The following is a 111,251-nucleotide window of genomic DNA, read 5'->3' on the forward strand; positions in this document are numbered from 1 at the left end:
CGGATCTTTCTGTCGCAAGATCGTTCCTACCAGGGGCCTTACGTCTGCCCGGAGTTGGGAGTACACCACGAGACTCCCGGAGGCGATCACCCTCAGCGACCGTCGGTTACCGGGAAAGGCTCAGTACGGCCGGGATCGCCGAGATTGCAGCACGCTGGTGTTTCTCGGACGCGAGTCACTTCATCAGGCAATTCAAATGGGTCTACGGGGGCGACGCCCACCGGATACTTGAGAGATCGGGGCAAGGGCCGTTTCTGAAGGGACGCCCCGGAGCGTCTGCGTTCGCCGCCGCCGCACCGCGCGGGCCCGACTTGCGGGCGGTGCCGTGACCGGTAGCGTCTGGAGCGGGCGGCGGATCGTGCAGAGGAGCAGGCGGATGGGTTTCAAGCGCTGGGTCAACGCCTGGCCGGTGTTCCGGCAGCTCACCGGAACAGACCCGCTGGGCCGTGGCAAGGCGGCGCAGTCGTCCCGCTCGGCCGCTCTCGGCTCTCGGACGAAGAGCGCGGACCGGATGGTGCACTCGGTGTGCCCGTACTGTGCGGTGGGCTGCGCTCAGCGCGTGTACGTGAAGGACGAGCGCGTCATCCAGATCGAGGGCAACCCGGACAGCCCGATCTCCCGCGGCCGCCTGTGCCCCAAGGGATCCGCCAGCAAGCAGCTCGTCACGGGCCCGCAGCGCGAGGAGTATGTCCTGTACCGGCCGCCGTACGGCACCGAGTGGCAGCGCTTGGACCTGGAGACGGCCATGGACATGGTGGCCGACCGGGTGCTGGACGCCCGTCGCAAGGGCTGGCAGGACACCGACGAGGAGGGCCGGACACTGCGCCGCACGATGGGCCTGGCCAGCCTCGGCGGCGCGGCGCTGGACAACGAGGAGAACTACCTCATCAAGAAGTTGTTCACGGCCCTGGGCGCCTTGCAGATCGAGAACCAGGCACGCATTTGACACTCCGCCACGGTTCCCGGTCTGGGAGCCTCGCTCGGACGTGGCGGTGCCACCGACTACCTTCAGGACCTGGTCAACACCGACTGCATCGTCATCATGGGCTCGAACATGGCCGAGGCCCATCCGGTCGGATTCCAGTGGGTCATCGAGGCCAAGGCGCGCGGCGCGAAGGTCATCCACATCGACCCGCGCTTCACCCGCACCAGCGCGCACGCGGACCAGCATGTCACCATCCGGGCCGGCACCGACATCGCGTTCCTGGGCGGCGTGATCAACCACGTCCTCAGTAACGACCTGGACTTCCGCGAGTACGTGCGGGCGTACACGAACGCGTCCTTCCTGGTGGACGAGCGGTTCCAGGACACGGAGGACCTGGACGGGCTGTTCAGCGGCTACGACCCGCACACCGCGGCCTACGACGCGTCGAGCTGGTCGTACGCGAGCGTCCAGGCGGAGGAACGGCCCGGACACCACGCGAAGGAGACCTCCGAGCCGTACCAGCACGGCGCCAAGGGCCCCTTCGTCGAGGAATGTCCCGGTGAGATGGAGGCCGACCCCACCCTGGAGCACCGGCGGTGCGTCTTCCAGGTGCTGAAGCGGCACTTCGCGCGCTACACACCGGAGATGGTGGAGCGGATCTGCGGCGTGCCGCAGGGGCTGTTCCTGGACGTGTGCCGGGCCTGGACGGCGAACTCCGGCCGGGAGCGGACCACCGCCCTGGTGTACAGCGTCGGATGGACCCAGCACTCCGTCGGCGCCCAGTACATCCGGGCCGGGTCCATCGTGCAGCTGCTGCTGGGCAACATCGGCCGGCCGGGCGGCGGAATCTACGCGCTGCGCGGCCACGCCAGTATCCAGGGATCCACGGACGTGCCCACGCTGTTCAACCTGCTGCCGGGCTACCTGCCGATGCCCGACGTCACGCACGAGAGCCTGGCCGGCTATCTGGACACCGTCCGTGGCCGGCAGCAGAAGGGCTTCTGGGGCGACGCCGACGCCTACATGGTGTCGCTGCTCAAGGAGTACTGGGGCGACGCCGCGACGGCGGCGAACGACTACTGCTTCGACTACATGCCCCGGATCAGCGGCGATCACGGTACGTACCGCACCGTGATGGACATGGTCGACGGGAAGGTCTTCGGGTATTTCCTGCTCGGCCAGAATCCCGCGGTCGGCTCTGCCCACGGCCGGCTCCAGCGCCTCGGCATGGCGAACCTCGACTGGCTGGTCGTCCGGGATCTCAGCATGATCGAGAGCGCGACGTTCTGGAAGGACGCGCCGGAGATCGAGACCGGTGAGATCGTCACCGAGCGCTGCCGCACCGAGGTGTTCTTCTTCCCGGCATCGTCGCACGTGGAGAAGGCCGGGACCTTCACCCAGACGCAGCGCATGCTGCAGTGGCGGGACCAGGCCGTGGAACCCACCGGGGACCGCCGTTCCGAGCTGTGGTTCTTCTACCAACTCGGGCTCCGGCTGAAGGACCGTCTGGCTGGTTCGACCGACGAGAGGGACCGCCCGGTGCTGGACCTCGCCTGGGACTACGAGACGGAGGGCGACGAGCCGTCCGCCTCGGACGTGCTGCGCCACATGAACGGGATCGACCTGCGCACGGGCCGCACGGTCGACGGCTACTTCGACCTCAAGGCGGACGGCAGCACGGCCTGCGGCTGCTGGATCTACAGCGGGGTGTACGCCGGCGAGACCAACCAGGCCCGCCGCCGCACGCCGCATTCCGACACACGACCGTACGACGCGGAGTGGGGCTGGACCTGGCCGCTGAACCGCCGCGTGCTCTACAACCGGGCCTCCGCCGACCCGGACGGACGGCCTTGGAGCGAGCGGAAGAAGCTGGTGTGGTGGGACGCCGAGGCCGGGGAGTGGACCGGCCACGACACTCCGGACTTCGAGCGGACCAAACCGCCGCACTACCAGCCTGCCCGGGGCGCGTCGGGCCCGGACGCGCTGGGCGGCAGCGACGCCTTCATCATGATGCGCGACGGCAAGGCATGGCTGTTCGCACCGGCCGGCCTCGCCGACGGCCCCTTGCCCACGCACTACGAGCCGCACGAGTCACCGATGCGCAACCTCCTCTACGGCCAGCAGGGCAACCCGGTGCGCAAGGTCTACGGACGCCCCGACAACCCGTCCAACCCGGCGCCGCCGGAAGCGCACACCGAGGTGTTCCCCTATGTGTTCACCGCTGCGCGGTTGACCGAGCACCACACGGCGGGGGCCATGAGCCGACAGCTGCCGTACCTGGCGGAACTGCAGCCGGCGCTGTTCGTCGAGGTCTCGCCCGAGCTGGCGCGGGAGCGTGATCTGCGGCACCTCGAATGGGCTCACGTGATCACCAGCCGGACGGCGGTCGACGCGCGGGTCGTCGTCACCGACCGCATGGCGCCACTGCGGGTTGACGGCCGTGTCGTCCACCAGGTCTGGATGCCCTACCACTGGGGTGGGACAGGCATGACCACGGGCGACGTGGTCAACGACCTGATCGGCGTGGTGGCCGACCCGAACGTGTTCATCCAGGAGAGCAAGGTGCTCACCTGCGATGTACGACCGGGCCGGCGCCCGCGGGGCGCGGCGCTGCTCGAGTACGTCGCGGATTACCGCCGCCGGGCCGGCATCACCACGGCGACCGGTACCCGGATCGGGACCGCCGACGGCCACGTCGAGCGTGCCCACATCGAATCGCCCGACCGTCCGGAGGACCCGTCATGACGCGCGAGAACAGCTTCCACGGGCCGCTCGCCGACCCGGCCGGGAACGCCGGCCACCGCGACCACCCGCCGCGCATGGGCTTCTTCACCGACACGTCCGTGTGTATCGGCTGCAAGGCCTGCGAGGTCGCCTGCAAGGAGTGGAACGGCGTTCCGGAGGACGGCATCGACCTGCTGGGCATGTCCTTCGACAACACCGGGATGCTGGGCGCCAGTTCGTGGCGGCACGTGGCCTTCATCGAGCAGGAGCGCCCGCTCGGCCGGCAGGACGCGGGCCTGACCGACCTGCCCGTGGGCCCGTCCGGGACGGAGGGGACGACCGAGGTCGTCGCGGACGCCCTGGAGGTCGCCAAGCGTGGCGGCGGCGACCTCGGCACGGCCCCCGTCGATCTGGGCTTTCCCTCCTTCGACCTGCCCGGCGCCGGCACGGGAGCGGAGGCCCGGACGGAGTTTCGCTGGCTGATGTCCTCGGATGTGTGCAAGCACTGCACGCACGCCGGATGTCTCGACGTGTGCCCCACCGGAGCCCTGTTCCGTACGGAGTTCGGCACGGTGGTGGTGCAGCCCGACATCTGCAACGGCTGCGGCTACTGCGTGTCGGGATGTCCCTACGGTGTGATCGACCGTCGCCCCGACGACGGGCGGGCCTGGAAGTGCACAATGTGCTACGACAGGCTGCGCGACGGGCTGGAACCGGCGTGTGCCAAGGCTTGTCCCACCGATTCCATCCAATTCGGTCCCTTGGACGAGTTGCGTGAGAGAGCGGATCGACGGCTGGCGGCCCTGCACGAGGCCGGAGTGCCCGAGGCTCAGTTGTACGGCCGCGATCCCGAGGACGGGGTGGGCGGGGACGGCGCCTTCTTCCTGCTCCTGGACGACCCCGAGGTGTACGGGCTGCCACCCGACCCGGTCGTGCCGACACGCGACCTCGTGTCGATCTGGAAGCACGTGGGCGTGGCGGCGTCGGCCCTGTTGGCTGCCTCGGCCGCCGTCTTCGTGCGAGGGGTGCGGCGATGAGTGGGCAGGAGGAGATCCGGCACGAGCGGCACGGCGGCCGACGTTTCGGCAAGGAGTATGACGACGGGGGTCGCGAGCAGTCCATGGTTCCGCGTGCGACGTTCCGTTCCTACTACGGGCGTCCGGTGCTCAAGCCTCCGGTGTGGGAGTGGAAAATCCCCGCCTACCTCTTCACCGGCGGGCTGTCGGCCGGTGCCGCGCTGCTGGCGGCCGGGGCCGACCTGACGGCGCGTCCCCAACTGCGACGAGCGGGCCGGGTCGGTGGCTTCGCCGCCCTCCTGGCGAGTATGTACCTGCTGGTGGCGGATCTCGGCCGGCCTGAGCGCTTCCACCACATGCTGAGGGTCGCCAAGCCGAGCTCGCCGATGTCCGTGGGCACGTGGATCCTCGTCGCCTACGGCCCTGGCAGCGCGCTGGCTGCCGCGGCAGAGATGCTGCCCGCAGTCGTACGGGCCTCTCCGCCCGGGCGGTTGCTGCACTTCGCCGCTCGCCCGGCCGGGCTGTCCGCGGCTCTGCTCGCCCCCGGGGTCGCCTCCTACACGGCGGCTCTGCTCTCGCAGACGGCGGTGCCCGCGTGGAACGATGCCCACCGTGAGCTGCCGTTCGTCTTCACCGGATCCGCCGCGGCCAGCGGCGCCGGCCTCGGCATGCTGCTGGCCCCCGTCTCGGAAGCGGGCCCGGCACGGCGGCTCGCCGCGGTCGGCGCGGCGGCCGAGATCGTCGCCTCCCGGCTCATCGACCGGCGTCCCGGCTTCGTGACCCAGGCGTACACCACCGGCCGTCCGCATCACCTGCGCAAGGCGTCCGAGTACCTCACCCTGGGCGGGGCGGTCACGGCGATGACGCTTGCCCGGCGCAGCCGCGTGGCCGCCGCGGTGGGCGGACTGGCCCTGCTGGCGGGCAGCGTGCTGCAGCGTTTCGGCACCTTCGAGGCCGGAGTGCGGACCACGAAGGATCCTGCCTACGTGGTGAAGCCGCAGCGCGAGCGGCTGGAGTCCCCTCTCGGAGGGGTGAACGAGGACTGATGCCGGTGGCGTCGCGCGGTCGTGATCGCTTCGGCCGATTAGCGTTCCGAGGTGAACGCATGGCGAGTCGGATCGTCATGGCCGTGGCCGGCTTCATCCGTCCGGGCGGGAGGAGAACCCATGCTGATGTCCTCCCTGCTCGGGGTCGCCGACCCGCCGCAGCTCCTCCCCGCGCGTGAGCAGATGGCGTTCACCCTGGGTTTCCACATCATCATCGTGCCCTTCGGAGTGGCGTTCACGTTCGTGATGCTGATCTGCCACTTTCGCGCCTTGCGGTACGGCGATCAGCAAGCATTGCTCCTGGCGCAACGCTGGTCTCGGGTGGCCGCTGTACTGTTCGCGGTCGGGGCCGTCTCGGGCACGGTTCTGACGTTCGAGCTGGGTCTGCTCTGGCCCGGGCTCATGGGCCCCTACGGCGCGGCGTTCGGATTTCCCTTCGCCATCGAGGGCCTGTTCTTCTTCCTCGAGGCAATCTTCATGGCCATCTACATCTACGGCTGGAGAAGGCTGCCACCGTGGCCGCACTTCCTCACCGGTGTCGTGGTCACGCTGGCGGGCGTCGGCGGTACGGCGGCCGTCATCGCGGCGAACAGCTGGATGAACCAGCCAGGCGGCTTCACCGTGCGAGATGGCCGGGTGACCGAGGTGGTCCCGTCCAAGGTCTTCTTCAACGGCGCCTTCTGGTGGGAAATGGTGCACATGCTGCTCGCGGCGTATATCGTCGCGGGCTTCATGGTCGCCGGGGTGTACGCGTGGGGTCTGCTCAAAGGGCGTCAGGACCGCTACCACCGGCTGGGTTTCCTCGTGCCCTTCACCGTGGCCTCCGTCGCGATGCCCCTCCAGTTCTTGGTGGGCGACACGATCGCCCGTCAGGTGTTCGACCGGGAACCGGCGAAGTTCGCCGCCATCGAACTCGTGCCCTCCACCGCCGACCACGTCCCGGAGACGCTCGGCGGTGTCATCATCAACGGCGCGGTACGCTACGGCCTTCCGCTGCCCGACGTGGCATCGATCTTGGCCGCATTCAGGCCCTCCACCACGATCCGCGGCCTGAACGCGATCCCCGCGGCAGTGCGCCCCGACGACGCGGTGGTCAATGTCGTGCATCTGGCCTTCGACGTCATGGTGGGAACCGCCTCGCTGCTGCTCCTGCTGTCCCTCTGGTTCGCCTGGCTCTGGTGGCGGCGGCGCGAGGTGCCCACGAACCGCTGGTTCCTGCGCGGTGCCGCCGTGGCCGGGCTGTTCGCCCTGGCCTCCTTGGAGAGCGGGTGGGTGGTGACCGAGGTCGGCCGCCAGCCCTGGACCGTCGTAGGCGTCCTGCTGACCAGGGACGCGGTGGCGACCCAGGGCAACCTGTGGCCGTTGTTCGCCACCGTCCTGGCCATCTACCTCTGCGTGGGCATCGGCGCACTCCTCGTTCTGCGCACCATGCGCAGAAGGTGGTCCGAGCACGACCCCGAGACCGTCGCGGTGCCGTACGGTCCCCATCCGGCACCAGCGGTGAGGGAGCACGCGGACGGAGCTGACCAGCGGTGAGCACCCTGATCGCCGCCATCCTCTTCATCGGCGTCATCGCCTACGCACTCTTCGGCGGGGCGGACTACGGTGCCGGCTTCTGGGATCTGACGGCCGGCGGACCCGAACGGGGGCGCCACGCGCGCGAGCTGATCAATCTCTCCCTGAGCCCGGTCTGGGAGGCCAACCACACGTGGCTCATCTTCTGCCTCGTCACACTCTGGACGGGCTTCCCACAAGCCTTCGCCGCGATCACCACGACGCTGTACATCCCCTTGGGGCTGGCCGCGCTGGGCATCGTCACCAGAGGAGCGGGATTCGCCTTCCGCCACGCACTGCCCGAAGGCCGGGCGGAACAGCTGAGCGGCACCGCTTTCGCCTGTTCATCCGTACTCACGCCGTTCTTCTTCGGCACCGTGGCCGGCGGCATCGCCTCCGGCCGCGTGCCCACCGACGGACACGGTGACCCACTGTCGAGCTGGGTCAACCCGACATCCGTCCTCGGAGGTGTCCTCGCCGTCGTGGTCTGCGCGTATCTCGCCGCCGTATTCCTCACGGGACAAGCCCAGCGCCGCGGAGACGACCAGTTGGAGAAGGCGTTCCGCGACCGGTCCTTCGCAGCGGCCATCGTCGCCGGGCTGGTGGCGCTGGCAGGCGTCTTCGTGCTCCGCTCGGACTCACCGCGTCTGTTCCACCAACTGAGCACCGTGGGCGCGCCACTCCTGGCCGTCTCCGCCCTCTGCGGTCTCACCGCACTGCTGCTGTTGCGCACGAGCCGCACCGTCGTCGTACGCGGCATGGCCGCGACCGCGATCGCCACAGTCGTCGCGGGGTGGGGCGTGGCGCAGTACCCCTACCTCCTGGGCACCCATCTGGTCATCCAGCAGGCGGCGGCTCCCTCGGCCACCTTGTGGGTGCTGGTTGTGGTCTCCTGCGTCGCGGCCGCACTCATCGCCCCCTCGCTCCTGGTCCTCTACGTCCTGCAACTGCGCCGGAAACTCGGCTGAGAGGGCCGTTGCACCGCCCGAGCGCTCCGAGCTGTGCCGGACCGTCGACGCGCTCAGCATGCCGGCGGGGTGACACCGCTGACCGCGCACGGCGCGCCCACCACACGGGATCAAGGGCTCGTACTCGTCGCTGCCCCTGGTCGGCAAGGGGGCTGCGGACTGCAGGGCGAGCGGTGCCGCACCCCACGTCGCGATACCGGGGCCTGTCCATGTATGCGCAGGTCACCACCCCATTCGACGCATGGTCGGCAGCCCGACATCCCCCTCCGCGCATCCCCCGCACCCATGAGCCCTTAGGGAAGCGTGGACACGGCACCGCGCGCGGCGCCAGCATCTCCGGGAGCCAGTCGCCGGTGTTGTGATCGGCGACGCTCCCTGGGTGTAAAGCGCCGGTTCAGCGCACCCTTCCGCGTGGCTTCAGCGGCACCGGCGGCAGTTCCGGCGCGGCCAGCGGGGCCCCGTCGTAGCCCTTCACCTCGCCGAAACGGGTCCCCTTCATCCAGTCCTCGCGGGCCTGTTCGATCTCCGCCTGAGACCGGCCGACGAAGTTCCACCACATGAGCAGCTCCTCCGCGAACGGCTCGCCGCCCAGCAGCATGATTCCGGCGTTCGACTCGGCGCGCAGCGGGAGTTCGGAGCGGCCGCAGCCGAGGTACAGGAGGGAGCCGGGGAGCACGGGTACGCCGTCCACGTGGACCTCGCCGGACATGGCCAGGACGCCGTACTCGAAGTCGGGCTCCAGGGGCAGCCGTACGTCGGCGTCCCGGGTGAGGGCGAGGTCGGCGCCCACGATCGGGGTGTACGTCGTACCCGGCGAGGCGGAGCCGTCCAGGTCGCCGAGGAGCACCGTGGCGGTCAGGCCGGGCGCGGTGACCGTGGGCAGGTCCGGGTGGTACTCGAACTCCGGGTCGGTGTGGCGGTGTTGGTCGGGCAGGGCGACCCAGAGCTGTGCGCCGTGCAGGAAGCGGGCGTGCGGGCGGGGGCTCTCCTCGGAGTGGCTGATCCCGCGGCCCGAGGTCATCAGGCCCAGCTGCCTGGGCCGGATCGTCTGCAGGCTGCCCGTCGAGTCGCGGTGCAGCACCTCGCCCTCGTGCAGCCAGCTGACCGTCTGCAGCCCGATGTGCGGATGCGGCGGCACCTGCATGCCGGGCTCGTCGGCGATGTCGTCCGGCCCGTAGTGGTCGACGAAGGCCCACGCGCCGATCATGCGACGGCCGAGGTTCGGCAGCAGCCGGCGCACCTCGGTCGACTCGCCCAGCCTCACCTGACGGGGACTCAGCAGTTCGCGGACGGGCTCGGCCACGACGAATCCGCGGCCGCCGCAGACGCTGGGCACCGGCGCGCGGTCAAGGTTGCTCATGGCGCCCAACTTAGCGGTGCGGGCGGCGTACCGGTGAGTGCGGAAACCCGCATTTTCCTTGGTTAAGTCAATCAACTGACTTACCTTCGAGGGAGTGCGCAGACCGCGTCGTCCCGATGGAGGCCCGACCATGTCCCATGCGCAGCCCCGGCCCGGCCAGGCGGGGGAGTCCGCCGTACCGCGGACGAACGTCGTCGTCGCGGTGCTGGCCCTCGGCGGGATCGTGGTCTCGCTGATGCAGACCCTGGTCATCCCGATCGTGCCGAACTGCCCGAGCTGCTGCACGCCTCCGCCTCCGACTCGACCTGGGCGGTCACCGCGACCCTCCTCGCGGCGGCCGTCGCCACGCCCGTGATGGGCCGGCTCGGTGACATGTACGGCAAGCGGCTGATGCTGCTGACCAGCCTGCTGATGCTGGTCGCCGGCTCGGTGACGGCGGCGCTCAGCGACGGCCTCGGAACCATGATCGTCGGCCGGGCGCTGCAGGGACTGGCCTCCGGTGTCATCCCGCTCGGCATCAGCATCATGCGCGACGAACTGCCCGCCGAACGCCTCGCCTCCGCCACCGCCCTGATGAGCGCCTCCCTAGGCATCGGCGGCGCGCTCGGCCTGCCCGCCGCCGCACTGATCGCCGACCACTTCGACTGGCACGTGCTGTTCTGGACCTCGGGCGCGCTCGGCGCCGCGGCCGGCCTGCTCGTACTGCTGCTCGTCCCCGAGTCGAAGGTGCGCACCGGCGGGCGCTTCGACCTGCCCGGTGCGCTCGGCATGGCGGCCGGTCTGGTGTGCCTGCTGCTCGGCGTCTCCAAGGGAGCCGACTGGGGCTGGGGCAGCCGTACGACCCTCGGGCTGTTCGCGGCGTCCGTCGTCGTCCTGCTCGCCTGGGGCCTGTTCGAACTGCGCACCGCCGAGCCGCTGGTGGACCTGCGGACGACCGCCCGCCGGCAGGTGCTGGTCACCAACCCGTCATGACCGTCGGCTCCGGCGCCGCCGTACTCGCCCTGCTCGTCGCCGCGTTCATCCCGCGCCGGGCGGCGGCGGGGGTCCGTGCGGCCGCGCAGCGCACGGGCACGGACGCGGACACGCAACCGGAGGCGGGAGTCGCGGTGGAAACGGGGGAGACGGTGGAGGTGCCGACGGGAGTAGCCGGGGAACCGGCTGTCGGTGCGGCGCCGGTCGGGACGGCCGTCGGCGCCGGCTTCGGCGGGACCCCGGTGCACGGGCAGGTGCGCGGGGCCGACGGTGCCGGAGTCGGCCGGGCCGCCGTCACCCTGGTCTCACTCGGCGGACGGCAACTCGGCCGGGCCGTCGCCCGGGACGACGGCGGCTACGCCGTCGACGCGCCGGGGGAGGGGACGTACGTCCTCGTCGCCTCCGTCGACGGCCGCCGCCCACAGGCCGCCACCGTCGTCGTAGGCGCGCATCCGGTCTCGTACGACCTGTTGCTCGGCGGCACCGCCGGGCTGGCCGGCGTGGTACGGGCCGCGGACGGCGGAGCACCGGTCGCCGGGGCCGTGGTGGTCGTCACCGATGCGCGCGGGGAGGTGCTGGCGACGGTACGGACCGACGGGCTGGGCGAGTTCACCCTCACCGGTCTCGTGCCGGGCACGGTCACCCTCGCCGTCAGCTCTCCCAAGCATCGGCCGCTCGCCCTGCCCGTGGAGATCGACGGCACCGGCGTCACCCGTGTCGAGGCCGAACTGCGGCCGGGCGCCCAGGTGCGCGGCACCGTACGCGCGGCGGGCGGGCCGCTCGGCGACGCCCGGGTGACCCTGCTGGACGCCGCGGGCAACATCGTCGCGACGGCCACCACCGGCGACGACGGGGCGTACGCCTTCTCCGACCTGGACGGCGGCCCGTACACAGTCATCGCGGCCGGCTACCCGCCCCGGGCCGCCGGGGTGACCGTCGCCGGCACGGACGTGGAGAACCACGACATCGAACTCGCGCACTCCGGGGCGTAGTCGGCACCCGTCGGCTCACGGGTGCGGCGCGCTCGGTGACGGCTCGGCCGTGGACGGGGTCACCGCACTCGGAACGGGGGACGGTGTGCCGGTCGTCGGATGCGGAGAACGGGCCGGCCCGGTCGGACGGGACTAACCGCCGCGCACCGTGAAGAACACCAGCGCGGCCACGGCCGCCAGCGCCAGCGCGCCCACCACCACCCGGCGCAGCAGCACCCGGCCGGTCCGCACCGCCGCCATCGGCGGGCGCAGCGGCCGCAGGTCGCCGGGGCTGACGGACTGCGCCCGCGCGGCCAACGCGGCCCGCAGCCGCTCCTCGACCGGCGTCTGCGCCGTCTTGGTGCCGGAGTCGTTCACCGCAGCACCTCCAGACGTCGGCCGAGGGCGTCCAGGGCCCGGCTGGCCGTGGACTTGACCGCACCGCGCGACAGGCCGAGCGTCGCCGCGATCTCGGCCTCGCTCAGATGCGACCAGTAGCGCAGCACCAGCACCTCCCGCTGCCGCCGGGTCAGCGTGCGCAGCGCCGCCAGCACCTCCCGGTGGTCCTCGTGCAGCAGCACGTCCTCTTCCGGGGCGGGCGCGTGCTGCTCGGGAGCCGGGGTGTGCGCCCGTACGGTTCTGCGGCGGCGCAGCACCGAGCGGGCCGCGTTGACGACGCTGGTCCTCAGGTACGCCTCCGGGTCGTCGAGCGAGGCGAGCCGGTGACCGTGCCGGCGGAAGAGCGCGGTGAAGGCGTCCTGGACGACGTCCTCGGCGGTGGGCAGGTCGTCCACCAGCAGCACCGCGAGCCGGACGAGGGCGAGGCGGCGGTGGTGGTACAACTCCTCGATTCCCGGTGGCTGTTCGGCGCCGGTGAGGGGGATCGCTCGGACGGCGCCGGTGTGGGTGGCGTCCGCGCCGGGAGCCGCGTCGCCGGGCATGTCCGTACGGGCACGGGCGAGGACGCGGGTGCGCCATGCCCGCGTGAACCGCCGCCAGGGTGCGGGGTGTCGAGGCATGCCAGGCGCCCGGTCCCAGGCAGGGCCGCCGGTGGTGTGGCTGTCGTCATGGGTCTCCCGGAGCCGGAAGCGAGCGCCGCCGAGCGACGGCCCGCTTCCGGCCCCTGTTCAGGTGGTGCTGCTCAGCGGTGCTGCGGAACCGGCGCCGGTGCGGCGAGTCCGTGGTGCGGACCGTGCCCGGCCCGCGCCGGCGCCGGGACGGGGCTCGGAGTGGCAGGGGTGGGGGCCGACGGTACGGGGCTCGGGGTGGCCCGCGTCGGTGCCGGTACCGGAGTTGGAGTGGCCGGTGCAGGCGACGGGGTCGCGGTGCGGACCGGTGACGGCACCGGGGAGGGGGCCGCGGTGCGGGCCGGCGAGGGCACGGGGGACGGTGTTGCGCTGTGGGCCGGCGAGGGCACCGGGGAGGGGGTCGCGGTGTGGACCGGTGACGGCGCGGGGGACGGGGTCGCGTGGTTGCCGTCCTGGGCCGCCTGGGCGGTGATGGTGCCGGCGACGGCCAAGGCCGCGCCTACGGCGGAGACCCCCAGGACGGCACGCAGCCTGCGGGCAGGGCCGGGTCGGAATGCACGGTGTGCGGACATGGGTTCCTTCGGTGGTTCGGGGTCGGACAGCTGGACGAAGTGGAGGCCTCCACCCCGACAGACGTCCGACCCCGGCCGAGGTTGCAGGCAACGTCCGACCAATTTTGGTGACCAGTTCGGCATCGCTCAGACGGGGCGTAATGCCAACCGGCGGGCGCCACGGCGCCAGCTCGGGATGCTCTTTCAGCATGTCGTCGGTCGTCGCATAGGGTGCTGCCGCGAGGGTGTCCACGTCGTTCGCCATAAGACGATCTTGGACACCCTCGTTCTCGTCTCCGCAGGCACCCCTTGGACCACACCACCAGGAGGAACCAGTGTCATACCCGCAACCGCTCACCCCCGAGGAGAAACTCGCCGACGCGAAGAAGCAGCTGAGCCTCCCGCGTATCGTCGTGATCTGCGGCTCCACCCGTTTCATGGCCGAGATGACCGAGGCCGATCTGCGGGAGACCAAAGCCGGAAAGATTGTCGTCAAGCCGGGTTGCGACATGAAGTCGCCGCACGAACTTTGGTCCGATCCTGTCGAGGCCGAGGCGCTGAAGGTTCGACTCGACGATCTGCACCGAGCGAAGATCCGGCTCGCTGATGAGGTGCTCGTAGTCGGCGACTACATCGGAGACAGCACCCGAGCCGAAATCGCCTACGCCCGGTCGCTGGGCAAGCCCGTGCGGTTCACGCACCCCGAAGTCGACCCCGACGCCTGACCGCCCACCCCCACACCCTCCGCAGGCACCCCTTGGAATTGATCATCTAAGGGACCCCGCGCCCACCGGTGCTCTGGCGCACCGCACCCGCCACGCCCCTTGGGCGACCGCGCCCGCCGGTGCCCTGAAGGAGCCGGCCCCTGACGCCGTTTCGAGCGGCGCCCGCCTTTGCCGCCCCAGGAAACAGCCGCTATCGACGGGCGCCCGTCACACGCCGTCGGCGCGCGTGCCCTCCACCCAATCCGACGCCAGCACCGACCAGATCTCCTCGTCGTGCCGCTCGCCCCGGTACAGGTAACTCTCCCGGAGGACGGCCTCCTTGCTCATGCCGAGCCGCCGGGCGACCGCGATGCTGGGCGCGTTCCCGGCCGACACCCACCACTCCACCCGGTGGATGCCGCGCTCCCGGATCGCCCAGTCGATGAGCAGACGCGCGGCCCGGGTCACCAACCCCCGCCCCACCGCCGCCGGTTCCAGCCAGCAGCCCGCCTCCGCCGTTGCCTGCGTGACGTCCATCCGGCGCAGGATCACCGCTCCGACCAGCGTGCCGTCGAGCCGGATCCCCCGGATGAGGCCCGCGTCGGCCGCCTCCTTCCCGGCGTACGCCGTCAGGAACTCCCGGGCGGACGCCACGTCCGTGACCACGTCCGGCAGACCGTTGAACCGGCCGATGAACTCCCGGCCGCGGTCCACATGGGCGAGGAACTCCTCGGCCTGCCACGGCTGGAGGGGACACAGCTGGGCGCCGTCGGCACCGAGGGAGGTCGCGTACATGGTCACCTTCGGATGATCGGCTGGGACATCTGGTCCGCCAGCCTACGGTCGGCGGTCTCCCCGAGCGAGGTGAGGTTCTCCTCCAGCTCAGGCACGCGCTCTCTTACCGTCCGTAGCGGCACGCTCCTCAGCCGTCATCCCTCGAAGACCGCCGCCCCCTCCTCCGCGAAGGCGACCGCGTCCGCGTGCCCGAACAGGCCGGGCAGGCCGCCGGTGTGGACGAACACCGTCTTCTCGCCCGGCCGGACGTCACCGTCGCGGACGGCCGCCCGGAGCCCGGCGAGGGCACGGCCGGTGTAGATGGGGTCGAGGACCAGGCCCTCGGTGCGGGCGGCGAGCCGGAGCGCCTCGGTCACCGGCTCGGTCAGCGTCGCGTACCCGGCGCCCACCTGGTCCCGGCGCACCCGCAGCCCCTCGGGCGTGACCTCGTCCGGTGTGAGCGGCGCCGCGAACTGCGCCACCGCAGCGGCCGGGTCGGCCAGCGCGCCCACGTCGACGCCGAGGACCGAGCCGGCGCCCAGGGCCGCGACCAGGCCGGCCATGGTGCCGCCCGAGCCGAGCGCGACCACCACCGTGCGCAGCTGGGGCACCTGTTCGTCCAGCTCCTCGCCGCAGCGCACATAGCCCCGGGCGCCCGGCACGCCGGATCCGCCGAACGGGATGAGCGCGGGCCGGGCACCGCCTGCCCGCAGCCGTGCGCACACCTCGGCCGCCGTCGCGTCGAGACCGGCTTGGTCCACCTCGCCGGCCCAGGCGATCCGCGCCCCGAACAGGCCGTCCAGCGCGAGGTTTCCGGACCGGGAGGCGCCCGGTGCGCCGCGCAGGACGAGGACGGCGGACAGGCCAAGCCGGGCGGCCGCGGCGGCGGTCAGGCGGGCGTGGTTGCTCTGCGGGGCGCCCGTGGTCACGAGCGTGTCCGCGCCCTCGGCGAGGGCCGCGCCGACCGTCCACTCCAGTTTCCGGATCTTGTTTCCGCCGCCGCCCAGACCGGTCAGGTCGTCCCGCTTGATCCACAGGTCCTCGGGCCCGAGCCCGAGCGCCGCGGCGAGCCGGGGCGCCGGTTCGACGGGGGTGGGGAAGGTGCCGAGCGAAACGGGGGAGTGGCCCATGGCGTACGTCCTTCGATGCCGGTCGTGGTCGTTCGGCACCAGTCGATCACACCGGCAGCAGCCGGGCGATCAGCGCGCTGAGCTGGCGGGCCGTACGGCACTCGTGCATCTCGACCAGTTCGGCGTACGCGGGCGCGGCCGAGTCGCCGGTGCCCCACCTATCCCGCGGCTCGGGGTTCAGCCAGTACACGCGGCGGGCCCGCCCGGCGACCTCGCGTACGGCGGCCAGGTTCGGGTCGCTCATGTTCGTCCGGGCGTCCCCGAGGACGAACACGGTCGTGCGGGGGCCCACCGCGTCGCCGTACCGCGCGGTGAACTCGCCGAGTGCCACGCCGTAGTCGCTGCTGCCGTGCCAGCCGGTGAGCGTGGCCTCGGCGTGGATGCGGGCGCCGAGGCCGTCGGGGTCGGCGCGGCCGTGGTCGAGCAGGCCGGTCACCTCGTCGAGCCGGTTGACGAAGGCGAACACGCGGATCTTGCTGAACTGGTCGTGCAGTGCCTGCACCAGCAGCATCGTGAAGTCGGAGAATCCGGACACCGAGCCGGACACATCGCACAGCAGCACCAGTTCGGGGCGCACGGGGCGGCGCCGGCGCAGCACCGGCCGCATCGGCACCCCGCCCGTGGACAGCGAGGAGCGCAGGGTGCGGCGCAGGTCGACGGTGCCGCGCGCGGCCCGGCGCCGGCGCGCGGCGAGCCTGGTGGCCAGTTTGCGCGCGAGCGGCTGAACCGCCCTGCGCAGCTCGGCCAGTTGGTTCCGGTTCGCGTACAGGAAGTCCACCCGGTCCGCGGTCGGTACGACGCCGCGCCGGGCGATCTCGTCCCGCCCGCGCCGCTCGGCGACCCTGCGCCGCGCCTCGGCTCCGACCATCCGTCGGAACTGCTCGATGCGGTGCCGGATCTCGTCGTCCAGCAGCCGGTCGGCGAAGCCGGCACCGCTGCCGTTTTGGCCCCGGACGCCCGCGCGCACCCGCGCCAGCAGGGTCTGCGGGCGCAGCCGGTCCAGCGTCTGGTAGGCGGACCAGCCGTCCGAGCCGGGTGAACTGCCGTAGCCGCCGAGGGCGTCGACCGCGTCCACCGCCAACCGGGCCATCAGGGCGCGGTCGTCCGCCGCCAGGGCCTCGGCCAGCTGGTCGCGCAGCGCCTCGCGGTCGGCGGGTCCGCCGTCGCCCGGGCCGCCGACCCCGCGCGGGAAGTACAGGTCGAAGACCGGGTCGAACACCGCCCGCTGACCGGGGCCGTGCAGCAGCGTCGCGGCCAGCCCCTCGCGCAGTCGTTCGCGGTCGGCAAGCCCCAGTGCCTTCGCGGCCCGGGCCGCGTCCACGGTCTCGCCGGTGCCGATCCGCACGCCGTGTGCGCGCAACGCCCCGACCAGCCCGGTGATCCGCTCGGCGACGGCGGTCACAGCGCGTCCAGGTCGAGCTTCGCCGCCGCCTTCTGGATGTCGTCCTGATGCTTGAGGATCACTCCGAGGCTGTCCCGGACGACCGTCTCGTCCAGGGTGTCGGCGCCCAGCGCCAGCAGGGTGCGCGCCCAGTCGATGGTCTCCGCGACGGACGGCGCCTTGCGCAGGTCCATCGCGCGCAGCGCCCCGACCACCCGGACCACCGACTCGGCCAGCGCCGCGTCGAGCCCCGGCACCTTCAGCCGTACGATCCGCCGCTCCAGCTCCTCCTCGGGGAAGCCGATGTGCAGGAACAGACAGCGCCGGCGCAGCGCCTCGGACAGCTCCCGGCCGGCGTTGGAGGTGAGGACGACGAACGGGCGCCGGGTCGCGGTGACCGTGCCCAGCTCCGGGACCGTGATCTGGAAGTCGCTGAGCACCTCCAGCAGCAGCCCCTCCATCTCGACGTCGGCCTTGTCGGTCTCGTCGATCAGCAGCACCGTCGGCTCGTCCCCGCGGATGGCGGTCAGCAGCGGGCGGGGGAGCAGGAACTCCTCGCTGAAGATGTCGGTGCGGGTCTCGTCCCAGCTCTCGTCGCGGCCCGCGCTGATCCGCAGCAGCTGCTTGGCGTGGTTCCACTCGTACAGCGCCCGGGACTCGTCGACGCCCTCGTAGCACTGGAGCCGGACCAGCCGGGCGTCGGCGACCTGGGCGACGGCCTTGGCCAGCTCGGTCTTGCCGACTCCGGCGGGGCCCTCCACCAGCAGCGGCTTGCCCAGCCGGTCTGCGAGGAAGACGGTCGTGGCGACGGCGGGCGAGGCGAGGTAGCCGGTCTCGGCGAGGCGGGCGGAGACGTCGTCGACGGACGTGAACAACGGGGCCTCCGGCGGGTCGGGAGTGGTGTCCGGACTCCTATCTAAGCGCTTGTTCAGTGCCTGTGTCACGTGGATTCGATGGAGACGGCGGCCACGCCGAGCGATATACACCGATCGGTTTCCAATCGTCCGCGCCTCGGGTTAACCTCGCCGCATGGCCTCCACAGACAAGGCGTCCCCGCCGGACAAGGCGTCCCCGCGCGACCGGCTGCTCGACGCGGCCGCCCGGCTCTCCTACCGCGAGGGCGTCTCCGTCGGCATCGAGGCGCTGTGCCGGGAGGCGGGTGTCTCCAAGCGGTCGATGTACCAGTTCTTCGACAGCAAGGACGCGATGCTGGCGGCGAGCCTGGAACGGCGCATCCCGTGGTACGACGCCCAGCTCGCACACCCCGACGCGGAGACCGCCACACCACGCGAGCGGATCCTGTACGTCTTCGAACGGCTGGAGCAGGCCTCCGCGGCCGCCGACTACCACGGCTGCCCCTACCTGGCCGTCCTGGTGGAGCTGAAGAACCCCGAGCACCCGGCGACCGAAGTCGCCCGGGGCGTCAAGCAGCGGCTGGCCGAGGCCTTCCGCGCCGAGGCGGAGCGCGGCGGCGCCCGCGAGCCCAAGCTGCTCGCCCGCCAGCTGCTGCTGGTCTTCGACGGGGCCAGCGCCCGCGCGGGCGCGAAGGTCGAGAAGCTGGACGACGGTCTCGCCACGGCGACGGTGACGGCGCTGCTGGACGCGGCGGGGATGAACTAGCCCCCGACCCCACCGGCCCGTACGGAGAGCCCCCGATCCCACCGGCCCGTACGGAGCGCGCCCCGACCCCACCGGCCCGTACAGAGCCCCCCGTACGGGCCAGCCCAACGCGCCGCCTCCCTCGCTCGCCCGGTCCAATGAGACCGTGACCGCGCCCCCGGACGACTGCCTCGCGCGCAACGAGTGGATCTGCGGCGCCTATCTGAGCACCCGCCGCCGGATCCTCCTCGACGCGGTCGCGCAGCACCTCCAGCTGACCGTCCTGTCGGTCCTCATCGGGCTGGCCATCGCGCTGCCGCTCGCGGTGCTGGCCCGCCGCTGGGGCTGGGCGGCCGGGCCGGTGCTCGCCGTGACGACGATCCTCTACACCATCCCGTCGCTCGCCATGTTCTCCCTGCTCCTGCCCCTGTACGGGCTCTCCGCCACCCTCGTCGTCGCCGGACTCGTGCTGTACTCGCTGACGCTGCTCGTCCGGAACATCCTCGCGGGCCTGCGCGCCGTGCCCGAGGAGACCCGGCAGGCCGCGCGCGGCCTCGGCTACGGTCCGGTCCGCCTGCTGCTCACCGTGGAACTGCCCCTCGCCCTGCCCGCCGCGATGGCCGGCCTGCGCATCGCCACCGTCTCGGCGGTCTCCCTGGTCACGGTCGGCGCGATCGTCGGCTTCGGCGGGCTCGGCAACCTCATCTACGCGGGCATGAACACCTACTTCAAGGCCCAGGTGCTCACCGCGTCCGTGCTCTGCGTGCTGATCGCCGTCACCGCCGACCTGTTCCTGCTGGGCGTGCAGTGGCTGATCACGCCGTGGACCAGGGCGGGCCGCGCACGGGCGCCCGCCGTACGAGGGAGGCGGCGCCCAAGGCTCCTCGGGGTGAAGGAGGGCCGTGCATGAGCACGCTCGACGCGACCTGGCACTGGCTCACCGACCCCGCGCACTGGTCGGGTGACGACGGCGTCCGGCACCGGCTGCTCCAGCACCTGATGCTCACCGCCGTCTGCCTGCTCCTCAGCTGTCTGATCGCGCTGCCCGTCGCCCTGGTCCTCGGCCACCTCGGCAAGGGCGGCGCGCTCGCCGTGAACATCTCCAACATCGGCCGGGCCGTGCCCACGTTCGCCGTCCTGGTCCTGCTGCTCCTCACCCCGGTCGGCAGGTGGGCGGAGGGGCCCACCGTGGTGGCCCTGGTGCTGTTCGCCGTCCCGCCGCTGCTCACCAACGCCTACGTCGGCATGCGCGAGGTCGACCGCGACGTCGTACAGGCGGCCCGGGGCATGGGGATGACCGGACGGCAGCTGCTGCTGCGGGTGGAGCTGCCCCTCGCGCTGCCGATGGTCCTGAACGGGGCGCGGATCGCCGCCGTCCAGCTCATCGCCACCGCCACCATCGCCGCGCTCGCGGGCGGCGGCGGGCTCGGACGGATCATCACCGCCGGATTCAACCTCGCCAGTACGCCCCAGGTGGTCGCGGGCGCCCTGCTCGTCGCCGTGTTCGCGCTCGTCGTCGAGGGCGTCTTCGAGATCGCCGAGCGGCTGGCACCACGGTGGGCGCGGGGTGGCCGATGAGGGCAGCCCGCACAGTCGTCACGCTGCTCACGGTCACCGCCTGCACCACCGGGCCTTCCCTGGAGGACCGCGGCCAGGTCACCGCGTCCCCCGGCGACAGCCACCACCTGACCATCGGCTCGGCCGGCTTCACCGAGAGCGATCTGCTCGCCCAGCTGTACGCCCGGCTGCTGAACCAGGCCGGCTACAAGACGTCCCTGCTCACCGTCAACAACCGGGAGCTGTACGAACCGGCCCTGGAATCCGGCCAGATCGACATCGTCCCCGAGTACGCGGCCACCTTCGCCGACTGGCTGAACGCCAAGACCCACGGCGCCGGCGCCGCGCCCGTCGGCTCCCCCGACCTCGGCAGGACGATGACCGCCCTGCGCCGACTCGCCACGCCCCGCGGCCTCACCGTCCTCCCGCCCGGCCGCGCGATCGACCAGAACGCCTTCGCGGTGCGCGCGGACTACGCCCGCCGGTATGGCCTGAAGACCCTCAGCGACCTCGGCGCGTCGAAGCTGGGGGTGCGCCTCGCGGCCGGCGACGAGTGCGTCCAACGCCCCTACTGCGCACCGGGGCTGAAGAAGGTGTACGGCATCGACATCACCGGCGTCGACCCCAAGGGCGTCGGCACCACACAGGCCAAGCGGGCCGTGCAGGAGGGCCGGGACCAGATGGTGCTGACTACCACCACGGACGCCACCCTCGACTCCTTCGGCCTGGTCCTGCTCGCCGACGACAGACACCTGCAGAACGCCGACTACGTGGTCCCGGTGGTCAACCGCTCCCGGGCCGGCGGCGCGGGGGTGGCGAAGGCGCTGGGCAAGCTCGACGACGTCCTCACCACACGCGACCTGGCCGCCATGAACGAGCAGGTCGACAGCTGGCGCCGGCTGCCCGCCGACGTGGCCCGCGCCTACCTGAAGGACAAAGGACTGCTGAAGTGACGCGCGGCCGGTGTCCTACGCGTCCGCCACCGAGTCGAACGGCACCTGACCCCGCGCCACGCCCCGCGCGTCCGCGTCCACCGAGCGGCGCAGCGCCTCGTGCAGCTTCGCCGGGGTGAGCACGCCGAGGAAGCGCGCGCCGTCCAGCACCGCGACCCACCCGGCGTCGTACTGCAGCATCATCCCGAACGCCTGCTTGAGCGGCGCGCCGACCGGCACCCACGCGGTCATCCGGTGGGTGACGTCCGCGACCGTCCCGCCCCGCGCCAGTTCGTCGATGCCGGCCCAGCCGCGCAGATCGCCGTGCGCGTCGAGGACGACGGCCCACCGGGCGCCCTCCGCCCGCAGCCGCTCGGCTGCCCGTTCGGCCGGTTCGTCCGGGCGGGCCACGGGCGGCTGCTGAAGGTCGTCCGGCTCGATCGCGGTGACCGAGAGCCGCTTCAGCCCCCGGTCGGCGCCCACGAAGGAGGCGACGTACGGGGTCGCGGGCGCCCCGAGCACCGCGCCGGGCGTGTCGAACTGCTCGATCCGGCCCTGCCCGTACACGGCGATCCGGTCCCCGAGCCGTACCGCCTCCTCGATGTCGTGCGTGACCAGCAGCACGGTCTTGCGCACCGCGGCCTGCATCCGCAGGAACTCGTCCTGCAACTGCTCGCGCACCACCGGGTCGACGGCGCCGAACGGCTCGTCCATCAGCAGCACCGGTGGGTCCGCCGCGAGGGCCCGCGCCACCCCGACCCGCTGCCGCTGTCCGCCGGACAGCTGCTCCGGGTAGCGCGGCCCGTACGTCTTCGGGTCGAGTCCCACCAGGTCCAGCAGCTCGGCGGCCCGCGCCCGCGCCTTCGCCCGCTTCCAGCCGAGCAGCGCGGGCACGGTCGCGGTGTTGTCCAGAACCGTGCGGTGCGGGAAGAGGCCCACCTGCTGGATGACGTAGCCGATGCGGCGGCGCAGTCGCACCGGGTCGACCGAGGCGATGTCCTCGCCGTCGACGAAGATCCGGCCGGAGGTCGGCTCGATGAGCCGGTTGACCATCATCACGGTCGTCGTCTTGCCGCACCCGGACGGCCCGACGAACGTGACGAGTTCGCCCTCGGCCACCTCGAAGGAGAGGTCGTCCACCGCCGTCGTACCGTCCGGGTACCGCTTGGTGACCTGCTCGAACCGGATCATGTCCGCACGCTATCGGGGCCGTGTACGAGGCGCGCGGCGGTGGCCCCCGCCGGGTGGCGCGGGCCGCACCCGTTCGGACCACACCGGCGCGCCGCCGGCCGGAGCAGGTGGGTCCCTCGCCCGGTCAGCTCAGCAGGATCACTTCCAGCGTGCGCGGGCCGTGCACGCCCTCCACCCGGTCCAGTTCGATGTCGCTGGTGGCCGACGGGCCGGAGATCCAGGTCAAGGGGCGGGCGGGATCGAGGCGTTCGAGGGCCTGCGGGATGGAGGAGACCACCTGGTCCGGGACCCGCACGACACAGACGTGGTGGTCCGGGATGAGCGAGATACGGCGCCGGCCCTGGTCGGGGGAGCCGTCCAGGACGATCGTGCCGGTCTCGGCGATCGCCACGGCACAACCTGTCACCACGCTGTCCACTTGGTCCAGCCGTTGCGGCGTGCTCACCGCCCGGTCGTGGATCCGCACGGGGTCCGCGGCGGACATCCACTCCGGCGGCAGCCCGGGCGGCACGAGCACCTCCTGGGAGCCGTGCTCGTTCAGCAGCCGCATGACGAGATACGGCAGCTCCTCGGCGTCGCTGCGGTGCACGATCGCCCGGTAGTCCGCCAGGTTCGCGGCCAGCAGCTCCACCGTCTCCTCGGTCGTGCGGGCGCCGTGCTCGCGCAGATAGTCGCGGGGCACGGCCTCCTCGTACGGCCGCTCGTCCGGGGTCACATCGGCGAGGGCGCGCCGTACCCGGCCCAGGATCCGTTCCCTGCTGCTCACTTGGTTTCGTCCTTTCCACCGCGGGTGCGCTGCCACCAGTCCCGGAAGGGTTCCGCCGGTACGGCGGGCAGGTCCCGGGTGCCGCTCCACGCCCTGCCCGGGCCCGGCAGGGTACGGGGGTGCAGCCGGCGGGTGCGGGAGGCGAGGCGCTGGCCGGTGCGCAGGGCGCCGGGGTGGGTGAACGCCCAGCGTGCCGCGCGCATGGCCGCCCGTTCGGCGGCGTGTCCCTTGGCCGGTTTCAGCACCACCTTGTTGCCCTGCCGCACGGCCGGGCCGCCCTCCACGACCCGCTCGCGCAGATGCACCAGTACCTCGGGGATGTCGATGGCGACCGGGCACACCTCGTAGCAGGCCCCGCACAGACTCGACGCGTACGGCAGTGAGGCGTCGATCTCGCTTGCCGTGCCCCGGAGTTGAGGGCTGAGGATCGCGCCGATCGGGCCCGGATACACCGAGCCGTAGGCGTGGCCGCCCGCCCGCTCGTACACCGGGCACACGTTCAGGCAGGCCGAGCAGCGGATGCAGCGCAGGGCCTGGCGGCCGACCTGGTCGGCGAGGGTGTCGGTGCGGCCGTTGTCGAGCAGGACGAGGTGGAAGGTGCCGGGGCCGTCGCCGTCCGTGGTGCCGGTCCACATCGACGTGTACGGGTTCATGCGTTCGGCGGTGGAGGAGCGGGGGAGGGTCTGCAGGAAGACCTCCAGGTCCCGCCAGGTCGGCACGATCTTCTCGATGCCGACGACCGAGATCAGCGTCTCCGGCAGGGTCAGGCACATCCGGCCGTTGCCCTCGGACTCGACGACGACGAGGGTGCCGGTCTCGGCGACCATGAAGTTGGCGCCGGAGATGCCGACCTTGGCGCGCAGGAACTTCTCCCGCAGGTGCAGCCGGGCGGCCTCGGCGAGTTCGGCGGGGGTGTCGGTCAGGCCCTCGGGGGCGGGACGGCCCCACTCGCCCATCTCCGAGCGGAAGATGTCCCGGATCTCGCCCCGGTTGCGGTGGATGGCGGGCACCAGGATGTGTGAGGGCCGGTCCTTGCCCAGCTGCACGATGAGTTCGGCGAGATCGGTCTCGTAGGCGTGGATGCCCTCTTCGAGCAGGGCCTCGTTGAGCCCGATCTCCTGAGTGGCCATCGACTTGACCTTGACGACCTCCGACTCGCCGGTCTCCCGGACGAGTTCGGCGACGATCCGGTTGGCCTCGTCGGCGTCGGCGGCCCAGTGGACCGTACCGCCCGCCGCCGTGACCGACTCCTCCAGCTGCACCAGATAGCGGTCGAGGTGGCGCAGGGTGTGGTCCTTGATCCGGCGGCCCGCCTCGCGCAGCGCCGCCCAGTCGTCCAACTCGGCCACCGCGCGGGCCCGTTTGGCGCGGATGGTGTGCGTGGCGTGCCGCAGGTTGCCCCGCAGGGTGGTGTTGCCCAGGGCGTCGTGCGCCGCCTTCGGAAAGGCCGGCATGCCGACGAACGTTCCGCTCATACCGCCGGTTCCTCCTCCGTGCTCGCCAGGATCTCCGCGATGTGGACCGGCCGCATGTCCGTGTGCAGCCGGCTCATCGTGCCGCCGATGTGCATCAGGCACGAGTTGTCCGCCGCGCACAGCACCTGCGCGCCCGTCGACTCGGCGTTGCGGACCTTGTCCGTGCCCATGGCCGCCGAGACCTCGGCGTTCTTGAGCGCGAACGTGCCCCCGAACCCGCAGCACTCCTCGGCGCCCGGCAGCTCGACCAGCTCCAGGCCCTTGACCGCCTGGAGCAGGCGGCGCGGCCGGTCACCGAGCCCGAGCCCGCGCAGGCCGTGGCAGGTGGGGTGATAGGTGACCTTGTGCGGGTAATAGGCTCCGACGTCCGTCACGCCCAGCACGTCCACCAGGAACTCGGTCAGCTCGTACGTCTTCGGCACCACCGGCGCCAGCGTCCGGGCCAGTGAGTCCCCCCGCCCCTCGGCACGCGCCCGCTCGCCCATCCGCGGATACAGCTCCCGCACCATCGCCCCGCAGGATCCGGAGGGGGTGACGATCGCGTCGTACTCGCGGAAGACATCGGAGAAGTGCCGGGCCAGTGGTTCGGCCTCATGCCGGTAACCGGTGTTGTAGTGGGCCTGCCCGCAGCAGCTCTGACCCATCGGGAAGTCGACGTCGACACCCAGTCTGGTCAGCAGCTTCACCACGGCACGGCCGGTGTCCGGATAGAGCGTGTCGTTGACACAGGTCAGGAACAGGGCGACACGCATCGCGGCTCCTCGGGGTCGGTCATCGGACGAGTGCAGGGTAGTAGGCGAATACCGCCGAAGGGAGAGTGCCGTTCACCGCGTGGCGAGCCGCGCTTCGGCCTCCCGCCAGCGCGTGGCGTCGCCACGGGGCGTGTACCGGGTCAGCGGCTGGGTGCGGGTGAGCAGCCGGCGCATGGCGGCCAGGTCGCCGACGAGGCCGTCGGCACGGGCCTGGACCAGGACGTTGCCGAGGGCCGCCGCCTCCGTCGCACCGGCGACCACGGGCAGCCCGCAGGCGTCGGCGGTGAGCTGGCACAGCAGCGCGTTGCGGGTGCCGCCGCCGACGAGGTACACCACCTCCACCGCGTGGTCGGCCAGCCGCTGTGCGTCCTCGACGGCCCGCCGGTGGGCGAGGGCCAGCGAGTCCAGGATGCACCGGGTGACCTCGGCCCGCGTCACCGGCACCGGCTGCCTGGACGCCCGGCACGCCTCGGCGATCCGCTCCGGCATCCGCCCGGGCGCCAGGAACGTCTCGTCCCCGGCGTCCACCACCGAGCGCAGCGCCGGCACGGCGCCGGCCTCGCGCAACAGCCGGCTCAAGTCCTGCTCGCCCCATGACCGTTGGCACTCCTGGAGCAGCCACAGCCCCATGATGTTGCGCAGGTACCGGACCGTGCCGTCGAGCCCCAGCTCGTTGGTGAAGTTCGCGGCGCGGCTCTCCTCGGTGAGCACCGGAGCGGTCAGCTCCAGCCCGGCCAGGGACCAGGTGCCGGTGCAGATGTAGGCGAAGGGCTCGCCGGTGGCCGGGACGGCGGCCACCGCGGAGGCGGTGTCGTGCGAGCCGACGGCCGTCACCGGCACCGGACCCGTCAGCCCGGTCTCCTCCAGCACCTCCGGCCGCAGCAGCCCGGCCGGATCGCCGGGCTGCCGCAGCGGCGCGAACAGGCCGAGGTCGATACCGAGCCGCTCGGCGATGTCGTACGACCACGTCCGCGTCCGGGGATCGACGAGCTGGGTGGTGGAGGCGTTGGTCAGCTCGGTGCCCTGCTCGCCGGTCAGCCAGTACGACACCAGGTCCGGGATGAGCAACAGCCGCTGGGCGTAGGAGAGTTGGCGTTTCTCGCGGGCCGCCGTCAGCTGGTACAGGGTGTTGAAGGGCGCGTACTGAAGGCCCGTCGCCCCGTACAGCTCCTCGGCCGGCACGGTCGCCCACACCTTCTCGGCGACGCCCTCGGTGCGGGCGTCGCGATAGTGCACCGGGTTGCCCAGCAGGGCCCCGTCGGCGTCCAGCAGGCCGTAGTCCACGGCCCAGCTGTCGATGCCCACCGAGTCCACCTGGCCCGCCGCCCGGAGTCCGTCCAGGACACCGCCGTACAGGGCGAGGATGTCCCAGCGCAGGCCCTCGGGTGTGCGCACCGGCCGGTTGGGAAAGCGATGTGCCTCGCTCAGCTCCAGCGAGTCCGGGCTCACCCGGCCGGCCATCACCCGCCCGCTGGAGGCGCCCAGGTCGACTGCGGCGTACGACCTCAAGAGCCCGCTCACCGCAGGAACGCGGCCGCCACACCCGCGTCGACCGGGACGTGCAGCCCGGTGGTGTGGGTCAGCTCGCCGCCGGTCAGCGCGAAGACGGCGTTCGCGACGTGCTCCGGCAGCACCTCCCGCTTGAGGATGGTCCGCTGGGCGTAGAACTCGCCCAGCTTCTCCTCGGGCACCCCGTACACCGCGGCCCGCTGCGCACCCCAGCCGCCCGCGAAGATCCCGGAACCGCGCACCACACCGTCCGGGTTGACCCCGTTGACACGGATGCCGTGCTCGCCCAGCTCGGCGGCCAGGAGCCGCACCTGGTGGGCCTGGTCGGCCTTGGTGGCGGAGTAGGCGATGTTGTTGGGCCCGGCGAAGACCGCGTTCTTGGAGGCGATGTAGACGATGTCACCGCCCAGCCCCTGCGCGATCATCACCCGCGCCGCCTCCCGTGAGACGAGGAAGGAACCGCGGGCCATGATGTTGTGCTGCAGGTCCCAGTCGCGTGCCGAGGTCTCCAGCAGCGGCTTGGAGATGGAGATCCCGGCGTTGTTGACGACCAGGTCGACTCCGCCGAAAGCGAGCGCCGCCGCCTTGAAGGCCTGCGCGATCTGCTCCTCGGACGTGACGTCGACGGTCACGGCGACCGCCTTGTCCGGGCCGCCCAGCTCCTCGGCCACGGCCTGGGCGCTCTCGTCGTTCAGGTCGGCGACGACGACACACGCGCCCTCGGCCACCAGCCGGTGCGCGATGGCCTTCCCGATCCCGCTGCCCGCACCGGTCACCAGAGCCACCCGGGTCGCCAGCGGCTTGGGCTCGGGCATCCGCCGGAGCTTGGCCTCCTCCAGCGCCCAGTACTCGATGCGGAACTTCTCCGACTCCTCGATCGGCGCGTACGTCGACACCGCCTCCGCCCCGCGCATCACGTTGATGGCGTTGACGTAGAACTCGCCGGCCACGCGGGCGGTCTGCTTGTCCTTGCCGAAGCTGAACATGCCCACGCCCGGCACGAGCACGATCGCCGGGTCGGCGCCGCGCATCGCGGGCGAGTCGGGCAGGGCGTGCCGCTCGTAGTAGCCGGCGTACTCCTCCCGGTACCGGGCGTGCAGCTCCTTCAGCCGGGCCACGGCCTCCTCCAGCGGCGCGGCCGGCGGCACGTCCAGCACCAGCGGGCGCACCTTGGTCCGCAGGAAGTGGTCCGGGCACGACGTGCCCAGGGCCGCGAGCCGCGGATGCTCGGCGCGGGCGAGGAAGTCCAGCACGGCGTCGGAGTCGTCGAAGTGCCCGACCTGCGGCTTGTCCTGCGAGGCGACGGCCCGGACGTACGGCGCCAGCGCCGCCGCCCGCTCCCGCCGCTCGGCCGCGGGAAGGGCCTCGTAGCCCTCGATCACCGGCCCGAACGGCTCCGGCTTCCCGCGCTCGGCGAGAAACGCCTCCGCGGTACGGATGATGTGCAGCGAGTTGCGCTCGCACTCCTCGGACGTCTCACCCCATGCGGTGATCCCGTGCCCGCCCAGAACGCAGCCGATCGCCTGCGGGTTGGCCTCCTTGACCGCCGCGATGTCCAGCCCGAGCTGAAAGCCGGGCCGCCGCCACGGCACCCACACCACCGAGTCCCCGAAGCACTCGGCGGTCAGCTTCTCCCCGTCGGCGGCGCAGGCCAGCGCGATCCCGGAGTCCGGGTGCAGATGATCGACGTGCGCGGCCTCGACGAGCCCGTGCATGGCGGTGTCGATGGAGGGGGCCGCCCCGCCCTTGCCGTGCAGACAGTAGTCGAAGGCGCCGACCATCTCGTCCTCGCGCTCGACCCCGGGGTACACCCCCTTCAGCGCCCGCAGCCGGTCGATCCGCAGGACGGCGAGCCCGGCCTCCGTCAGCGTGCCGAGATCACCACCGGACCCCTTGACCCACATCAGCTCGACGTCACCGCCGGTCACGGGATCGGTGGCGGTGCCCTTGGCGGACGCGTTGCCGCCGGCGTAGTTGGTGTTGCGGGGGTCGGAGCCGAGGCGATGGGACCGTGCCAGAAGGGCGGCGGCTTCGGGGTGGGGTGCCATGATCGGTTCTCTTTCCTGCGTCGTCGGAGCGGGGCGGCGCTGCGGTGGCGTTTTCTCTGAATCGTTTCAGGAAGCTAGCCGCGTGGGTGCGCGGCGTCAAGATGTCGTCGCAATCACTTCCGGTACGTTCGTGGCGGTGCGGGATCGCATTCCGCTCCTCGGCTCCATGTGCGTGAATCGTTTCATGGCATTTCAGGGTCGATGGCACGTATGGGCGTGGCGGCGGTCGCCGACGGGTTGGTCACGCGGGGTGGGTCGGCGGAGCGAGGACGGGACGCTCGTGGTCGACGTCCTCGTTCCGCCGCACCTTCCGGCGGCCGTACCGCGCGCCCGCCGGGTCGTCTGCCGCGATCCGGCATCCGGTCGCCGGCCCCGAATGGGCGCGCGGGGCTGCTCAGGCCAGGAAGGCAGGCTTGAGCACCTCCTCGCACCACTGGCGGAAGCCGGTGGGGCCGGGCGGTGTGGCGCGGTGCTCCTCGTCGTAGGCGCCGTTGTTCTGGGCCACGGCCATGTCGGCCAGACCCTGCGCCCAGGCCTCGCTCGCCCCGTGCTCCAGCATCGTCGCGCGGTAGGCCTCGACCGGCACCTGCTGGAAGCGGACGGGCCGCTCCAGCACCTCGGAGACGATCCGGGCCACGCCGGCGGGGGACAGGGAGTCGGGGCTGACCACGGGCACGGCGCCCTGACCGCTCCACGAGTCGTCGAGCAGGAGCTCGGCGGCCTTCGCGGCGATGTCGCGGGTGGCGACGAGAGCGAAGGTGTGATCCGCGGGGTGGGGCCAGAAGAAGGCGCCCTGGTTCCTGATCGTGTCGAGCTGCCAGAGCAGGTTCTCCATGAAACCCGGGGGACGCAGTGCCCGGAACTTCACGCCCGTGCCCGCGAGCAGTTCCTCGCCTGCCCGCGCCGCCGAGAGGTGGCCGGCGTTCCGCTCGATCCCGGTGCCCATGGTCGAGACGGCGACGACCCGCTCGACGCCGTGGCCGCCGATCGCCTCGCACGCCGAACGAGTGGGGTCCAGGACATGGTCCTCCACGCTCGGCGCGCTTGGGTCCGGGGGTACCAGCCAGAACACGGCGTCCGCGCCGGTGAACGCCTTCATGACCACATCGCGGTCACGGTGCGAGCCCTGCACGACTTCGACCCGCTCGCGCACGTCCGGGGAGAGCCGGCCGGGATCGCGCACGATCACACGGACCGGCTCCCCCGAGCCGAGGAGACGGTCGACGACCTGTCGGCCGATCTGGCCGGTGGGAGTGGTGACGACAAGCATCAAGAAGCTCCAAGAGGGTTCGTGGGAAAGGCGGTTGACGTCACGCGGCACGAGCCGACGTACCGGGGGGCCGCCTGCGTCGATCCTGCGCCGAAGCCGCACGGCACGGAAGGACCGGTCGGATCCCGCTTGTTACCCTCAAGGACATACCGAACGGAGGTGCCAGGTCGTGGAGTCCCGATCACTGCGCTACTTCCTCGCCGTGGCGGAGGAGCTCAACTTCTCCCGAGCCGCCGAACGGCTGGGCATCTCCGCCCCGCCTTTGTCCCGTGCCATCCGCCGCCTGGAGACCGACCTCGGCGTCACCCTCTTCGAGCGCACCACCCACAGCGTCACCCTCACCCCGCCCGGCCGCGTCCTGCTGGCCGAAGCCCGGATCGCCCTCGACGCGCTGCACGCCGCCGGCCGCCGGGCCCAGCGCGCCGCCGACCCCGAGCCCAAGCTGGTCCTGGCCGTGAAGGCCGACGGCGACGCGGGCCTGCTGGAGCCCATCCTGGCCCGCTACGCCACCGAGCCCGGAGCCCGGCCCGTCACCGTCCGGCTCTCCGGCTGGCGCGAACAGGTACGGCTGCTGCGCGAGGGCGAGGCCGACGCGGCCCTGATCTACGAGCCGTTCGACCGGAGTGGTCTGGACGCCGAGCCGCTGGCCGTCGAGGCCCGCCTCGCCGCTCTCCCGGCCGCCCATCCCCTGGCCGCCCGTGACCACCTCACCCTCGCCGACCTCGCCCTCCCGGGCGTCGAGCCCGGCCGCCTCGACGGCCTCGACCGCTACCTGGACACCGTCGTCGAGCGCCACAGGATCGCCGACCTGCCGCAACTGCTCACCCTCGTCGAACTGGGGGAGGTGGTGACGCTCCTGCCCGAGTCGGTCACGACCCGCTACCCCCGCCCGGGCGTCGTCTACCGCGCGCTGCCGGACACACCTCCTATCACCCTGTCCATCGCCTGGCCCCAGCAGTCCCGCTCGACGGCCACGGCGGCACTGATCCGCGCGGCCACCGCGGTGGCCCCCCTCGGCGGGGCTCCCTCCGGACGCGCGGAGGTCTTCCGTCGGAACGAAGCCCTTCCCCGAGGCCGGGCGGGAGGCAAACGCACGCCCCCTCCCGGCCCGGCGCCCTCGGGACCGCCCACGCGCGGTCAAGAAGCCGAACCACCGGCCCGTGCTGAGAACCCGGCGCCGGACGCGGCACCGTGCGACCTGGCCGCTGGGCCCACAACCCGACCTCGAAGCCGAAGAGCTCCCGCCGGGCCGGACGGCGGGCGGTGAAGGGAACGCGCGCTGCGCCACCGCCCCTGTAGTGGCTGACCGAGTTGCTCCAGCGCCTCGTCCCACACGTTGCCTCCCTCTGCCCAGGTCCACAGCCACTGCCGCAGCGATGGCGCCGCATATCGCAGGCCGTCATGAGGATCCTGGCCCCACAGAAGAACCACGACGCCGACGGCCCCCGCTCCGCCCGCTGGGCGTGCATGGTCGGCGCGCAACGCCAGTCCGGCGCATGCCAGTGCGGAACGCGGCGCGGCGTCAGCGACGCGAGGCCGCCTTCCGGCCCGAACCCCCCGTCGCCGACCTCGGTGTAGATGCGCCGGAGCAAGTCAGGCAGGGGAAACCCGAGGCTGCGTTCAGCGAGGTCTACGGCTGTCGGCGTGAGAGGGGGGAAGGGCTGATCCGGGAGACAGCGACGAGAGGTGGGCACGCGCTCCGAACCCCACCCGAGGGCGTGCAGCCTCGCCAGAAGCGCGTCGTCGTCCGCAGCAGTGCGGTGCACAGCATCGCTCACGAGCCGGGACAGCAGTGCGTGTCAGGCCCTTGCCGGCCCGCAGACCAGGAGAGACGCGCGCTTCGGCATGTCCCGGCCGGCAACCTGCCGGAGGGGCGGAGCTGGCCTGCCTTCCGGGCTCCGTCTCCCGCCGCACAGCCTCAAGGCGACTGCGTCGGCCTGATCAGGCCGCACTCAGCCTCGGGCCGCACTCCGCCTCGGGCCGCACTCAACCTCAGGCCGCACCCGCCTCAGGCCCCCCACCCCGCCTGCTGACCGCCGACGCGCTCCGCGACGATCCTCTCGGCCCAGCCGGAGCGGCGGTAGGCGGTCATCGGGTCGGGGTCCAGACCCAGCTCCTGCCGCACCTCGGCCAGCAGCGGCCGTACATCGGTGTTGTACGCGTCCATGAGCACGGCGTTCGCACCGAGCACGTCACCCTCGCGCTGAGCGACGGCGAGCGCTTCCCGGTCGACCAGCAGGGCCTTGGCGGTGGCTTCCTGGACGTTCATGACCGACCGGATGATCGCCGGGATCTTCGCCTCGATGTTGTGGCACTGGTCGAGCATGAAGGCGACGCCCGGCCCGAACCCGCCCCCGCGCACCACCTCGTACATGATCCGGAACAACTGGAACGGATCGGCCGCGCCCACCATCAGGTCGTCGTCGGCGTAGAAACGGGAGTTGAAGTCGAACCCGCCGAGCTTCCCCTCCCGCAGCAGCGTGGCCACGATGAACTCGATGTTGGTGCCGGGCGCGTGGTGCCCGGTGTCGACGACCACCTGTGCCTGCGGGCCCAGCTTCAGACAGTGGGCGTAGGCGGTCCCCCAGTCCGGCACGTCCGTCGCGTAGAAGGCGGGCTCGAAGAACTTGTACTCCAGCAGCATCCGCTGCCCGTCCCCGAGCCGCCCGTACACCTCGGCCAGCCCCTCGGCCAGGCGCTCCTGCCGCGCCCGGATGTCGTCCTGGCCGGGGTAGTTCGTGCCGTCGGCGAACCACAGCTTCAGGTCCCTGGACCCCGTGGCGTCCATGATGTCGACGCACTCCAGCAGATGATCGAGCGCCTTGCGCCGCACCGCCGGATCCGCGTGGCAGATGCTGCCGAGCTTGTAGTCGTCGTCCTGGAAGGTGTTGGAGTTGATCGCCCCCAGTGTCAGCCCGCGGTCCTCGGCGTACTTGGCCAGCGCCGCGTAGTCCTCGACCTTGTCCCACGGGATGTGCAGGGCGACGGTGGGGGCCACGCCGGTGAACTCGTGCACCTTCGCCGCGTCCTGCAGCTTCTCCCAGGGATCGCGCGGCACGCCCGGCTGGGCGAACACCTTGAAACGGGTCCCCGAGTTCCCGTACGCCCACGACGGCGTCTCGACGGCCTGGGTCTTGAGCGCGGCCTTCACCGCGGCGAGGTCGGTCACTGCGCGACTCCTGGTGATGTCGGTCGTAACGACGAAGCGTCGTGAAACGATTCAGACCCGCAAGTTAGGACCGCTTCGGAGGGGTGTCAAGCGCTCCGACCAACCCCGTTGCCCGTGATCCGGCCGTGACCTACGGCTATCGAAACTTTTTCAACCCTGACCCATTGACGCACCCCGGCCGCCGTGCCTACGGTCCCGGCAATCCAGTTGAAACCTTTCACGGCGCGGTGGAGGCCTCGGGTCCTCCGGCCGGTGTCGTCGAGGAGCCTCACATGACCCACCCGCCTGACACGGGGCCGGCGCCGGTGCTGGCGCTGAAGGGCGTCTCCAAGTCCTTCGGTGCCGTACGCGCCCTCAGGGACGTCTCCCTGGAGCTGTTGCCCGGCGAGGTGCACGCCCTTGCCGGAGAGAACGGCGCGGGCAAGTCGACGTTGATCAAGACCCTCGCCGGGGTGCACCGGCCGGATGCCGGCCAGGTGCTGCTCGACGGTGAGCCCGTCGTCTTCCACGGCCCCGGCGACGCCCGCGACGCCGGGATCGCCGTGATCTACCAGGAACCCACGCTCTTCCCCGACCTGTCGATCGCCGAGAACATCTTCATGGGCCGCCAGCCCAGGCGGGCCCTCGGCCGGATCGACCACAAGGCCACGCATGCCGCGACCCTGGCCCTGATGAAGCGCCTCGGCGTCGAACTCGATCCCGACCGGCCGGCCCGTGGCCTGTCCATCGCCGACCAGCAGATCGTCGAGATCGCCAAGGCCCTCTCCTTCGAGGCCCGGGTCCTGATCATGGACGAGCCGACGGCCGCCCTGACCGGCAGCGAGGTGGCGCGGCTCTTCGGGGTCGTCCGCACCCTGCGCGAGCAGGGCGCGGCGGTGCTGTTCATCTCGCACCGGCTGGAGGAGATCTTCGAGATCTGCCAGACGGTGACTACGCTGCGGGACGGCGCCTGGATCGCCGGCGAATCGCTGACCGGCATGACCGAGGACGACCTGGTCCGCCGGATGGTCGGCCGCGACCTGGACGAGCTCTACCCCAAGCAGGAGGTCGAGCCCGGCGAGGTGGCCCTGAGCGTCCGCCGCCTGACCCGCGAGGGCGTCTTCACGGACGTGTCCTTCGAGGTGCGGTGCGGCGAGATCGTCGGTCTGGCGGGACTCGTGGGCGCCGGCCGCACCGAGGTGGCCCGCGCGGTGTTCGGCGTCGACCGGTGGGACGCCGGCGAGGTCGAGGTCGCGGGGCGCAGACTCACCAACGGCGCCCCGTCCACGGCCATGGCGGCCGGACTGGCCCTCGTCCCGGAGGACCGGCGCGACCAGGGCCTGGTGATGGACATGTCCATCGAACGCAACATCGGCCTCACCGGACTCCGTACGACCGTCAGGGCCGGGCTGATGGACCGCGGGGCGGAACGCAGCCGCTCCCTCGACTGGGCCGTCAAGCTCCAGGTGAAGTACGCCCGCATCGCCGACGCCGTCTCCACCCTCTCCGGCGGCAACCAGCAGAAGGTCGTCCTCGCCAAGTGGCTCGCCACCGGCCCGAAGGTGCTGATCGTGGACGAGCCGACCCGCGGCATCGACGTCGGTACCAAGGCGGAGGTGCACCGGCTGCTGTCGCAGCTCGCCGCCGACGGGGTGGCGGTGCTGATGATCTCCTCCGACCTGCCCGAGATCCTCGGCATGGCCGACCGCGTGCTCGTCATGCACGAGGGCCGGCTCACCGCCGAGATCCCCCGCGCCGAAGCCTCCGAGGAAACCGTGATGGCCGCAGCCACCGGGAGGGCCGCCGCATGACGGTGACCACCCCGAACCAGACTCCCGCCGTCGAGGTGCCCCGCTCCGGCGGCACCCGGCTGGTCGACCGCGTCTTCAAGATGCGCGAACTCGCCATCCTGGTCGTCTTCCTGGTGATGATCGGCGTCACCCAGGCGGGCAACAGCGAGTTCCTCTCCGAGCAGGGCATCAAGGACCTGCTGCTCAACGCCACCATCCTGGTGCTGGTGGCCACCGGACAGTCCCTGGTGGTGATCACGAGGAACGTCGATCTGTCGGTCGGCTCGACCCTCGGCATCAGCGCCTTCGCCGCCGGCACCTATCTGCACGGCGGCGGCAACGCCGTCGTCGCGATCCTCCTCGCCGTCCTGCTGGGAGTCGGCTTCGGCCTGCTCAACGGCCTGCTGGTCAGCCTCGGCCAGGTGCCCGCCCTCGTCGTCACCCTGGGCACGCTGTACATCATCCGCGGCGTCGACTCCATCTGGGTCGGCTCCCGCCAGATCACCGCGGCCGACCTCCCGGGCGGATTCGTGGACTTCGGCTCCGGTGGCGTCTCGGCGGTGCCGTGGCCGGCACTGATCGCGCTGGTGGTCCTGGTGGCGACGGTGTACTACCTCAAACACTTCGGCAGCGGACGGGAGCTGTACGCCCTCGGTTCCAACCCGGAGGCGGCGCGACTGGCCGGCATCCCCGTCCGCAAGCGGATCCTGGCCGCCTACACCTTCTGCGGCGGCCTCGCCGGACTCGCGGGAGCGATGTATCTGGCCCGCTTCGGAAACGTCGACTCGGGCACCGGAAACGGCTACGAACTCACCGTCGTCAGCGCGGTCGTGGTCGGCGGCGTCGTCTTCACCGGCGGCTCGGGAAGCGTCTACGGAGCCGCTCTGGGCGCCCTGCTGCTCACCTCGATCAACAGCGTCCTGCCCGCTCTCGGCGTCAGCTCGGTGTGGGTGCTCGCCATCAACGGCGTCCTGCTGCTGCTAGCCATCGCCGTCGACCGGATCGTCGCGCTGCGCGTGGCCGCCGCCCTGAAGAAGAAGTCGGACCGGAGGAACACCCCCATGGCGAAGGAGAACGCCGGTGCCTGAATCGCTGACCCGCGCCGTTCGCTGGGACACGGTCGTCGGCGCGCTCCTCATCATCCTGTTGCTGCTGTCGTTCGGTTTCGTGGACGGTTTCGGCAACGCCCTCAATCTGTCCTTCCTCCTCGGCAACACGCTCCCGATCGCGCTGATCGCCCTGCCGATGACCCTGCTGGTGGTCGCGGGCGAGATCGATCTGTCGGTGGCGTCCACGGCCGGGCTGTCCGGGGCGGTGATGGGCAGGCTCTGGAACGACGGCATGACCATCGAGACGATCATCCCGCTGTGCCTGCTGCTGGGCGTCGTCTGCGGGCTGGTCAACGGCCTGCTCGTCACCCGGCTCGGACTGCCGTCCCTCGCCGTCACCATCGGCACCCTGGCCGCCTACCGGGGCATCGCCCAGATCGTGCTCGGCTCCGACGCGGTCACCGACTTCCCCTCCCAGTACCTGGACTTCGCGGCCGGCCGGGTCGGGAACTCCTTCCTGCCCCAGGCGTTCCTGCCCTTCCTGGTGCTGCTCGCCATCGCCGTGGTCGTCCTGCACGCCACCCCGTTCGGCCGGTCGCTGTTCGCGGTCGGCGCGAGCGAGGAGGCGGCGCGGTTCGCCGGGATCCGGGTCAGGCGGACCAAGCTCCTGCTCTTCGTGGCCACCGGGTTCATGTCCGCGCTGACCGGTGTGTTCTGGGCCCTGCACTACGCCAGCGCCCGCTACGACAACGCCACGGGCCTCGAACTCTCCGTCGTCGCGGCCGTGCTGCTCGGCGGCATCGACTTCGACGGGGGCAAGGGCACGCTGGGCGGCGCCATCGCCGGTGTGTTCCTGCTCGGCGCGCTGCAGAACGTCATGAGCCTGCTGAACGTCTCCGCGCAGTCGCAGATCGTCGTCACCGGTGTCCTTCTGGTGATCTCCGTGCTCGGGCCGCGGGTCGCGCGTCAGATCGCCGTGGTCCGGGCCGCCGGTTCCTCCGGTTAGGCCGTTCGCCGGCTGCGGTCCGGTCGTGGCTGGTCGCTCCCCCCGGGTTCCCGGCTTGACCCGAACCCGGGGCACCCCCATCGCGGCGGCAGCCGCACAGGAAACACACCTCCGCGCCTCCCATTGGGACGCGTTCACTCACCCTCTCTTCTCCCAAGGACCCCGCCATGCGCAAGTCACCCCTCCGCCGCACCTGCGCCGCGCTCGCCGTCGGTACGTCCCTCGCCCTGGCGCTCACCGCCTGTGGCGGCACCACCAAGAACGACGTCAAGGACGACAACGCCTCCGCCGCCTCCGGCGGCAAGGCCGATCCGAACGCCGCCACCAAGAAGGGCCTGACCGTCGGCTTCCTGCCCAAGCAGGTCAACAACCCCTACTTCACCTCCGCCGACAAGGGCGGCGAGAAGGCGCTCGCCGAACTCGGCTCGAAGTACAAGGAGGTGGGCCCCTCCAGCGCCACGGACACCTCCGGGCAGGTCAGCTACGTCAACACGCTCACCCAGCAGCAGGTGAACGCGATGGCGGTCTCCGCGCAGGACCCGGGCGCCCTGTGCACCGCCCTCAAGCAGGCCATGAGCAACGGCATCAAGGTCGTCACCTATGACTCCGACACCACGCCCGGCTGCCGTAACGCCTTCGTCTCGCAGGCGTCCGCCGAGGACCTCGGCCGTACCGAGGTGCAGCTGCTCGCGCAGCAGATCGGGTACAAGGGCGAGATCGCCGTCCTGTCCGCCGCCCAGACCGCCACGAACCAGAACACCTGGATCGGGTACATGAAGGACGAGCTGAAGGACCCGAAGTACAAGAACATCAAGCTGGTCAAGATCGCGTACGGCAACGACGACGCCCAGCAGTCCTTCCAGCAGACCCAGGGCCTGCTCCAGCAGTACCCGAACCTGAAGGGGATCATCTCCCCGACCACCGTCGGCATCAAGGCCGCCGCCCAGTACCTGTCGGGCTCCAAGTACAAGGGCAAGGTCAAGCTGACCGGCCTCGGCACCCCCAACGACATGCGCAAGTACGTCAAGAACGGCACCGTGGAGGCCTTCGAGCTGTGGGACCCGGCCAAGCTCGGCGACCTGGCCGCCCGCACCGCCGTCGCGCTGGCCTCGGGCCAGATCACCGGCCAGGAGGGCGAGACCTTCAAGGCCGGCGCTGCGACGTACACCATCGGCAAGGACGGCGTGATCAGCCTGGGCAAGCCGACCGTGTTCGACGCCAATAACATCGACCAGTTCAACTTCTAGGCATGCGGGGGCAGTTGATGCAGCGCGTGTGCTTCCTGCTGAAGGTCAGGGCGGACCGTCTCGACGAGTACCGTGAGCGGCACGCGGCCGTCTGGCCGGAGATGCTCGACGCCCTGAAGGCGACCGGCTGGCACAACTACTCGCTGTTCCTGCGCGAGGACGGCCTGCTCGTCGGCTATCTGGAGACCGAGGACTTCGCCGCCGCCCAGGCCGGCATGGAGGCGACCGAGGTCAACGCGCGCTGGCAGGCGGAGATGGCGCCGTTCTTCGAGTCGCTGGACGGCGCCAGACCCGACGAGGCCATGAGGCCGCTCACGGAGGTGTTCCACCTGTCATGACCGCCGCCGTGAGCGGGGTCGCGGCCCCCGGGGTTACCCGGCTGGGCCGTACCCTCCTCGATGCCCGGGCCCTGTACTTCGTGTCGTACGACGGCCTCGTCAACAACAACTCCTTCCAGAAGAAGGGCCTGTTCACGCACCGCGGCCGGCAGTACGCGGCCTGGTACTCCGCCGACCGCAGCGCGACCGTCGCCCGCCGCGGCCCGGGTGCGGAGCACTGGGCGACGGTGACCCTGGACCACCGGCTCAAGAGCGACGACTCCCACAACGTGATCTCGATGGGTGTGTCGCGGACCGACGGCCGGCTGCACCTGGTCATGGACGCGCACAGCGACGGCTTCGTCTACGTGAAGTCCGTCGCCGGGCTGCTCCACGGCGAACCGCCGTGGACCCGCGCCGCCTTCGGGCCCGTGCGCACCACGCTCGACGGGCTCGCGCTGACCGCACGGTTCACCTGTCCGCAGTTCGTCCCCACCCCCGAGGGCCGGCTCCAGCTCGGCTACCGTGCCGGGATCTCCGGCGACGGCCGCAACGCCCTCGCCGAGTACGACGGTTCGACGTGGACGGCGCTGGGGGAGTGGAGCAGCGCGACAGGCATCTACTCCACGGCGCACGGCTCCAGCACCGCCCGCAGCATGTACCTGCACGGCATCGACTACGACGTCCACGGCCGGCTGCACTCCTTCTTCACCTGGCGCGAGCAGAACGCCTCCGTGACGAGCGGCGGCGGCCTGACCAACCACGACACCGGCTATGTCCTCTCCGCCGACCGGGGGCGGACCTGGCGCAACGACGCCGGTGAGGTAGTGGGCACCACCGGCGGCCCGGACAAGGTCGCCGTCGACAGCCCCGGGCTGGTGGTGGACCCCCTGGCCCCCGACCATGCCCTGATGAACCAGGAGAGCCAGGCCGTCGACTCGGCCGGCCGGCCGCACGCGATCATCAGTCACGTGCCCGGCCGTTTCGGGCGGTGCACCACGGACTACGCCGCCGACCGCATCGCCCACGGGCGCGCCTTCCACCTCCGCAAGAACGCTTCCGGCGCCTGGCGGAAGACCGAGATCCCGATCCCGCTGAACTCCAGCCAGCGCACCAAGCTCGTCCTGGACCGGTACGACCACGCTTACGCGGTGTTTCCGTTCGGCCGCATCGCCGCCGCGTCGAAGGCCTCCGGGTACACCGACTGGACACTGCTGTACGACGGTGGTGATCTGAACGCCTTCGGCGAGGTGGTCGTCGACGAGACGCGGATCCGGTCGGAGAACGTCCTGTCCTTCATGTACCAGGCGAAGTCCACCGGTACGACTCCCTCGCCCCTGTACGTGGCCGACTTCGCGCTGCCGGCATGACGGTAATGTGAAGGTCGTCCCGCCGCCCCTTGTCTCCCTGGAGGTCTTCGCCCGATGGCCCAGTCGGTGGGTATCAAGGACGTCGCCCGTGTCGCCGGAGTGTCGGTGGGCACGGTGTCGAACGTCATCAACCGCCCGGACACCGTCGCGAGTGAGACCCGGGCGCGGGTGCTGTCCGCGATCGACCGGCTCGGCTACGTCCGCAGCGAGTCGGCGCGGCAGCTGCGCGCGGGCCGCAGCCGGATCATGGGCCTGCTCGTGCTCGACATGGGCAACCCGTTCTTCGTGGACGTGGCCCGTGGCGCCGAGCGGGCGGCCCGCGAGGCGGGGCTCGGCGTGATGGTGTGCAACAGCGCCCAGAACGCCGCCGAGGAGGCCGACTACCTGGGGCTCTTCGCCGAGCAGCGGGTGCGGGGCGTGCTGCTGACCCCGGCCGACGCCACCGGCCGCAACATCGATGCCTTCCGCCGGCACGGCATCCCCTTCGTCCTGGTCGACCGGGTCGCCGAGGGCACCGCCGAGTGCTCGGTGTCCGTGGACGACGTGACCGGCGGCGCGCTCGCCGTCCGGCACTTGATGGACGCGGGCCACCGCTCCATCGCCTACGTCAGCGGACCCCCCGGACTCAACCAGGTCCGCGACCGCCGTACCGGGGCCCTGAACGCCCTGGCCGAGGCCGGGCTCGGCCCTGAGGCGCTGCGCGAGCTGCCCACCGAACGCCTCGACGTGGCCGCCGGCCGCGACGCCGGCGCTCGCCTGCTGGGCCTGGCCGACCGCCCCACCGCCGTGTTCTGCGCCAACGACCTGCTCGCCCTCGGCGTCCTGCAGGCCCTGTACGCCGCCGGCGTCACCGTCCCCGACGACCTCGCCATCGTCGGCTACGACGACATCGAGTTCGCGGCGGCCGCCGCCGTACCGCTGACCTCCGTACGGCAGCCCGCCGTCACCATGGGCGCCCTCGCCGCCGAGCTGCTGCTGGAGGAGACCGAACAGGGCGAGGGCACGCGCACCCACGAGCACCGCCGGGTGGTGCTCCAGCCGGAGCTGGTGGTGCGCCGTTCCAGCCTCGTGGCACGCTGAGCGGGGCGCTGACCGGAAGTTCAGTAAGAATCCATGATCCCCGGGATCCGCGCGGGCCCGGTCATGTGCTGAACTGGGACCCGTCCGCACCGTCCGTCCCGGGAGACCCGTTGAGCCTCAGCTACCGCCAGCCCGGCGTCATCCTCACCGACCGCCGCTTCACCGTGCCCCTCGACCACGCCGCCCCGGACGGCGAGACGATCGAGCTGTACGCCCGTGAGGTGGTCGCGAGCGACAAGGCCGGGCAGGAGCTGCCGTGGCTGGTGTATCTCCAGGGCGGTCCCGGCTTCGGGGCGAATCGTTTCGTCGGACGTCAGGCCTGGCTCGACCGGGCCCTGAAGGACTACCGCGTCCTGCTGCTCGACCAGCGCGGCACCGGCAGTTCCACCCCGGCCACCCGGCAGACGCTCCCGCTGCGCGGCGGCCCCGCCGAACAGGCCGACTACCTCACCCTTTTCCGCGCCGACGCCATCGTCCGGGACTGCGAGGCCATCCGCCCCGAGGTCACCGGCGGCGCCCCCTGGACCGTGCTCGGCCAGAGCTTCGGCGGCTTCTGCACGGTGTCCTACCTCTCCCTGGCCCCCGAGGGCCTGGACACCGCCGTCATCACCGGCGGCCTGCCCTCCCTGCACGCGCACGCCGACGACGTCTACCGCGCGGCCTACCCGCGCATCGAACGCAAGGTGACCGCGCACTACGCCCGCTACCCCCAGGACGTCGAGCGGGCCCGCCGTATCGCCGACCACCTCCTCACCCACGACGTGGTCCTGCCGAACGGCTACCGGTTCACCGTCGAGGCCTTCCAGTCCCTCGGCCTGATGCTCGGCACGAGCGACGGCAGCCACCGCTTGCACCACCTCCTGGAGGACGCCTTCGTGCGCACACCGGGCGGCCCGGAGCTGTCCGACGCCTTCCAGGAACAGGCCCAGTCCCTGCTGTCCTACGCCGGCCACCCCCTCTACGCGCTCGTCCACGAGTCGATCTACGGCCGCGACGCCCGCCCCACCGCCTGGGCCGCCGAGCGTGTCCGCGCGGAGTTCCCGCAGTTCGACGCGGCCAAGGCGCTCGCCGACGACAGCCCGGTGCTGTTCACGGGCGAGACGGTCCACCCCTGGATGTTCGAGGCCGACCCGGCCCTGCGCCCGCTGCGCGAGACGGCCGACCTCCTCGCCGCCCGCACCGACTGGCAGCCCCTGTACGACCCCACCCGCCTCGCCGTCAACGAGGTCCCGGTCGTGGCGGCCGTCTACCACGACGACATGTACGTCGACACCGCACACTCCCTTCAGACCGCCCGCGCGATCCGCGGCCTGCGCACCTGGGTCACCGACGAGTTCGAGCACGACGGCCTGCGCACGGGGGCGCCGAGGGTCCTGGACCGACTGCTGGCGATGGCGAGAGACGCGGTGTGAAGCGCGGCGGCGCCTCCAGCCCATGCCCGAGGACTGGCAGCGCGCCCTGGCCGTGGTGGCGCACCCCGACGACCTGGAATACGGGTGCTCCGCGGCGGTCGCGGCCTGGACCGACGCCGGCCGCGAGGTCTCCTACGTCCTCGCGACCCGCGGCGAGGCGGACATCGACACCCTCGACCCCGCCGCCTGCGGTCCGCTGCGCGAACGTGAGCAGCGGGCGAGCGCGGCCGTCGTCGGTGTCACCTCGGTCTAGTTCCTCGGCCACCGGGACGGGGTGATCGAGTACGGGCTCCCGCCTGGATCTTCCCGGAACTCACCCAACAGGGACTCGAACCCTGGAACGGTGTGCGCTGGGTCGCCGTCGCAGGCTCCAGCCGGCCCACCCACGCCGTGGACGCGGGGCCCGGACTGGAGCGCGCGGTGCGCTCCCTGCTCGAACACCGCACCTACATCGAGGCACTGACCGACGAGGACCCGGAGACACACGTCCGCACCTTCCTGACCACCAACGCCAGGACCACCGGCGAACGCTTCGGCGGCAGGCCGGCGGTGGCCTTCGAGGAGTTCGGCCGCTGAAGGCTGCCGTGTCGCCCTGACCTGCGCCGCGTCCGCCGACTTCGCGCTGAACCGGCGAGCCGGCCCGGGCCGGTGCCGCCGGCGGGAAGGGCGGCAAGAAGGGCAAGGGCACGGACCGGCGGGGCGCGGATCTGATCGGGGCCCGGCTCGGGGGCGCAGATCTGCGCGGGGCGAGCCTGCGCGGCGCCTACCTCATCGCCGCCGGCCTCACCGGCGCCTTCTTCCTCACCCAGTCCCAGCTCGACGCGGCCCGCGGCAGCACCGGCACCAGGCTGCGGGAGTCGTTGACGCGTCCCGTGCACTGGACAGCGGGCGGCTGAGTCGTCGGCGTCGGCCGGGCAAGGCCGGCTCGGCGTGCGTACGGCCCGGTGACCTTGGCGGTGCACCGGGCCGGGGTCAACGTGCCGACTGGTGCACCGGGCAGCCGCCGGTCGGGGTGGTGACCGGAGCGTCTTCGGTAGGCGTGTCCGTCGCATGGGTGGTGTTCGGCTCCGCGGTGCTCCCCGCGCTCACCTCGTGCGCCGGGCAGGCCTCCGCCGGGTCGGCCTCCGGCCCTGCCTCCGCGGCGGATTCCGGTGCACGTGCCGTCGCCGGCCGGCGCTCCAGGCCCAGCCGCAGTCCCTCCGGCATCATCGTCAGCCGTTCGGTCACGGACAGCTGGTAGGCCGGGTCGGGCAGCAGGTCGTAGCGGCGCAGCAGGAGGCCGAGGACCAGTGTCGCCTCGTGCAGGGCGAACTGGCGGCCGATGCAGGCGCGGGCGCCGGTGCCGAAGGGCTTGAAGGTGTGCGCGGGACGGGACCGTACGGCCGCAGCCTCGAAGCGGTCCGGGTCGAAGCGCTCGGCGTCCTCGCCCCAGACCTCGGGGTCGCGGTGCAGCATCGGTGTCAGCACCAGTGCCCACGCGCCCCGGAGCATCGGGTGGTCGTCGGCGAGCACGGTGTCCCGCAGGGCCTCGCGGGCGAAGGCCGGGGCGGTCGGCCACAGGCGCAGCGACTCGTCCAGCACCCGGCGGACGTAGCGCAGCTTGGCCACCTGGTCGTAGCCGGGCTGCTCGGTGCCGCCCCAGACACGGTCCACCTCGGCGCGGGCCCGGTCGGCGATCTCGGGGTGCCGGGCGAGGTAGTACAGGGCGAAGGAGAGCGCGCCCGAGGTGGTCTCGTGGCCCGCGACCAGGAACGTGATCACCTGCTTGCGGACGTTCTCCGCCGACAGTTTGCCGCCGGTCTCCGGATGGGCCGTCTCCAGCATCCGGTCCAGCAGGTCACCGTCCCCGCGCCCCGAACGGCGCCGTTCGGCGACCAGGTCGTCGACCGTCCTGTTCAGGTAGGCCATGTCGGCCGCGTTGCGCCGTGCGGCGGTGCGCAGCAGCAGCGGGGCCAGCGGCCCGGGCACGCTGTTCAGGCGCTGGGCGTAGGTGAGCGTGCCGACCATCGCGGTGACGAAGGGGTGGGGCCGGTCCCGCTCGAAGGAGCCGAAGTCGTGCCCGAACCCGGTCCGCGCGATCGTCTCCAGGGTCAGCTTGGTCATGTCTTCGGGCACGTCCACCGTGCGCCCGGCCGCCGCCGCACGGTCCCAGTGGGCGGTGAGGCGGCCGGCGACCGCGAGCATCATCCCGTGGTAGGCCTCCATCGCCTCCCGGCTGAAGCCGGGCGCCAGGACGTCGTGCGCCAGCTGCCAGTTGGGCTCGTGGTTGTAGGCGGTGAACAGGCCGTCCCCGGCGAGCGGCCGCAGATTGGCCACGCCCAGACCGACGTGCTTGGCGAACCGGGACTCGTCGGCCAGGTCCGCGGCCGGCCGCGCACCCCACACGAACACGAACTCCTTGCCGAAGGCCCGCCGCCGGAAGATCGGCCCCAGCTCGCGCGCGAAGCGCATGGAGTCCTGCACCGGCTTGCGCCGGTCGACCCCGAGCACATCGCCGAGCAGCGGCACCCGGCGCGGCGGATGCGGGATGCGGTGCAGCTCGGGCCAGCCCGGTTCGGCGCTCCGGAAACCCCTCGGCAGCCCCGTCTCCGTCGTCCCCGTCGTCTCCGCCATGACGCCGATCTCCCTTGATCCAGCGGACCGTTGAATCCGTGACGCGATCTGTGACGCGACCGGTGACATGCGTCTGCGACGCGCGTGTTGTACGTGGGTTCAATAACAGGTTTCAGTCTGGGCCGCTTGTTGAACCCGCGTCAAGTAAAGTGACGCCATGCCCGCGAACCAGGGGGAGCGCGCCCGGCGCAGACTCAGCACCGGGGAACGCCGTGAGCAGCTGCTGTCGGTCGGCGCGAGGCTGTTCTCGGAGAGCCCCTACGACGACGTGTGGATCGAGCAGGTGGCCGAGATCGCCGGAGTCTCCCGCGGGCTGCTCTACCACTACTTCCCGACCAAGCGGGACTTCTTCGCGGCGGTCGTCGAGCGCGAGAGCGAGCGGATGCTGCGCATGACGGCGGCCGTGCCCGGTGTGCCGGTGCGCGAGCAGCTCACCGCCGGGCTCGACACCTACCTCGGTTACGTCCAGGCCCACGCCCACGGCTTCCGCGCCTTCCATCGCGCCGACGCGGCCGGCGACCAGGCCGTACGCCGGGTCTACCAGCGGGCCCTGGCCGCCCAGGAGCAGCAGATCCTCGCCGCGCTCGCCGCCGACCCTGAGTTCGGGCCCGTCTTCGAGAGCGCCCCGCACGTCCGCCTGGCCGTGCGCGGCTGGCTCGCCTTCACCACCGCCGTGTGCCTGGAGTGGCTGCGCGACGGCGAGCTGACGCGCGAGCAGGTGCGCGACCTGTGCGCGCGGGCGCTGTTGGGTGTCATCGCCTGACCGCTGCCTGCCACTGCCCGCCCCCCGCTTGATTCTTTCCGCCGGTGCGGTGTGGTTGGCGTACGCCCCGATCTTCGATAAATTAGGCAAGCCTTACCTAAGGAGGTCTCGGATGGGTGACACGCAGGACTGGACGGCCGCACCCGGAGCGGCGGAACGGGCACGGTCGGTGCCGGCCGCCGCCTGGTCGTGCGCGGTGACCGCGGACGGCGCCCGCGAGGAGTACGTCGGCGCGCACACCGTGACCGACGACGGCGCCGTACGCCTGGCGGTGCCCGACGACAGCGCCCTGCTCACCGCGGCCATCTGCGCCCCACGCCAGGAACCCTCCGCAGTGCTGGAATTCGCCGACGTGGCCCCCGTACCCGTGCGGGACCGGATCCGGGCCCGGCTCTACCTCGCCGGCTGGTTCACCCCGGACCGCGGCACCCTGCTGTTCCGGCCCACCCGGGTGGTGCTGCGCAGGTCCTCCGGGGCCGTGGTGGTCGACCTCGACGAGTACGCCGCCGCCCGGCCCGACCCGCTCGCCGAGGCCGAGGCCCGGCTCCTGACCCACCTCGCCGACGTCCACCCGGACGCCGTCGAGCGGCTGACCCGCCTGGTGCGGCCGGAGAGCCTGCACGCCGCGACCCGTGTGCTGCCCCTCGCCGTCGACCGGCACGGACTGACCCTGCGCATCGAACGCACCCGCGCCCACGGCGACGTACGCCTGCCCTTCCACACACCCGCCGACGACGTCGCCCAGCTCACCGAGCGCATGCACGCCCTGCTGGCCCAGGCCGCTTCCGCCGGCTGCCCGCGCGCGCTACAGCGGCAGCGCGCAGACGGCGACGGGTGACGCGAACGGCTCGCCGGCCGGTCGCAGTTCACCGCTGCCCGCGTCGACGTGGAAGACGGTGACCGTCCCCGAGCGCTGGTTCGCCGCGAACAGGAGGTGGCCGTCCGGCGAGAGAGCGATCTGCCGCGGGAAGTCCCCGCCCACCGGCACCGTGCCCAGCAGCCGCAGCCGGGCGCCGTCGGCCTCGATCGCGTACCGCGCGAGGCTGTTGTGGCCCCGGTTGGCCAGGAACGCGTACCCGCCGTCCGCCGTCACGACGAACTGCGCCGGGTAGTTGGTGCCGCCGTCCGAACCCGTGGACTGCGGCTCGCCGATCGTCAGCCGGCCGGAGGCCGGGTCATAGCCGCAGACGGTGACCGTGTCGTCCACCTCGTTGGCCAGATAGGCGTACCGGCCGCCGGGATGGAAGGTCAGATGACGCGGTCCCGCCCCGGGCCGGGTGTGCGCCCGCGCCACCTCCGTCAGCGTGCCCCTCACCTGGTCGAGGCGGTAGCTGTAGACGGTGTCGGTGCCGAGGTCGACCGCGAGGACATGGCCGCCGTCCGGGCTGGTGAGGAACTGGTGGGCGTGTGCCCCCTGTTGACCGGGACCGGGAGGCGGGGTGGTGTGCGTGACGACGTCGGTGCGCTCGCCGGGGGCACCGGAGGCGTCGAGGGGATGCACGGCGACGCTGCCCGAACCGTAGTTGGCGCTCAGCAGCCAGCGACCGGAGGGATGCACCGACAGATGGCACGGGCCCGCGCCGCCCGTGCCACGGGTGCCGAGGACCCGCCGGTCGGCGAGGCGCACGGCCGTCACACCGCTGTCCTGGCGCTCGTCCACCGCGTACAGCGTGCGGCCGTCCGGGTGCACGGCGAGGTACGACGGGTCGGCGACGCCGGTGAGCGCGCCGGAGCCGGTGATCCGGCCGGTCGCCGGGTCGTAGGAGGCCAGCCCGATGCCGGGGCCGCCGCCGTCGACCGAGGTGTAGGTGCCCACGTACAGCGGACGCGGACCGGAGGGCCCGCGGGGTGGTGCGGCGGACCTGGGCTCCGCCGCGGCCGTCGTCCGGGCCGGCGGAGCCGCCGGTGACGGCACCGCCACCACGGCCGCCGTACCCGCCACGGCCCCGACGAACCGGCGCCGGCTCCAGCGTCCGTTCACCGGCCTGTCGTCCGTGTCCATGCAACACCTCAGGTCGTCGCTCGCCCCGCTCGTGACAGCCACCTTGGCCTCTGCCGACCGTAAAGGGCAAGTACGGCAACGGGTGTTGCACGACATGCAATGCGACTTACCACTCACCGTCCTCGACCGGCTTGCCCGATGCGTCCTTCAGCGGGGTCACCTGGCCGGCGGACGGCGCCTGCCACGGGTCCAGGTCGTCCCCGAGCCACTCGCCGACCGGCTTGACCGCGCCCAGGGTGTCCGGCGGGGCAAGATCCTCGGCATCGGCGTCGTAGTAGTCGTACCAGGGCAGCCCCGCCCGGGTGTACGCCGCCCGGTCCACCGGCGACGGCGGGGGCGCCTCGCCGGTGATGCGCCGCCACTCCGGCGGCGTGACCAGATGGACGAACACCCGCCCGGCGGGCTCCTCGGACCAGTCCGTCAGCGGACGGTCGTCCCGGTACACCTCCTGGCGCATCGAGCCGCCGACGCCGAGACCCATGGCGGCGCCCCGCGGCGCCCCACCCGGGGCCGCGGGAGGCGGCATCGCCCGGGGCGCGGACGCCATCATCGGCATCGCCGCGCCGTACCCGCCCGTCGGCCCGGCCGCCAGGGCCCTGCGCCGCGCCTCCTCCCGCTCCCGCTCACGGCGCCGCCACTCGGTCAGGAGTGGCTCCCGCAGCGGGAACGACTGCAGCTGGACCCCGCCCCACACCTCCTCGCCGGTGACCTGCCCCTCCACCGTCGCACCCAGACCCAGCGGCACGGCGACGAACTGGCGGACCGTCCCCTTGCCGGAGTTGATGCCGTCCAGCCAGGGCTGGCGGGGCAGCACCACGTAGTTCTGCGGATCCCGGGCGAGCCGGTCGCTCCAAGGCCGGCCGGACACCGCGCACACCTTGCCGACCCCGACCTGGAGCGCCGCCGGCTCCCTGGTGCCGGAAAAGCTCAGCCACATCGCCTCGCGCAGATACACCGGCAGCATCACGCCACCGCGCGCCCGCCACTCGGCCGGCACCGTGTCCGGATAGTCCGAGACCCGCCGGATCGGGAACTCGCCCAGCCCGGGCGGCAGCGGATGCGTGCCCGTCTCCGGCAGCCGCAGCGTGCGGATGAACCGCACCGCCACCCCGCCCGGCAACCGCAGTGTGTTCCCGTCGATCCGCACCCCGGAACCGGCCATCCGCTCGCCCCCTCGCATCCGTGCCGGCCGCCCGGCACCCCTCGCACTCCGCGCCGGCCGCCCCGGCACCCTGCGCGCCGAGCCCGCCCGGCGCCCTCCTCACCAAAAACGCTCACCGAACCCCGCACGGTTCCGCCACAGCTCCTCCTGCACCCCGAGCCGTTCGCGCACCCGGGTCATCCGGGGCAGCTTCGCCCGCTGCCGCTGGGAGACCCGGTCCAGCTCCTCGAACAGGCGCCGGGTGCGGTGCTCGGTGTTGAGCTCGTCGATGATCCGGGTCGTCTCGGTCAGCACCGCCCCGAACAGCTGCCAGTTCGCCCAGTCCTTGCCGATCTCCTCCTGGAGCAGCTCGGCCAGCCGGTCCCGGGTGCCGGCCGCCGTGTGCAGTTCGGCGGACAGTCGGGCCTCCGCCGACTCGGCGTTCTCGCTCAGATGCGTGGTGACCAGGACCGAGAAGCTGACCACCGCGTCGGCGATCTCCGACAGGAGCTGTTCCACGGTCGCCCCGACCCGGGGCGGGAACAGCTCCTCGGCCCCGCGGGCCTTCGCCAGGTCCGTGAAGGTACGGGCCAGCACCCGCAGCACCACCGTGCAGATCTCCAGCGTGTCCAGACCGGTGCGCAGCACCACCCGGTGCAGCAGCCCCTCCCTGACTCGCGGGTTGAGCCGCAGGCTGTCCTCGGCCTGCCGGAGCGACGCGTCCACGCGGGAGATGTGCTGGTCCAGCTGCCGCGCCTCGTGCAGCCGCTCGGCCGCACGCTCCCAGGGGATCCGGCCGGCGGCCTCCTCACCCATCCGCAGCATCAACTGCCGCACCCGGCGTGCCTGGTCCTCGATCGAACGGCCCGCCTCGTCCACCCACACCGGGGGCGGGAGCAGCAGGTTGCAGGCCGTGCCGACGACCGCGCCGATCAGCGTCTCCACGATGCGCGCCCAGGCGGTGAACCCGACGGTGGTGACCCCGAGGACCAGCATGGCGCTGATCGCCACCTCGGCCACGTACTCGTCGACCCGCACCAGGTGCCCGACGGCCAGTGAGGCCACGATCAGCAGGGCGAGGCTCCACCAGGTCAGTCCCACCAGCACACTGAAGGCGATCGCGACCAGCACCCCGGCGACCACCGAGTTCACCCGGCGGATGCCGTTGGTGAGGGTGGCGTAGAAGGTCACCTGGACGACCAGCAGCGCGGTCAGCGGCGCGGTCAGCGGGGCCGGCTCGGGACTCAGCCGCAGGGCGATGACGTAGGCGATCGTCGCAGCCGTCGCCGACCGCAGCGTCTGGACGACCACCGGCTGCCGGCGGCGCTCCAGCAGACGCCGCAGTCCCGTGGGCCACTTCCGTACGTCGTGCATCCCTTGGCCTGTTCCCGTTCCTGGGGTGGGTCGAACGTCCCGCCCTCGCGGACCGGAACTGTCCGCATGGGTTCATGCGGTGATCCTCCGAGGGCGTCGGGATGGCGCGGCAGGCGCACGCCTAATCGGCGGGAGGTGGTCGCCGCAGTGCCGGAGGAAGACTGGGGCAGGCCGGCGCCGTGCTCCGAGTGGACCGTACGGCGGGTGCTCAACCGCGCGCGGATCGACCAGCAGGCGTACGGCCTCGTGCTCCGTGCCGGACGGCCGGGCGAGGACCCGTTCCGGCTGGCCGACGCCCTGCACGGCGGTCCCTTGGCCGAACTGGACAAGGTCCTGGACGCTGTGGCCGACGCCTGCGCGGGGCCGCCCGCCGACGCCGGGTCCGTACCGGCGCCGCTGGGCCTGCTGCCCCTGCCGCCGGCCGCCGGTGCGGGCGCGCTGGACGCCGCCGTGCACGCCTGGGACATCGCCGTCGCCACCGGTCGGATCCGGCCACTTGCACCAGCGCCGGCGGCGGGCCTGGGGCCGGTCGCCGACCAGCTGGTGCCACGGCTGCGCGAGTACGGCGTCTTCGCACCCGCCCTGGCGTCCGACGGCCCCCAGGGGGCGGCGGCGTCCCTCCTCGCCTTCCTCGGCCGCGGCCCGGAGTGGGCGCCGCCGACGGCCTGACCGCGGGGCTCGGTGGGGCTTATGGGGGCTGCACGTACGAGATCTCGCACTCTCCGCTCACCCGCGCGGGACCGGCGGAGCGGGCTCGGCCGACCCGCAGCGTCGGCACCGCCTGTCCCGACGGGCCGTACGACATTCGCGCTCGTCCGCGGCCACGACGTGCTGATCCACCTTCACCCGGTGGCGGCCGCCCGGTTGCGCGACCGGTAGCCGGCGACCTTCGCGAGATTGCCGCAGCGCTCCATGGAGCACCAGCGGCGCCGCCGGGCCTGCGAGTCGTCGAGGAACAGCAGGGAGCAGTCCGGGTTGCCGCATTCCTTGACGCGCTCCAGCAGCGGACCGCCGACCAGCAGCACCGCGTCCCGGGCCACGGTCGACAGGGCGGCACGGGCCGGATGGCGGGCCGTCCAGTGCCGGGGGCCGAGCTGGGGCGCGAGGTCGGGACGCGCGGCGACCTCGTTGACCAGCGCCACGTCGCCCTCGTCCGGATCCCGCCCGGCCATCGCCGCCCGCAGCACGCGGTACACCGCCTCACGCAGGGCGCGGGCCTCGGTCAGGTCGCGTACGGCGACCGGGACCGGGCCGTCCTCGGCAACCAGACCCGCCTCGCCGATCCAGCGGGCCAGGGCGGCGGGGTCGGGGATCCGCTCCACGGGGGTGGCGTGCCGCTTGCCGAGCGTGGCGACGAAGTCCAGGCAGGGACGGCCACCGAGGAAGGGGAAGGCGAGCGCGGGGTCCGTCGGCGTGGTCATGGGAACAGCCTACCGTGTGACACCGCTTCATGGAGTGTCTTGACACTGGTTGAACCAGTGTCGCACAGTGACACCACTTCAACCGGTGTCCGCAGTGGGCGCCGGGCTGCGAACAGGTTGGGTGTGTCATGCGTGCGGTGCGGATCGAGGAGTTCGGCGGGCCCGAGGTACTGGTGCCGGTGGAGGTGCCGGATCCGGTGCCCGGTCCCGGGCAGGTCCTGGTGCGGATCGCGGCGGCGGGCGTGAACAGGGCGGACGCGCTGCTGCGCGCCGGCGTCTACCACCGGGCGGGACGGCCCCCGCTGATCCCCGGCGCGGAGGCGGCCGGCACCGTCGCGGCGGTGGGGGAGGGGGTGAGCGGGCTACGGGTCGGACAGCCGGTGATGGCGCTCGGCGGCGGCGAGTCGCCCGGCTTCTACGCCGAGTTGGCCGCGGTGGACGCCCGTCACGTGGTCGGGCTGCCCGACGGGGTCGGCCTGACCGAGGCGGCGACCCTGCCCGTCGCCTGGCTCTCGGCCTGGTACTGCCTGCGCAGCCTGGCCCGGGTCACCGAGGGGAAGACGGTCGTCGTCAAGGCCGCGGCCAGCGGAGTCGGCACCGCGGCCGTCCAGATCGCCGCCCGGGCCGGCGCCCGGGTCATCGCCCTCGCCGGGTCGGCCGAGAAGGCCGCCTGGGCCGGGGAGTTCGGGGCCTCCGACCTCGTCGACACCTCGCGCCACGCCGACGAGGGAGAGGTCGAGGAGGTGCTGCGGCTGACCGGCGGGCGCGGCGCCGACATCGTCCTCGACACCGTGGGCGGCCAGGCCCTCGGACGGAGCCTGCGCGAGACCGCGCACGGCGGCAGGGTGGTCTCCCTCGCCAACGTGGCCCTGGAGCCGAGCACCCTCGACACCCGCGACTTCTATCCGAAGAACATCGCGATCCTCGGCTTCCAGCTCACCAACCTGCAGATCCACGGCTACGACCCCCGGCCCGACCTGCGCGAACTCGCCAAGCGCGTGGCCGCGGGCGACTACCGGGTGCCGGTGGAGACGGTGCTGCCGCTCGAGCAGGCGCGGGCCGCGCACGAGCGGCTGGAGAGCCGGGGCAACCGAGGCAAGATCGTGCTGAGCGTGGGGTGACCCGGGCCGTCAGGCGGACGGTCTCTCGGTGTCGTCACGCGTACAGCTTGTCGATGAAGGCGAACAGATTGCCCGTCGTACGGGCGATCTGCTCCTCCATCGTCAGGCTCTCCTCGAACCGGGCACCGGACTCCGGCACCTTCTTGCCCCGCACATACAGCGAGCACGCCAGGTCGGTGCACATGTACAGGCCGACCGAGTTGCCCTCGCGGCCCGCCGCCCCCGCCTTGCGCGCGGCCATCAGCGTCACCCCGCCGCCGGGATGTGTGGTCAGACACACCGAGCACATGCTGCGGTGCAGAAACCCGCGCTGCGAGGCCTGGAAGCGCAGGGCGACGCCGACGAGCCGGTCGCCCCGTTCGGTGACGAGATAGCTGCGGTCGGGCGCTCCCGGATCCCCCCAGCCGAGGAAGTCCAGGTCCCCCCACGGACGTTCGCCGAGATCCCGTGGCACCGTCAGCCGCTTGGCCTCTCCCTTGGAGCAGTTGACAAAGGAGTTGCGGATCTCCTGCTCGGTGAGCGATCTCATGGGGAGAGTCCTTCCGGATTCGTCGCCGTGTACCTGGTGGGACAGGAACCTAATGGGTCTAGGTCCATGGCTAGCCTAGGTAGCCAAGGGGAGGGTGGGCCAATGGATTTCCGGCAGGGGTTGCCACCGCGCGCCCGACGGGCGCTCGACCATGTCGCCGCCGGGGTGAGCGGCCCACCGGTCGACCCCGGCCTGCGCATCACCCTCAACTTCCACCCTGACCGTATCTCGGCCGGAATGCCGATCCTCGAGGCACTGGCCCGGGACGGCGCGTACCACTCGCAGTTCGTCACCGGCACCGGCAACGGCGGCCTCACCGCGCACCCGGGAGGCGACCGGACACGCTGGGAGAGCCGGATCTTCGGCGGCGTGTACGACGACGCGGCGCCGGTCGAGCGTCCGCTGTACGGTGCCCTGAACTTCCGCCACCAGGTCGTCGGCGCCGCCCCGCGCTTCGGCTCCTCGCACCTCAGGCTCGCCGGAGCGGTCCTGCGCCGGGCCACCTTCTGCTACCCGGACAGCGCGGCCGAGCCCACCGACTTCGGCATGGCCACGGCGATGCCGCTGATCGCGCTCGCGGACGCGGACGCGGACGAGCAGGATCCCCTCAACGACTACATCGAGAGCCACGTGCACGCCGGGGTGCTGCTCGCCCGGGACGTGGAGGCGATCGTGCTCGACGCGAGCTACCGCGGCACCCCGGTCGAGACGGCGGCCCGGCGCCTGCCCTTCCCTCTGGAGTGGCACCCCGGCTACCGGCTCACCGTCACCGCGCTGCGCCGCCACGCCGACTACCGGGGTCCGGAGTACGCCGACCTCGGCACCCTGATCGCCGAGCGCGGCCTGCTGACCCCGCGCGTCATCGGCGACGCGGCCCGCACCGGTCGGTACGACCTGCAGGACCTGAAGATGGTCTGGCACACACTGGCCCGCTTCGGCGCCCCGGCGGGCGCGGGCACGGCGTACCGGCCCGCGGCCACGTCCCGCGGCACCGACCGCGACACGGCGACCTCTCCCGGCCCGGGGCCATCGGCTGCGGCCTCTTCCGGCGCGGCGTAGACGGCCCTGCACGCCGTGGCGCCGACCGCGTCGCGGCCCGTGCCGCGGGCGCCGAACTCCCGCCCGCGCTCTTGTACTTCGCCTGCGGCGCCCCCCGACGGTCCCGCACCGCGTCGCCGCAAAGGCCGACGAGGTCTGGGAACCGCGGGACTCCGATGCGAGGGTTGGGGGGTGGGCGGACAGGCGGGTGGCGAAAGGGCGTTACGTGGAGGACGTATGCGGCGGGCTGAACCCGGGCGCGGGTCGGGACCGCGTTCCGAAGGGACGAACTGCGCGAGCCACTTAGCTCAGATAATGAACTAAGGGTTGGGAGAATCTCGCGTTCCGCCCGGTCGAAGGGGTATGTTGCAGGTCGGGCAGGGTTCGTGAAGGGAGCGGCATGGCGGGGCGTAATGGGCGCACGGTGCGCGACCTCAGGCGGGGCAACCGTACGGCGGTGCTGCAGAAGCTGTACTTCGACGGCCCCCTCAGCCGCTTCGAACTGGGCCCGGCCACCGGCCTGAGCTCCGGCTCGGTCAGCAACGTGGTCGCCGACCTGATCGCGGACGGTCTGGTCGAGGAGGCCGGCAGCGTCGACTCCGACGGCGGCCGGCCCCGCACCCTCTTGCGCGTCGCCCCGGACAGCGGACAGATGATCGGCGTCGACGTCGGCGAGACCCGCGTCCGCGTAGAGCTGTTCGACCTGGCCCTCACCGAACTGGCACGCACCGAACGCCGGCTGGCCCCGCAGGGCTACGACGCCGAGGTGATCGCCGGTCACATCCGCGACGGCATCGCCGAGGTCCTGGGCGCCGACCAGGCCGTGCCCGAGCGGCTGCTCGGCGTCGGAGTCGGCGTCCCCGGCATCGTCGAGCACACCCCGGAGCAGGGCGCCGTCGTCCACGGGCAGACCATCGGATGGGACGCCGTCCCGCTGGAGCGGCTGCTGCGCTCGGCCTCCCGGCTCCCGGACGAGATCCCGTACTTCATAGACAACGGCGCCAAGACGCTGGGCCAGGCCGAGATGTGGTTCGGCGCGGGACGCGGCGCCCGAAACGCCGTGGTCGTGCTCTTCGGCTCCGGCGTCGGCGCCTGCGTGGTCACACCCGAGGTGGAGCACGGGCGGGCGGTGGAGTGGGGGCACCTGACCGTACGGGTGCGCGGACGCCGCTGCCGCTGTGGTGCGCCCGGCTGCCTGGAGGCGTACGCGGGCGCCGAGTCGCTGCTGGCCCGCTGGCGGGAGGAGGGCGGACGGCCGCCCGAGGGAACCGACGAGGAGACCGCGCTCACCGCCATGCTCGCCGCCGCGTATCCGGCGGACGGCGCCGAGCCCGACGCGGTCGCGCTGGCCGTCCTGGAGGAGACCGCCGAGTACCTCGGGGCCGGCCTGTCCGACCTGATCAACCTCTTCCAGCCCGAGCGGATCCTCATCGGCGGCTGGGCCGGTCTCCAGCTGGGCGCCCGGTTCCTTCCGGCGGTACGGCGGCACGCGACGACGTACGCGCTGCGCCATCCGGCCGACAAGGTCACCATCGACCTCGGCCGGCTGGGCTCGGACGCGGTCACCGTCGGCGCGGCGATCCTGCCGCTGGCCGACTTCTTCACCAGCGGCGGCCGCCGCCCGGAACCGGTCACCGAGGACCGCCTGCCGGCGTGGCGCACCGCGCTGCGGCAGCGGGCCCCGCGCTGAACCACCGTTGCCGGGAACTTGGGGTGGGGGAGCGACCGGCCGCAACGGCGCCGCAGAGGACCCACCGCCTCCCCCCGGCGCGGCGCTGCCCGCCGCTCAGGCCGGCGGTTCGTCCGCGTCGGGTGCGTCCTCCGCCGGGGTCGCTTCGGCCTCGCGCGGCTTTTCCGGCGGGACCTCCCACGGGTCCTCGCCGGCGCCCGCCTGCTGGTCGGGCATGTCCCTCGGGACCGGTCCCTCGTCGCGGTCCGGCTCCGGCTCTCGTTGTGCGGCCATGGCGTTCTCCCCTCGGCCCTCGGCCCGGGCGCGGCAGCGGGTCAGCCGACCTTGCGCCCGCGCATCGGCTCCGTGTCCATCCCCGCCCCCTTCTGCAGGCCGTCGAGGAACTCCCGCACCACCTCGGTCGCCGTGCGCCGCGGCTGCCAGCCCAGCTCGGTGCGCGCCCGGCCGCAGTCCATCAGCGGCAGCCGCAGCACGGCGTCGAACAGGTGCGGTGAGGCCGGCAGCAGATGCAGTCCCCAGGCCGCGGCGATCGCCGACCGGGCCGCCGTGCGCGGCAGCCGTACCGGGCGGCTGCCCAGCAGTTCGCCGAGCACGGCGGCGTCCAGCGGCGGGTCCGCGGCGAGGTTGAAGGCGCCCCGCGCGCCGTCCGGGTGCACGGCGAGCCGGTAGGCCTCGGCGGCGTCGTCCGTGTGCAGCGCCTGCACCCTGAGGCCTGGGATGTCCGGCAGGAACGGCAGCAGCTCCGGCCGGGCCAGCGGACCGGGCAGGAAGCGCCCGCCGAAGATCCGCCGCTGCTCGCTCGCCGACTGCCACTTGAACAGGAACGCCGGGCGCATGCGCACCACCCGCACCTCGGGGTGGTCCCGTTCGAATACGTCCAGCGTGCGCTCCAGATAGGCCTTCTCGCGGCAGTAGGCGGCGTCCGGCCAGCCGTGCGTCGGCCAGGACTCGTCCACCGCGCGGTCCTTCGGGCCGGGCGAGTACGCGCCCACGGACGAGGCGTGCACCAGCACCGGCACCCGCGCCGCGGCGACCGCCTCGAACACCCGGATGCCGCCGAGCACATTGGTCCGCCAGGTGACCGCCGGATCGTGCGTCGGCTGGAACGCCCAGGCCAAATGGACCACCGCGTCGGCGCCCTCGAAGCGCTCGGCGAGGTTCGCCTCTTCGGAGCCGATGTCGACCGCGGACCACTCGGTCTTCGGCGGCGACCACTGCGGCGTGCGCCGGGCCAGTCCCCGCACCGACTTGATCTCCGGGTCCTCCGAGAGCAACCGCACCACACTCGTGCCGACATTGCCGGTGGCGCCGGTGACGACGACCCTGATGCCCGCTGCGCTGCTCACCTTCGGCTCCTCTCGGCCCAGGCTCCGGGGACCGGCCGGGTACCCGGGCACGGGCGCGCGCACACCCGGCCATGACCTGACAGGTAATCGACCGCCGCCCGTGTTCGGCGGGAGCATCGGGGACGTCAGCGCGACCGAGCGGCGTCGCACCTGGTCCGCACCGCCCGAGGAGGCACCGCATGCCGTACTACGAGAGCCCGGTCGACGGCACCCGGCTGCACTACGTCGACCACGGCCCGGCCACCGGCCCCGTGGCCGTGTTCCTGGCGAGCGCCTACATCGGGCACGAGATGTGGGAGTACCAGATGCTGCCGCTCGCCGAGGCCGGGTTCCGCTGCGTGGCGCTGGACCGGCGGGGCCACGGACGCTCCGACGACGCCTGGAACGGCTACGACCTCGACAGCCTCGCCGACGACGTACACGGCCTGCTCGACCACCTGGATCTGCGCGAGGTCACCCTGATCGGGCACTCCGTCGGCGCCGGGGAGGCGGTGCGCTGTCTGACCCGCCACGGCAGCGCCCGCGTCGTGCGGCTCGCTCTCGTCGCCGCGATCTGCCCGGGTGTCGTCCGCTCACCGGGCACCCCGGACGGCGTCGACCCGGCGGTGGTACGGGCCGACCTCGAGGTGTTCCGGCGCGACAGGGCGGCCTGGTTCGCCGCCGGCGTCGACAGCTTCTTCGCCGTGCACCTGCCCGGAAACGAGGTGTCTGTGCAGTACGTCCGCTATGTGACCGACCGCTGCATGACCACCGGCTGGCGCGCGGCGACGGGCATCCGGGCCGTCATCGCCGCTCTCGACGTCGCCGCCGAGCTCGCGTCGCTGGGCGTGCCGGTGCTGGTCGTGCACGGCACCGACGACACCTCGGCGCCCCTGGCCCGCACCGGTGAGCGCGCGGCCGAGCTCGTGCCGGACGGCACGGTGAAGGTGTACGAGCGCGGCGGCCACGGCCTGTTCGTGACCCACGCCCGGCAGCTCACGGCGGATCTGCGGGAGTTCATCGAGGCGGGCCGGGCTGTGGCGGCCGGGTGAGGACACCGGCATGCGAGAGCCCCGGCCGTGACGGGGGATTCACGACCGGGGCGGTCTGGTGGCGAGTACGGATGGCGGTCGCCTCTCGGCGAAAGGCTCCACAGGGCTTCAGCCGAACGATCGTCCCTGTGGGCAGAAGGTGAGGCCCGGGGACACTGTCCCATCCGTACCCACGGCTGGTTCAACGGACAGCCACCCCGGGGTGTTCCGGCCACTCATGTGACCTGCACCACTCCCATGATGCTCAGGTCAGCGGGCTCCCGTCCAGCCGTTCGAGCAGGTCGGCGGGGTCCGCGTAGACCGCCTCCGCCCCGGCCTCCTCCAGATCGGCCCGGGGGATCCCGCCGCACAGCAGACCCACACAGCGCACCCCGGCCTTGCCGCCCGCCCGCATGTCCCAGACGGTGTCCCCGACGAACACCGCCCGCGAGGCCGGAACCCCGGCCAGCTCCAGGGCGTGCTCCACGGGCTCCGGGGCGGGCTTGCCCTGCTGTACGTCGTCCGCGCTCGCCGTGTCCGTGATCGCGTCGTCGGCGTCGATGGCCCGGCGCAGCGCGCCCAGCTCGGCGCCGCTCGCCGAGGTGGCGAGGACGACCGTCCAGCCGTCCCGGTGCAGCCGGCGCAGCAGCTCCCCGGCCTTCGGCAGGGCGGGCAGCCGGTCGAAGTACTGGCCGTACAGCGTCTTGTGCGCGGTGCTCAGCTCCCCGTCCCGGTCCTTGTCGCGGCCATCGCCCAGCAGGTGGGGGATCAGATCCGCGGAGCCGAGGCCGACGGCCCGGTGCACCGCGTGCATGGGCACGTCGTGTCCGGCCTGCCGGAACGCCTCCCACCAGGTGACGACGTGCAGGTGGTTGGTGTCGACGAGGGTCCCGTCGACGTCGAAGACGGCGGCGCGCTCCATCCGGGTCCTCTCCTGGCTCTCGCTGTTCCTGCTGCGTGCCGGGTACCACACCGGCCAGGTCAGGAACCCGCCGCGCGGGCCGGAACCCGGCCCTCCCGGGTCCAGGCCAGCAGCTCGTCGGCGGACCAGGTGGTCACCACCCGCCCGGCGGGCACCCCGCACTCCTCGGCGCGGGCGCAGCCGAGGATCTGCCAGTCGAGCTGGCCGGGCGCGTGCGCATCGGTGTCGACGGAGAACAGCACCCCCGCGTCCACGGCCCGGCGCAGCAGCCGGCGGGGCGGGTCGAGCCGCTCGGGCCGGCTGTTGATCTCCACGGCCGTACCCGACTCGGCGCAGGCGGCGAACACCGCGTCCGCGTCGAACTCCGACTCCGGCCGCCCCCGTCCCGTCACCAGCCGCCCCGTGCAGTGCCCGAGCACATCGGCGTGCGGATTTTGTACGGCGGCCACCATCCGGCGGGTCATCGAGCGGGCGTCCATCCGCAGCTTGGAGTGCACGGACACCACGACCACGTCCAGTCGCTCCAGCAGTTCGGGTTCCTGGTCCAGCGAGCCGTCCTCGAGGATGTCGCACTCGATGCCGGTGAGCAGCCGGAACGGCGCCCATCGCGTGTTCAGCTCCGCCACCACCTCCAGCTGCTCGCGCAACCGGTCCGGCGACAGGCCGCGGGCCACGGTCAGCCGGGGGGAGTGGTCGGTCAGAGCGGTCCACTCGTGCCCGAGCTCGGCCGCCGCCCGGCCCATCTCCTCGATCGGACTGCCCCCGTCGGACCAGTCCGAATGGGTGTGACAGTCCCCGCGGACGAGCGCCCGCAGTTCGGCCCCGGCGCCCTCCGCCCCGACCGACACCCCGGCCTCCTCCTCCAGTTTCCGCAAGTAACCGGGCACCTCCCCGGCCAATGCCTCCCGCACCACCTGCGCGGTCTTGGGCCCGACGCCTTTCAGCGCCTCCAGGGTGCCGTTCGCGGCCCGCAAGGCAACCTCGTCCGCGGGCAGGGCGGCCAGCGTCCGCGAGGCGGTACGAAAGGCCTTGACCCGGTAGGTGGGAGCCAAGGCCCGCTCCAGCAGAAACGCGATCCGGTCGAGAGCGGCCACGGGATCCATGCACCCAAGGTTCCCCCAGGCGCCCTGAAGGGGCGCGCGGAACCGCCCGGCGAGCCACGACGACCCCGCGGACCTCCGTGCACCCGGCGCGCGAAACCGTTTGCCCACCCCGCCCCCGGGTACTGCGGTGACCGCGTCCGGTGACACACCGCGAAGGAGGCCTGCCATGCCCGCACCAGCGGTGCAGCGAACGGCGCTGATCACAGGAGCGGACTCCGGAATCGGCCGAGCCACCGCCGTACGCCTGGCCGAGGCGGGCCTGGACATCGGCATCACCTGGCACACCGACGACAAGGGCGCCGCCGAGACCGCGGAGGAGGTCCGCGGCACAGGCCGCCGCGCCGCCGTCGCCCGGCTGGACCTCACCCGGCTGCCCGAGGCCGCCGACACGGTCGACGAGCTGTGCGCCGAGCTGGGCCGCCTCGACGTCCTGGTCAACAACGCCGGTACGGGCGTCATGACGCCCTTCCTCGACCTGACCCTCGCGGACGTACGCCGGGTCCTGGACGTCGACCTCGTCGGCCCGTTCCTGTGCGGGCAGCACGCGGCCCGGCACATGATCCGGCAGGGCGACGGCGGCCGGATCGTCAACGTCACCTCCGTCCACGAACACCAGCCCCGGGTCGGCGCGGCGCCCTACTGCGCGGCGAAGGGCGGTCTCGGTCTGCTCACGCAGGTCATGGCCCTGGAGCTGGCCGAGTACGGCATCACCGTGAACGCGGTCGCGCCGGGCGAGATCGCCACGCCGATGACCGGCCAGGAGGACACCGACGTGCACACCGAGCGGCGGCCCGGCGTGCCGCTCGGGCGGCCCGGCGACGCCCGTGAGGTCGCCGCCGTCATCGCCTTCCTGGCGAGCCCGGACGCCTCGTACGTCACCGGCGCCTCCTGGAGCGTCGACGGCGGCATGCTCCGGATGGGCCCGCAGGCCGGCTCCCACCTGACCGGCGACGACTGGCGCCGGCCCTGAGAACATGCGCCTGCGGACCAGTTCCTGCGACGGGCCCGGCTACCGGCGCATCCGCTGCGGCCGGGGTTTCCGCTATGCCGACACCGCAGGCCGGCCCCTCACCGATCCCGCGGAGCTCGCCCGGATCCGGGCCCTGACCGTCCCGCCCGCCTGGCGTGACGTGTGGATCTGTCCCTTGGCCCAGCGGCCATCTGCAGGCCGTCGGCATCGATGACGCCGGGCGGCGCCAGTACCTGTACCACGAGCAGTTCCGGGCCGAACAGGACAAGACCAAGCACGAGCACGTACGGCAGGTCGCGCCGACCCTATCGGCAGCCGGCGCACCCGCTTCAGCGAGACGTACGGCCGGACGACCATGCTCCGTGAGCACGTCAGCTGCGGCCGGGGCGAGATCACCTTCAGCTATCCGGCCAAGGGCGGGGTGGAGGCGGTCCGCGCCTTCGTCGACGCCCAGGTCCGCACCGTCGCGCGGGCGCTGCTGCGGCGCCCTGACGGCGGCGACCGGTTCCTCGCCTACTGCGCGCGCGGTCTCTGGCACGACCTGCACAGCGACGACCTCAACGAGGCGCTGCGCAGGCTGTCCGGCACCGATGTCACCGCCAAGGACTTCCGCACCTGGCACGCCACCGTGCTCGCCGCCGTGGCGGTGGCCGTGACCGCCGAGAGCGGCCGGGTGAGCCGTACCGCCCGGCGCCGGCAGGTCACCCGTGCCGTCCGGGAGGTCAGCCACTCCCTGGGAGACACCCCGGCGGTGTGCCGGTCCTCCTCCATCGACCCGACCGTCTTCGAACTGTTCGAGGACGGTGTGACCATCGCCCCCGTGCTCACCCGGCTGGGGGAACACGGGGACTTCGGGCGCCCGGCCACGCAGGGCGCGGTGGAGGCGGCCGTTCTCGATCTTCTGGACGGCTTCGGCGGATGACTCGTCGGCGCGCGAAGCGTTCTACGCTCTATTGCATGACCGAACAAGGAGCTCCCCACATCTCCCATCCCCGGATCATGGTGCTCGGAGTGTGCCCGGGCAAGCCTGGCGAGCGGCCCTTCCGGATCATGGAGATCGACGGTCAGGTGATCGGCGAGGCCAGGACCGTGACCGACGTACTGGAGGCCGCCGCCTCGTACGGCGTCACCATCCACGACCTGGACGACCCGGACGTGGTCCGCTGGGTCGGCGGGGACAAGTACACCTGGACGCTGCACTGAGCACGGTGCGGCTCAGCCGACCGTCCACTTCTGGTTGGCGCCGCCCGTGCACGTCCAGATCTGCAGGCGGGTGCCGTTGGCCGAGTTGTTCCCGGTCACGTCGAGGCACTTGTTCGCCTGCGGGTTGACGATGTCGTGCGCCCCGGTGACGGTCCACTTCTGGTTCGGGCCGCCGGTGCAGTCCCACAGCTGGACGGTCGAGCCGTCCGCGGTGCCGTTGTCGGTGACGTCCAGGCACTTGCCGAGCGCCCGGATCGTGCCGTCCGAGCCGACCGTCCACTGCTGCGCGGCCGTGCCGTTGCAGTCGTAGAGCTGCACGGGTGTGCCGTTCGCGGGGTTCGCGCCGGCCACGTCCACGCACTTGCCGGCCAGGCCGCGTATCGGCACCCCGCTCGCGCTGTCGCTCGTCGTCACCGACACCGAGTCCACGACCAGCTGTTGCGGGAACTGGGTGCTTGAGTCCGGGTCGCCGGGCCAGTAGCCGCCGACGGCCAGGTTCAGGATCAGGAAGAACGGCTTGTTGTCGAACACCCAGGTCTTCCCGCCCAGGTCGGCGGGGGTGCGGCGCTCGTAGACGTTGCCGTCCACGGACCAGGTGATCGAGCCGGGCGCCCAGTCGACGGCGAAGGTGTGGAAGGCGTCCGCGAAGGCCTGTCCGTTCGGCAGGGTGTAGGCCGCGCCGATGCCGCCGGAGCCGGAGTAGCCGGGGCCGTGGATGGTGCCGTGCACGGTCGAGGGTTCGAAGCCGACGTTCTCCATCACGTCGATCTCGCCCGAGTCGGGCCAGTTCACGGGCGTGCCGAGCATCCAGAACGCCGGCCACATGCCCTGCCCGCGCGGGATCTTCATCCGCGCCTCGACGTGCCCGTACTGGGCGTTGAACTTCCCGGCCGTGTTCAGCCGGGCCGAGGTGTACTGGCAGCTGCCGTACCAGCACTGGTAGCCGGCCGGGTTCTCCTTGCGGGCCGTGATCACCAGGTGGCCCTGGCCGTCGAGGGCCGCGTTGTGCGTGCCGGACGTGTAGTACTGCCGCTCGTGGTTGTTGACGTTGTCGCCGGTCTCCAGCGTCCACTTCGAGGAGTCGACCGCGGAGCCGGCCGGCCCGTCGAAATTGTCGGAGAAGGTGCTGACGGTCGCCGCCGCCGGCGCGGCGGCCTGGGCCCGCGCCGGACCGACGGCGGCGGAACCGACGAGCGCCGCGGACAGGGCGGCGAGAAGACATCTGCGGAGCATGCGTGAGGAGCCCATGGCTCTCCGTTCTGCGTGGGGGGTGAGACGCCTCTTGATTTAAGGAGTGAGAAAAGAGGTCGTCAATACCTTGGTGCAGACCTGTACTTGACGACTCGTCAGGCGATCACTCGGTCCTCGGTTCGCGCACGCGCCGGTGCACCGCCCGCCCGAGCCGACGGCCCAGCAGCAGCCGGCCGAGCAGCGCCCCGGCGGTGTTGAGCAGGACGTCGTCGATGTCGAAGGCCCGCCCGGTGACCAGCGCGCCCTGCGCCAGCTCCACCGTCAGCATCACCAGCGCCGTGAACGCCAGCACCCGCAGCGTCCCTCGGGCACGCGGGGCGAGGACCGGCACCAGCACCCCGAACGGGGCGCCGAGGAGCAGGTTCCCGCCGATCTGCCGCACCGCGTCCACCGTCCGCGCCTGCTCCAGGTAGGCCCGCAGAGAGCGGCCGGGGCGCAGATTGCTGTGCGTCAGATGCGCCGAGGCGGGCGACGGCTCCAGTGTGATCCGGGCGAGGACGACGGCGAACACCACCATGAACGCGAAGGCGACCACCATCGCCGAGAGCCGCAGGACGAGGGGCAGCGCGTGCCGCGCGGCGGGCCGGCGGGACTTGGCGGCCCGCGCCCGCTTCCCGGGTGCGGTCAGCAGCGCGGTCAGTCGCGGGAGGGTACGGGCCATGGGGTCCTCCACTCGTGAACTGCCCTGAGTCTTAGGCCGGTTACCCGGCAACCGGCCCGGGATGCCGTCGCCCGGGCGGCTTGGGGGGCGCGACGGGTTTCCGTTCACGCTCCCGGGGCACTCCGGTTGCGGGCCCGCGTGCCGCCGCCCCTCCACGGGCCCGGCGGTGCTTGGATGCCCCGAGCGGCACACCGGACACTTCGCCGCGCATGTGTACAGAGCGGACCGAGGAGGTGGTCGATGACCCGGCGTACGGCCCCCCGCACGGTCCTCCTCGCCCTCGGTGAACTCCTCGGCTGGTGGGGGGTGCTGATACTGCTGTGGCTGGTGCTCATCACACCGGTCTACCTCCTGGAGTGGGTCGTCGGCGGGAGCTCGGCGGCCGTCGGGGCGCTGCTGGCACGGGCCGGCCGGCGGGCGGTGACCTGGCGGTGAACGGCTGGATCCTCGCGGCGACCGTCGAACTGGGCGGGGGAGGGGCGGCCGCCCTGTGGGGCGTCACCACCGGCCCGCCGGCCCGCCGGGTCGTCGCCCAGAACATGACCACCTCGGCCCTGTGCCCGGCCCTGCTGCTGCTCTCCCAGGGCTACGGCCGCCCGGCCTATGTCGACCTCGCCCTGCTGCTCGCCCTGCTCGGCCCGATCGGCACCCTCGTCTTCGCCCGCCTGCTCTCCGACGACCTGGAAGGGGAACGGCCGAGCGCCTGGGGACTGACCTGGAGTGCCGCCGCACTGAGCGCGGTGGTCGTGGCCGCCGTCTGCGCCGCCACCGGCCCCGGCCGCGCCATGGCGAAGCTCCTGGTCATCGGCGCCCTCCTGATCACCGGCAACGTCATCGCCTCACGCGCCCTGTCGGGCGGCTTCCGGGGGGTACGGGGTGGCTGACATGCACCGGGGCGAAGCCCAGGCGCGGACGACCGCGGGTGCGTTCGCACGGCGTCGCGTGGTGGCCGTGCGGGTGGTGGGCCGGCGGGGGCGCGGGGCGGCCGGAGCGCCTTTGGGACGGTCGCGGGGGTGCGCGGTGGCCCGTGTGCCTGCAGGGCGGTTGGGGTGCGGGGCGGCCGAAGCGGTCGGTCGGCTGTCGTGGGGCGGGATGGCTGACGTGCCCGCGGGGCGCCGGCGGGAGCGCGCCGCCTTCCTGGCGCTCGCGGGTTGGCTGCTGGGATGCCCGTGGCCCGAGGCGTGCGCGGGGTGGCAGCGGGTGTGCGCGGTGGCGGAGGCGCGGCAGGAACGGCCGCCGGGGTGCGTGCCGGCTCGTCCGCTCGCCGGGCGGGCGCCGGAGTGGGTGGCGGGCCCGGTACCCGCGCTCCGGCCGAAGGCCTACGCCGTGGCTGACGCACCGTCGGCAGGCGCGAGCGGAGGTGTGGCATGGACGATGCCGTGATCGTCGTGGCCCTGCTGCTGATGGCCGGGTCCGCCACCGCCGCCGTCGTCCAGCGCGACCCCGCACGGCAGGCCCTGGTGCTGTCCGTGCTCGGCTCCGTCCTCGCCGTGCTGTTCACCGTGCTCCAGGCCCCGGACGTCGGCCTGTCCCAGCTGGCCGTCGGCTCCGCGCTCACCCCGCTGCTGATCATGCTGAGCGTGCGCAAGGTCAGACGCCGCGGCCGCTCCGAGGACGGTGGTGCCAAGTGAGCCGGCTGCGGCTCGTCCTGCTGGCCGTCGGCGGCGCCGGCCTGGCCGCCCTGCTCGTCGCCGCCTGCCTCGACCTGCCCGGTTTCGGCGGCCCGAGCCATCCGTACGGCACCCGGGCCGTACACGCCTCCCTCACCCGGCACACCGCCAACACCATCGCCTTCGTCAACTTCGACCAGCGCGCCTACGACACCCTCGGCGAGATGAGCATCCTGTTCGCGGCCGTGCTCGGCTGTGTGGTGCTGCTGCGCCAGGCCCGTGACGAACACCGGGCCCGGCCGCAACCCGCCGAGGTGGCCCGTCCGGTGCGCCGCTACGCGCTGATCGTGCTGCCCGTCGCCCTGGTCACCGGCCTGTACGTCATCGCCCACGGCCAGCTCAGCCCCGGCGGCGGCTTCCAGGGCGGCGTCGTCGCCGCGACCGCCCTGCACCTGCTGTACCTCGGCGCCGACTACCGCGCCCTGGAACGCGTCCGCCCGCTCGCCGTCTACGAGACCTCCGACGCGCTCTCGGTCTCCTCCTACCTCGTGCTGGGCGTCGCCGGTGTCCTGGCCGGAACCGCGTTCCTGGCCAACACACTGCTGCCGTACGGCACCTTCAACACCCTGTCCTCCGGCGGCACCGTCCCCCTGCTGAACGCGGCCATCGGCATGGAGGTGGCGAGCGCGGTCGTCGTACTGCTCGCGAACTTCCTCGACCAGGCCGTCGAGATCGAGGAGGAGAACGGGAGTTGACCACCGTGATGCACGTCCTTCCCTACCTGGTCGCCGCCTACATCTTCCTGACCGGCTGCTACGGCCTCGCCACCAGCCGCAACCTCATCCACGCCGTCGGCTGTCTCGCGGTCTGCCAGTCCTCCACCTATGTGCTGCTGCTGGCGGTCGGCTACCGGGACGGCGCCACCGCACCCGTCTTCTCCGACATCAAGCCCGGCTCCCGGCCGGTGGTCGACCCGGTCGTGCAGGCGCTCACCCTCACCGACATCGTCGTCGGCGCCACCGCCACCGCGCTGCTGCTCGCCCTCGTCCTGCAGATCGCCAAGCGGCACGGCACGGTCGACCCCGACGAACTCCGGGAGCTGCGCGGCTGATGCACCATCTGCTCCCGCTGGTCGTCGCGATCCCCCTGCTCGGCGCCGCCGTGCTGGTGGCCACCGGCCGCCATCTGCCCCGCAGCGCCGCCGAGGTCATCGGCTTCGTGGTCTCCGGCGGCACGGCCGCCCTGGCGCTGGTGCTGCTGCTGAACTCCTCGCCGCCGATGGTCGAGTGGGTCGGCGCATGGCTGCCCGTCGACGGCGAGAGCGTCGGCATCGTCGTGGTCGGCGACGGCCCCTCGCTCGGCATGGCCGCGCTGGTCTCCCTGCTGACGCTCGCCGCACTCGCCTACTCCTGGCGCTATTTCGACGAACCGCCGCGCGGCCACCCCGGCGCCTTCACCGCACTCATGCTGGTGTTCCAGGGCGCCATGTGCGGGTTCGCCATCGCCGGCGACCTGTTCAACGCGTTCGTCTTCTTCGAGCTGATGAGCGTCACCGCGTACGCGCTCACCGGCTACCGCATCGACGACCCGAAGGCCGTACAGGGCGCGCTGACCTTCGGCATCGTCAACTCCCTCGGCGCCTACGCCATGTTGATGGGCATCGCCCTGCTGTACGCCCGCACCGGCGAGCTGGGCATGGCGAAGATCGGGCGCGGCCTCGACACGGCGGCCGGGCACGGCGGAGCGGACACCCTGGTCCTCGCCTCCTTCGTCCTCGTGCTGACCGGGCTGCTGGTGAAGGCGGCCGCCGTGCCCTTCCACTTCTGGCTCCCCGACGCCCACGCCGTCGCGCCCACCCCGGTCTGCATGCTGCTGTCCGGGGTGATGGTCGAACTCGGCGCCTACGGCGTCTGGCGGGTGTACGGCACCGTCTTCGCCGGACCCGGCGGCATCCCCGCCGCCGATCTGACCCGGGCCCTGGTGACGCTCGGCGCGCTCACGGCCGCGACCGGTGCCGTCATGTGCTGGTACCAGCGGCACATCAAGCGCCTCCTGGCCTACTCCACCATCGCCCACACGGGCCTGTTCCTCGTGGGCATCGGCGTCCTCATCCCGCAGGGCGACGACGGGGTGGCCCTCTACATCCTCGGGCACGCCGGAGTGAAGGCCGCGCTGTTCGCCTGCGCGGGCGTCCTCCTCGACCGGTACGGCTGCCTCGACGAGCACACGCTGCACGGCCGGGCCCGTGAACTGCGCGCGACCGCGGTGATGTTCGCCGTGGGCGGCCTCGGCCTCGCGGGCCTGCCCCCGTTCGGTACGGGGCTCGGCAAGGCGGTCACCGAGGAGGCGGTCGGCGGCCCGCTCACCGTGGTGTACGTGGCCGCCTCCGCGATCACCGCCGGCGCCGTGCTGCGGGTCACCGCACGGGTGTTCCTCGGCCTCGGGCCGCGCCCGGAGGAGGCCGACGCCGACCTGGAGACCAGCGGATCCGAGGAGGAGCCGGAGACGACCGGACCGTTGCGCCGGATCCCGGACACCATGACGACGGTCCCCGCCGTGCTCCTCGCCGCCGCGTGCGCCGTCGGAGCGGTGCCCGGGTTCGGCGACGTGGTGGCCCGTGCCGTCAACGAGGCCGGATCGGGCGGCGCCCAGGCCTCGGCGCAGTGGACGGCGCACGGCGTCCTGCTGGACCTGCTCTCCGCCGGGCTGGCCGTGGGCCTCGCCGGCCTCGCGGTGACCCGGCCGCACTGGACCGCCGCCCCCGACTGGTCGCGGCCCCTGCGCCGGCTGCAGTCCGGCCATGTCGGCGACTACGTGGCCTGGCTGCTGGTGGGCGCCACGGTGCTGGGCGCACTGGCTCTCCCGGCGGTGCTCGGCGGCTGACCGGCACCTGTGAGAGAGCTGTCGGATGGCTGTGTACAGCGGAATCCAGTCGCGGGTAAGGAAGCGCTTTTCCGCTGCAAATTCCATCTTGTGTGATTAAAGAAATGCCCCGGGTGTGGTGAGATTTTCCTTGAAGGGCGCCGTCACGGCGTGGTGGAGGCGCGCGGTTGACGAAGACTGCTGCGCATGGCCACGAACGTCCTCGACGCAACCGCGTCCCCCGGTGCCGCCCGTCGCGCCCCCTGGCGATCACCGGCGGACGAGCCCGCGTACGCGCGCCCGGTGCTGCTGCTGCTCACCGTGCTCGCCGCCGTTCTCTACTGCTGGGGCATCGACCACAGCCAATACCACACGTTCTATGCGAGCGCCGCCCGCAGCATGACCGAGAGCTGGAAGGCGTTCTTCTACGGCTCTTTCGACCCCGGGAATTCCATCACGCTCGACAAATTGCCGGGATTCCTGTGGCCGCAGGCGCTCTCCGCGAGGCTTTTCGGATTCCATCCGTGGGCGCTGGTCCTGCCCCAGGTTCTGGAGGGAGTGGCCAGTCTGCTCGTCCTGCACCGCCTGGTGCGCCGCTGGGCGGGGGTGAACGCGGCGCTGATCGCCTGCACGGCCTTCCTGGTGACCCCCGTGGCGGTCGGGTTGTTCCGCACCGCGGTCGAGGACCCCGCGTTCACGCTGTGCCTGCTGCTGGCGGCCGAGGCCACCGGGCGCGCCGCCCGGGACGGCCGGCTGCGCCCGCTGCTGGCCGCCGGGGTCTGGGTCGGCCTCGGCTTCCAGGCCAAGATGCTGGAGGCGTGGGCCGTACTGCCGGCGCTCGCCCTGGTCCACCTGCTGTCGGCACCCCTCACGCTGCGGCGGCGCCTGCTGCACCTCGGTGTGTCGGCCCTGGTGACGACCGCCGTGTCGGTGTCGTGGATGCTCGCCGTCACCCTCACCCCGGCCGAGGACCGGCCGTACGTGGATGGCACCACCAACAACTCCGCGTTCAGCATGGTGGTCGGCTACAACTTCCTGAACCGCTTCTCCTCGCTCGGCATCAGCGCGGCCTCCACGGGCAGCGTGAGCGCGACCCAGGGTGGCGCAGGCGGCCGCGCCGGTGTCCGGCCGGCACTCGGCGGCGCGGGCGGCCCGGGCGCCGGGCCGGTCCGGGACGCGGGTGGACCCGCGGCCACCCCGGCCACGGCCGCAGCGGGGACCGGCCGACGGGGCGCCGGCGGGTTCGGCGGCGGCCAGAACGGCTGGTCGAAGATGTTCGGTACGGCGCTGGCCTCCCAGACCGGCTGGTTCTACCCGTTCGCCGCCGTGGCCGCGGTCTGCGGACTGCTGTGGTGCCGGGGGCGCCCGCGCACCGACCGGCTGCGCGCCGGATACGTCCTGTGGACCACCTGGCTCGCTGTGTACTTCCTGGTCTTCAGCGCCGGCAGCGTCGGCGGCCACACGTACTACATGGGCGTGATCGCGGTACCCCTCGCCGCGCTCACCGGTGCCGGCAGCGTGCTGATGTGGCGCGCCCACCGGGCCGGCGGCCGCCGCGCCCGGGCCCTGCCGGTCGCGGTCACGGCGACGGCGGCCTGGAGCGCGTACATCGCGGGCCGGTTCCCGTCGTTCCTGCCCTGGCTGGCCCCCGCGGTGGCCGTGCTCGGCATCGCCGCCGGGGTGCTGCTCGTCCTGGTGCGGCCCGGTCGGCCGCGCGCCGCAGGCCGCCTCGCGCTCGCCGGGCCGGCCGCCGCCCTGGCCGCCCTGCTCCTCGCGCCGAGCGCATGGGCCGTCCAGGTCTTCAACCCGAGCTACCGCATGTCCCGCATGGGCGCGGTCGGGCCGTCGGCCATGAGCCGCGGCCTCCAGGCGGCGCGCTCGGGGCCCGGGCGGTTCGGCCCGGCGGCCTGGCCCGGCGGCCGGACGTTCGGGCAGCCGGCCGGCGCCGGCGTGCGCGGCACTGGCCGGACCGGAACCGGCGCTCGGGGCGGTTTCGGCGGCGCCCAAAGCAGTGGCGCACTGACCGCGGACCAGCGCCGGCTGCTCGACTACGCCCGCGCCCACCAGGGCTCCGCCGCCTATGTGTTCGCCGCCGGCAGCTGGAGCACCGCCTCGCCGTACATCCTGGCGGCCGGCGCCCACGTCCTGCCGCTCGGCGGCTTCAGCGGCCGTGTGCCGTCCCCCACGCAGAGGGGGTTCCGGCGACTGGTCGACGCCGGCGAGGTGCGGTACGTGCTGCTGGGCGGCGGCCGCGCCATGGGCTCCGGCTCCGCCCGCACCCCGACGACGGCCGCCGCGCGGATCACCACCTGGGTGCGGTCCGCCTGCACGGAGGTGCCGCCCTCGGCCTACGGCGGGACGACCCCCTCCGGCGACGCGCGGACGGCCGGCGCCCAGAGGCTCTACCAGTGCGGCCCCAGTCGGTAGCATGATCCCGGTCCTGCAGTGATCAGGCGAGGAGCGGATCGTGCGAGACATCGCCGTCTTCAGCGGCAACGCCCATCCCGACCTGGCCCGCGAGGTCTGCGCCCACCTCGGCGTGCCGCTCAGCCCCACCCGGATAAGCCGGTTCGCCAACGACTGTCTGGGGGTGCAGCTCCAGGCCAACTGCCGGGAGCGGGACGTCTTCCTGATCCAGCCGCTGGTCCGGCCGGTGCAGGAGCACCTGGTGGAGCTGCTGCTGATGTGCGACGCCGCCCGGGGCGCCTCCGCGGCCCGGATCACCGTCGTCATGCCGCACTACTCCTACGCCCGCTCCGACAAGAAGGACGCGCCGCGCATCTCGATCGGCGGCAGGCTGGTCGCCGATCTGCTCGTGGCGGCCGGCGCCGGCCGGGTGCTCGCCATGACCCTGCACTCCCCGCAGGTGCACGGCTTCTTCTCGGTGCCGGTCGACCACCTGAACGCGCTGCGCGAACTCGCCGCGCACTTCCGGCAGTACGACCTGAGCCGCACCACGGTCGTCTCGCCGGACCTCGGCAACGCCAAGGAGGCCGCCGCCTTCGCCCGGCTGATCGGGGCTCCGGTGGCGGCCGGCGCCAAACAGCGGTTCGCGGAGGACCGGGTGAGCATCAGCTCCGTCATCGGCGATGTCACCGGCCGGGACGTCATCGTCCTGGACGACGAGATCGCCAAGGGCAGTACCGTGCTGGAACTCCTGGACCGCCTCCGGGAGTTGGGCGCGCGGACGATCCGGGTGGCGTGCACCCACGGGCTGTTCGCGGCGGGTGCGCTGAAGCGGCTGAGCGAACAGCCGGACGTACTGGAGATCGTCTGCACCAACACCGTGCCGCTCCCCATGGAGGAGGAGCACACCGACAAGCTGCGGGTGCTCTCCATCGCCCCGGCCCTCGCCGAGGCCGTACGGCGCATCCACAACGGCGAGTCGGTCAGCGCCCTGTTCGAGCAGTCCTAGCGCGCCCGGGCAGGTCAGCCCGGGTCCTGCGGTGACCCGGCTCAGAGCGAGCCGGACGCGGCCTCGGACCGGGCCACGGCCGCGTCCAGGCTCGGGTGCGGGGGCAGCAAGCGGGACAGGCCGGTGACCCGGAAGACCCGCAGGGTCAGCGGATGCGTGCACACCACGTGCACCTGCCCGCCGCCGTCCAGCACCCGGGTGCGGGCCCGGTACAGCAGCCGCAGCCCCGAGCAGTCGAAGAACTCCACCGACCGCAGGTCGATGACGACCCGTGCCCCGGGCCGGCCGGTGACCCGGTCCAGGACCGGGCCGACCTCGGTCGCCGAGAGCAGGTCGATCTCGCCCCGCAGCTCCAGCACCGTGTGCGCCCGGTGTTCGTACACGCGGAGGTGACGGGTGAGTGGTGCAGGCTCGTCTCGCACGACGGCATCACCTCCCACCCGCTCCCGGACGATGGTCTCCCGATCGTCAAGTTACCCTCGATGGAAGGAATTTGAGCATGTTCGATTGACATATGTCTTCGAGTTTGGGGCGTGTCGCCCGGTAACCCCGCTCCGCCGACCGGGAGATGACGGCTCAGTCGACCAGAAGGACCAGCTTCCCCGCCGTCCGTCCGGTGTCGCCCACTTCATGCGCCTTCGCCGCCTCGGCCAGCGGGAACGTCCCGGCGATGGTCGCCTTCAGCTTCCCGGACTCCACCAGTTCCGCGACCTTCTCCATCCCGGCCCGGTCGGCGTCCACCAGCATGCGCACCGCCCGTACGCCGCGCCGCTCGGCCTCGTCGTGGAACTCCCGTGAACCCACGGGCAGGATCGACACCACGACACCGCCCGGCCGCAGCACCTTCAGCGACTCGACGGAGGTGTCACCGCCGAGCGTGTCCAGGACCACGTCGACGTCCCGCACCGCCTCGGTGACGTCGGTCGTCCGGTAGTCGACCGGCTCGTCCACGCCGATCTCCCGCAGGAAGTCGTGCTTGCCCGCGCTGGCCGTGCCGATCACATACGCGCCGCGCGCCTTGGCGATCTGCACGGCCACATGGCCGACGCCGCCGGCCGCGGCGTGGATCAGCACCCGCTGTCCGGGCCGGACGTCCGCGTGCTCGGTCAGCGCCTGCCAGGCGGTCAGGGACACCAGCGGCAGCGCGCCCGCCTGGGTGTGGTCGATTCCGGCCGGCTTGTGCGTCAGGGCGCGGACCGGGGCGATCACGTACTCGGCGTGCGAGCCGTGTCCGTAGGGGTAGGGCAGCATGCCGAAGACCTCGTCGCCGGGGGCGAAGGCGGCCACGCCGATCCCGGTCTCAGCGACCTCGCCGGAGACGTCCCAGCCGAGGACGAACGGCGGCTCGCCCAGGAAGCCGCCGGTGGCCCGGTGCTTCCAGTCGGTGGGGTTGACCCCGGCCGCCCGGACCCGGACCAGGACCTGGTTGGGGCCCGGCTTCGGCCGCTCCACCCGTACTTCCTTCAGGACCTCGGGGCCGCCGAGGACGTCCTGGCTGATGGCTCGCATCGTGTTCACATCGCTCATGGTCACCCAGCCTGCCGGGCGCCGCCCGTCCGGGAAATGGCATGATTGCCAAGCTTCGATAGGATCGTGCCATGCCCGACATGCAGCTGCGCACCCGGCGCCCGGAGCGGGTGGTCGTCCTCGCCCTCGACGGCGTCTACCCCTTCGAGCTGGGCATCCCCAGCCGCATCCTCGGTGCCGCCGACGGCCACTACGAGGTGCTGACCTGCACGGTCGACGGCCGTCCGGTGCGTACCAACGCCGACTTCACCATCGGTGTGGCACACGGCCCGGAGATCCTCCGGACGGCGGACACCGTGGTGGTCACCTCGATGCCGCCCGCCTACATCCCCGCCGAGCTGCCGGACGAGGTCGCCGCGGCCCTCGCCCGCATCCACCCGGACGCCCGGATCGTCTCGATCTGCACGGCGGCGTTCGTGCTCGCCGAGGCCGGCCTCCTCGACGGCCGGCGGGCGACCACGCACTGGCAGGTAGCCGACCTTTTCCGCCGCCGCTACCCGAAGGTCGACCTCGACCCGGACGTCCTCTTCGTCGACGACGGCCGCATCCTCACCTCCGCCGGGGCCGCCTCCGGCGTGGACATCTGCCTGCACATCGTCCGCACCGACCACGGCAGCGAGCTGGCCAACTCCGTCGCCCGCCGCTGTGTCGTGCCGCCGTTCCGGGACGGCGGGCAGGCCCAGTACATCGAGCAGCCGGTCCCCGTCAGCGGCGCGGCGAGCACGGCCGCGACCCGTGCCTGGGCCCTGGAGCGCCTGGACGAGCCGCTCACCCTGTCCGACCTCGCCGGCCACGCCCGGATGAGCCTGCGCACCTTCGCCCGCCGCTTCAGCGACGAGGTCGGCCTCAGCCCGGGCCGCTGGCTGATCCAGCAGCGCGTCGCCCGCGCCCGGCACCTGCTGGAGTCCAGCGACCTGCCGGTGGACCGGATCGCCGCCGAGGTCGGCTTCGCCACCGGCGCCTCGCTGCGCCAGCACCTGCACGCGGCGATCGGGGTGTCCCCGCAGGCGTACCGGCGGACGTTCCAGCGGACCCGCTGAACGTTCGGGCCCGCGCCGGCGTCGAAGAACCGGATGATGGCACCGAGGCAGGGGGTGGGCATGCGCAGAGGACTGGTGGCGGTGACGGTACTGGCGGCCGTGGCGGCGGCGGGGTGCGACGACGGCACCGGTCCGGACCGGGTGGTGAAGGGGACCCCTCCGGCCTCTGCGTACCGCGGTCCGCTGGACGTGCCCACCAAGGAGCTCGACGCCGGCGGCCCGCGCGCCCTGCGCCTGGCCTCCGGTGCCGCCGGCCGGGCGCTGGAGTGCGACGGCGAGATCTACGAGGGCTCGGGACCCGACGGATGGACCGCGTCCGAGGGGGGTGACTCGCCCGAGGCGGGGCTCGACCTGTACTTCGACATGTTCCAGCCGGACCTGCCCGACCGCGGTTACCGGGTGGAGCGCAGGGAGAAGGACCGGGTCCTGTACTCCTTCGACGTGGACGGCCGGACCAAGGTGGCGGTCGTGGTGGCCAAGGACCAGAAGGACCGGCCGGGTTGGGGCCCGGAGACGAGTGCCTCCTGCGACCCGGCCGAACTCCCGGCGAGGTTCACGCAAGACCGGGAGATCTGGACGGACCGCGCGGGCAGGAGGGTGCCGGTGAGCCGGCTCACCAGCTCGCCCGGCCCCGAACACTGCGGCTGGCAGTCCGCCCACTTCCTCGAGCTGCACGGTGTGGCCTACGCCCGCGACCCCGAGGGCGTGCTCGGCACAGGCCTGCTCACCGCGCCGTACCGCGCCCACGTCCGCGTCCCCGCCGGCGCCCACGACACCGGATACCGCTACCGCGACTGGCGGCTGTGGCTCACGGACGACAAGGCGACCGCCTACGTCCGCACCCCCGACGGGGTCGAGGCCTGGCCCCGGCTGAAGCACGGCGTCGGCTGCAAGTGAGCCGTCACCCGGCCCCGTACATCCGCTGCCCGCCCACATAGGTGAGTGCCACGGCCGTCTCCGCGATCGCCTGCGGCGGCCCGGCGAACGGATCGCGGTCCAGCACCACCAGATCGGCCAGCGCCCCGACGGCCACCCGGCCGGTGTCGTCCAGATGGTTCACGTACGCGGACCCGGCCGTGTACGCCGTCAGCGCGTCCGCGAGGCCGAGCCGCTCCTCAGGCAGGAACACCGGGCCGCTGCCGCCCGGCTCGACCCGGTTGACCGCGACATGGACGCCCTGGAGGGGATCGGGGCTGCTCACCGGCCAGTCGCTGCCGGCCGCGAGCCGCGCCCCCGAGCGCAGCAGCGCGCCGAACGGATACTGCCAGGCGGCCCGTTCGGGCCCGAGGAAGGGGATCGTCAGCTCGTCCATCTGCGGCTCGTGCGCGGCCCACAGCGGCTGGATGTTCGCGGTGGCGTCGAGCCGGGCGAAGCGGGGCACGTCGTCCGGATGCACGACCTGGAGGTGCGCGAGATGCGGCCGGGTGTCGCTCGGCCCGTTGGCGGCGCGGGCCGCCTCGATCGCGTCCAGCGCGTCCCGTACGGCCCGGTCGCCCAGCGCGTGGAAGTGGCACTGGAAGCCGAGGGCGTCCAACTGGGTGACGTACTTGGGCAGTTGTCCCGGATCGATGAAGCTCTTGCCGTGGTTGGCGGTCGCGCACCCGCACCGGTCGAGATAGGGGTCCAGCAACGCGGCCGTACCGTTCTCGGCGACCCCGTCCAGCATCAGCTTCACCGTGCCCGCCCGGAACCGGCCGTGGCTCATGGCGGCGCGCTTCTCGACGAGCTCGGGGATCTGCTCGGCCCCGCGTTCCCGGTCCCACCACAGCGCGCCCCGCACCCGCGCGGTGAGCGAGCCGTCCCGCGCCGCCGTGAGATAGGCCGCGGCCGGGTCGTCCATGCCGAGGAAGTCGCCGACCAGCGCGTCCTGCCAGGCGGTGATGCCGAGCGCGTGCAGACGGCGCTGGGCGTGCAGCAGCGCGGCCAGCCGGTCGGCCGGTGTGGCGGGCGGGGTGAGCCGGCCGACCAGCTGCATCGCGCCTTCCTGGAGCGTGCCGCTCGGTTCCCCGGAGGCGTCCCGCTCGATCCGCCCGTCGGCCGGGTCGGGCGTGTCCCGGCCGATGCCGGCCAGCTGAAGCGCCCGGCTGTTGACCCAGGCGCCGTGGTGGTCCCGGTTGGGCAGATACACCGGCCGGTCCGGTACCACCGCGTCCAGCAGCTCCTTCGTCGGCGTGCCGCCCGCGAACGCCTCCATCGACCAGCCGCCGCCCAGGATCCACTCCCGCTCCGGATGGGCCTCGGCGTATGCGCGTACGGCGGCCACGGTCTCCTCGGCCGTCGCCCGGCCCGACAGATCGCACTGGGCCAGTTCCACACCCGCCGGCACCGGATGGACGTGCGCGTCCTGGAAGCCGGGCAGCAGCAGCCGTCCGGCGAGGTCGACCACGTCCGTGGCCGGCCCGGCGAGGTCGCGCAGCTCGTCGTGCCCGACGGCGGTGATCCGGTCCCCGGTGACGGCCACGGCGGTCGCCGTACGGCCGCCGGGGGTGAGGACGGGGCCGCCGGTGAAGAGGAGATCAGCGTGCATGATGCCTTTCCTGACAGGTCAGTTGGAGGTGGTGAGCAGTTCGGGCGCGTCGGCGTCGGTGCCGGCCCCGGTGCGGAAGTACGGCGACCTGCGCACCCACTTGGCCCACGCGGCCACCGCGAACCCGGACCCGATCATGGCGAGGGGCATCAGCAGCAGGAACCAGCCGTTGTCCGCGCGGAGTTCGAGATGGTCGGCGGAGGTGTAGAAGGACCAGCAGAGATAGCCGCCGAGGCCCAGCAGGGCCAGCGCGCTGAGGGTGGGCAGCAGCACCGCCCGGACGCCGTGGCGCCAGTCATCCCGCAGCAGGGAGCGGAACCGTACGGCGGCCGCCAGCGCGGTGAGCGCGTAGGACAGGGCGACGACGATGCCGACGGCGTTCACGATCGCGTCGATCATGTCGGCCAGCCGCGGGATCACCAGCGCGCCCGCCGCCACGACGACGGCCAGCGCCCCGATGAGCAGCGTCCCGGCCGCCGGAGTCCCGTACCGGCTGCTGACCTTGGACCACACCGGCCCGAGGGTACGGTCCCGGCTCATCGCGAACATCCCGCGCGCCGTGGGGATGACCCCGGCCTGGAGCGAGGCCACCGCCGAGAACATCAGGGCGACGAGCGGCAGCGCGGCCAGCGGCCGGTCTGCCAGCCGGTCGCCGTAGTACGCGAGCCCCTGCGCGCCGTGACCGGCCAACTCCGCCTGCGACAGCACCCGTTGGAAGGCGACCGAGCCGAGCAGGAACAGCCCGAGCATCGTCACCAGGGTGATGGTCCCGGCCCGTGAGGCGTCGCGGGGGTCGCGCACCTCCTCGTTCACGGTGAACGCCGCCTCGAACCCCCAGTAGCAGAACACCGACAGCAGCAGGCCCTGCGCCAGCGCGGTCGCCGAGGGGATCGCGAACGGGTCGAACCAGGAGAGGCTGAAGGAGTGCGGCCCGGTGACGATGCCGTAGCCGCAGAACCCCAGCAGCACCACGTACTCGAAGACCAGCAGCCCGGTCTGCAGCCGGGCCGCCGTGCGCACACCGGTCACGGCGGTCAGGGTCACGGCGGCCAGGACGACGACCCCCAGCGCCGTCGTCTGCGCGGTCGAGCCCGGATCGAGGGCGAGGGATCCGATCCGGTGCAGCCCGGCCTCAGCGGCGAGCTGCAGCAGCGCCGAACCGGTCACCGCCGTCGTGTAGGCGAGGAACGCCACGCTCGCCACGAAGTTCACCCAGCCGACCATGAAGCCGAGCCAGGGACTGAGCGAACGGCCCACCCACACATAGCCGTTGCCGGCGTTCGGCTCCACCCGGTTCAGCCGCGAGTAGGCCCCGGCGATGCCGAGGACCGGAAGGAACGCCAGCAGCATGATGGCCGGCAGATGCGGGCCGACCACGGCGGCGGTGACCCCGAGGCCGATGCCGATGCTGGTTGTGGCGGCCGTGCTGGAGGCGGCGACGGCCACGCCGTCCACCACGCTCAGGGACTTGCGCAGCTCGGGCCGCGCGGGGGGATCCACTCCGAAGGGTCTGTCGCTCATGGCCGGTTCTCCGCTCGCACCGCGGGGCCCCGGACGGCCCCGGTGAGCGGACATGAAACTGCCGGAGGACTTCACAGGTCAACGATGTTGTCGTAAGGTGCCGGGCACACCCCAGGGAGGCCCTCATGACCGACCGTGTCGTCCCGGCCGCCGCCCGGCAGCGCCGCCGCCCCACCAAACAGGGCGTGGTTCTGTCCGAGGAGCTGATCGTGGAGACCGCGCTGCGGCTGATCGAGGAGCACGGCGCCGACGCGCTCTCCGTGCGCCGCCTCGGCCGGGCCCTCGGCGCCGATCCCAGCTCGCTCTACCGGTACTTCCGGCACACCGACGACCTGATGCTGGCCATCGCCGACGAGCTGATCGGCCGTACCCTGCGCACCTGGCGGCCGACCGGTGACTGGGTGGCCGACCTGCGCGATCTGGGCCTGCGCATGCACGCCGGCGCCCTCGCGCAGCCCCGGGCGGCGATGCTCAGCGCCCACCGCGTCACCGGACGCGCCCATGAGATCCAGGCCGTGGAGAGCATCCTCGGCGTACTGCGCCGGGCGGGGTTCCCGGATCCGGAGGCGGTCCGGATCTACCACGCGTTCGTCGACCAGGCCCTCGCCTTCGGCGCCCTGGACTCCGCGGGCACCGCCCTGCCGCGGACCGCGCGCGAGGCGGAGGCGGAGGTCTGGCGCAGCACCTACGGCCGGCTGCCCGCCGGCACCCACCCGCACATCGCGGCCACCGCCCCCCATCTCGTCGCCACCATGCGCTCCAGCTCCTACCCGGCCGCCCTCGAACTGCTCCTGACGGCCGCCCGGACACGCCTCGATCACATTCGTGCGGGGAGCGGGGGCTGACGGCCACACTGGACGGGATCCGCATCCCGAGGAGGCCGTACGCCATGACCCCACCGCCCGCCCGCACCGCCGCAGAGCGCATGAAGGACACCCTCCACCGGCTGGAGAACGACGTCGACGTGTGGGTCGCCACCGCCGGCCCCGAGGGCGCCGCCCCCTACCTCGTGCCGCTGTCCTTCGTGTGGGACGGCGCCACGGTGCTGATCGCCACCCCGGCCGAGAGCCCCACCGGCCGCAACCTCGTCGCCACCGGCCGGGCCCGGCTCGGCTTCGGTCCGACACGGGACGTCGTCATGATCGAGGGCACCGTCCAGTCGTGGACCCCGGAGGACTTCCCCGAGGAGGACGCGGAGGTCTTCGCCGGCAAGACGGGCTTCGACCCCCGCCAACTCTCCACCCGCTACCTGTACTTCAGGGTCCTGCCGCAACGCGTCCAGGCGTGGCGCGAGGCGAACGAGCTGAGCGGGCGGGAGTTGATGAGCGAAGGGGAGTGGCTGCTCGGCGACTGACCGGCCACCAGGAAACCCGCGGCCGCGCACGGCCCGCCCCTGCGGCGGGTGGCGCGGCTCAGTCCCCGGCCCCCTCCTTGGACGCCACCGGCCAAACCCCCGTCGACCGGGCGATGGCCTTCGCGCCCGTACGATTCACCGCACTGCGCACCACAGCGAAGATCGCCCCCTGCACCGCCGCCGCCAACAGGATCTCCCCCCATCCCCGGTCCTGGTCCAGCGCGTCCGGCGCGTCCTCCTCGTGCCGGAGCGCCGTCCACGCCTTCCGGAAGGCGACACCGGCCAGCGCGCCGCTCGCCCAGCTGAGCACGAAACCGATCGGCTGGTAGACGAAGGGAAGCTTGTTCTTCTTCTTTGTCCTGGCCATGTGTGACTTGTTCCTCGCTTGGCGGCCCTCATGCGGGCCGTCCCTCGGGGGCCACCCGTTCGCCGGGCGGCACCGGCCCCGGCGGCGTACCGTCCCCGAACGGCCGGCCGCCGAGCTCCTCGCGGTGGTGCGGAGTCAGCCAGCCGGCGAGATCGGGGCCGAGCGGCACGATGCCGGTGGGGTTGATGCCGGTGTGCACCTGGTAGTAGTGCCGCTTGATGTGGTCGAAGTCGACGGTGTCACCGAACCCGGGCGTCTGGAACAGATCCCGGGCGTACGCCCACAGCACCGGGTTCTCCGTCAGCTTCCAGCGGTTGCACTTGAAGTGGCCGTGGTAGACGGCGTCGAACCGGACCAGTGTCGTGAACAGCCGGATGTCCGCTTCCGTGAGGGTGTCGCCGACCAGATACCGCTGTTCGGCCAGCCGGCCGGCGAGCAGTTCCAGCCGCCGGAAGACGCCCGCGCACGCCTCCTCGTACTCCTTCTGGTGCGTGGCGAACCCGGCCCGGTACACGCCGTTGTTCACGTCCTCGTACACCTCGGCCATCACCTGGTCGATCTCCTCGCGCCGGCCGGCCGGGTACAGGTCGGGCGCGCCGGGGCGGTGCAGGGCCGTCCACTCGGTGGCCAGGTCCAGGGTGAGCCGCTGGTAGTCGTTGGTGACCAGTCGTCCGCTGGGGACGTCCACGACCGCGGGCACGCTGACCCCGCCCGGGTAACCGGTCTCGCGCCGGTCGTAGGCCTCGCTCAGGAACCGGATGCCGAGCACCGGGTCGCGGCCGTCCGGGTCCAGGGTGAACCGCCAGCTGCGGTCGTCCTGGACCGGATCCGCAACCGCCATCGACAGCGCGTCCTCCAGGCCCAGCAGCCGGCGCGCGATCACCGCCCGGCTCGCCCACGGACAGGCGCGCGAGACCACCAGCCGGTAACGGCCCTCCCGCACCGGCCAGCCGTCCCGGCCGTCGGCGGTGATCCGGTCCGCGAAGTGGCTCCTGGACCGGGTGAACGTCTTGTGGCCGTAGGCGCGGTTGCCGTCGTCGCCGTCCATGTCTCCTCCTCGGCGCCCGGTGCTCCTCGGGCAACGCGTTCCCCGTTTTCCGCCGCCCGCACGGTGTGATCCGCCCGCTCGCGGGCAGTCGGCGTTGAGTGAACGGGACATCATCCGAGGGAGAGCGGAGCGGTGAGCAGGGCCGTGGGGCGCCCGGGCCGGGCTCCGGGTCCGACCGGCACACCAAGGTCACCGTCCTGGTCGCGCTCGCTGCCAACCTGGTGATCGCCGTCGCCAAGGCCGTCGGCGGTGTCCTCGCCGGCTCCCCCGCGCTGCTGTCCGAGGCCGCGCACTCCGTCGCCGACAGCTGCAACGAGGTGTTCCTGCTGACCGCGCTGCGCCGCAGCCGCCGCCCCGCGGACCGACAGCATCCCTTCGGCTACGGCAAGGAACGCTTCTTCTGGTCCCTCCTCGCCGCCGTCGGCATCTTCGTCATGGGCGGCTGCTTCTCCTTCTTCCAGGGCTTCGAGGCGCTGAGCCAGGGCACCGAGGAGAAGTTCAGCGGCTATGTGGCGGGCCTGATCGTGCTGGGCGTGGCCCTCGTCGCCGAGGGCGCCTCGCTGCTGCGGGCCCTGCACCAGGTGCGTCGGCAGGGCGGCGGCCTGGCCTCGCTGAGCGATCCGGCGCTGCGCACGGTGGTCGCCGAGGACGGCACGGCGGTGCTCGGCGTGACGCTCGCCCTCGCCGGGATGGGTCTGCACATGGTGACCGGGCAGGTCGTCTGGGAGGCGTCCGCCTCGCTGGCGATCGGCGTCCTGCTGGTCTACGTCGCCTACCGGCTCGGCCGTGACGCCCGCGACCAGCTCATCGGGGAGGCCGCCGACCCGGAACTGAGCGGCAGGATCCGCTCGCTGCTGCGGGCACAGCCGGAGATCGACAGCGTGGAGGCGCTGTTCACGATGAAGACGGGCCTGGACTCAACCCTGGTGGCCGCGCGCATCGACCTGGTGCCGGGTCTGGAGAGCGAGCAGGTGGAGGAGGTCGCCGTACGCATCAAGCGTTCGCTGGCCCGGACGTTCCCCGAGGCCGACCAGATCTTCCTGGACGTGACCGACCGGCCGGCGGGCGAGGCACGAGAGAGCCCCGCCGCGACGGGGGAACGCGGCGGGGCCTGACGCACGAGTGCCCGCTGTGGGACGGGCTCACACCTCCCCGGCGCGGATTCTTCCGAATCCCGCCGGTACGCGGCGCGAATCGGCTCTCGTCACCCCTCGTCGACGGGCTCCAGCACGAAGACCGGGATCTCCCGCAAGGTCTTCTTCTGGTAGTCGGCGTACGGCGGGTAGGCGGCCACGGCCCGCTCCCACCACCGGGCCTTCTCCTCGCCGGTGACCTCACGGGCCCTCATGTCCTGCTTGACCGGCCCGTCCTGCAGCTCGACATGCGGATCCGAGGTGATGTTGAAGTACCACACCGGGTGCTTGGGCGCGCCGCCCTGCGAGGCGACCAGCGCGTAGGCCCCCTCGTGCTCCACCCGCATCAACGGCGTCTTGCGGATCTTTCCGCTCTTCGCCCCCCGGCTGGTCAGCACCACGACCGGCAGCCCCGTGTCCAGGAGCGTGGTGCCCTTCGTCCCGCCGGAACTCTCGTACAGTTCGACCTGCTCGCGCACCCACTGCGTCGGGCTGGGTTCGTACTCACCCTCAAGAGGCATGGGATCCGTCCCCTTCGTCGGTCCAACGGCTGTCTGCCACCGGCATTCAACACCCGCGGCCCCGCGAATCATCCGTACCGCGGTCCGGTGGCGCCGACGGTGACCTCCGGCTGCCGCGCGGTTGGCCAGGGCGCCCGAGCGTGCGGGGTGGTCCGGTCGTACGGCACCATGTGGAGGAGGACGGTCTCGCCGTCGCGCATGCCTCCGCCTCCTCCGGCGAGGGCGGTCGGCTTCCGGGACCGGCGGACCGCGTGCCGCTCTCCCGGCCGGAATCCATCCCTCCGGCCACTCGTCTTCGGCCAGATCACCCGGATCGCCGAACTGGCCGAACTTGCAGTCGACCCATAGGTGCCCGGGGCATCTAATGAAGATCGGCACGACGCACTACTTCGTCTGCGAGGTCTTCCATGACGGAACTGACGGACCCCACCGGCCCGGCGAACCCGGCCGCCGTCGCCTTCCCGCAGGACCGCACCTGCCCCTACCACCCACCCACCGGATACGAGCCGCTGCGCGACGGGCCGGCCCTGTCCCGCGTCACCCTCTTCGACGGCCGCGAGGTCTGGGCGGTCACCGCCCACGCCACCGCCCGCGCCCTGCTCGCCGACCCCCGCCTGTCCAGCGACCGCCGCCATCCGGGCTTCCCGATCCCCGCGAAGCGGTTCGCAGGCGTCCGCGACCGCCGGGTGGCCCTGCTCGGCCTGGACGATCCCGAACACCAGCGCCAGCGGCGGATGATGATCCCGTCGTTCACCGTCAAACGCGCGGCCGAGCTGCGGCCGTGGATCCAGCGGACCGTGGACGGGCTGCTGGACGCGATGATCGCGCAGGGGCCGCCCGCCGATCTGGTCTCCGACTTCGCACTGCCGGTGCCGTCGATGGTGATCTGCGGCCTGCTCGGAGTGCCGTACTCCGACCACGAGTTCTTCGAGGAGCAGTCGCGCAGGCTGCTGCGCGGCCCGCGGGCGGACGACTCCATGGACGCCCGCGCACGCCTGGAGGACTACCTCGGCGCCCTGATCGACGACAGGGCGAAGCAGGCGGAGCCCGGCGACGGAATCCTCGACGACCTCGTCCACCACCAGCTGCGCGACGGCACGCTGGACCGCGCCGAAGTCGTGTCGCTGGCCCTCATCCTGCTGGTCGCGGGCCATGAGACGACCGCGAACATGATCTCCCTCGGCACCTTCACCCTGCTCCAGCACCCCGACCGGCTGGCCGAGTTGCGCGCCGACCCGGCGCTGCTGCCCGCCGCCGTGGAGGAGCTGATGCGGATGCTGTCCATCGCGGACGGCATGGCGCGGGTGGCGCTGGAGGACATCGACGTCGACGGCACCACCATCCGGGCCGGCGAGGGCGTGCTCTTCTCGACCTCGGTGATCAACCGCGATCCGGCCCTCTACGACGACCCCGACGCCCTGGACTTCCATCGCCCCACCCGCCACCACGTGGCGTTCGGCTTCGGCATCCACCAGTGCCTGGGCCAGAACCTGGCCCGCACGGAGCTGGAGATCGCCCTGGGCGGCTTGCTGGCCCGGCTGCCGGGGCTGCGGCTGGCCGCCCCGGCCGAGGAGATCCCCTTCAAACGCGGCGACACGATCCAGGGGATGCTGGAACTCCCCGTGACCTGGTAAGAGGCTCTGCTCATGCACATCGACATCGACAAGGACGTCTGTATCGGCGCGGGTCAGTGCGCGCTGACGGCACCCGGCGTCTTCACCCAGGACGACGACGGCTACAGCACCGTGCTGCCCGGCCGGGAGGACGGCGCGGGCGACCCGATGGTCCGGGAGGCCGCCCGCGCCTGCCCGGTGAGCGCGATCAGGCTGTCCTCCTAGCACGGCCGGGCCCGCCCGGGCTGGCGGCCGCCACCAGGGCCCGTGCCGCCTCGCGGGCCTCGGCCGCCGGCCGGGCGGTCCCCGTGATGCCGGCCGTCACCATCGCGCCCTCCGCGAGCAGGAAGAGCGGTCCGGTGAGCGCGGCGGGCAGTCCGGCGTCCGCCACGAGCGAGGCGAGGTAGTCCCGGAACGCCTCCTTGTGGGCGCGCACCTGCTCGGCGACCAGGGCGGAGGTGGCGCCCAGCTCGCCGTAGGCGTTGATCCAGGCGCAGCCGCGGAAGCCGTCCTCGCCGAACCAACCGGCGAGCCAGTCGAACACGGCCGGGATCCGCTCGAGCGGGTCCCGCTGCCGTGCCACGTGCGCGGCGAGGCGTCCGCGCCAGCGCTCGTCCCGCCGGGCCAGATACGCCGCGACGAGCTGCTCCTTGGCGGGGAAGAGCTGGTAGAGCCGCTTGAGCGAGACACCCGACGCGCCGCGCAGTTCGTCCATGCCCACGGACTGCACTCCCCGGGCGTAGAACAGCTCCTCGGCGGCGTCGAGCACCCTGTCCCGGGCGGCCGCGCTGTCCATCGGCGACACCATTGACTCCTCGGGCTCCTCGGCGAGGTCGTTGACGTGTTCCCCGGCGCGCTCCTTGACGGAGAACGCGCGTTCTCCTACGGTAGCAGCCAGCCCGAGAACGCTCGTTCTCCGGTTCTGCCCGAGCCCAGGAGGAGACCATGGCCGACCGTCCGCCACTGCCGCCGTTCACCCGCGAGACCGCCGCGCAGAAGGTCCAGGCCGCCGAGGACGCCTGGAACACCCGCGACCCGCACAAGGTGGCGCTCGCCTACTCCGAGGACTCGGTCTGGCGCAACCGCGACACCTTCGTCTCCGGCCGCGCCGGGATCGTCGCGTTCCTGACCGCCAAATGGGAGCGCGAGCTGGACTACGCGCTGCGCAAGGACCTGTGGGCCTTCGACGGCAACCGCATCGCCGTCCGCTTCCAGTACGAGTCCCACGACACCGACGGCCAGTGGTGGCGCTCCTACGGTAATGAACTGTGGGAGTTCGACGAGCACGGCCTGATGACCCGGCGGGAGGCCAGCATCAACGACGTACGGATCCAGGAGAAGGAGCGCCGCATCCACGGCCCGCGCCCCGAGGCCGAGCGGGGGCAGTCCTTCCCGCTTCAGTAGTGTTCCCGGATGACCGAACAGGCCGAGAAACCCTTCCTCTACGTCGTCGTCTGCGCGGCCGGGATCGCCGCGGGCGTCAGCAAGCTGATCGGCGCCGCCCAGGAACGGGACTGGGAGGTCGGCGTCATCGCCACACCGGTCGCCATGGGCGGGTTCTTCGACAGCGCGGCCGTGGAGGCGCAGACCGGCCGCCCCGTCAGATCGGCCTGGCGCACGCTGGCCGCCCCCCGCCCCTTCCCGCCGCCGGACGCCGTCGTGGTGGCACCCGCCACCTTCAACACCGTCAACAAGTGGGCGGCCGGCATCGCCGACACCCTCGCGCTCGGCACCCTGTGCGAGGCCGCGGGCCTGGGCATACCGATCGCCGTCCTGCCCTGCGTGGCCGACGCGCTGGCCGCCCACCCCGCCTACCGGGACAGCCTGGAACGGCTGCGCGGGATGGGCGTCCGCTTCGGCGACCCGTACACCGGTGAACCCCGGCCGGACGGCGGCCGGCCGGACTTCGCCTGGGAACGGGCGCTGGAACTGCTCCAGGGGCGCTAGCGGCAGGTCAGCGTCGGCCCCGCCAGCATGTTCCCGGTGAACATGTCCTGACCCTTCGGCACCCAGTAGCCGAGCTTCGAGACCACCGTGGAGCACTTCGACCCGAGCGTGAAGCGCACCGTGAGCTTCTCCGGGTGGCCGGGCTGCAGCTCGGTCACCGTGCAGTCCAGGGAGTGCGCCAGCCGGGTCTTGGCCGGGTACCGCCCCACCAGCGGGTTGACGCAGCGCTTGTCGACCGTGCCGATCCGCAGGCCGGTGCCCTCCTGGCCGATCATCCCCAGCCGCGCGTTGCCGTCGCCCTCGTCACGGTCCCGGCGGATCGTGTACGTCACGGTGGTCGTGGCGTTGCGGCGCAGCTCGGTCCGGTCGACGGTGACGGAGTGTGTCGGCTTGGCCTTGGGTGCGGTCAGCGACACGGTGCCCTGCACGGTGCCCTTCAGGTCGACCCCCGCGGGCGTCGACCGCACGCGCACGGTGGCGCTGATGTCGTAGGTGCCCGGACCCGGGTACAGGCCCGAGCCGGGCAGCGCTCCCGTGCCGAGGGTCTTGCCGGACCGGGCGGCCTTCCAGGTGCCCTCGGTGCGGCAGGCGTAGCGGACCCGGACGCCGGCGATCCGGCAGGTGGCCGGGGCCGTGATGTTGAACCTGGGGGCGCCCGTGTCCGCGCACAGGCTGACGTCGGCCCGCTCACCGTGCGGGCCGCGCAGGGTGCCCGCGGCCGAGCACAGGGTCGCCGGGGTCTCGGGCGCCGGCGCGGCGGCGCGCGAGGCCCCGACGGGCGCCCGCCCGGCGGCGGACTGCGCGCAGGCCGTCGTGACGAGGGCCAGCGGCAGCAGCATCGCTCCGGCCAGGGTTCTCATAGTGGTGGGACGCATCGGCACCGCGTTTCCTCCGGGCGGCCGAGACCGGCCGGACGCCGGTCGTCTGCGCCGAGGATGAGCCGACAGTATGACCATCCGCCGACTCCCACGCCGGGTGGTCACCTGGGGGCAGCAACATGTTGGCCCGGCTGGAGTTCACCGGACCTCGCGGACGTACTCCTTGCTCCCCGGAGTGGACACGTCACGGTCCCGCCGGACGATGCTCAGCCGGTCGCCCCAGTGGGCGAGCGCCGAGCGCAACCCGGCATCGGTGTACTCGACGTCCACCACCCGGTCCTCGAACGCCTTGGCGAACACCCCGCACTCGTCGTACTGCCCGCACTCCTCCGTCACCGCGAAGTCCAGCCCGGCCCGCGCCCGGACACCGGCCAGGTCGGCGGTGTTCTTCTGCGCGACGGCCAGGTGCCGGGCGTGCGCGTGCCGGGACAGCAGGGCCATGAAGGTGGTCGCGTCGGCCGCGGTGAGCAGGCGGTGGGAGCGGGTGTAGCTGTCGTAGTTGTCCGGCTCGACGGCGTCGAAGCCCTTCTGCGCACAGCCGTCGGTCCACTCGTTCACCCGCTCGGCCACCCGCTCCCGCTTGGCCGGCGTGCGGAGGTCGAGCAGGGCCTCGTTCCAGTCCGCGTCGACGACGACCCTGCCCCGCGCGTCGCGCAGCAGCAGGTCGGCAGGCCAGGAGGAGCGCTCTTCGGGCTGGGCCTGGAAGGCGTTGACGTAGCAGATGTTGTACAGGCCGGGCGCGGGGGAGTCGGAGCGGTCGCGGCTGACGATCCGTACGCCCTTCGGCGGGGGGTAGGCGCCGCCGATCTGGTAGTCGAACCCGGCGTGGCGCGGGGGCAGCCGTACCGCGGCGGGCTGCGGCGAGCCGCGCCGCTCCTCGCCGCCGGATCCGCCCGAGGAGCCGGAGGGACCGCCGGAGGCGCAGCCGGCCGACGCCGAGAGGGCGAGGATCAGGGCCGCTGTCAAGGCGCCCGCGGTCCTTCGGGAGCGCGCGGCGCGGGAAACACCCTTGGGGGGCACGTCCGCTCCATCCTGCCCACGCCGGACGGCGCGGTGCGTGGCAGGATCACATCGCCCGCGCGCTTCGCTCGTCAAGCCGGTGCCGGGCCACGCCGTAGGCTCGTGGGTGACCATCGTCCCGAAGGCAGGAGCAGCAACGATGCAGTACGTGAAGCTCGGTTCGACGGGCCTGGACGTCTCGCGGATCTGTCTGGGCTGCATGACCTACGGCCTGCCCGACCGCGGCGTCCACGAGTGGACCCTCGACGAGGAGGCGTCCCGCCCGCTCATCCGGCAGGCGCTGGAGGCGGGCGTCAACTTCTTCGACACCGCGAACGTCTACTCCGACGGCACCAGCGAGGAGATCGTCGGCAAGGCACTGCGCGACTTCGCGAACCGCGACGAGATCGTGCTGGCCACCAAGGTGCACGGCCGGATGCGGCCGGCCCCCAACGGCGCCGGTCTGTCGCGCAAGAACATCATGACGGAGATCGACCACAGCCTGCGCCGCCTCGGCACCGACCACGTCGACCTCTACCAGATCCACCGCTACGACCACGCGACCCCCGCCGAGGAGACGATGGAGGCGCTGCACGACCTGGTCAAGGCGGGCAAGGTCCGCTACATCGGGGCGAGTTCGATGTACGCCTGGGAGTTCTCCAAGCTGCAGTACACGGCGGAGCGGCACGGCTGGACGAAGTTCGTGTCCATGCAGAACCACTACAACCTGCTCTACCGCGAGGAGGAGCGGGAGATGCTGCCGCTCTGCGCGGACCAGGGCGTCGGCGTGCTGCCGTGGAGCCCGCTCGCCCGGGGCCGGCTCACCCGCGACTGGGGCACGGTCACCGAGCGCAGCGCCAACGACAACTTCGGCAGCCGCCTGTACCTGGAGAGCGACCGCTCGATCGTCGAGGCCGTCACCCGCATCGCGAACGACCGCGGTGTGCCCCGCGCCCGGGTGGCCCTCGCCTGGCTCCTGCACCAGGACACGGTGGCGGCACCGATCGTCGGCGCCGCCAGGCCCCAGCACATCGAGGACGCGGTGGCCGCCGTGGAACTGGAGCTGACCGAGAAGGAGATCGAGGAGCTGGAGCAGCCCTACACGCCGCGTGCGATCAGCGGCCACTGAGGTGCCGGCGGCTCAGTGGGGTCGGTGTGGCGTGAACTCCGTGCCACACGGACCCGCACCCTCGCTCTGAGGCAGCGGCACCCGCTCGCCGGACATCGTGAGCGTCCGGTAGTACGCCCCGATCCGTTCCGCAGAGCGGCCCACGTAGTGCCCGATGAACGAGCGCCGGAACCGGTCGGCCGTGCGATTGGGCCCGGAGCCGTGCACCAGGCTGCCGTTGAAGAACAGCACGTCACCCGGAGCCAGATCCACCGGGACCGGTACGAGTCCGGGTGGCGGCGGGACGTACTCGCGGGCGAACGACAGCCGCTCGTCGGCGAGTTCCGGGCAGAACAGGTCCATCCGGTGGGTACCCGGGACGACCTCGAGACCGCCGTTGTCCCGGTCGATCGGCTCACACGCCACCCAGGCCGCCACGCACGTCCCCGGCTCGACCCGCAGATAGAAGTTGTCCTGGTGCAGCGCCTGCCCGCGCGCGCCCGGCGGCTTGAAGTAGAACATGCTCTGCGCGGCCAGCACCTCCTCGCCGAACAGCACCTCCAGTACCGCCCGCAGCCGGGCATCCAGCAGGAACTCCCGTGCCACCGGGCTGAATTCGTGCGGCTGCATCACCCGGGGATACCGGCGCAGCGGGTCCGGGTCCGCCGGGCGCGGCTCGAAGCGGCCCGGTACCGGACCGGCCGCGTGCAGCGCGGTGAACGCGGCGCACAGCCGCTCGATCTCCTCCGGGCCGAACATCCCCCGCACGACGGTGAATCCGTCCTCCTCGAACCGCTGCCGCTGCGCCTCAGGCAGGATGGCGCCGTTGTCCGTGACTGTCATGTGCCCACTCCTCGGAGTCCGGTGGTCAGGTGGTCACCCACTCGCCACGCTAGGCCGAGGCGCACGACGGGAGGATGCCTGTGCATGCTGAGGACCTGCCCGTGACGGCTGCCGTCGCCGATCCGTCCCCGCCGCCCGGACTCGTGGTGACAGGCCGCTACGACCAGCGGCCGGGCTACGGCGTCAACCGGCCCGGGGGATCGGCGAGTTGGCTGTTCACCTTCACCCTCGGCGGCCGCGGACTGCTCCGCCAGGGCGCCGCCCGGGCCCGGGCCGGCGCCGGGGATCTCGTGGTGCTCGCTCCCGGAACCGGCCACCGCTACACCGTCGCGCCCGGCACCGAGAGCTGGCGGTTCTGGTGGACGCACTGCCAGGCCCGCCCGTCCTGGACGACCTGGCTCGCCCCGTACGCCGTGTCCGACGGCCTGTACGCCGTGACATCCGTACCCGGCGCCGTGCGCGGCCGGATCGAGGCGGCGTTCGGCCGGATGCTCGCCGACTCCACCGGACCGGCCGAGGGCACCGAGCGGGAGCCGGACCCGGTGGCCGTGGCCCATGGCTGCCTGGCCCGGGAACTGGCCCTGTGCGCGCTGGAGGAGGTCGTCCTGCTCGCGGCCGGCGGTGCCCGGACGCCGCCTGCGGCAGCGGACGCCGACGCCCGGGTGCGCCGGGCCGAGGAGCTGATCGCCGCCGACCCAGGCGCCCCGCACACCGTCCGCTCGCTCGCCGAGAGCGTGGCGCTGTCCCCGTCCCGTTTCGCCCATCTGTTCACCCTGCGCACCGGGCGCTCCCCGATGCGGGCGCTGCGCGAGGCCCGACTGCGGCACGCGGCCCGGCTGCTGGAGGCCACCGACCTCACGGTGGAACGGGTGGCGGCGGCCTCCGGATTCTGCAGTCCCTTCCACTTCAGCCGGGTTTTCCGGGCCCGCTACGGAGTGCCGCCCGGTGCCTACCGGGCGGGCGAGGGGCGGTAATGGGAAGAAAAGGATTACCTTGAATCTGCGTCAATAAGGAACCCGCCACCGTTGATGTCGATAATCGAGAGATCCCTTGTTCGCGCGTGCGCCGCTGTGCGAAAGTGTGCGCTGACGGCGCGCAGGCTCATCGCATTTCCCGCTGTATGCGCCAGGCCGCTCCCCGTACACCCCCCCCACGCTTCAAAAGAGCCGCCTCAGGTGGACGTTCGAGCAGCCCCACCACCTTTCCATACTGCTTGGTATGGACCAATTCGCGTATCACGTCTGGAGGAATGCAGTCGTGAATGAGGCAGGCCGGTCGGACGAACAACTCAGTGCCGAGCTGAAGAAGTGGACGGGAGGGACACCCGCGCTCCATCCCGTCGGTGAACTCCTCGACCGGCACTGGGAAGCGGCCTTCGCCTACGCGCGGTTGTGCACCGACGGGACGCGTGCCGCCGGCATGCTCACGACCGCCGCCTTCACCCGGCTGTTCGGGGAGTCGCTGCGGCAGGCCGGCCCGACCGCCGCCTGGCGGCCCCATGTGCTGGTCGCCGTCCGGCGGATCGCGGCCGAGTGGGACACCGACGGCCGCCAGGAACTCCTCCACCCGGCGCTGCGGTCCGCCGTCACCGGTGAGCGTGCCGCCGCCCGGCTGCTGCCGCCGCCCGGCCGGCGGCTGCTGTCCCGCGCGTTCCAGCGGGTGCCTCAAATCTCCCGTGCCGTGCTCTGGCACACGGAGGTCGAGGCCGAACCGCTCGCCGTACCAGCGGCCCTGCTCGGCCTGGACCAGGAGGACGCCCGCGCCGAACTCCGCAGGGGCCGGGAGCGGCTGCGCGAGGAGTGTCTCCAGGCGCACCGCGAACTCGCCCCCGAGAACGAGTGCCGGCGCTATCTGCGCATGCTCGACGTGACGTTCCGGCGCGGCGGCGTCGACATCGACCCGGATCTGCGAGAACACCTGGACCGGTGCGGCCACTGCAGCCGTACCGCCGACCAACTGGCCGTGTTCAACACCGGACTCGGCCTCGCCCTCGCCGAAGCGGTCCTGGGCTGGGGCGCCCACGCCTACGTGAACTCCCGGGCGGGCCGGGCCGAGGAGCCGCCCGAACCGGCCCCGCGGCCCGAGACCTTCACGCCCGCGTCCGGCGAGCCCTTCCTGCCGGCCGAGCCGCCGCACGGGGGCGGTTCCGCCGAGTCCGAGGGCTGGGGGGGCTCCGGCGGCGGCAGGCGTCGGCGTGGCTCGTCCGGGGGCAGGCGTCGAGCCGGTTTCACCGGGGCGACGGACGCGAGCGGCACCGGCAGGGCCGCGCGCCGCCGTGCCCCCGCGTCCGACATCGACGCCACCGCGTCCGACGGCTTCGCCGGCTTTGTCTCCGCGCTCGCTTCCGCCGATGCCGCCGACTTCGCCTCCGGCGCCGAACGGGCCTCCACCGGCGCCTCCGCCCGCTCCCCCCGGCACTCGGCCGTCCCCGGTACCCCGGGCGGCACCGGGGACACCGTCCCCTCCCGCCGGTCGGCCCATCGTGCCGCCCGCGCCCGGCGCGTCCGGCGCCGGAATCTCGCCCTGGCCGTCGTCACCGTCAGCGGGCTGGTCGTGCTGCCCCTGGTGCTGTGGTCGGTGCTCGGGTCGGGTGACGGAGCGGCCCCGGCGGGCGCGGACCCGTCCTCCCCGGCGCCCGGCAAGGACGCCGCGAGTCCCGGCGCGTCCTGGGCCGGTGCGAACGGGGCCGGCGAACGCGCCCTGCACGGCCGGCTGCACAACCTCGCCTCGGGACTGTGTGTCGGCGTCGTCGGCGAGAAGCCCGTCAAGGGCGCCGAGACCGAACTCGCCTCCTGCTCCGCGACCCCGAGCCAGCAGTGGACGTACGAGACCGACGGACTGCTGCGCAACTCCGCCGCGCCCGGCCTGTGCCTGGACTCCCACCTCGGCTACTCGATCCGCCTCGCCCCCTGCTCGGCCACCGGCAAGGCCGCGAGGAACATCCGCTACGACTTCACCCTCCAGGGCGCCCTGATACCCCGCTGGAACCAGGACCTGGCCCTCACCCCGGCCGCCACCGACGGCTCCGGCGCCCTCGTCCTCAAGACCCGCGCCCCCGGCGCCGTCCAGCGGTGGGCCGTCGACACCTCCAAGCCCGAACTGCAGATGCAGAACGTCAACTGGGACAGCGACAGCACCTCGTCGCCGACCGCCACCGCGCACCCGGCGCCCTCCACGGCGACACCCACCACCCGGGCTTCCGGCTCCACCCCGTCGCCGGCCCGGACGCCCACGGCGACCGTCCCCGCTCCCACGCCGTCTCCCACGGTCGACCCTTGCTCCGCGGACCCGTACTCCTGCGGCTGGGGCGGCGGAGGGTACGGGGACGGCGGGGGCTACGGCGGCGGGCGCCACCGCCGCTGACTCAGGGCCCGTGCGGCGGTGGCGGCGGGATCGTGGCCAGCCCCGGGGCCGGTTCCGGCCACACCAGCAGCACCGGGCAGGGCGCGTGGTCGATGGCGAACCGGACCGAAGGGCCGAGGCTCTTCGGCCCGAGCCGGGACCGGTCGCCGTCCCGGGCCAGCACCAGCAGATCGGCGCCCTCGGCGGCGGCCACCACCTCCCGCTCGACCCAGCCCGAGCGTTCCTCGCGCACACAGGGACGGCCCAGCCGCTCGGCGGCCGCGTCCAGCAGTTCGGCCGCCGAACTCCCGCCGAGCGCCGCCATCCGGTCGCCCGGGTCCCTCTCCGGATGCCCCCGGCCGAGCAGCCCCGCGAACGCGCCGTGCGCCAGACCCGGCACCTCGGGCCCGCTGACGTGCAGCAGCACCACCTCGGCGGGGTCCGGCGCATGGCTGCGCACCGCGTCCACGCAGGCGGGCCAGGTGCCCTCGACGAGCCAGGCGATCACACGCATCCGGTCGGCCTCCCACCGCTCGTGCCCGTCAGAAAAGCCGGAGTGATCCCCACAGTGCCACCACCGCGACGGCGAGCGAGGACGGCACGGCGATCAGGCCCAGCCGGGTGAACTCCCCGAGATCCACCTCGTGCTCGTGCTGATGCACGATCCGCCGCCACAGCAGCGTGGCCAGCGATCCGGCGTAGGTCAGGTTCGGGCCGATGTTCACCCCGAGCAGCACCGCCAGCACCGCGCCCGGCCCGGCCGGCGCGGCCAGTGGCAGCAGGACCAGCACCGCGGGCAGGTTGTTGATCAGGTTGGCCAGGACGGCGGCCAGCGTGGCGATCGCGAGCAGCGCCGGCAGTCCGGTGCCGCCCGGCATGACCCGTCCCAGCACGTCGGCGAGGCCGTTGTCGACGACCGCCCGCACCACGACGCCCAGGGCGAGGACGAACGCGAGAAAGGCCGGGGCGGCCGCGCGTACGACGGTCAGCGGGGTCGCCCTCCGCCGGGCCACCGCCCGCCCGGCCAGCACCAGCGCACCCGCCGCCGCCACCCAGGCCGGTTCCACGCCGAACGCCGACGCCACCACGAACCCCGCCAGCGTGCAGGCGACCGTGACCAGGGCGAACACAGGCGGCTCCGGCACCGCGGCGGTATCCCTGCCCGTCGGTGCCGCCGCCGCGAGATCCCGGGCGAAGAACCGCCGGAACACCACGAACTCGGCACCGATCGCCACCAGCCACGGCAGCGCCATCAGCGCCGCGAACCGGGTGAAGCTCAGCCCGCTCGTCGCGAACGCCAGCAGGTTCGTCAGATTGGACACCGGCAGCAGCAGCGACGCGGTGTTCGACAGATGGGTGCAGGCGTACACATGCGGTTTCGGCCGTACGCCGGTCCGCGCGGCCGTGGCGAAGACCACCGGAGTGAGCAGCACGATCGTGGCGTCCAGGCTGAGGACGGCGGTGATGGCGGACGCCAGCGCGAAGACCGCCGTCAGCAGCCGCACCGGACGGCCCGCCGCCCACCGGGCCATCCACGCCCCGCACGCCCGGAACAGCCCCTCCACATCACAGAAGTGGGCGAGCACCAGCACCGCGGCCAGGAACCCGACCACCGGCCCGAGCCGCTCCGCCTCCGCCCTGGCGTGCTCCAGCGAGATCGCCCCAGTGGCGACCGCGACGCCGGCGGCCGGCACGGCCATGACCGCCTCCGGCCACCCGAAGGGCCGGACGACGGCCCAGGCCAGAACGGCGACGAGCAGCACGGCGGACAGGGCCTCGGCCAAGGGGGTGTTCAGGGCGGGTCCTTCCGGAGACGATCACCTGGTGCCCGCCCATGAAAACAGACACTGCCGTCCGCGCTACGACGCCTTGCTGCCCGCCGCGCCCAGGAACTCCTCCCAGCCGCCCGCCGGGGCCTGCCCCGGCACCAGCGTGCGCAGTTTGCGCAGCACCGCCTGGTCCTGCGCCTCCAGCCAGGCCACGAGCTGCTTGAACGACACGAAGCGCACGTCGTCGCCGTACGCGGCCATCTTGCCGATGGCCTCCTCGACGGCGTCCATGTAGATGCCACCGTTCCAGCGCTCGAAGTGGTTGCCGATGAAGAAGGGGGCGCGGTTGGTCGTGTACGCCCGCTGGAATCCGGCGACATAGGCGTCGCGGGCCTGGGTGCGCCAGGCGTCGTACTGGGCGCGGTCGCCGTTCGGATTCCCGCCGGACTGGTTGAACATCATGTTGTAGTCCATCGACAGCACCTGGAAGGAGTGCCCGGGGAACGGTATGGACTGCAGCGGGAAGTCCCAGATCTTCCCGCCCTGCACCTTGCCCGGCCAGATCTGCAGCCCGCCGGGGGAGCTGGCGTCGTACTTCCAGCCGAGCGCGGCCGCCGTGGGCAGCAGGTTGGACTGGCCCTCCAGGCACGGCGTACGGCCGCCGATCAGCTCCTTGCGGTAGTCGAAGGGGAGCGGTTCGAGGTCGGTGAAGCCGGTGTTGGTCTTCCACTTGGTCACGAAGTCGACCGCCTGGTCTATCTCGCTGCGCCACTCGGCCGGGGACCAGTTGCGCACGCCGGTCGCGCCGCAGAAGTGGCCGTTGAAGTGGGTGCCGATCTCGTGGCCCTCCAGCCAGGCCGCGCGGACCTGCTGGAGGGTGGCGTGGATGTGCCGGTCGGCGAGGTAGCCGATGGCGGAGGCGCCGACCGGGTGCTGCGGCGGACGGTACAGGTTCTTCTTGGACTCGGGCAGCGTGTAGATGCCGCTGAGGAAGAACGTCATCTTGGCGCCGTGGTCGGCGGCGACCTTGCGGAACCGGGAGAAGAGCTGGTTGCTCAGCTCGCCCGCGCCGTCCCAGGAGAACACCACGAACTGCGGGGGCTTCTGGCCCGGCTTCAGGCGGGCCGGCACCGGCTGGTGCGGCTGGGCCCCGGTGTCGGCCGTGGAGCCGTCGCCGATCGGCTTCACCGGCCGGGCCTGGGCGGTGCCCTTGCCGCCGTCCGCCGGGCCGCCGACCCGGAGGCCGGTGCCGGAGGAGCACGCGGCCAGCGTGCCCAGGGCGCCCGCCGCCGCGCCCGCCGTCAGCACCCGCCTGCGTGAGATCCCGCTCATCTTGTCCCCGATTTCCTTGTCACGGCCCCCGTGGGGCCTGCTCGCCGGTGTGGGTCGACCGGTTCGATGACGGGAGTCGGGGGAAAGATCGCGGCCGCCGGTGCCTGTTGCCGTCCTGTGACAGTTGGGGCGCGAGCATGACGAACCCCGCTGCCCAGGCAGTGGAACAGCGGGGTTCTCGGGGGTGTCCGGGCTGGTCAGGGGCCCGTGCCGGGGCTGAACACCGACAGGAAGACGGACGAGGAGTTCCCGGAGACGGGCACCGCTCCGCCCGTCCACGTCACCTTCAGCGAGTCGCGCTCGTCCGGCGGTGTCACCAGCAGCGCGGCCGGGGTGGCCGTCTTGGCGCCGCTGATGCCCGGGTTGGAGAAGGTCAGCCCGGCCCAGGCGCTCTGCCCGGGCTTCAGGGTGATCGTCGCCGGGGACCCCGACTCACGCCTGGGGTCGGCGCCGAGCCGGCTGCCCGAGGCGCTCACGAACGCCGCGCCCGGATAGCCGTGCACGGTGCAGGTCCGGCCGGACTTGTTGGTGAGCACGACCGGGAAGTTCTCCTGCCCGGCGCCCGGGTCGTTGCGGCCCACCGAGGCGCGCAGCTCGGAGGTGTGGCAGCGGGTGTTCGCCGCGGGCGTGGCCGCATCGCCGCCACTCGGGGACGGGGCCGCCTTCGAGGGGGAGGACGAGGCGGCGCCGGTGGACGTGCCGGACGGCGCCGATGTGGCGGACGCCGGGCTCTTCGTGGTGCCCGTCGCCGGCGCGGCCGTACCGGAGGCCGTGATCGGTGGGTTGCTGTGGACGTCCTTGCCGTTTCCGCAGGCGGTCAGGAGGCCCAGCACGGCGACCGTGCCCACGAGCAGGGCTCCGTGCCGCGCGGACCGGGGGTTGTACACCATGTCGCTCAACACTCCTGGAGGGTCGTGGCACGCGCCCGAACGCGTGCCTCAGGGCGCGGGTGCGCCGTCCTCACACTCCGATGCGCTCAGGCCCGGAAAAGTTCGGCACACGCAGAATTCTTTTCCCCGCTGTGACCTCCCGCAGGCGCCCCTCAGGTCACGCTCAGCGAACGGAGTATCCCCTCGGTCGCGTCCCCGTCGCCCCGCTGACGCACCTGCACATACACCTGGGGCTGCGTGGCGCCGCCCGCCGGGTCCAGGGCGGACTCGGTGACCGAGCCGCCGTCCGGGCAGCCGCTCCAGGCCCGCACCAGACCGTGCCAGTCGGCGTCGGTGAAGGTCCGGCTGCCGGAGAAGCGGCAGCCGGAGTGGGCGAGGGCCTTGACCCTCGCGGTGACGTCGCCGTGCTCGCTCACCCCGACGAACACGCCGTCCACCGCCGCCCCCAGATCGGGCCACCGGCTCAGGTCGTCGGTCACCACCAGCCCGGGTTCGTGGCCCTTGGCGAGCCCCAGCGCGCTCGGGTTCCAGCCCGAGTCGCGCAGCTCGCGGCCGAAGCCCGGCGGCACCTTGACGGTGACCCGCCGGGTCGAGTCCGTGACCCGCACCTGGTCCGAGGAGCCGCCGGGGTGGATCACCAGGGTCACCGCGGCCGCGGCCGCCACCGCGGACAGGACCGCGGCCACGGCCAGCGTCACCGTGTTCAGCCGGCCGCGCACCCCGTCCAGCCACCGGGCGGACCGGAGCGCGGGCGGCCCGGCGGCCAGCCGGTCCAGCTCGTCGGCGAAGGCCTGCGCGCCGGGCCAGCGGCGCGCCCGGTCGGGCTCCAGCGCGCGCAGCAGCGCCCGCTCCACGTTCTCGCCGAGGTCCGGCCGCAGCCGCCGGGGCGGTACGACCCGGCCCGGCCGGCCCGGCACGCTCCCGGTGACCAGCTCGTAGCCGACCGCGCCCAGGCTGTAGACGTCGGCCCGCTCGTCGATGCCCTCGCCGGGCTCGGCCTGCTCGGGCGGCTGGTAGCCCGCCGAGCCCGCGGCCAGCGTGAGCACCGAGGCCTGAGCGAGGCTCTTGGCGAGCCCCAGATCGGCCAGCAGCACCCGCCGGGTGCCGTCCCAGGCGGTGTGCAGCAGCACGTTGGTCGGCTTGATGTCCCGGTGCACTATGCCCGCCTCGTGCAGCGCGGCGGCGGCCCGGGCGGCCTCGGCCGTCAGCGCGAGCGCGTGCCCCACCGGCAGCGGCCCGTGCGCCAGCAGGTCGGCGAGGGTGCCGCCGGCGGCGTACTCCATCACGAAGTACGGCCTGCCGTCGGGCAGCTCACCGATGTCGTAGACCTGCACCACGCGGCTGGAGCCGGCCCGGCGCAGCAGCCGGGCCTCGGACAGGAAGCGGTCCCTGATGTCGAGCCGGTGCGCCCAGTTCTCGGCGAGGACCTTCACCGCGACCGGGGCCTGGAGCTCGTCGTCGTGGGCGAGCCACACCGTGGCGAAGGCGCCGGTGCCCAGCGGCCGTTCGAGACGGTAGCGGCCGATCCGATCCAGGGAGTGCATACGACTATCATGCCTGGCCTGACATCGACTCAAAGGGGGACCCGTCCGTGCAGGACCAGGTGCCGATGGAAGACCTCGCCCGGCGGGCCGCCGCCGGCGACAGCGCGGCCCTGGACCGGCTGCTCACCGAGATCCGGCCGGAGGTCCTGCGCCGCTGCGGGCGCTTCCTGCCGTGCCGGGAGGACGCCGAGGAGGCGGCCCAGGACGTGCTGCTCCAGGTGGCGCGGCACATAGCCCGCTTCGAGGGCCGCAGCCGCTTCAGCACCTGGCTGTACACGGTGGTCGCCAACTGCTCCCGGCAGAAGTACCGCGAGCTGAAGCGGCGGGCCGCCGAGCAGCCGGCCGCCATCGAGCCCTCGCACGCCGTCGACCCCCGCACCACCAGCGTCATCGCGGGTTCCCGGGTGGACCTGCTGGAGGCGCTGGAGCGGCTGGAGCGGACGCATCCGCACCTGGTGGCGCCGCTGGTCTACCGCGACATCTGCCAGCTGGACTACGCGGAGGTGGCTGACCGCGTCGGCATCCCCCTCGGCACCCTGAAGTCCCGGCTGCACGAGGCCCGCAAACTGGTACGGCCCTGGCTGGCGGGCGGCTGAGCCGTTGCGCGCCGGACCGGGCGCACGTCCTTCCCGGTCCGGCCGGCAGCCTCAGGGAGGTTGCACGATGAACCGGACACGTCGTCTCGCGGCGCTCACGTTCCCGCCGGCTCCGGCGCCGGCCGTGGGCCCCGCGTTCGCCGCCCCCGCGTCGCCCGCCCAGCGGGGCCGGTGCAGGCGACCGTCGGCACACGCCCGGGCGACCCTGCCGCCGGGGCGCCCTACTGGTCCACCTCGTACAGCGGCAGTTCCGCCCAGATCGTCTTGCCCTCCGGGGTGTGCCGGCTGCCCCAGCGCTGGGTGAGCTGGGCGACCAGCAGCAGGCCGCGGCCGCCCTCGTCGAAGACCTTGGCCCGGCGCAGGTGCGGGGCGGTGTGGCTGGCGTCGGACACCTCGCAGATCAGGGTGCTCGTGTCGTGGATCAGGCGCAGCCGGATGGGGTGCGAGCCGTACCGGATGGCATTGGTGACCAGTTCGCTGACCACCAGCTCCGCCGTGAACGTGGCCTCGCTCAGCGCCCAGGTGTCCAGCTGTTCCACGACCTGCTTGCGGATCGGCGCGACCAGTGCCGGGTCGGCGGGGATGTCCCAGGTCGCCACCTGCGCGGACGGCAGGCCCTGGGTGCGGGCGATCAGCAGAGCCACGTCGTCCACCGAGCCGCCGGGCGGCAGCACGGTGTGCAGGATGCGGTCGCAGGTCCCGTCCAGGGAGTCGGAGTACGTGCCGAGCGCCTCGTACAGCCGCTGCCGGCTCGTCTCCGGATCCCGTTCCCGGGACCACACCAGACCGTCCGTGTACAGCGCGAGGACGGTCCCCTCGGGCAGTTCCACCTCCGTGGCCTCGAAGGGCAGCCCGCCCAGACCCAGCGGGGGACCGGCGGGCACGTCCAGTGCCTGGGGCACGCCGCCCGGCAGCAGCACCACGGGCGGCGGATGCCCGGCGCGGGCCACCGTGCATCGCCTGGACACCGGGTCGTAGACGGCGTACATACAGGTCGCGCCGGCCTCGCCGGGGCTGCCCGCCTCGCCGGGGCTGGTGACGACGCCGGACTCCTCCGACAGCCGGACCACCAGGTCGTCCAGGTGGGTGAGCAGCTCGTCAGGGGCGAGGTCGATGTCGGCGAGGGTGCGCACGGCGGTCCGCAGCCGGCCCATGGTGGCCGAGGCCTCGACGCCGTGCCCGACGACGTCCCCGACGACCATCGCGACCCGCATCCCGGACAGCGGGATCACGTCGAACCAGTCGCCGCCCACCCCGGCCCGTGCGGCCGGCAGATAGCGCGAGGAGGCCTCCAGCGCGGCCGTGCGCGGCAGCGTGCGGGGCAGCAGGCTGCGCTGGAGCGCGAGCGCGGTCTCCCGCTCACGCGAGTAGCGGCGGGCGTTGTCGATGCAGACGGCGGCCCGGGTGGTGATCTCCTCGGCGAGCAGCCGGTCGTCCGGGGTGTACGGGTCCGGGCGCCGGTGGCGGGTGAACACCGCGACACCGAGGGTGAGCCCGCGGGCCTGGATCGGCACCGACATCGAGGAGTGGATGCCGAATCTGCGCACCTGCTCGCCTCTGGCGGTGTTCCAGGTCAGCCACGACGGCATCTCGCCCGCCGCCACCGAGGCGATGATCGTGTGGCCCGCGGTCAGCGCGTCCGCCTGCGGCGAGCCGACCGGGTACTCCTCGGTCTGCCCGGGCTTCATCACCGCCTCCGGTACTCCGGGAAGGACGGAGCAGTGGGCGGCCCGGCGCAGGACGAGCGGCGCGGTGACCCGGGCCGGGGGTTCGCCGCCGTAGTCCTGCGGGTTCAGCAGGTCGATGGTGACGAAGTCGGCGAGCGCGGGCACGCACACGTCCGCCAACTCCTGGGCCGTACGGGTGACGTCCAGCGTGCTGCCGACGCGCACGCTCGCCTCGTTCACGAGCTGCAGCCGCTGGCGGGCCCGGTAGTTCTCGGTGACGTCGTGCTTGGCCAGACACACCCCGCGCACCCGGCCCTGGGCGTCCCTGACCGGGGCGATCCGGGCGAGCCAGGCGTGGGCGTGGTCCTCGCCGCCGGTGCGCATGTAGGTCTGCACGTCCACCGGGCTGCCGGTGGTCAGCACCTGGAGCATGCCCTGCTCCAGGTCCTCGCTCTGCGGCTTGCCGCCGATCTCCGTGAGCCGCAGCCCGCGCACGCGCTCCTCCGGCAGGCCGACGACGTCGGCCATCGCGTCGTTCATCCGGCGCAGCCGCAGTTCGGCGTCGTACACGGCGACGGCGCACGGCGACTGGATCAGGCCGGCCTCGGCGAGCGGGTCGTCCTCGGCGGGCGGTTTCGTGCCGGGCAGCGGGGTGACCACCAGCCAGCTGCCGTCGTGTCCGTCGTGCCCCGGCCGGTGGTGGGCGAGCAGCCAGACCGGGACGGTACGGCCGTCGCGGTGGCGCAATCCGACCGTTCCCTGCCAGCGGGGGCCGGTCGGCAGGGCCCGGCTGTCCTCCTCGGCCAGCAGCCGTGCCGCGGGGCGGCCCAGCACGGCGTCCGGGGGGTGGCCGAGCAGGCGCCTGGCGCCCTCGTTCCACTCCACCAGTGTTCCGTAGTCGTCGATGACAGCCCGGGCCGTCGCCGCTTCGTCGAACGGATAGACCCGGCTCATCGTCGCCGCTCCCAAGCGCACACTCACAGTGAACAGGTGGCACCTCTCGTGTTCCAGCGTAGTGCTTCCGGGGCTGCCGTGGCCCGCGAGCGCGGCACGCATGGCCGACCGGTCGAACACGGTCAAGGGGAAATCCGGCCGAAGTTCCGACCGCGGCGGTCGCCCGGCTCCGGACCCTTGACGTTCGCGTGTGGCATCCCGTCAGAATCTGTTTGTTCACGATCAGTTGTGAGTACTTCTGGGCCCTGATGAGGGAGAGCCGCCATGACGGTCACTCGCCGATCGGTTCTGGTCGCCGCCACCGCGACACCTGCGGCCGGAGCACTGCTCAGCATCCCCGCACCGCCGGCCGCCGCCGAGGCGTCCGCCGGTGCCGCCGCCGGACGCCACACCGTGCCCCTGCGGGACGGCTGGCGCTTCGCCCTGGTCGATCCGGGCGGCATCACCGATCCCACCGGCGCCTACGCACAGGCCGCCGATCCCGGCTACGACGACTCGGCCTGGCGCGAGGTCGCCGTACCGCACGACTGGTCGATCGAGCAGGCCCCCACCACCGGCCACGGCACCACCAGCGGCACCGGCTTCCTCCCGGGCGGCCTCGGCTGGTACCGGCTCGCCTTCACCCTGCCGTCCGCGTACGCCGGCAAGCGGATCTCGGTGGAGTTCGACGGCGTCTACATGGACTCATACGTCTTCTGCAACGGCACGGAAGCCGGCCGTCACCCCTACGGCTACACCGGCTTCGCGCTCGACCTGACCGGCCTCGTGCACACCGACGGCAGCACGCCGAACGTGCTCGCGGTCAAGGTGCAGAACCAGCTGCCGAGCAGCCGCTGGTACTCGGGCAGCGGCATCTACCGCGAGGCCCGGCTCGTGATCACCGAACCGGTGCACGTGGCCCGCTGGGGCACCCACGTCACCACCCCCGAGGTCTCCGCGGGCAGCGCCCTGGTCCGGGTGGCGACGGCGCTGGTGAACGAGTCCGGCACCGGAACGGACGTTCAGATCGTGTCCCGGATCACCGGCCCCGACGGCCGCACGGTCGCCCGTACGGCCACCACGGCCGCCGTCTCCGACCGGGCCACCGAGACCCATGAACTGACCGTCGCCGAACCGCTGGTGTGGGACTTCGCGACCCCGGAGCACCGCTACACCCTGCATACCGAGCTGCGCGTGGCGGGCCGCACCACCGACACCTACCGCACGACCTTCGGCATCCGCAGCTACCGCTTCGACCCCGATGAGGGCTTCTCCCTCAACGGCACCCACGCCAAGATCAAGGGCGTCGACCTGCACCACGACCAGGGCGCGCTCGGCGCCGCGATCAGCGTCGACGCGGTCCGCAGACAGATGCGGATCATGAAGTCGATGGGCGTCAACGCCTTCCGCACCTCCCACAACCCGCCCTCGCCGCAGGTGATCCAGGTCTGCGAGGAGCTGGGGATCGTGATGATGGTCGAGGCCTTCGACTGCTGGAAGACCGGCAAGACGAAGTACGACTACGGCCGTTTCTTCGACGAGTGGTGCGAGAAGGACGCCACGGAGATGGTGCTGGCCGCCCGGAACTCACCGGCCGTCGTCCTGTGGTCCATCGGCAACGAGATCCCCGACTCCACCTCCACGGCCGGGCTCGCGATGGCCGACCGTATCATCGGCGCGATCAAGGCCGCGGACGACACCCGGCCGGTGGTGATCGGCTCGAACAAGTACCACGGCGTGCCCGCCCAGGGCTCGGCGGCCGACCTGATGCTCGCCAAACTCGACGGCCTGGGCCTCAACTACAACACGGCCAAGTCGGTCGACGCGCTGCACGCCCGGTACCCGCACCTGTTCCTCTTCGAGTCCGAGTCGTCCTCGGAGACCTCGACCCGGGGCACGTACCAGGAGCCGGAACACCTGAACACCGGCGAGAACCACACACCGGGCAAGCGGGAGACCTCCTCCTACGACAACAACCTCGCCTCCTGGACGATGAGCGGCGAGTACGGGCACAAGAAGGACCGGGACCGGAAGTGGTTCGCGGGACAGTTCCTGTGGTCCGGCATCGACTACATCGGCGAGCCCATCCCGTACAACGTCTTCCCGGTCAAGACGTCCTTCTTCGGCGCGGTCGACACGGCCGGCTTCGCCAAGGACATGTACCACCTCTTCAGGAGCCAGTGGACGGCCGAGCCGATGGTCCATCTGCTGCCGATGACCTGGAACCACGAGGAGGGCGACACGGTCGAGGTCTGGGCGTACGCGAACGTGCCGTCGGTCGAGCTGTTCCTCAACGGAAAGTCCCTTGGCATCCGGCGGTTCGACGTCAAGCGGACCACCGACGGCCGCACCTACCTGGAGACCACCGAGGCCACGGGCGACGACAAGACCTTCACCGACGGTCCCTACCCGGGCAGTTACACCAGCCCCAACGGCAGCGCGGGCAAGCTGCACCTGACCTGGAAAGTGCCGTTCCACCCGGGCGAGTTGAAGGCGGTGGCCCGGCGGGACGGAAAGGTGGTCGCCACCGATGTGCTGCGCACGGCCGGCGCAGCGCACGCCGTGCGCCTCACCGCCGACCGCGACTCGCTCGCGGCCGACGGCCGTTCCCTGGTCTTCGTCACCGCCGAGATCGTCGACGCGCACGGCGTGGTGGTGCCCGACGCCGAGCATCTCATCACCTTCGACGTCTCCGGCGGCTCCCTGGCCGGGGTCGACAACGGCCGCGAGGAGAGCGCCGAGCGCTACCAGGCCAGTACCCGCACCGCGTTCCACGGCAAGGCCCTCGCCATCGTCCGCTCCGGTACGAAGCCGGGCCGGCTGACGGTCACCGCGCGGGCGGACGGACTGCGCACCGGCACGGCGAGCGTGCCCACCACCCCGGCGCGCGACACCGCCCGTACCCCGGCGGCCGACTTCCAGCCCGACCCCCCCGGCGCCCGCGAACTATCCGTACGTGGACGCCAGTTACTCCGGCCGCCCGGACACCCTGCCCGCCGCGATGCTCGACGGCGATCCCGCCACCGGCTGGTCCAACGCCTTCGCCAAGTCGGCCACCGCGCTGCTGCCCGCGTTCAACGGGGCGCGTGCCGAGGACTGGGTGTCGGTCGACTTCGGGCGCAGCCGGACCTTCGACCGGGTGGCGGTCTCCTTCACCGTGGACGCCACGCACACCCTGCCCGCGAAGGCCGACGTGGCGGTGTGGGACGGGCACGCCTTCGTCCCCGTCACGGGCGCGAAGGTGGAGTGGGCCACCGCGTCGGACAGCCCGACGGTGATCACCTTCGACGCGGCGCGGGGCTCCCGGCTGCGGCTGACACTCACGAGCGCCTATCCCGGTGAGGCGAAGGGGGCGGTACGGATCACCCGGCTGGACGTGTGAGGGGGCCGACGGCCGGGCGTGCGGCTTCGTCGCCGCGGGCAACCCCGCCTCGCTCTCCGAGTGCGACGAGGACGTCCTGTTCGCAGCCCGGCGCGCCGAGGGACCGGGCTCCGCGTCCGGCCTGCGGACGAGCCCGTGCCCGGCGGCCACCGCCGGGCCGGGACGGGCCGCCGCGGGACCAGCGGTGCCGGGCTGCCGGACCAGTGTTGGCGGGCGGAGAAGGGTCGCCACGCGACGAGCGGTGCCGGGCTGTGACGTGCCGGGGACCAGTGTTGCTGGGCGGGGGCGGCCGCCGGACCAGTTGTTGGCGAGCGGGGAAAGGCCGCCGCGCGACCAGCGGTGCCGGGCTGCCGGATCAGCGGTGCCGACCGGGGGCGGGCTGCCGTGTCAGCGGTGCAGGGCGGGACCGGCCGCCGGGTCAGCGGTGCTGGGCGTGGGCCGGTTGTCGGACCGGCGGTGCTGGGCTGGGCGGGCCGCCGGACCAGTGTTGGCGGGCTGGGCGGGCTGCCGGACCGGTGTTGCCGGGTAGGGCCGCCGCGCGACCAGCGGTGCCGAGCGGGGGCCGGGCTGCCGGTTCCGGAGGGCTGGGCGGGACCGGCCGTCGGATCAGCGGTGCTGGGCGGGACCGGCCGCCGGACCAGCGGTGCTCGGCGGCCGGCCGTCGGATCCTCGCGGTGGCCTTACGTGGCGTCGTGGAACACCAGCCCCAGTGTCCGCCGTCGGCCCGACCGTACGGTGCTCACCCCGTGCCGCATCGCCCCGGCCGACCAGCCCCGGCGGGTGCGCACGGGGTGGTCCCGGGTGGTGAACACCAGGCCGTGGCCCTGGCGCAGGATGCTCGCCGTGCCCCGGGACTGGGCGCGCGGGCGCTGTTCGACCATGAGGAACTCGCCGCCGTTGTAGTCGGTGCCGTACGCGTCCAGCGCGATCACCACCTGGAGCGGGAAGGCCAGGTCGCCGAACACGTCCCGGTGCAGGGCGTTCCAGTCGCCCGGACCGTAGCTGAGCAGGATCTGCGCCGAGCGGTCCTGGCCGGCGGCGTGACAGCGCTCCAGCCACTCGTCGAGGGAGTCGGGCCAGGGGGCCGGACGGTCCAGGCGAGCCGCCCAGTCCCGGGCGACCGGCAGCAGGCGGGGGTACAGCGCGGCGCGCAGCGCGCCCACCGGGGCGGGCAGGTCGTGGGTGAAGTAGCGGTACTCGCCGGAGCCGAACCGGTGCCGGGCCAGATCGACCGTCGTCCGGAACAGTTCCGGCTTGTCGTAGAGCGCGGCCAGGTCGGCGCACTCGGCGGGGGAGAGCAACGGGCCCGTGGACGCGCTGCCGTGCTCGTCCAGCTCGGCCGCCAGCGCGGCCCAGTCCGTGCGGGCCACCCGGCGGCGGCCCTCGGCCGGAGTGAACGTCATGACGGCCTCCTTCACACCAGGGCCGGCTGCAGGGCACCTTCGTGCGTGAGCAGCCACAGCTTGCGCTCGACTCCGGCCGCGTACCCGCGCATCGAGCCGTCCGCGCCGATCACACGGTGGCAGGGGCGGACGAGCAGGAGGGGGTTGGCGCCGAGCGCCCGGCCCACCGCGCGCAGTTCGGCGCGCGGCACACCCAGCCGGGCGGCCAGCTCGCCGTACGTGGTCGTCGTGCCGTAGGGGATGTCGTCGAGGGCCTGCCACACCGCCCGCTGGAACGCGGTGCCGGTGGCGGCGAGCGGCAGCTGGAAACGGGTCCGGCGCCCGGCGAAGTAGGCGTCCAGCTGCCGGTGCGCCTCGGCGAACGGCGCGTCGTCGCGGTCCTCGGCGCGGACCGCGGGCGCGCCGCGCTGGCCCGGCATGCCGAGCGAGCCGAGTGTCAGGCCGACCGGGGAGACCGTGCCGGTCAGCAGCAGGTCCCCCAGCGGGCTCGGGTGGACGGTGTGGACGGTGCGTGTGCTCATCGGGTGCTCCTGGCGTCTCGTTGCCGGTTTTCTCCGTGCTGCCGAGTCTGCTGCGTGGCGCGCCGCGTGACCGGCGGGAATCGGACATGGCTGTCGGCCCCCTCAGGTACCGGAAAGAGGGGCATCTGACCTGCTGATATTTACGGCTGAGTACCCGCGCGGTACCGTGAGGGCATGCCAGCTCTCAATGTGGAGTTCAGCGAACGGGAACTAGAGGACCTGCGGCAGATCGCCAAGGAGCGCGGTACGTCGATGAAGGCCCTCGTGCGCGAGGCCGCCGCCGCCGACATCGCCCGGCACCGGGCCCTGCAGGAGGGCGCCGAGGCCTTCCGCCGGTTCTTCGCCGCGCATGCCGAGGAGTTCGCCGCGGCCTTCCCCGACGACGAGTCCCCCGCGAAGGACGAGGCCGCCTGACGCATGCCCTCCGTCATCCACATCGACGTCCCCTGGCTGCTGCAGCGCCACGAGGAGGTCCTGCCCGACCAGCCCGCGGTCGACGACTTCTCCGCGCTGGTCGCCGCCGTCGCCCGGCACCGCGTGGATCCACCCCGGCTCGGCGTGGACTCCGACCCCGCCTGGCGGGCCGCCGCCCTGCTGCACACCCTCGTCGTGCTCAAGCCGCTGCCCGCGGCCAACGCCCGCTTCGCCTGCGCGACCGCCGTGGCCTACATGTTCGTAAGCGGCGTCGGCATCGACCCGCCCTACGGCGCCCTCGTCGACCTCACCCGCGATCTGATCTCCGGCAAGACCGACGTGTACGGCGCGGCCGACCGGCTGCGGTCCTGGCAGATCTGACCGGGCCTCGCATCCGACCGGGCCTCGAAGGAGCCGTCCCGCCCCGGCCGGCGGGGGAAGCCGCCGGGGCCGCCGGCCGGGGCAGGGTGGGCGGGGCCGCCGGCCGAGGGCGGGAGGAACGGGGCCGGCGGCCGGTTTCGCGTGGAGGAGCCTCCCCCGGCTCTCGGCTTCGCTCGAGCCGGGGGACCCCCACTTCGCGCGGGGCCTTTTCCGAGGAGGCCGGCCCCAGTCCACTACCGGGCCCCACACCCCGGAAGCGTGCGCGGGACCACCGGTGTGTGCGTGTGCTTCACACGGGGCGCATGGAATACCGAAAGCCGGTGCACGGGAGCCGGGGCGGAGGGGGCGGTTTCTGACTTTCCTTCAAAACCGCCGATATTGTGCGGGTGCCTTGTTGCTCATGTGGAAGTTGTGCAAGGGTTGACACGACCGTGCGGGGGGTAATATCCGGGGTTCTCCCGGCAGTTGCGGAACTTCACCGGCCGAGCGCCGGCCAATTCCTTCCCCGCGCGTCGCCGAGGTACGCATCAACGCACGTCGCACCAAAGGAATCCGCTCAGTGCCCACCCCCCACCCCCCTCGTCCTCCCTATCCGCCGCCGGGCGGCGACCCCGGGGAGTCCGACGAGTCCCTCGCCGGTCCGCTGCGGGCCGGCTCCGACGCGGAGGCCTCCCGGTCCGCCGCCCTGCTGATGGCCCGGCACTGGCAGCCCGCGCAGGACTACGCGGTCGTCTGCCTGGCCCTGGCCGGGCCGCTCGCCCACATGGTCACCGCCACCGCCTTCCACCAGGTCCTCGGCCGGCTCGCGCTCGGCGAACCCGCCGAGGCGCTGCGGCCCCGGCTGCTCGTGGCGGTCCGGGACACGGTCGTCAACTGGTCCGGCACCGACCGGATCACCGCCGTACTGCCCGGACTCGGGAAACCCGCCGGGGGTCGCGGTATGCGCGCCGCGAAGACCCTGATACCGGAAAACCGCGCCCTCTCCGACCGCTCATTTCACGCCCTTCCCCGGCTGGAGCAGGCACTGCTCTGGCACCTCGAGGTCGAGGCCGAGCCGATAACCGTTCCCGCCGGACTGCTCGGCGTGGACACCGAGAGCGCGGCGGTCGCGCTGGAACAGGCGCGCGAGAAATTCCGGGAAGGCCTGGTACGCGCCCACCGGGAACTCGCGCCGGGCAAGGAATGCCGCTACTACAACCGCCTTCTGGACGTTCCGATCCGGCGCGGTGGCGCCCTGCTGCCCGACGTCCAGGAGCATCTGTCCGGCTGCTCCTACTGCCGGCACGCCGCCGAGCAACTGGGCCACGCCGACGCCGCGTTGGGAGTGCTGCTCGCCGAGGCCGTGCTCGGCTGGGGAGCCCGCCGCTACCTCGACTCGCGCCCCGGCCGCCGCCCCGGTGGCACCCGCACCCGCGGTGGCTCCCGGCGTTCCGGCGGACGCCGGCGCGGCGGCGACAAGCCCGGCCTGCTCAGCGCCGCCCTGTCCGGCACCCGGCGGCGCGCGGACGGCGAACCGCGGGCCCGGATCCCGGTGTCAGGCGGCCGACGGCACGGCCGCGAGCCCGGACCGCTCGCCCGGATCCCCGGCACCGCCTGGTCGTCCAGGACCCTGCTCACCGGGGTCGGCGTGGCCTCGGCCAGCCTGCTCGCCACCGTCCTCGCGGTCAGCGTGTGGCCGGACGGTGGCGACGGAACCGACCCGGTCGTCTCCACCAGCGCGGTCCCCGGCAGCGCCGCCGGCCAGTCCCCGCGCGCCTCGGCCACCGCGCCCGGCACCGCGGCACTGCCCGCGGCCGGCCGCCCCGCCCGGCTGCGCAACGCCGTCGGCCTGTGCCTGGACGTCAAGGGCGCGCCGAAGGCCGGTGTGGCCGCGGTCCTCGCCGTCTGCTCCTCGGCACCGAGCCAGCAGTGGACGTACGAGGCCGACGGCCTGCTGCGCAGCGCGGCAGCCCCGGGACTGTGCCTGGACTCGCACGCCGACGCC

Annotated in this window: 100 protein-coding genes and 5 pseudogenes (1 of these 105 running past the window's edge); 58 read left to right on the forward strand and 47 right to left on the reverse strand. The window is 72.7% G+C overall.

Going from position 1 to position 111,251, the window contains the following annotated elements; all coding sequences use genetic code 11:
* Nucleotides 1-376 precede the first annotated feature (376 nt).
* The 5 genes from fdh (at nt 377) to ACIBJF_RS14945 (ending at nt 8,233) form a co-directional block, all read left to right on the forward strand.
* Nucleotides 377-3,670, forward strand: a complete 3,294-nt coding sequence (gene fdh, locus ACIBJF_RS14925; RefSeq protein ID WP_399174116.1) for a formate dehydrogenase — start codon at nt 377-379, stop codon at nt 3,668-3,670.
* Nucleotides 3,667-4,686 (forward strand): 4Fe-4S dicluster domain-containing protein, encoded by a 1,020-nt coding sequence (locus ACIBJF_RS14930; RefSeq protein ID WP_399174117.1) that lies wholly within the window; start codon nt 3,667-3,669, stop codon nt 4,684-4,686. Before fdh ends, ACIBJF_RS14930 begins: the two co-directional genes overlap by 4 nt.
* Nucleotides 4,683-5,711 carry an NrfD/PsrC family molybdoenzyme membrane anchor subunit gene (nrfD, locus tag ACIBJF_RS14935; RefSeq protein WP_399174118.1) on the forward strand — a complete coding sequence of 343 codons (1,029 nt, stop codon included), beginning with the start codon at nt 4,683-4,685 and terminating at the stop codon, nt 5,709-5,711. Before ACIBJF_RS14930 ends, nrfD begins: the two co-directional genes overlap by 4 nt.
* A 120-nt stretch (nt 5,712-5,831) precedes the next feature.
* The gene (locus ACIBJF_RS14940) at nt 5,832-7,247 is read left to right on the forward strand and encodes a cytochrome ubiquinol oxidase subunit I (protein WP_399174119.1); all 1,416 of its coding nucleotides are present in this window, start codon (nt 5,832-5,834) and stop codon (nt 7,245-7,247) included.
* Entirely contained in the window at nt 7,244-8,233 is a 990-nt protein-coding gene (locus ACIBJF_RS14945) for a cytochrome d ubiquinol oxidase subunit II (protein ID WP_399174120.1), read from the forward strand. Before ACIBJF_RS14940 ends, ACIBJF_RS14945 begins: the two co-directional genes overlap by 4 nt.
* A 394-nt stretch (nt 8,234-8,627) precedes the next feature.
* Here ACIBJF_RS14945 and ACIBJF_RS14950 read toward each other — a convergent pair whose 3' ends face one another.
* A complete protein-coding gene (locus tag ACIBJF_RS14950; protein WP_399174121.1) occupies nt 8,628-9,593 on the reverse strand; it encodes a pirin family protein in 966 nt (321 codons plus the stop codon).
* 130 nt (nt 9,594-9,723) lie between these two features.
* Between ACIBJF_RS14950 and ACIBJF_RS14955 the strand changes: the two are divergent.
* Together ACIBJF_RS14955 and ACIBJF_RS14960 are read left to right on the forward strand one after the other, a co-directional pair.
* Nucleotides 9,724-10,556: pseudogene (locus ACIBJF_RS14955) on the forward strand (MFS transporter); the annotation flags it as partial.
* A gap of 5 nt (nt 10,557-10,561) precedes the next feature.
* Complete coding sequence (locus ACIBJF_RS14960) at nt 10,562-11,557, forward strand: collagen binding domain-containing protein (RefSeq protein WP_399174122.1); 996 nt, start codon at nt 10,562-10,564, stop codon at nt 11,555-11,557.
* A 132-nt stretch (nt 11,558-11,689) separates the two neighbouring features.
* Here ACIBJF_RS14960 and ACIBJF_RS14965 read toward each other — a convergent pair whose 3' ends face one another.
* Both ACIBJF_RS14965 and ACIBJF_RS14970 read right to left on the reverse strand, forming a co-directional pair.
* Nucleotides 11,690-11,914: a hypothetical protein gene (locus tag ACIBJF_RS14965; protein ID WP_399174123.1), complete on the reverse strand. Its 225-nt coding sequence runs from the start codon at nt 11,912-11,914 to the stop codon at nt 11,690-11,692.
* Nucleotides 11,911-12,555 (reverse strand): RNA polymerase sigma factor, encoded by a 645-nt coding sequence (locus ACIBJF_RS14970; RefSeq protein WP_399174124.1) that lies wholly within the window; start codon nt 12,553-12,555, stop codon nt 11,911-11,913. The genes ACIBJF_RS14965 and ACIBJF_RS14970 overlap by 4 nt, the downstream gene beginning before the upstream one ends.
* Before the next feature lie 895 nt (nt 12,556-13,450).
* Here ACIBJF_RS14970 and ACIBJF_RS14975 point away from each other — a divergent pair.
* Entirely contained in the window at nt 13,451-13,840 is a 390-nt protein-coding gene (locus tag ACIBJF_RS14975; protein WP_399174125.1) for a hypothetical protein, read from the forward strand.
* A 207-nt stretch (nt 13,841-14,047) separates the two neighbouring features.
* On the opposite strand, the gene ACIBJF_RS14980 is transcribed toward ACIBJF_RS14975, so the two are convergent.
* From ACIBJF_RS14980 to ACIBJF_RS14995, 4 genes are all read right to left on the reverse strand, one after another.
* Nucleotides 14,048-14,614: a GNAT family N-acetyltransferase gene (locus tag ACIBJF_RS14980; RefSeq protein ID WP_399174258.1), complete on the reverse strand. Its 567-nt coding sequence runs from the start codon at nt 14,612-14,614 to the stop codon at nt 14,048-14,050.
* A gap of 134 nt (nt 14,615-14,748) precedes the next feature.
* On the reverse strand, nt 14,749-15,723 hold the full coding sequence (locus ACIBJF_RS14985; RefSeq protein ID WP_399174126.1) for a pyridoxal-phosphate dependent enzyme: 975 nt from the start codon (nt 15,721-15,723) through the stop codon (nt 14,749-14,751).
* A 46-nt stretch (nt 15,724-15,769) separates the two neighbouring features.
* Nucleotides 15,770-17,125, reverse strand: coding sequence for a VWA domain-containing protein (locus ACIBJF_RS14990; protein WP_399174127.1), 1,356 nt, complete (start codon nt 17,123-17,125; stop codon nt 15,770-15,772).
* Nucleotides 17,122-17,979 carry an AAA family ATPase gene (locus tag ACIBJF_RS14995; protein ID WP_399174128.1) on the reverse strand — a complete coding sequence of 286 codons (858 nt, stop codon included), beginning with the start codon at nt 17,977-17,979 and terminating at the stop codon, nt 17,122-17,124. Before ACIBJF_RS14995 ends, ACIBJF_RS14990 begins: the two co-directional genes overlap by 4 nt.
* Nucleotides 17,980-18,133: 154 nt before the next feature.
* Between ACIBJF_RS14995 and ACIBJF_RS15000 the strand changes: the two genes are divergently transcribed.
* The 4 genes from ACIBJF_RS15000 (at nt 18,134) to ACIBJF_RS15015 (ending at nt 21,213) form a co-directional block, all read left to right on the forward strand.
* Complete coding sequence (locus ACIBJF_RS15000) at nt 18,134-18,724, forward strand: TetR/AcrR family transcriptional regulator (RefSeq protein WP_399174129.1); 591 nt, start codon at nt 18,134-18,136, stop codon at nt 18,722-18,724.
* Nucleotides 18,725-18,869: 145 nt separating this feature from the next.
* Nucleotides 18,870-19,613: an ABC transporter permease gene (locus tag ACIBJF_RS15005; RefSeq protein ID WP_399174130.1), complete on the forward strand. Its 744-nt coding sequence runs from the start codon at nt 18,870-18,872 to the stop codon at nt 19,611-19,613.
* Nucleotides 19,610-20,281: an ABC transporter permease gene (locus ACIBJF_RS15010; protein WP_399174131.1), complete on the forward strand. Its 672-nt coding sequence runs from the start codon at nt 19,610-19,612 to the stop codon at nt 20,279-20,281. The genes ACIBJF_RS15005 and ACIBJF_RS15010 overlap by 4 nt, the downstream gene beginning before the upstream one ends.
* Nucleotides 20,278-21,213 (forward strand): ABC transporter substrate-binding protein, encoded by a 936-nt coding sequence (locus tag ACIBJF_RS15015; RefSeq protein ID WP_399174132.1) that lies wholly within the window; start codon nt 20,278-20,280, stop codon nt 21,211-21,213. The genes ACIBJF_RS15010 and ACIBJF_RS15015 overlap by 4 nt, the downstream gene beginning before the upstream one ends.
* 15 nt (nt 21,214-21,228) lie before the next feature.
* Here ACIBJF_RS15015 and ACIBJF_RS15020 read toward each other — a convergent pair whose 3' ends face one another.
* From ACIBJF_RS15020 to ACIBJF_RS15050, 7 genes are all read right to left on the reverse strand, one after another.
* Complete coding sequence (locus ACIBJF_RS15020; RefSeq protein ID WP_399174133.1) at nt 21,229-22,383, reverse strand: betaine/proline/choline family ABC transporter ATP-binding protein; 1,155 nt, start codon at nt 22,381-22,383, stop codon at nt 21,229-21,231.
* Between the two features lie 124 nt (nt 22,384-22,507).
* Complete coding sequence (locus ACIBJF_RS15025; RefSeq protein ID WP_399174134.1) at nt 22,508-23,149, reverse strand: lactate utilization protein C; 642 nt, start codon at nt 23,147-23,149, stop codon at nt 22,508-22,510.
* Nucleotides 23,146-24,624 carry a LutB/LldF family L-lactate oxidation iron-sulfur protein gene (locus ACIBJF_RS15030; protein WP_399174135.1) on the reverse strand — a complete coding sequence of 493 codons (1,479 nt, stop codon included), beginning with the start codon at nt 24,622-24,624 and terminating at the stop codon, nt 23,146-23,148. The genes ACIBJF_RS15025 and ACIBJF_RS15030 overlap by 4 nt, the downstream gene beginning before the upstream one ends.
* Nucleotides 24,621-25,376, reverse strand: coding sequence for a (Fe-S)-binding protein (locus ACIBJF_RS15035; RefSeq protein WP_399174136.1), 756 nt, complete (start codon nt 25,374-25,376; stop codon nt 24,621-24,623). Before ACIBJF_RS15035 ends, ACIBJF_RS15030 begins: the two co-directional genes overlap by 4 nt.
* Before the next feature lie 72 nt (nt 25,377-25,448).
* Complete coding sequence (locus ACIBJF_RS15040; RefSeq protein ID WP_399174259.1) at nt 25,449-26,885, reverse strand: rhamnulokinase family protein; 1,437 nt, start codon at nt 26,883-26,885, stop codon at nt 25,449-25,451.
* Nucleotides 26,886-26,893: 8 nt separating this feature from the next.
* On the reverse strand, nt 26,894-28,933 hold the full coding sequence (locus ACIBJF_RS15045; protein WP_399174137.1) for a bifunctional aldolase/short-chain dehydrogenase: 2,040 nt from the start codon (nt 28,931-28,933) through the stop codon (nt 26,894-26,896).
* 394 nt (nt 28,934-29,327) lie between these two features.
* A complete protein-coding gene (locus ACIBJF_RS15050; RefSeq protein WP_399174138.1) occupies nt 29,328-30,203 on the reverse strand; it encodes an NAD(P)H-binding protein in 876 nt (291 codons plus the stop codon).
* 169 nt (nt 30,204-30,372) lie between these two features.
* Between ACIBJF_RS15050 and ACIBJF_RS15055 the strand changes: the two genes are divergently transcribed.
* Nucleotides 30,373-31,470 (forward strand): LysR family transcriptional regulator, encoded by a 1,098-nt coding sequence (locus ACIBJF_RS15055; RefSeq protein WP_399174139.1) that lies wholly within the window; start codon nt 30,373-30,375, stop codon nt 31,468-31,470.
* A 741-nt stretch (nt 31,471-32,211) separates the two neighbouring features.
* On the opposite strand, the gene rhaI is transcribed toward ACIBJF_RS15055, so the two are convergent.
* Nucleotides 32,212-33,372 carry an L-rhamnose isomerase gene (gene rhaI / locus ACIBJF_RS15060; protein ID WP_399174140.1) on the reverse strand — a complete coding sequence of 387 codons (1,161 nt, stop codon included), beginning with the start codon at nt 33,370-33,372 and terminating at the stop codon, nt 32,212-32,214.
* Between the two features lie 272 nt (nt 33,373-33,644).
* On the opposite strand from rhaI, the gene ACIBJF_RS15065 reads away from it, so the two are divergent.
* The 10 genes and pseudogenes from ACIBJF_RS15065 to ACIBJF_RS15110 all read left to right on the forward strand — a co-directional run.
* Nucleotides 33,645-35,162 carry a sugar ABC transporter ATP-binding protein gene (locus ACIBJF_RS15065; protein WP_399174141.1) on the forward strand — a complete coding sequence of 506 codons (1,518 nt, stop codon included), beginning with the start codon at nt 33,645-33,647 and terminating at the stop codon, nt 35,160-35,162.
* Nucleotides 35,159-36,229 (forward strand): ABC transporter permease, encoded by a 1,071-nt coding sequence (locus tag ACIBJF_RS15070; protein WP_399174142.1) that lies wholly within the window; start codon nt 35,159-35,161, stop codon nt 36,227-36,229. Before ACIBJF_RS15065 ends, ACIBJF_RS15070 begins: the two co-directional genes overlap by 4 nt.
* Complete coding sequence (locus ACIBJF_RS15075) at nt 36,222-37,196, forward strand: ABC transporter permease (protein WP_399174143.1); 975 nt, start codon at nt 36,222-36,224, stop codon at nt 37,194-37,196. The genes ACIBJF_RS15070 and ACIBJF_RS15075 overlap by 8 nt, the downstream gene beginning before the upstream one ends.
* A 167-nt stretch (nt 37,197-37,363) precedes the next feature.
* Nucleotides 37,364-38,443: a rhamnose ABC transporter substrate-binding protein gene (gene rhaS, locus ACIBJF_RS15080; protein ID WP_399174144.1), complete on the forward strand. Its 1,080-nt coding sequence runs from the start codon at nt 37,364-37,366 to the stop codon at nt 38,441-38,443.
* Between the two features lie 17 nt (nt 38,444-38,460).
* Nucleotides 38,461-38,781 (forward strand): L-rhamnose mutarotase, encoded by a 321-nt coding sequence (locus ACIBJF_RS15085; protein ID WP_356314587.1) that lies wholly within the window; start codon nt 38,461-38,463, stop codon nt 38,779-38,781.
* Nucleotides 38,778-40,130 (forward strand): BNR repeat-containing protein, encoded by a 1,353-nt coding sequence (locus tag ACIBJF_RS15090; protein ID WP_399174145.1) that lies wholly within the window; start codon nt 38,778-38,780, stop codon nt 40,128-40,130. Before ACIBJF_RS15085 ends, ACIBJF_RS15090 begins: the two co-directional genes overlap by 4 nt.
* A 54-nt stretch (nt 40,131-40,184) precedes the next feature.
* On the forward strand, nt 40,185-41,210 hold the full coding sequence (locus ACIBJF_RS15095; RefSeq protein ID WP_399174146.1) for a LacI family DNA-binding transcriptional regulator: 1,026 nt from the start codon (nt 40,185-40,187) through the stop codon (nt 41,208-41,210).
* 110 nt (nt 41,211-41,320) lie between these two features.
* A complete protein-coding gene (locus ACIBJF_RS15100; RefSeq protein ID WP_399174147.1) occupies nt 41,321-42,622 on the forward strand; it encodes an alpha/beta fold hydrolase in 1,302 nt (433 codons plus the stop codon).
* A gap of 22 nt (nt 42,623-42,644) precedes the next feature.
* Nucleotides 42,645-43,198: pseudogene (locus tag ACIBJF_RS15105) on the forward strand (PIG-L deacetylase family protein).
* Nucleotides 43,199-43,248: 50 nt separating this feature from the next.
* Nucleotides 43,249-43,518, forward strand: a pseudogene (locus ACIBJF_RS15110) (pentapeptide repeat-containing protein); the annotation flags it as partial.
* A gap of 76 nt (nt 43,519-43,594) precedes the next feature.
* On the opposite strand, the gene ACIBJF_RS15115 reads toward ACIBJF_RS15110, so the two are convergent.
* Entirely contained in the window at nt 43,595-45,235 is a 1,641-nt protein-coding gene (locus ACIBJF_RS15115; RefSeq protein WP_399174148.1) for a cytochrome P450, read from the reverse strand.
* Nucleotides 45,236-45,392: 157 nt separating this feature from the next.
* Here ACIBJF_RS15115 and ACIBJF_RS15120 point away from each other — a divergent pair, with 157 nt between their 5' ends.
* A complete protein-coding gene (locus tag ACIBJF_RS15120) occupies nt 45,393-45,998 on the forward strand; it encodes a TetR/AcrR family transcriptional regulator (RefSeq protein WP_356314572.1) in 606 nt (201 codons plus the stop codon).
* Nucleotides 45,999-46,110: 112 nt separating this feature from the next.
* Nucleotides 46,111-46,836: a DUF2470 domain-containing protein gene (locus ACIBJF_RS15125; protein WP_399174149.1), complete on the forward strand. Its 726-nt coding sequence runs from the start codon at nt 46,111-46,113 to the stop codon at nt 46,834-46,836.
* On the opposite strand, the gene ACIBJF_RS15130 is transcribed toward ACIBJF_RS15125, so the two are convergent.
* The 3 genes from ACIBJF_RS15130 to ACIBJF_RS15140 form a co-directional block, all read right to left on the reverse strand.
* The gene (locus ACIBJF_RS15130; protein ID WP_399174150.1) at nt 46,804-48,000 is read right to left on the reverse strand and encodes a lactonase family protein; all 1,197 of its coding nucleotides are present in this window, start codon (nt 47,998-48,000) and stop codon (nt 46,804-46,806) included. The two genes, ACIBJF_RS15125 and ACIBJF_RS15130, sit on opposite strands and share 33 nt — an antisense overlap.
* 106 nt (nt 48,001-48,106) lie before the next feature.
* Nucleotides 48,107-49,162 carry a hypothetical protein gene (locus tag ACIBJF_RS15135; protein WP_399174151.1) on the reverse strand — a complete coding sequence of 352 codons (1,056 nt, stop codon included), beginning with the start codon at nt 49,160-49,162 and terminating at the stop codon, nt 48,107-48,109.
* A 99-nt stretch (nt 49,163-49,261) separates the two neighbouring features.
* A complete protein-coding gene (locus tag ACIBJF_RS15140; RefSeq protein WP_399174152.1) occupies nt 49,262-50,515 on the reverse strand; it encodes an aromatic acid exporter family protein in 1,254 nt (417 codons plus the stop codon).
* A 135-nt stretch (nt 50,516-50,650) separates the two neighbouring features.
* On the opposite strand from ACIBJF_RS15140, the gene ACIBJF_RS15145 reads away from it, so the two are divergent.
* Nucleotides 50,651-51,184 carry a TIGR03086 family metal-binding protein gene (locus ACIBJF_RS15145; protein ID WP_399174153.1) on the forward strand — a complete coding sequence of 178 codons (534 nt, stop codon included), beginning with the start codon at nt 50,651-50,653 and terminating at the stop codon, nt 51,182-51,184.
* A gap of 173 nt (nt 51,185-51,357) precedes the next feature.
* Here the strand turns inward: ACIBJF_RS15145 and ACIBJF_RS15150 are convergent, their stop codons facing one another.
* Nucleotides 51,358-51,936, reverse strand: a complete 579-nt coding sequence (locus ACIBJF_RS15150; protein WP_399174154.1) for a CGNR zinc finger domain-containing protein — start codon at nt 51,934-51,936, stop codon at nt 51,358-51,360.
* A gap of 128 nt (nt 51,937-52,064) precedes the next feature.
* Between ACIBJF_RS15150 and ACIBJF_RS15155 the strand changes: the two genes are divergently transcribed.
* The gene (locus tag ACIBJF_RS15155) at nt 52,065-53,057 is read left to right on the forward strand and encodes a zinc-binding alcohol dehydrogenase family protein (RefSeq protein WP_399174155.1); all 993 of its coding nucleotides are present in this window, start codon (nt 52,065-52,067) and stop codon (nt 53,055-53,057) included.
* 34 nt (nt 53,058-53,091) lie between these two features.
* Here ACIBJF_RS15155 and ACIBJF_RS15160 read toward each other — a convergent pair whose 3' ends face one another.
* Complete coding sequence (locus tag ACIBJF_RS15160) at nt 53,092-53,586, reverse strand: FBP domain-containing protein (RefSeq protein WP_399174156.1); 495 nt, start codon at nt 53,584-53,586, stop codon at nt 53,092-53,094.
* Between the two features lie 102 nt (nt 53,587-53,688).
* Here ACIBJF_RS15160 and ACIBJF_RS15165 point away from each other — a divergent pair, with 102 nt between their 5' ends.
* Complete coding sequence (locus ACIBJF_RS15165) at nt 53,689-54,645, forward strand: DUF3626 domain-containing protein (RefSeq protein ID WP_399174157.1); 957 nt, start codon at nt 53,689-53,691, stop codon at nt 54,643-54,645.
* A gap of 379 nt (nt 54,646-55,024) precedes the next feature.
* A complete protein-coding gene (locus ACIBJF_RS15170) occupies nt 55,025-56,314 on the forward strand; it encodes an ROK family protein (RefSeq protein WP_399174158.1) in 1,290 nt (429 codons plus the stop codon).
* A gap of 96 nt (nt 56,315-56,410) precedes the next feature.
* Here ACIBJF_RS15170 and ACIBJF_RS15175 read toward each other — a convergent pair whose 3' ends face one another.
* A complete protein-coding gene (locus tag ACIBJF_RS15175; protein ID WP_399174159.1) occupies nt 56,411-56,587 on the reverse strand; it encodes a hypothetical protein in 177 nt (58 codons plus the stop codon).
* 41 nt (nt 56,588-56,628) lie between these two features.
* Entirely contained in the window at nt 56,629-57,660 is a 1,032-nt protein-coding gene (locus ACIBJF_RS15180; RefSeq protein ID WP_399174160.1) for an SDR family oxidoreductase, read from the reverse strand.
* Nucleotides 57,661-57,839: 179 nt separating this feature from the next.
* On the opposite strand from ACIBJF_RS15180, the gene ACIBJF_RS15185 reads away from it, so the two are divergent.
* Nucleotides 57,840-58,691 (forward strand): alpha/beta fold hydrolase, encoded by an 852-nt coding sequence (locus ACIBJF_RS15185; RefSeq protein WP_399174161.1) that lies wholly within the window; start codon nt 57,840-57,842, stop codon nt 58,689-58,691.
* A gap of 244 nt (nt 58,692-58,935) precedes the next feature.
* Here the strand turns inward: ACIBJF_RS15185 and ACIBJF_RS15190 are convergent, their stop codons facing one another.
* Both ACIBJF_RS15190 and ACIBJF_RS15195 read right to left on the reverse strand, forming a co-directional pair.
* Entirely contained in the window at nt 58,936-59,592 is a 657-nt protein-coding gene (locus ACIBJF_RS15190; RefSeq protein ID WP_399174162.1) for an HAD family hydrolase, read from the reverse strand.
* A 59-nt stretch (nt 59,593-59,651) separates the two neighbouring features.
* Nucleotides 59,652-60,695 (reverse strand): PHP domain-containing protein, encoded by a 1,044-nt coding sequence (locus ACIBJF_RS15195; protein WP_399174163.1) that lies wholly within the window; start codon nt 60,693-60,695, stop codon nt 59,652-59,654.
* Between the two features lie 166 nt (nt 60,696-60,861).
* Between ACIBJF_RS15195 and ACIBJF_RS15200 the strand changes: the two genes are divergently transcribed.
* The 3 genes and pseudogenes from ACIBJF_RS15200 to ACIBJF_RS15210 all read left to right on the forward strand — a co-directional run bounded on the left by ACIBJF_RS15200 (nt 60,862) and on the right by ACIBJF_RS15210 (nt 62,868).
* Nucleotides 60,862-61,665, forward strand: a complete 804-nt coding sequence (locus tag ACIBJF_RS15200) for an SDR family oxidoreductase (protein ID WP_399174164.1) — start codon at nt 60,862-60,864, stop codon at nt 61,663-61,665.
* A gap of 4 nt (nt 61,666-61,669) precedes the next feature.
* A pseudogene (locus ACIBJF_RS15205) lies at nt 61,670-62,587 on the forward strand (DNA topoisomerase IB).
* A gap of 35 nt (nt 62,588-62,622) precedes the next feature.
* The gene (locus ACIBJF_RS15210; protein WP_399174165.1) at nt 62,623-62,868 is read left to right on the forward strand and encodes a hypothetical protein; all 246 of its coding nucleotides are present in this window, start codon (nt 62,623-62,625) and stop codon (nt 62,866-62,868) included.
* Between the two features lie 12 nt (nt 62,869-62,880).
* On the opposite strand, the gene ACIBJF_RS15215 is transcribed toward ACIBJF_RS15210, so the two are convergent.
* Nucleotides 62,881-64,116 (reverse strand): lectin, encoded by a 1,236-nt coding sequence (locus ACIBJF_RS15215; RefSeq protein ID WP_399174166.1) that lies wholly within the window; start codon nt 64,114-64,116, stop codon nt 62,881-62,883.
* A 106-nt stretch (nt 64,117-64,222) separates the two neighbouring features.
* On the reverse strand, nt 64,223-64,780 hold the full coding sequence (locus tag ACIBJF_RS15220; protein WP_399174167.1) for a VanZ family protein: 558 nt from the start codon (nt 64,778-64,780) through the stop codon (nt 64,223-64,225).
* A 240-nt stretch (nt 64,781-65,020) separates the two neighbouring features.
* Here ACIBJF_RS15220 and ACIBJF_RS15225 point away from each other — a divergent pair, with 240 nt between their 5' ends.
* From ACIBJF_RS15225 to ACIBJF_RS15260, 8 genes are all read left to right on the forward strand, one after another.
* Nucleotides 65,021-65,215: a hypothetical protein gene (locus tag ACIBJF_RS15225; RefSeq protein ID WP_399174168.1), complete on the forward strand. Its 195-nt coding sequence runs from the start codon at nt 65,021-65,023 to the stop codon at nt 65,213-65,215.
* Entirely contained in the window at nt 65,212-65,664 is a 453-nt protein-coding gene (locus tag ACIBJF_RS15230) for an MrpF/PhaF family protein (protein ID WP_399174169.1), read from the forward strand. Before ACIBJF_RS15225 ends, ACIBJF_RS15230 begins: the two co-directional genes overlap by 4 nt.
* A gap of 483 nt (nt 65,665-66,147) precedes the next feature.
* Nucleotides 66,148-66,411, forward strand: a complete 264-nt coding sequence (locus ACIBJF_RS15235; protein ID WP_365324943.1) for a hydrogenase subunit MbhD domain-containing protein — start codon at nt 66,148-66,150, stop codon at nt 66,409-66,411.
* Entirely contained in the window at nt 66,408-67,145 is a 738-nt protein-coding gene (locus ACIBJF_RS15240) for an MnhB domain-containing protein (RefSeq protein ID WP_399174170.1), read from the forward strand. The genes ACIBJF_RS15235 and ACIBJF_RS15240 overlap by 4 nt, the downstream gene beginning before the upstream one ends.
* Nucleotides 67,146-67,153: 8 nt before the next feature.
* The gene (locus ACIBJF_RS15245) at nt 67,154-67,501 is read left to right on the forward strand and encodes a sodium:proton antiporter (RefSeq protein WP_399174260.1); all 348 of its coding nucleotides are present in this window, start codon (nt 67,154-67,156) and stop codon (nt 67,499-67,501) included.
* The gene (locus ACIBJF_RS15250) at nt 67,501-69,273 is read left to right on the forward strand and encodes a complex I subunit 5 family protein (RefSeq protein ID WP_399174171.1); all 1,773 of its coding nucleotides are present in this window, start codon (nt 67,501-67,503) and stop codon (nt 69,271-69,273) included. Before ACIBJF_RS15245 ends, ACIBJF_RS15250 begins: the two co-directional genes overlap by 1 nt.
* Before the next feature lie 186 nt (nt 69,274-69,459).
* Nucleotides 69,460-71,679: an ArnT family glycosyltransferase gene (locus ACIBJF_RS15255; RefSeq protein ID WP_399174172.1), complete on the forward strand. Its 2,220-nt coding sequence runs from the start codon at nt 69,460-69,462 to the stop codon at nt 71,677-71,679.
* Nucleotides 71,680-71,719: 40 nt separating this feature from the next.
* Nucleotides 71,720-72,667: a ribose-phosphate diphosphokinase gene (locus tag ACIBJF_RS15260; protein WP_399174173.1), complete on the forward strand. Its 948-nt coding sequence runs from the start codon at nt 71,720-71,722 to the stop codon at nt 72,665-72,667.
* A gap of 41 nt (nt 72,668-72,708) precedes the next feature.
* Here the strand turns inward: ACIBJF_RS15260 and ACIBJF_RS15265 are convergent, their stop codons facing one another.
* The gene (locus ACIBJF_RS15265) at nt 72,709-73,089 is read right to left on the reverse strand and encodes an anti-sigma factor antagonist (RefSeq protein WP_399174174.1); all 381 of its coding nucleotides are present in this window, start codon (nt 73,087-73,089) and stop codon (nt 72,709-72,711) included.
* Nucleotides 73,090-73,243: 154 nt separating this feature from the next.
* Complete coding sequence (locus tag ACIBJF_RS15270) at nt 73,244-74,194, reverse strand: NADP-dependent oxidoreductase (RefSeq protein ID WP_399174175.1); 951 nt, start codon at nt 74,192-74,194, stop codon at nt 73,244-73,246.
* 71 nt (nt 74,195-74,265) lie between these two features.
* On the opposite strand from ACIBJF_RS15270, the gene ACIBJF_RS15275 reads away from it, so the two are divergent.
* Both ACIBJF_RS15275 and ACIBJF_RS15280 read left to right on the forward strand, forming a co-directional pair.
* Nucleotides 74,266-75,234: a GlxA family transcriptional regulator gene (locus ACIBJF_RS15275; protein WP_399174176.1), complete on the forward strand. Its 969-nt coding sequence runs from the start codon at nt 74,266-74,268 to the stop codon at nt 75,232-75,234.
* Nucleotides 75,235-75,294: 60 nt separating this feature from the next.
* The gene (locus ACIBJF_RS15280; protein ID WP_399174177.1) at nt 75,295-76,131 is read left to right on the forward strand and encodes a hypothetical protein; all 837 of its coding nucleotides are present in this window, start codon (nt 75,295-75,297) and stop codon (nt 76,129-76,131) included.
* A 4-nt stretch (nt 76,132-76,135) separates the two neighbouring features.
* On the opposite strand, the gene ACIBJF_RS15285 is transcribed toward ACIBJF_RS15280, so the two are convergent.
* Both ACIBJF_RS15285 and ACIBJF_RS15290 read right to left on the reverse strand, forming a co-directional pair.
* The gene (locus ACIBJF_RS15285; RefSeq protein WP_399174178.1) at nt 76,136-77,761 is read right to left on the reverse strand and encodes an amidohydrolase; all 1,626 of its coding nucleotides are present in this window, start codon (nt 77,759-77,761) and stop codon (nt 76,136-76,138) included.
* Nucleotides 77,762-77,779: 18 nt separating this feature from the next.
* The gene (locus ACIBJF_RS15290) at nt 77,780-79,282 is read right to left on the reverse strand and encodes an APC family permease (protein ID WP_399174179.1); all 1,503 of its coding nucleotides are present in this window, start codon (nt 79,280-79,282) and stop codon (nt 77,780-77,782) included.
* A gap of 125 nt (nt 79,283-79,407) precedes the next feature.
* Here ACIBJF_RS15290 and ACIBJF_RS15295 point away from each other — a divergent pair, with 125 nt between their 5' ends.
* Both ACIBJF_RS15295 and ACIBJF_RS15300 read left to right on the forward strand, forming a co-directional pair.
* Nucleotides 79,408-80,127 carry a TetR/AcrR family transcriptional regulator gene (locus ACIBJF_RS15295; RefSeq protein WP_399174180.1) on the forward strand — a complete coding sequence of 240 codons (720 nt, stop codon included), beginning with the start codon at nt 79,408-79,410 and terminating at the stop codon, nt 80,125-80,127.
* Between the two features lie 44 nt (nt 80,128-80,171).
* The gene (locus tag ACIBJF_RS15300) at nt 80,172-80,636 is read left to right on the forward strand and encodes a pyridoxamine 5'-phosphate oxidase family protein (RefSeq protein WP_399174181.1); all 465 of its coding nucleotides are present in this window, start codon (nt 80,172-80,174) and stop codon (nt 80,634-80,636) included.
* Nucleotides 80,637-80,694: 58 nt separating this feature from the next.
* Here ACIBJF_RS15300 and ACIBJF_RS15305 read toward each other — a convergent pair whose 3' ends face one another.
* Together ACIBJF_RS15305 and ACIBJF_RS15310 are read right to left on the reverse strand one after the other, a co-directional pair.
* Nucleotides 80,695-81,003 carry a DUF4235 domain-containing protein gene (locus ACIBJF_RS15305; RefSeq protein ID WP_399174182.1) on the reverse strand — a complete coding sequence of 103 codons (309 nt, stop codon included), beginning with the start codon at nt 81,001-81,003 and terminating at the stop codon, nt 80,695-80,697.
* 28 nt (nt 81,004-81,031) lie between these two features.
* Entirely contained in the window at nt 81,032-82,051 is a 1,020-nt protein-coding gene (locus ACIBJF_RS15310; RefSeq protein ID WP_399174183.1) for a glutathione S-transferase family protein, read from the reverse strand.
* 98 nt (nt 82,052-82,149) lie between these two features.
* Here ACIBJF_RS15310 and ACIBJF_RS15315 point away from each other — a divergent pair, with 98 nt between their 5' ends.
* A complete protein-coding gene (locus ACIBJF_RS15315) occupies nt 82,150-83,166 on the forward strand; it encodes a cation diffusion facilitator family transporter (RefSeq protein ID WP_399174184.1) in 1,017 nt (338 codons plus the stop codon).
* Between the two features lie 89 nt (nt 83,167-83,255).
* Here the strand turns inward: ACIBJF_RS15315 and ACIBJF_RS15320 are convergent, their stop codons facing one another.
* Both ACIBJF_RS15320 and ACIBJF_RS15325 read right to left on the reverse strand, forming a co-directional pair.
* The gene (locus ACIBJF_RS15320; protein WP_399174185.1) at nt 83,256-83,705 is read right to left on the reverse strand and encodes a nitroreductase family deazaflavin-dependent oxidoreductase; all 450 of its coding nucleotides are present in this window, start codon (nt 83,703-83,705) and stop codon (nt 83,256-83,258) included.
* 68 nt (nt 83,706-83,773) lie between these two features.
* Complete coding sequence (locus tag ACIBJF_RS15325; protein WP_399174186.1) at nt 83,774-83,905, reverse strand: hypothetical protein; 132 nt, start codon at nt 83,903-83,905, stop codon at nt 83,774-83,776.
* Nucleotides 83,906-84,112: 207 nt separating this feature from the next.
* Between ACIBJF_RS15325 and ACIBJF_RS15330 the strand changes: the two genes are divergently transcribed.
* Entirely contained in the window at nt 84,113-85,339 is a 1,227-nt protein-coding gene (locus ACIBJF_RS15330; RefSeq protein ID WP_399174187.1) for a cytochrome P450, read from the forward strand.
* A gap of 12 nt (nt 85,340-85,351) precedes the next feature.
* A complete protein-coding gene (locus ACIBJF_RS15335) occupies nt 85,352-85,543 on the forward strand; it encodes a ferredoxin (RefSeq protein ID WP_365324976.1) in 192 nt (63 codons plus the stop codon).
* On the opposite strand, the gene ACIBJF_RS15340 is transcribed toward ACIBJF_RS15335, so the two are convergent.
* Entirely contained in the window at nt 85,527-86,114 is a 588-nt protein-coding gene (locus ACIBJF_RS15340; protein ID WP_399174188.1) for a TetR/AcrR family transcriptional regulator, read from the reverse strand. The genes ACIBJF_RS15335 and ACIBJF_RS15340 overlap by 17 nt on opposite strands.
* 149 nt (nt 86,115-86,263) lie before the next feature.
* On the opposite strand from ACIBJF_RS15340, the gene ACIBJF_RS15345 reads away from it, so the two are divergent.
* Together ACIBJF_RS15345 and ACIBJF_RS15350 are read left to right on the forward strand one after the other, a co-directional pair.
* The gene (locus tag ACIBJF_RS15345) at nt 86,264-86,722 is read left to right on the forward strand and encodes a nuclear transport factor 2 family protein (RefSeq protein WP_399174189.1); all 459 of its coding nucleotides are present in this window, start codon (nt 86,264-86,266) and stop codon (nt 86,720-86,722) included.
* Between the two features lie 9 nt (nt 86,723-86,731).
* Entirely contained in the window at nt 86,732-87,265 is a 534-nt protein-coding gene (locus ACIBJF_RS15350; RefSeq protein ID WP_399174190.1) for a flavoprotein, read from the forward strand.
* Here ACIBJF_RS15350 and ACIBJF_RS15355 read toward each other — a convergent pair.
* Complete coding sequence (locus tag ACIBJF_RS15355; protein ID WP_399174191.1) at nt 87,262-88,140, reverse strand: hypothetical protein; 879 nt, start codon at nt 88,138-88,140, stop codon at nt 87,262-87,264. The two genes, ACIBJF_RS15350 and ACIBJF_RS15355, sit on opposite strands and share 4 nt — an antisense overlap.
* Before the next feature lie 141 nt (nt 88,141-88,281).
* Nucleotides 88,282-89,109, reverse strand: a complete 828-nt coding sequence (locus ACIBJF_RS15360) for an endo alpha-1,4 polygalactosaminidase (protein ID WP_399174192.1) — start codon at nt 89,107-89,109, stop codon at nt 88,282-88,284.
* A gap of 193 nt (nt 89,110-89,302) precedes the next feature.
* On the opposite strand from ACIBJF_RS15360, the gene ACIBJF_RS15365 reads away from it, so the two are divergent.
* Nucleotides 89,303-90,271 (forward strand): aldo/keto reductase, encoded by a 969-nt coding sequence (locus ACIBJF_RS15365; RefSeq protein WP_399174193.1) that lies wholly within the window; start codon nt 89,303-89,305, stop codon nt 90,269-90,271.
* 12 nt (nt 90,272-90,283) lie between these two features.
* On the opposite strand, the gene ACIBJF_RS15370 is transcribed toward ACIBJF_RS15365, so the two are convergent.
* Nucleotides 90,284-91,093, reverse strand: a complete 810-nt coding sequence (locus ACIBJF_RS15370) for a phytanoyl-CoA dioxygenase family protein (RefSeq protein WP_399174194.1) — start codon at nt 91,091-91,093, stop codon at nt 90,284-90,286.
* A 74-nt stretch (nt 91,094-91,167) separates the two neighbouring features.
* Between ACIBJF_RS15370 and ACIBJF_RS15375 the strand changes: the two genes are divergently transcribed.
* Together ACIBJF_RS15375 and ACIBJF_RS15380 are read left to right on the forward strand one after the other, a co-directional pair.
* Nucleotides 91,168-92,067 (forward strand): helix-turn-helix domain-containing protein, encoded by a 900-nt coding sequence (locus tag ACIBJF_RS15375; RefSeq protein ID WP_399174195.1) that lies wholly within the window; start codon nt 91,168-91,170, stop codon nt 92,065-92,067.
* A gap of 244 nt (nt 92,068-92,311) precedes the next feature.
* On the forward strand, nt 92,312-94,456 hold the full coding sequence (locus ACIBJF_RS15380; RefSeq protein WP_399174196.1) for an RICIN domain-containing protein: 2,145 nt from the start codon (nt 92,312-92,314) through the stop codon (nt 94,454-94,456).
* 1 nt (nt 94,457) lies between these two features.
* Here ACIBJF_RS15380 and ACIBJF_RS15385 read toward each other — a convergent pair whose 3' ends face one another.
* From ACIBJF_RS15385 to ACIBJF_RS15405, 5 genes are all read right to left on the reverse strand, one after another.
* Nucleotides 94,458-94,949, reverse strand: coding sequence for a universal stress protein (locus ACIBJF_RS15385; protein ID WP_399174197.1), 492 nt, complete (start codon nt 94,947-94,949; stop codon nt 94,458-94,460).
* 28 nt (nt 94,950-94,977) lie between these two features.
* The gene (locus ACIBJF_RS15390; RefSeq protein WP_399174198.1) at nt 94,978-96,219 is read right to left on the reverse strand and encodes an SLC13 family permease; all 1,242 of its coding nucleotides are present in this window, start codon (nt 96,217-96,219) and stop codon (nt 94,978-94,980) included.
* Nucleotides 96,220-96,294: 75 nt separating this feature from the next.
* On the reverse strand, nt 96,295-97,536 hold the full coding sequence (locus tag ACIBJF_RS15395) for a hypothetical protein (protein ID WP_365324996.1): 1,242 nt from the start codon (nt 97,534-97,536) through the stop codon (nt 96,295-96,297).
* 197 nt (nt 97,537-97,733) lie between these two features.
* Entirely contained in the window at nt 97,734-98,426 is a 693-nt protein-coding gene (locus ACIBJF_RS15400) for a DUF4232 domain-containing protein (RefSeq protein ID WP_399174199.1), read from the reverse strand.
* 152 nt (nt 98,427-98,578) lie between these two features.
* Nucleotides 98,579-99,970: a serine/threonine-protein kinase gene (locus ACIBJF_RS15405; RefSeq protein ID WP_399174200.1), complete on the reverse strand. Its 1,392-nt coding sequence runs from the start codon at nt 99,968-99,970 to the stop codon at nt 98,579-98,581.
* Between the two features lie 65 nt (nt 99,971-100,035).
* Between ACIBJF_RS15405 and ACIBJF_RS15410 the strand changes: the two genes are divergently transcribed.
* On the forward strand, nt 100,036-100,566 hold the full coding sequence (locus ACIBJF_RS15410) for an RNA polymerase sigma factor (protein ID WP_399174261.1): 531 nt from the start codon (nt 100,036-100,038) through the stop codon (nt 100,564-100,566).
* 221 nt (nt 100,567-100,787) lie between these two features.
* Here the strand turns inward: ACIBJF_RS15410 and ACIBJF_RS15415 are convergent, their stop codons facing one another.
* A complete protein-coding gene (locus ACIBJF_RS15415; protein WP_399174201.1) occupies nt 100,788-103,187 on the reverse strand; it encodes a SpoIIE family protein phosphatase in 2,400 nt (799 codons plus the stop codon).
* Nucleotides 103,188-103,451: 264 nt separating this feature from the next.
* Here ACIBJF_RS15415 and ACIBJF_RS15420 point away from each other — a divergent pair.
* Nucleotides 103,452-106,548: pseudogene (locus tag ACIBJF_RS15420) on the forward strand (glycoside hydrolase family 2 TIM barrel-domain containing protein).
* Nucleotides 106,549-107,228: 680 nt separating this feature from the next.
* Here the strand turns inward: ACIBJF_RS15420 and ACIBJF_RS15425 are convergent.
* Together ACIBJF_RS15425 and ACIBJF_RS15430 are read right to left on the reverse strand one after the other, a co-directional pair.
* A complete protein-coding gene (locus ACIBJF_RS15425) occupies nt 107,229-107,951 on the reverse strand; it encodes a 2OG-Fe(II) oxygenase (RefSeq protein WP_399174202.1) in 723 nt (240 codons plus the stop codon).
* An 11-nt stretch (nt 107,952-107,962) separates the two neighbouring features.
* Nucleotides 107,963-108,472, reverse strand: coding sequence for a methylated-DNA--[protein]-cysteine S-methyltransferase (locus ACIBJF_RS15430; RefSeq protein WP_399174203.1), 510 nt, complete (start codon nt 108,470-108,472; stop codon nt 107,963-107,965).
* 174 nt (nt 108,473-108,646) lie between these two features.
* Between ACIBJF_RS15430 and ACIBJF_RS15435 the strand changes: the two genes are divergently transcribed.
* The 3 genes from ACIBJF_RS15435 to ACIBJF_RS15445 all read left to right on the forward strand — a co-directional run.
* Nucleotides 108,647-108,886 (forward strand): hypothetical protein, encoded by a 240-nt coding sequence (locus ACIBJF_RS15435; RefSeq protein WP_356316855.1) that lies wholly within the window; start codon nt 108,647-108,649, stop codon nt 108,884-108,886.
* Nucleotides 108,887-108,889: 3 nt separating this feature from the next.
* Nucleotides 108,890-109,267: a toxin Doc gene (locus ACIBJF_RS15440; protein ID WP_399174204.1), complete on the forward strand. Its 378-nt coding sequence runs from the start codon at nt 108,890-108,892 to the stop codon at nt 109,265-109,267.
* Between the two features lie 559 nt (nt 109,268-109,826).
* Nucleotides 109,827-111,251, forward strand: the 5' portion of a protein-coding gene (locus ACIBJF_RS15445) for an RICIN domain-containing protein (RefSeq protein WP_399174205.1). Its footprint extends 288 nt past the window's final position; only the first 1,425 of its 1,713 coding nucleotides appear in the window; it begins with the start codon at nt 109,827-109,829; its stop codon lies beyond the right edge, outside the window.

The organism is Streptomyces sp. NPDC050743 (genome assembly GCF_044456925.1).
Lineage (GTDB): Bacteria > Actinomycetota > Actinomycetes > Streptomycetales > Streptomycetaceae > Streptomyces.

What these genes read in the sequence shown, in the direction of transcription:
- ACIBJF_RS15325 (WP_399174186.1), bottom strand. Translation starts at nt 83,905, where the DNA reads ATGCGCGACGGCGAGACCGTCCTCCTCCACATGGTGCCGTACGACCGG.
- ACIBJF_RS15270 (WP_399174175.1), bottom strand. Translation starts at nt 74,194, where the DNA reads ATGAGCGATGTGAACACGATGCGAGCCATCAGCCAGGACGTCCTCGGC.
- ACIBJF_RS15220 (WP_399174167.1), bottom strand. Translation starts at nt 64,780, where the DNA reads ATGGCCCGTACCCTCCCGCGACTGACCGCGCTGCTGACCGCACCCGGG.
- ACIBJF_RS15400 (WP_399174199.1), bottom strand. Translation starts at nt 98,426, where the DNA reads ATGGTGTACAACCCCCGGTCCGCGCGGCACGGAGCCCTGCTCGTGGGC.
- ACIBJF_RS15330 (WP_399174187.1), top strand. Translation starts at nt 84,113, where the DNA reads ATGACGGAACTGACGGACCCCACCGGCCCGGCGAACCCGGCCGCCGTC.
- ACIBJF_RS14950 (WP_399174121.1), bottom strand. Translation starts at nt 9,593, where the DNA reads ATGAGCAACCTTGACCGCGCGCCGGTGCCCAGCGTCTGCGGCGGCCGC.
- ACIBJF_RS15215 (WP_399174166.1), bottom strand. Translation starts at nt 64,116, where the DNA reads ATGGGCTCCTCACGCATGCTCCGCAGATGTCTTCTCGCCGCCCTGTCC.
- ACIBJF_RS15345 (WP_399174189.1), top strand. Translation starts at nt 86,264, where the DNA reads ATGGCCGACCGTCCGCCACTGCCGCCGTTCACCCGCGAGACCGCCGCG.
- ACIBJF_RS15305 (WP_399174182.1), bottom strand. Translation starts at nt 81,003, where the DNA reads ATGGCCAGGACAAAGAAGAAGAACAAGCTTCCCTTCGTCTACCAGCCG.
- ACIBJF_RS15335 (WP_365324976.1), top strand. Translation starts at nt 85,352, where the DNA reads ATGCACATCGACATCGACAAGGACGTCTGTATCGGCGCGGGTCAGTGC.
- ACIBJF_RS15130 (WP_399174150.1), bottom strand. Translation starts at nt 48,000, where the DNA reads ATGGACACGGACGACAGGCCGGTGAACGGACGCTGGAGCCGGCGCCGG.
- ACIBJF_RS15000 (WP_399174129.1), top strand. Translation starts at nt 18,134, where the DNA reads ATGGCCTCCACAGACAAGGCGTCCCCGCCGGACAAGGCGTCCCCGCGC.
- ACIBJF_RS15370 (WP_399174194.1), bottom strand. Translation starts at nt 91,093, where the DNA reads ATGACAGTCACGGACAACGGCGCCATCCTGCCTGAGGCGCAGCGGCAG.
- ACIBJF_RS15095 (WP_399174146.1), top strand. Translation starts at nt 40,185, where the DNA reads ATGGCCCAGTCGGTGGGTATCAAGGACGTCGCCCGTGTCGCCGGAGTG.
- ACIBJF_RS14930 (WP_399174117.1), top strand. Translation starts at nt 3,667, where the DNA reads ATGACGCGCGAGAACAGCTTCCACGGGCCGCTCGCCGACCCGGCCGGG.
- ACIBJF_RS15440 (WP_399174204.1), top strand. Translation starts at nt 108,890, where the DNA reads ATGCCCTCCGTCATCCACATCGACGTCCCCTGGCTGCTGCAGCGCCAC.
- ACIBJF_RS15320 (WP_399174185.1), bottom strand. Translation starts at nt 83,705, where the DNA reads ATGCCTCTTGAGGGTGAGTACGAACCCAGCCCGACGCAGTGGGTGCGC.
- ACIBJF_RS15275 (WP_399174176.1), top strand. Translation starts at nt 74,266, where the DNA reads ATGCCCGACATGCAGCTGCGCACCCGGCGCCCGGAGCGGGTGGTCGTC.
- ACIBJF_RS15050 (WP_399174138.1), bottom strand. Translation starts at nt 30,203, where the DNA reads ATGCTTGTCGTCACCACTCCCACCGGCCAGATCGGCCGACAGGTCGTC.
- ACIBJF_RS15115 (WP_399174148.1), bottom strand. Translation starts at nt 45,235, where the DNA reads ATGGCGGAGACGACGGGGACGACGGAGACGGGGCTGCCGAGGGGTTTC.
- ACIBJF_RS15035 (WP_399174136.1), bottom strand. Translation starts at nt 25,376, where the DNA reads ATGCGTGTCGCCCTGTTCCTGACCTGTGTCAACGACACGCTCTATCCG.
- nrfD (WP_399174118.1), top strand. Translation starts at nt 4,683, where the DNA reads ATGAGTGGGCAGGAGGAGATCCGGCACGAGCGGCACGGCGGCCGACGT.
- ACIBJF_RS15405 (WP_399174200.1), bottom strand. Translation starts at nt 99,970, where the DNA reads ATGCACTCCCTGGATCGGATCGGCCGCTACCGTCTCGAACGGCCGCTG.
- ACIBJF_RS15435 (WP_356316855.1), top strand. Translation starts at nt 108,647, where the DNA reads ATGCCAGCTCTCAATGTGGAGTTCAGCGAACGGGAACTAGAGGACCTG.
- ACIBJF_RS14960 (WP_399174122.1), top strand. Translation starts at nt 10,562, where the DNA reads ATGACCGTCGGCTCCGGCGCCGCCGTACTCGCCCTGCTCGTCGCCGCG.
- ACIBJF_RS15410 (WP_399174261.1), top strand. Translation starts at nt 100,036, where the DNA reads ATGGAAGACCTCGCCCGGCGGGCCGCCGCCGGCGACAGCGCGGCCCTG.
- ACIBJF_RS15070 (WP_399174142.1), top strand. Translation starts at nt 35,159, where the DNA reads ATGACGGTGACCACCCCGAACCAGACTCCCGCCGTCGAGGTGCCCCGC.
- ACIBJF_RS15225 (WP_399174168.1), top strand. Translation starts at nt 65,021, where the DNA reads ATGACCCGGCGTACGGCCCCCCGCACGGTCCTCCTCGCCCTCGGTGAA.
- ACIBJF_RS15135 (WP_399174151.1), bottom strand. Translation starts at nt 49,162, where the DNA reads ATGGCCGGTTCCGGGGTGCGGATCGACGGGAACACACTGCGGTTGCCG.
- ACIBJF_RS15015 (WP_399174132.1), top strand. Translation starts at nt 20,278, where the DNA reads ATGAGGGCAGCCCGCACAGTCGTCACGCTGCTCACGGTCACCGCCTGC.
- ACIBJF_RS14985 (WP_399174126.1), bottom strand. Translation starts at nt 15,723, where the DNA reads ATGGGCCACTCCCCCGTTTCGCTCGGCACCTTCCCCACCCCCGTCGAA.
- ACIBJF_RS15350 (WP_399174190.1), top strand. Translation starts at nt 86,732, where the DNA reads ATGACCGAACAGGCCGAGAAACCCTTCCTCTACGTCGTCGTCTGCGCG.
- ACIBJF_RS15085 (WP_356314587.1), top strand. Translation starts at nt 38,461, where the DNA reads ATGCAGCGCGTGTGCTTCCTGCTGAAGGTCAGGGCGGACCGTCTCGAC.
- ACIBJF_RS15140 (WP_399174152.1), bottom strand. Translation starts at nt 50,515, where the DNA reads ATGCACGACGTACGGAAGTGGCCCACGGGACTGCGGCGTCTGCTGGAG.
- ACIBJF_RS15150 (WP_399174154.1), bottom strand. Translation starts at nt 51,936, where the DNA reads ATGACCACGCCGACGGACCCCGCGCTCGCCTTCCCCTTCCTCGGTGGC.
- ACIBJF_RS14970 (WP_399174124.1), bottom strand. Translation starts at nt 12,555, where the DNA reads ATGCCTCGACACCCCGCACCCTGGCGGCGGTTCACGCGGGCATGGCGC.
- rhaS (WP_399174144.1), top strand. Translation starts at nt 37,364, where the DNA reads ATGCGCAAGTCACCCCTCCGCCGCACCTGCGCCGCGCTCGCCGTCGGT.
- ACIBJF_RS15395 (WP_365324996.1), bottom strand. Translation starts at nt 97,536, where the DNA reads ATGAGCGGGATCTCACGCAGGCGGGTGCTGACGGCGGGCGCGGCGGCG.
- ACIBJF_RS15010 (WP_399174131.1), top strand. Translation starts at nt 19,610, where the DNA reads ATGAGCACGCTCGACGCGACCTGGCACTGGCTCACCGACCCCGCGCAC.
- ACIBJF_RS15415 (WP_399174201.1), bottom strand. Translation starts at nt 103,187, where the DNA reads ATGAGCCGGGTCTATCCGTTCGACGAAGCGGCGACGGCCCGGGCTGTC.
- ACIBJF_RS14940 (WP_399174119.1), top strand. Translation starts at nt 5,832, where the DNA reads ATGCTGATGTCCTCCCTGCTCGGGGTCGCCGACCCGCCGCAGCTCCTC.
- ACIBJF_RS15200 (WP_399174164.1), top strand. Translation starts at nt 60,862, where the DNA reads ATGCCCGCACCAGCGGTGCAGCGAACGGCGCTGATCACAGGAGCGGAC.
- ACIBJF_RS15255 (WP_399174172.1), top strand. Translation starts at nt 69,460, where the DNA reads ATGGCCACGAACGTCCTCGACGCAACCGCGTCCCCCGGTGCCGCCCGT.
- ACIBJF_RS15235 (WP_365324943.1), top strand. Translation starts at nt 66,148, where the DNA reads ATGGACGATGCCGTGATCGTCGTGGCCCTGCTGCTGATGGCCGGGTCC.
- ACIBJF_RS15425 (WP_399174202.1), bottom strand. Translation starts at nt 107,951, where the DNA reads ATGACGTTCACTCCGGCCGAGGGCCGCCGCCGGGTGGCCCGCACGGAC.
- ACIBJF_RS14980 (WP_399174258.1), bottom strand. Translation starts at nt 14,614, where the DNA reads ATGTACGCGACCTCCCTCGGTGCCGACGGCGCCCAGCTGTGTCCCCTC.
- ACIBJF_RS15045 (WP_399174137.1), bottom strand. Translation starts at nt 28,933, where the DNA reads ATGGCACCCCACCCCGAAGCCGCCGCCCTTCTGGCACGGTCCCATCGC.
- ACIBJF_RS15020 (WP_399174133.1), bottom strand. Translation starts at nt 22,383, where the DNA reads ATGATCCGGTTCGAGCAGGTCACCAAGCGGTACCCGGACGGTACGACG.
- ACIBJF_RS15165 (WP_399174157.1), top strand. Translation starts at nt 53,689, where the DNA reads ATGGATTTCCGGCAGGGGTTGCCACCGCGCGCCCGACGGGCGCTCGAC.
- ACIBJF_RS15175 (WP_399174159.1), bottom strand. Translation starts at nt 56,587, where the DNA reads ATGGCCGCACAACGAGAGCCGGAGCCGGACCGCGACGAGGGACCGGTC.
- ACIBJF_RS15380 (WP_399174196.1), top strand. Translation starts at nt 92,312, where the DNA reads ATGGACCAATTCGCGTATCACGTCTGGAGGAATGCAGTCGTGAATGAG.
- ACIBJF_RS15065 (WP_399174141.1), top strand. Translation starts at nt 33,645, where the DNA reads ATGACCCACCCGCCTGACACGGGGCCGGCGCCGGTGCTGGCGCTGAAG.
- ACIBJF_RS15030 (WP_399174135.1), bottom strand. Translation starts at nt 24,624, where the DNA reads ATGAGCGGAACGTTCGTCGGCATGCCGGCCTTTCCGAAGGCGGCGCAC.
- ACIBJF_RS15250 (WP_399174171.1), top strand. Translation starts at nt 67,501, where the DNA reads ATGCACCATCTGCTCCCGCTGGTCGTCGCGATCCCCCTGCTCGGCGCC.
- ACIBJF_RS15430 (WP_399174203.1), bottom strand. Translation starts at nt 108,472, where the DNA reads ATGAGCACACGCACCGTCCACACCGTCCACCCGAGCCCGCTGGGGGAC.
- ACIBJF_RS15310 (WP_399174183.1), bottom strand. Translation starts at nt 82,051, where the DNA reads ATGGACGGCGACGACGGCAACCGCGCCTACGGCCACAAGACGTTCACC.
- ACIBJF_RS15385 (WP_399174197.1), bottom strand. Translation starts at nt 94,949, where the DNA reads ATGCGTGTGATCGCCTGGCTCGTCGAGGGCACCTGGCCCGCCTGCGTG.
- ACIBJF_RS15285 (WP_399174178.1), bottom strand. Translation starts at nt 77,761, where the DNA reads ATGCACGCTGATCTCCTCTTCACCGGCGGCCCCGTCCTCACCCCCGGC.
- ACIBJF_RS15185 (WP_399174161.1), top strand. Translation starts at nt 57,840, where the DNA reads ATGCCGTACTACGAGAGCCCGGTCGACGGCACCCGGCTGCACTACGTC.
- ACIBJF_RS15375 (WP_399174195.1), top strand. Translation starts at nt 91,168, where the DNA reads ATGCCTGTGCATGCTGAGGACCTGCCCGTGACGGCTGCCGTCGCCGAT.
- ACIBJF_RS15300 (WP_399174181.1), top strand. Translation starts at nt 80,172, where the DNA reads ATGACCCCACCGCCCGCCCGCACCGCCGCAGAGCGCATGAAGGACACC.
- ACIBJF_RS15170 (WP_399174158.1), top strand. Translation starts at nt 55,025, where the DNA reads ATGGCGGGGCGTAATGGGCGCACGGTGCGCGACCTCAGGCGGGGCAAC.
- ACIBJF_RS15295 (WP_399174180.1), top strand. Translation starts at nt 79,408, where the DNA reads ATGACCGACCGTGTCGTCCCGGCCGCCGCCCGGCAGCGCCGCCGCCCC.
- ACIBJF_RS15365 (WP_399174193.1), top strand. Translation starts at nt 89,303, where the DNA reads ATGCAGTACGTGAAGCTCGGTTCGACGGGCCTGGACGTCTCGCGGATC.
- ACIBJF_RS15090 (WP_399174145.1), top strand. Translation starts at nt 38,778, where the DNA reads ATGACCGCCGCCGTGAGCGGGGTCGCGGCCCCCGGGGTTACCCGGCTG.
- ACIBJF_RS15160 (WP_399174156.1), bottom strand. Translation starts at nt 53,586, where the DNA reads ATGAGATCGCTCACCGAGCAGGAGATCCGCAACTCCTTTGTCAACTGC.
- ACIBJF_RS15355 (WP_399174191.1), bottom strand. Translation starts at nt 88,140, where the DNA reads ATGCGTCCCACCACTATGAGAACCCTGGCCGGAGCGATGCTGCTGCCG.
- ACIBJF_RS15210 (WP_399174165.1), top strand. Translation starts at nt 62,623, where the DNA reads ATGACCGAACAAGGAGCTCCCCACATCTCCCATCCCCGGATCATGGTG.
- ACIBJF_RS15125 (WP_399174149.1), top strand. Translation starts at nt 46,111, where the DNA reads ATGGGTGACACGCAGGACTGGACGGCCGCACCCGGAGCGGCGGAACGG.
- ACIBJF_RS15190 (WP_399174162.1), bottom strand. Translation starts at nt 59,592, where the DNA reads ATGGAGCGCGCCGCCGTCTTCGACGTCGACGGGACCCTCGTCGACACC.
- ACIBJF_RS15195 (WP_399174163.1), bottom strand. Translation starts at nt 60,695, where the DNA reads ATGGATCCCGTGGCCGCTCTCGACCGGATCGCGTTTCTGCTGGAGCGG.
- ACIBJF_RS15280 (WP_399174177.1), top strand. Translation starts at nt 75,295, where the DNA reads ATGCGCAGAGGACTGGTGGCGGTGACGGTACTGGCGGCCGTGGCGGCG.
- ACIBJF_RS15340 (WP_399174188.1), bottom strand. Translation starts at nt 86,114, where the DNA reads ATGGACAGCGCGGCCGCCCGGGACAGGGTGCTCGACGCCGCCGAGGAG.
- ACIBJF_RS15155 (WP_399174155.1), top strand. Translation starts at nt 52,065, where the DNA reads ATGCGTGCGGTGCGGATCGAGGAGTTCGGCGGGCCCGAGGTACTGGTG.
- ACIBJF_RS15245 (WP_399174260.1), top strand. Translation starts at nt 67,154, where the DNA reads ATGCACGTCCTTCCCTACCTGGTCGCCGCCTACATCTTCCTGACCGGC.
- ACIBJF_RS15290 (WP_399174179.1), bottom strand. Translation starts at nt 79,282, where the DNA reads ATGAGCGACAGACCCTTCGGAGTGGATCCCCCCGCGCGGCCCGAGCTG.
- ACIBJF_RS15120 (WP_356314572.1), top strand. Translation starts at nt 45,393, where the DNA reads ATGCCCGCGAACCAGGGGGAGCGCGCCCGGCGCAGACTCAGCACCGGG.